Raw genomic sequence first — 112,774 nt, forward strand, 5'->3', positions numbered from 1 at the left:
CTTCCCGGGCCATGTGGGCGAACTGGCCGGGCAGCGACATGGTCTGGAACAGCACCAGGACCGCGAACAGCAGGACCAGGAAGGCGCGGAGTGGTGTGACCGCGCGTTGAGCGGTAAGCATGCATCGACTATCGCGCGTAACCTATCGAAAGTCAATCGGTATCGCTCGCGCGGCGGCCGACGGCGTAGCGGACGTGCACGGCGTACCGCGAGTGGTGCACGGCGCGGATCTCCAGGTCGACGTCCCGGTCGAAGCCCTCGAAGAGCCGCTTCCCGCCGCCGAGGACCACCGGAGCCGTGGACAGGCCCAGCTCGTCGACCACGCCGGCGGCGAGCGCCTGCCGGATGACGTCCGCGCCCCCGCCGATGACCACCGCGCCGTCCCCGGCCGTACGCCGGGCCGCCGCGAGCGCCGCGTCGAACCCGTCGACCATGAGGAAACCGGCGTCCGGGTCGGGCTGGTCGGCGGTGCGGTGGGTCAGCACGACCAGGGGCGCCTGGAACGGGTTCCGGCCGCCCCAGGCGCCCGCGGCGTCGTACATGCCCCGGCCGCACAACGCGGCGCCGGCACCCGCCAGCAGCTCGTCGAAGTACGCGCGGTCCTCGGCGGTCATGCCGGCGCCGGGTTCGCGTGGCGTGTCGTACGTCCACGGCCCGCCCATCACCCAGTAGTGCAGCCGCTCGCCGCCGACACCTAGCCCCTGCCCCGCGTGGTCGTCGGGACCGGTGATGTAGCCGTCCAGGGAGACGGTGACGAACGCCCGTACCCGGCCCCGCGCTTCGGTGGTGCTCATGCTTCCTCCCGGAGATTCGGAGAACACCGACTCACCGAAGACCGCGCACCGGCACCGGACTCATCGCCGTCCGCGGTCCGGCGTCAGCCGTACACCGGATGTTCGGCCTGGAACGCCAGCCGGCGATCCGCGCCGGCGGCCAGCTCGGCGAGCACGTCGTCCAGGTCCAGGAACGTCTGCCAGCGCTCCTGGCCGGTGATGCCGGCGAGCCGGTCGACCACGAGCTGCTCCAGGTCGGTGACCCGGCGGCCCTTCCACACCTTGTCGGCCAGGCTGACCATCAGGTCCTCCAGCTGTACGCCGGGGGAGTGCCAGGCGGCGTGGGTGACGGCGAAGCGGGCCCGCTCCTCCGGTACGCCGAAGCGCAGCAGCAACTGGTAGCCCGCCTCCTCGTGCGCGGACCCCGGGCCGGTCAGCTCGGCCGGATGCTCGACCTTGCCGAGGTCGTGCACGGCCGCACCGAACAGCACCGCCTGCCTGTCGAACGGCACCGCGGCGAACCGGTCGGCGAACGCGGCGGTCAGGTGCCAGGCGACGTCGTGCACCAGCCGCAGGTGCGCGCCGAGGCGCGGCGGGGCGTCGAGCGCGGCCAGCAGCTCGACCGCTACGCCGGGCAGCGGAAGCAGCGGCGGCTCGCCCGGTTCGGTGAGGGCGCGGCGCAGCGCGTCGGAGGTCATCGGGGCGAGCGTACCGGGCCGCCGCGGCCTCACCGGCGGTGATGGACGAGCAGCCGAACGTGAAGCGGCCACTCGTCCGATTCCGGTGCGTCGATCCACTCGGGAGGGTGAGGGCCACGTCTCTCACGGGGGTTGTCGAATGACCGCACTGAATCGTCGTGCCCTGCTGCGCGCCGCCGCGCTGACCGGGCTCGCCGCCGCGACCGGGGTGGCCGCCGCGCCCCACGCCGCGTCCGCCGCACCGGCCGCCGCCGACGTGGTGAACGGGCCGTGGCTGGTCAGCGTCGGCTGGGGCGTGCTCCAGGTCGACCCGGGCCGCACCACGCCGCGGGAGCTGCTGCCGAACGGGGACCACGCCAAGACCTCGCCGGACGGCCGGTACGTGGCCTGGGTCAACACGGGCCGCTCGGGCGACGGCACGCTGGAGCCGTTCGTGGCGGTGTACGACCGGACCACCGGCCTGAAGCGCACGCTGCTCGCCGACCCGTTCGGCGTCCGCTACGGCGCGCCGACCTGGTCGCCGGACGGGCGGGAGATCGCGCTCGTCACCGGGCAGAACAACGACCGCCTGATCGCCGTCGACGTGGCGACCGGCACCACCCGCGTGCTGGTCGAGGGGCACGTCATGATTGACCCGGACTGGTCCCGGGACGGCTCGATGATCGTCGTACGGTGGCGCAGCCGTTCGCAGGGCTGGCAACTGCGGGTGCTGGAACTCGCGACCGGCACGGTCCGGCCGATCTACACGCCGGTGGCGGGCGAGAGGTTCGACTCGCCGGTCTTCATGCCCGACTCCGGGCGCGTGGTGTTCTGCACCGACCGCTGGTATCCCGAGCTGGAGACGCTCAACCAGTCGCTCGCCTCGGTGCGGATCAACGGGACCGGGCTGAAGAAGCTCACCGACGAGCCCCGGTTCTACCTGTCGCCGGTGTTCTCCCCGGACGGCCGCTACTGCGCCGCGCTGTCGATCCCGCCGGAGAACGAGTACCCGGACGGCGGCAACATCATCGTGTCCACCAGCGGCTTCGGCGAGCAGTGGTGGATCCCCGGCGACGAGTACGACGACAGCACCCGGCTGGACTGGGCACCCGCGATCTGACGTGGCGGGCGCGCGCATCGCGACCGGATGCGCGCGCCCGGGCGCGCCCGGTGCGAGGCTTGGAGCGGACGCCGCCGACGGGGCCGGCGTCCGCTGTGGAGGGGTGATGGCCGAGCCGCCGACCGGGACGTCGTCGCACCGCGCGCAGGCGCACGGAAGGCACGCCAACCACCGCCGCTACCACGACGGCGCCGAGGTCGACGGGTACGTCGACGATCCGTACCACCGGGTGCGCCGCGCGGTCGCGGCCCGGCTGATGGCCGAGGGGGTGACCGGCCGCGGACCGGTGCTGGAACTGGGCTGCGGGCCGCGCGGCATGCTCGACCCGGCCGCGCTGCCCGGCCCGGTGGTGCTGGCCGACACGGCCGAGGCGGCGCTGCGCACGGCCCGCGCGGCGGCCGGTGGACGGGGGCCGGCCGTCTGCCTGGACGCCACCCGCGGGCTGCCGTTCCGGGCGGGCAGCTTCGCCGGGCTGCTCGCCGGGGAGCTGATCGAGCACGTGTACGACCCCCTCGCACTGCTGCGGGAGTGCCACCGGGTGCTGGCGCCCGGCGGCCTGCTGGTGCTCACCACCCCGAACCTGGCGCCGGTGCAGGACCGGCTGGCGTTCCTCGCCGGCCGGGCGCCGCGCCAGGTCGACCCGCTGCACCCCTATCTGTGGCTGCACATCCGTCCGTTCACCGCCTCGCTGCTGCGCCGCACGCTGCGCCGGGCCGGTTTCACGCCGGTGGCGCTGCGGTCCAACGAGGTCGGCTGGCGGCTGCCGGGCGGCCGGTGGGTGGCGTCGCGCCGGCTGGCCCGCGCCGCACCCGGGCTGGGCGGTTCGCTGATCTGCGCCGCCCGCCGGCAGGGCGGACCGCCACCGGCCGGAAACAGGATGTGATGACGACATTGACAACGGGCTATCATGGAGGTTCCGTCGTCGACCGGGGGATGTCATGACGCGCCTGCTCGCCTGGGTCGTGACCAATCTCGACGCGTTCATCGGCCTCGTCCTGGCGCTCACGGTGTCCGTGCTCGGCCTCACCAACGCGGTCGACCAGGAAGTCGTCAACAGCGCGATCCTGCTGGTCCTGGGCCTGCTGGCGCAGGCGATGCTGCGCGACCGGCTCCGCCGGCGCACCACCGAGCGGGAGGTCCGCCAGGTCATCTCGGACACCCGCGACCGGCTGACCGACCTGGTGCCGCAGATGAAGGAGATCACCGGCCCGGAGGGCGCGCTGAACCGGGCCCGCGAGGCCATCGACAGCGTCTCCATGGTGCGCGTCCTGCACGGCAGCGAGGTCGGCCAGGCGCTCGCCGAGGCCCGGCGGCACACCGACCAGTGGAGCTTCAAGGGCGGCACCGGCACCTTCCTGCGCGCGGTCACGTTGCCGGACTGCCTGGAACACGCCCGGCGGCGCAACGCCACGCTCACCGTCGCGATCGAGATCATCGACCCGACCGACGAGGAGGTCTGCGAGCGGTACGCGCGGTTCCGGCGCAGCCTCGACCCGGACGCGCCGGGGGAGCCGTGGACCGTCGACCGCACCCGCAAGGAGTCGTACGCGACGGTGCTGGCCGCCTGCTGGCACCTGCAGCGCTCCGGCCTGCTCACCGTCGACGTCCGGCTCTCCGCGCAGATGACCACGTTCCGTTACGACCTCTCCTCGTCCTGCGTCGTCATCACCCAGGAGAACCCGCAGACGCCCGCGCTGCGCATCGACCGCGGCGAGGTCTACTACAACCGTTTCAACATCGAGCTGGACTACAGCCGCCGGCAGAGCCGGCGCGTGCCGATTGAGGCCGCGGCCCAGGTCAAGCTCGACGACGAGCCGTCGGTCGAGCAGGTACGGCGGTTGTTCACCGCCCTCGGCCTGACGCTGCCCCGGTCCTTCGGCGACCGCGAGGTCGCCGACATCATCGGCAAGGCCGTCCAGGCGAGGAACCCCTACTCATGACCAGTTACGCCGACCTCGAACGGGAGATCGACCGGGGCACCCGGCCGGAGGTGCTCCGCGACTGGGTGCTGGACGTGCTCGGCGACGTCGCGGAGGGACGCCGGCCGCTCCGCGCGGTCCGGCACCCGCTCGGCTTCACCTGCCTGCCAGTGGAACGCGACGGCCCGGACGGCATCTGCGTGCACGCCTGGCCGGCCGACCCGCCGCCGGTGCGCCCGACCACCTCCACCATGCACTCGCACAGCTGGGACCTGCTCAGCCACGTGCTGCACGGCACCGTCCGCAACGAGCTGATCGAGGTCGACGACGCGCCGGCCGACCCGGCCTGGCGGATCTACGAGGTGCACAGCCTCGGCGAGGTGGACGAGATGGCCGCCACCGACCGGCTGGTCACCGCGACGACCGCGACGGTGGAGACGCACTCGGCCGGTGACTCGTACGCGCTGCGCGCCGGCGGCTTCCACACCTCGGAGGTCGACGCCGGTGAACCGGCGGTGACGGTGGCGCTCGGCCGGACCACTCCCGGCGCGTGCGATTTGAGCCTCGGCGCGGTGGACGGGCGCAGCCACCGGGTACGCCGGGACCGCTGCGACGCGGCGGAGACCGCGCGGATGGCGCGGGAGATCGCGCGACTGGTGGCACGGGGCTGACTGGCTGGAGGAGCCATGGACGTGGAGCCGAGCAGAGGCGGGCCCGACCTGCGCGACGCGCACCGCTTCGCGGTGGAGGCCGCCCAGGCGGCGGGCCGACTGCTGCGCCGGGGCACCCGGGGGGAGGTGCGCGCCCGGGCCAAGAACGACACCGGTGACCTGGTGACCGACCTCGACCTGGCCGCCGAGCGGCTGATCGTCGACCGGATCCGGGCCCGCTGGCCGGAGCACGGCGTGATCGCCGAGGAGGGCGGCGAGTACGCCCCGGACACCACCTGGGCGTGGCTCGTCGATCCGCTCGACGGCACCAACAACGTCGCGATCGGACTGCCCGCGTACGTGGTGGGGATCGCCCTGTGCGACAACGGCTCGCCGGTGCTCGGCGTCGTGCACGACCCGGTCGCCGGCCGGACCTGGTCGGCGGTGCGCGGCCGGGGCGCGTTCGTGCACGCGTCCGGCCCGGCCGCGCGGCCGCTGCGCGCCGCGCAGCGTCCGGTGCCGTCCGCGCCCGTGCTGGCCTGGACCCAGGGGCATGAGGTACGCCGGGACGACAGCACCGCCCGGGCGCTGAAGGTGGTGCTCGACACCAGCGCCCGCCGGGTGCTGCAACTGTGGGCGCCGCTGCTGTCGTGGGTGATGCTGGCCCGCGGCGACATCGACGGCATCGTCGGCTACCGCCCCGAGGCGGTCGACCTGCCGGCCGGGATGCTGCTCGCCGCCGAGGCCGGCATGGCGGTGCGCGCGCTCGACGGCGGCACGTTCGACGACAGGTACGGCTGCCCGGCGGACCGGCGCAGCTTCGTGGCCGGGCCGCCGGAGACCATCGACCGGCTGGTCAAGCTGGTCACCGCGGCACAGTGGATCGAACCGCAGGTGCGCCGCCTCACCCCTGTCGGTCTCGGCTCGGTCGGCTGGTGAGCCGGTTCGGGCTCGACCCGGACGGCTACGAGGTCATGGCCGAGCAGTTCCATCCCGTCACGGGCGCCTGACCGTACGTGCCGGATGCCGCCGACTGTTCATAGGATTCGATGCCACATGTGCGTCGCTAGGCTCCTCGCGTGTTCTCACCCCCCACCGGATCCGTTGGTCCATGTCGGACGCCAGTAGGCCGGCCCGTCTCGTCCCGTCATGGCTGAGCCGGACGGCTACTGGACGGATGTCCGGGCGCGCTGGTCGCGGGTCGTGTCCGCCGTCGAGAATTCCGGCGACGGTCACCCGCCGGGTGGGCGGGTCACCGTCGCCGAGACCGGCCGACGTCCCACGAGCCAGATCATCCCGGTCCTGATCGCAGGTCAGCGCGGAGTCGGCAAGAGCGCGCTGTATCAGGCGTTGCTCGGCGACAACGGCTACGTCCGGCGACGGGACGAGGACCATGTGCCGCACCGCCTCGTGCTCGCGTCCGGCCGGCGCCAGGCCCATGTGACGCTGGTGGTGAGCCCCGGTCAGACCGCGGGCGGCGACTACTCGTCCGGCGAGGTGGACAAGTGGGACGCCATGCTGAAGCCGCCGAACTACCCGACGGGCGTCATCTACGTCGCAGCGGCCGGGTACGACGAGCCGTGGGACCCCCGCGAGGTCAACGTCCTCGAGGAGCGGCGGCAGCGGCGTGAGGCCGAGCTTCGCCGCCAGGTCGAGGACCGGCTCTGGGAACAGTGGCGGGCCTCGCGCGACGCGACGCCCACGGACGAGGAGGAGCGGGTCCGGGCCGGCCAGATCCGCCGGGAGGTCGAGGAGGCGATCCCGTCGCCGTCCGAGCAGCTCTGGGAACAGAACCGGAACGTCGAACTCGAGCACTTCTCCCGGTTCTGCCAGAACCTTCTGCCCTGCTGGGTCGACAATCCGGCCGCCAAGGACCTGTGGTTCATCCTGGCGGTCAGCAAGGCCGACCTCTACTGGAACGACCAGTTGGGCCAGGTCGAGAACTACTACCTGCCGGGTGCCGACGGTGAGCCGGCTACCGAGTTCCAGCGGCAGCTCGTCCATCTCATCCGTGCCTTCGGCCACCGCAACCGTCCTCGGCTGGCCGTCCTGCCGGTCGCCGGACGCCGGCAGGACTACCGCTTCCTCCCGGGAGTCGGTGAGAAACAGGCGATGTTCGACGACATGAAATTCGCCGCGGTGCAGCGACGCCTCCGGACGACAGTGGGAGAGTTCTGTGGGCTCGATTCCTGAACGCGGCGACCTGTCCGGTCCGGAGTTCGAGCGCCTGCTGCGCGGGGCGGAACACCTGCTGGCGCGGGTGGACGCGGCGCGCGAGCGGCTGCGCCACTACCAGACGCTGCGAGCGGTCGTCCTGGCCGTCCTGGCCCTGGCCGGGCTGGTGACGGCGCTGTCGGCGTCCGACTGGTGGACCGGGGCGGGGGTCGCGGCGGGCGCCGCGGTGATCGTCGCCTGGTTCGCCGCCACCGTGCGGCGCAGCGTCGTGAGGCCGCTGCTGAGCCAGATCTATCGCGACGAGAAGCTGATGGTCGCCACCGTCAACATGCTGCGCGAGGTGCTGCCGCTGCTGAGCCACGACGAGCGGTGGAGCGAGGTCAGGCAGGATCGGAGCCGGCTGCGCCTCGGTCGTTTCCCCATCGAGCCTCGGGGACTGTGATGGCGCGGGCGGAGAACGCGGCGGGCAGCCGGCGTGAGGCCGGCATCTGGCTCGTCGCCGGACGGGTCGGTGTCGCCCTCGGCGTGGTCAACGGGGTCGTGCAGGTCGTCCGCACCGTCGTCGCCGGGCGGGTCGGGATCCGCGGCGTGCTCGCCGACGGGTGGGTGCTGGGAAGCGCGGCGCTGACCGGGGGTTTCGCCCTGGTGTTCGGAGCGGTGATGGTGGTGTACGCGCGCTACTGGTTCCGGTCGAGCCCGTTCGACGACTTCCGCCCGGACCGGCAGTCGGTGCGCCGGCGCATCCACCGCGGCGGCTGGAGTCTGGCCGGGGTCGGCGCGGTGATCCTCGCCGTCACCGGGGCGGCCTGGGCGGCCCTGCGCTGAGCGTCCCGGGGCCGGTCAGGCGACCGGCCGCGACGGCGCCCGCCCGGCCAGGAAGTCGGCCCAGGTCCGCACGCCTCTCGCTGCACCGGGCCGGGCCAGGTTCGCGCCCTCCCGGTACGCACGGCCGGCCCGCCCGGGGATGCGTACCGGCAGCCGCGCCCGGCGCTTCCCGGCAGCGGTCAGGTAGCCGGTCAGCAGGTCGCCGATGCCGTGGGTGTCCGGCCCGGCCAGGTCCGGCACCAGCCCGGCGGGCGCGCCCAGCGTCAGCTCGGCCAGGCGGGCCGCCACCTCGGCCGCGTCGACCGGCTGCAACCGCAGGCCGCCCGGCACCGGCACCACCGGCAGTCTCGTCATCGCCGTCAGCATGGTGAGCACAAGGTCGTGGACCTGCGCGGCGCGCAGCACCGTCCACGGGATGCCGGAGTCCGTCACCGCGCGCTCGGCGTCCAGCTTGGACCGCGTCCAGGCCAGCGGCACCCGGTCGGCGCCGGTCACCGAGATGTGCACCAGGTGCGTCACGCCGGCCCGGCGCGCGGCCCGGACCAGGTGGGCGGTGGCGCGGTCGTCGCCCTTCGCGCCGCCGGACAGGTGCAGCACCGTGGACACCCCCCGCAGGGCGGGGGCGAGGTCGGTGCCGGTGAGCAGGTCGGCGGTCACGTGGGTGACGCCGTCGCCGGGCTGTCCGCCGCGCCGGCTGAGCACGCGTACCGGGTGTCCGGCGGCGCGCAGCAGCGGTACGACGTGCTGCCCGATCGTGCCGGTGCCGCCGGTGACCAGGATCTGTGCGGTCATTCGTCGTTCTCCCGTCGTCGTTCTGCCACGTCGACCCGCGCGGGCCCGCCGAAGTGACAGGTGTGACGACGGTCACCTCCGGTCACGTCGGCGGCACCCGGCGGGTCGAGACGACGTGCGGGAGGGGAGGCTCAGGTGGTGGACACCCGGCTGGCGGAGCGGTTCGAGGGGGAGCGGCCGCGGCTGCGCGCGGTGGCGTACCGGCTGCTCGGGTCGCTCACCGACGCCGAGGACGCGGTGCAGGAGACCTGGCTGCGGCTGTTCCGTACCGACGCGACCACCGTCGACAACCTGGACGCCTGGCTGACCACTGTGGTCGCCCGGGTCAGCCTCAACACGCTGCGGTCCCGCGCCGCCCGCCGGGAGGACCCGCTGGACGTACGCCTGCCCGACCCGGTGGTGGACACCGGCGCCGGCGACCCGGCGCACGACGCGGTGCTCGCCGACTCGGTGGGGCTGGCGCTGCTGGTGGTGCTGGACACGCTGGCCCCGGCCGAGCGGCTCGCGTTCGTCCTGCACGACATGTTCGGCGTGCCGTTCGACGAGATCGGCCCGCTCGTCGCCCGCTCACCGGCGGCGGCACGGCAGCTCGCGAGCCGGGCCCGCCGACGGGTACGCGGACAGGCGCCCGTGCCCGATCCGGACCTGGCCCGTCAGCGGGCCGTGGTGGACGCGTTCCTCGCCGCCGCCCGCGACGGCGACCTCGACGCGCTGATCGCGGTGCTGCACCCGGACGCGGTGCTGCGCTCCGACGCGGGGACCGCCCGCTCCCGCCACACTGTCGTGTTCAGCGGCGCGACGACGGTGGCGGCACAGGCCACCACGTTCGGCCGCTTGTTCCCGTACGCCCGGCCGGTGCTCGTCAACGGCGCCGCCGGGGTGCTGGTGAGCGCCGGGGACCGCCCGCTGTCGGTGATGGCGTTCACCGTCACCGGCGGCCGGATCGCCGCCGTGGACGTGATCGCCGACCCGCACCGCCTGGCCGCGCTCGGTCTCGCCGGCTGATCCGGAGCCGCTTCAGCCGACCAGAACCAGGTTGGCCATGTCGACCACCGGCCGGAATCCGAGCCGGGCGTAGAGCCGGTTCGACACCGGGTTGGCCTGGTCGGTGAACAGGCACACCCGCGCGCCCTCGGCGGTGAGCAGCCGGCACACCTCGGCCACCGCGTTGCCGGCCCAGCCGCGTCCGCGCTGCCCGGGTGGCGTGTACACCGGTCCGACGCGGGCCACGCCGAACGACGGCGGGTTGGCGGCGGTCAGGTGCACCGGAGCCCCCGACTCGTCGGTCCAGAACCAGACCCGCCCGTCCCGGATGCGGCGCAGCAACTCGGCGCGGTCGGGCGTCTCGTGTGCGCTGGTGCCGGGCGGGCGGCCCGCCTGCTCGTCGGCGTCGGCCGTGAACGCGGCGAACCACGCGGCGACCAGGTCGACCTCGTCGGCGGTGGCCGTCCGCAACGCGCCCGGCACCGGCGCGGGCGGCGTGAGTTGGTCGAGCACGTGCAGCCGGGTGTGCTGGGCCACAGCGACCCGGCCGCCGTCGAGCCGTACGACCTCGTCGGCGCAGGCACGCGCGGCGGGCAGCGCGCCGTTCACCGCGCGGACCCGCTCGCCGCGCCGGTGCCACGCACGGGCCAGCGCCACGGCGGCCTCCGGCGGCATCGGCAGCAGGAACGGCGGTCGCGGCGGGAACGGCGCGGTACGCATCGCGGCGCCCACCACCGCCCCGGAGGCGTCGCGCACCACCAGCCACCAGTCGTCCTCGGGCACCGCGACGCCCTCGGCGCGGCGGGCCGCCATCCGGCGTGTCACGCTGGCGACGACGGTGTTGACCACCGGGTCGGCGGCCAGGTACGCCTCGGCGGCGTCGAGGAACTCCTCCGGGTCGGCGAAGAAGTGCAGGGTGTGCGCGGCGGTCATGCGGGCACGGTAGTCACTGCCGGCGGCCGGGTCGTAGCGGTTTTCCCGCCCCCGGTTCAGGGGGCGATGCGCAGCCGGCGGATGTGGGTGTCGTCGTACTCCTCGAACCGGAACCGCAGCCCCGCGAACGGGCTGCCGGGGAAGCCGCCGCTGATCGTCGCCGTCACCACCGTGCCGGCCGGCGTCTGCTCGACGTCGGTGATCTTGTACGTCACCAGCGGCGTGCCGCTGCGCCAGGCGCGGATCTCGTCGATCCCGCGGTGGGTGCGTCCTTCGTCCTCGACCACCGCGTCGTCGGCGAACAGCGCGAGGTAGGGCTCCTTGTCGGCCTGGCCGGCGAGCGCGAAGTAGCGGCGGACGATCTCGGGCGCGTTGCTCATGGGCGTGATGCTAGGCGCCGGGACCGACAAGAAGCGCCGTAACCGTGGCGGCGGTGGCGAGCACGGCGAGCGCGGCGCTGGTGGCCACGAACCGGCCCAGCGGCACCGCCACCCCGGCGGCCCGGCAGCGTTCGTACCAGATCAGTGTCGCCAGCGACGCCCACGGCGTGGCCAGCGGGCCGACGTTCGTGCCGATCAGCAGCGCCAGCAGCTGGGTGTGCCGGTCGGCCGCGATCACCGCCTCGCCGGCCAGGTACGCGGGCAGGTTGTTCACCGCGTTGCTGAACAGCGCGCCGACTGCGCCCGCCCGCAGCGCCCCCTCCGCGCCCGGGTCGGTGCCGATGAGCGTGCCCATCACCGTGTCCAGGCCGTGCCGGCCGATCGTCTGCACCACCAGGAACAGCCCGGTCACGAAGACCAGCAGCCGCCACGGCACCAGCGCGAGCCGCAGCCGGTGCCGGGCCCGGACCGCGAAGCCGACGACCAGGATCGCGGCGGCCACCCCGGAGGCGATGCCGATCTCCACCCCGGCGAGGATCCCGGCGACGAACAGCAGGCAGGCGGCGAGCGCGGTGCGGTAGAGCACCCGGTCCGGCGGCACGTACGGCCGCGGCGGGTCGAACGGGTCGGCCCCGGCGCGCGCCGGACGCCAGTACCACCACCACAGCAGCAGCGCGGTCACCGCGACGGCGACCAGCTGCGGCCACCACATCCGGGCCGCCCACGGCACCGGGTCCAGGTCGACCCGGTCGCTGGCCAGGATGTTCGTCAGGTTTGACACCGGCAGCAGCAGGCTGGCCGTGTTCGCCAGCCACACGGTCGTCATGGCCAGCGGCGTCGGCGGCACGTTCAGCGCCCGGGCCAGCGCGATCATCACCGGCGTGAGCAGCACCGCCGTGGTGTCCAGGTTGAGCGCGATGGTGGTTACCGAGGCGAAGCCGACGCAGAGCCAGAACAGGGCCCGGAAACTGCCCCGCGCGGTCACCGCCACCCGGGTCGCGAGCGCGTCGAACACCCCCGCCACGGCGGTCAGCTCGGCCAGCACCACCACGGTGCCGAGGAAGATCAGGATGGGCACGATCCGCCGCATCGTCGCCTCGGCGTCGGCGCGGGGCAGCAGCCCGGTGAGCACGAACACCACGCCGAGCACGGCCAGCCCGATCGCGATCCAGTCCAGCACGTGCAGGCGGCCCCAGCGGGAGCGGTCGGGCACGGCGTTCGGCGGATCGCCGGGGGTCTCCACGAGGGATGATCCTCGCACATGCCGGCGCGGGCGCAGGAGCCCGACGCGGTCGCGATCCGGGCTGCCGAGGGTGTCGATCTGTTGACCGTCGGTGGCCATAATGACCATGTGGTTGTAGGCGCGCACCCCACCCGGTCCGACCGCCCCATCGATTTCTTCATCAGCTACTCACCGGCCGACGAACGCTGGGCCACGTGGCTGGCGTGGGAGTTCGAGGCGGCGGGCTATCGCACGCTGCTGCAGGCGTGGGACTTCGTGGCCGGCACCAACTTCATCGACTTCATGGACCGCGGCGTCCGCGAGGCCGAGGTGGTGGTGGCGGTGCTGTCCGAGCGCTACCTGCACTCCACGTACGGCAAGCTGGAGTGGCAGGCCGCACTGCGCGCCGACCCCGACGGCACCGGCAACAAGCTCGTCACGGTACGCGTCGAGGACTGCCCGATCGACGGCCTGCTCGCCACCATCACCTATGTGGACCTGGTCGGTGTCGACGACCCGGTCCAGGCCCGCAACCGGGTGCTGGACCGCATCCGGGAGGCGCTCGACGGCCGGGCCAAACCGATGCGGCAGCCGGCGTTCCCGCACCACCCGGCCGACCCGCACGGGGTGCTCGCCGCGCCCGCCGCCGGAGCGCCCGCCCCGCGCCGCGCCCGGCGTACCCCGATCAACCCGCCGCCGTTCCCGCCGGCCGCGGTGGCGCCGCCGACGGCCCGGGACACCGTCACCGTGCTCCAGGTCGCCGGGCCGCGCTTCGGCCGGGGCGTGATCACTCCCGGCGCGCCGGTCACCCCCGGCGAGGTGCAGGAACACCTGATGGGTGACCTCACGCTGCTGATGAACGACGGCGTGCCCCGGCCGGACCTGCTCGTCGTCGCCGGCAACCTGACCGAGTCGGGCAGCCCGCGCGAGTTCTCCGACGCGCTGAGCTTCCTCACCGGCCTGCGGGTGCTGCTCGGACTGGAGCCGCACCGCCTGGTCGTGGTGCCCGGCCCGCGCGACGTGACGATGGCGGCGTGCCGCGCGTACTTCGCCACCTGCGAGGCCGACGACGTCGACCCGCAGCCGCCGTACTGGCCGAAGTGGCGGCACTACGCGCGCCTGTTCGACGACCTCTACCAGGGGCTCGACGACCGGATCTTCGACAGCGAGCAGCCCTGGACGCTGTTCCCGGTGCCGGACCTGCGCGTGGTGGTGGCCGGACTGAACTCCACCATCGCCATCACCCACCGCGAGGAGGACCGGTACGGCTTCCTGGGCGAGGCGCAGTCCAGCTGGTTCGCCCAGCGGCTGCGCCACTACCAGCAGTCCGGCTGGCTGCGGCTCGGCGCGATGGCGCACGCGCCGGGGGCGCGCAGCCCGTACGCCGACGAGGTGCCGCCGGACCCGGTGTCGCTGCGCGACCGCGGCTCGGTCAACCGGCTGGTCGGCCCGATGCTCAACCTGCTGCTCTCCGACGCCGCGCCGTCGGCCCGGGTCGACCCGGTGGTGCCGCTGGCTGCCGCGCCCCGCGACGGCCGGGCGCAGGTGCTGCGGCTCGGCGGCGACGGGATGACCCGCTGGGTGCTCGGCCGCGACGACCGGCTCGACGGCGGCACTGTCACCGCCGTGTCCTGGCCGCACGCGGAGGCCACCTTCGGCGCGTCCGGCCCGGCCCAGGTGCCCGACCCGCGCCGTCCGGCCGCCGTCGAGGGGGCCACCCAGGGCGTGGCGGCGGCCGCCGCGCCGGTCGCCCCGGTGCAGCGGCTGCTGGACCGGCTCGCCGAGGTCTGCGAGGCCCGCTACGACCGGGTGGTGGTACGCCGCGTCGGCACCGACCCGCCGCACCTGTACATCAGCTACCGCTCCGACGGGGTGGTCCGCCAGCAGCGCGTCGGCGCGCACGTCGGCACCCCCACCGCCGCCGACGTGGACGTCTTCGCCCGCCGGGTGCACGCCACCGACCCGGACATCGCCTCCGAGCTGGTCTACGACGGCGACCGGGTGGCGCGTGGGCTGGCCGAGGAGGCGCAGCGCCGGGGCGTACGCGTGCTGCACCTGACCGAGTTCCAGGGCCTGCTCGACCTGCGCGAGTACGTCGCCGCGCAGACCGCCCGGCTCCAGGCCGACCGGCTCTACCCGCCGGGGCAGTACGTGCCGCAGCGCTATCGGCACCTCGTCGGCGCCGACCAGCGCGTGCGCGACGACGTGGTGGACGAGTTGCTGGAGACCGTCTCCGCGCCGGACGGCCGGTTCGTGCTGGTGCTCGGCGACTTCGGCCGGGGCAAGACGTTCGCGTTGCGGGAGGTGGCCCGGCGGCTGCCCACCGCCGCGCCGGACCTGATCCCGATCCTGGTGGAGCTGCGGGCGCTGGACAAGGCGCACTCCGTGGACGGTCTGGTCGCCGCGCACCTGGCCAACCACGGCGAGCAGGTCATCGACCTCAAGGCGTTCCGCTACATGCTGCGCCAGGGCCGCATCGTGCTGCTGTTCGACGGGTTCGACGAGCTGGTGGCCCGGGTGACGTACGACCGGGCGGCCGACCACCTGGAGACGCTGCTGCAGGCCGCCGAGGGCAACGCGAAGATCGTGGTGAGCAGCCGGACCCAGCACTTCAAGACCAACTCACAGGTGCTGACCGCGCTCGGCGAACGGGTGGGCCTGCTGCCGCACCGGCGCGTACTCGCCGTGGAGGACTTCACCCCCGGGCAGATCGAGGCGTTCCTGCGCAACCGGTACGGCGGCGACGAGCGGGCCGCCCGCGAGCGGATGGACCTGCTGGCCGGCGTGAAGGATCTGCTCGGGCTCTCCCGCAACCCGCGCATGCTCGGCTTCATCGCGAACCTGGACGAGGGGCGGCTCGCCGCCGTGGCGGGGGCGGGCGGCACGTTCAGCGCCGCCGCGCTGTACCGGGAGATCCTGGAGTCCTGGCTGGACTTCGAGGAACGCCGCACCCAGGGCATCCCGGGCGCGCCGGTGAGCCTGCGCCGGCCCGAGCTGTGGCAGGCGGTCAGCCGGCTGGCGTTCCAGCTGTGGGAGAGCGGGGAGGCGTACCTCCGCCTGGCCGAGCTGGCCGAGTCCACCGGTCGGCTCGCCGGGCGGGCCGACTCGCGGCTGTCCGGCCCGCAGGCGGCGCACGCGGTCGGCGCGGGCAGCCTGCTGGTCCGCACCGACGACGGGCTGTTCGGGTTCATCCACACCTCGGTGATGGAGTGGCTGGTCGCCGAGGGGGTGGCCGAGCAGATCAACAGGGGTGAGGAGCCGGCCGCGTTGGCGGTACGGTCGTTGTCCGCGCTCGCCGTGGAGTTCCTCGGTGACCTGGCCGACCCGGCCCGCTGCACCGCCTGGACCGCGCGGGTGCTCGGGGACGAGTCGGCGGGGGAGACGCTGCGCGCCAACGCGCTGCGGCTGTCCGCCCGGCTGCGCCTGCCGGACCGGGCCGACCTGCGCGGCGCGGTGCTGCGCGGCGAGGACCTGTCGCACCGCGAACTCGCCGGGGCCGACCTGACCGGCGCCGACCTGACCGACGCGCGGCTGGTCGCCACCAACCTGACCGAGGCGCGGCTGGAACACGCCCGGCTGCGCGGCGCCCGCCTGGACCAGGCCCGCCTCGCCGGGGCGGACCTGCGCGACGCGGAGATGGCCGGCGCCCGCCTGTTCCGTACCGACCTGCGGGGCGCGCGCGTCGCCGGCAGCAGCTGGCACCGCACCGCGCTGATCGACGTCAGCGCCGACCCGGCGCTGCTGCGCGCCCCGGAACTGCGCGGCGCCGTCGTCGCGCCGGGCCGGCCGGTCGCGCCGGGCCTGGCCCCGCCCGCCGTGGGCGTCGGCTACGGCTTCGAGGTGGGCCGGCTGCCGGTGCCGGTGGCGTACAGCCCGGACGGCGCGGTGCTCGCCGTCGGCAGCGACGACGGCGGTGTGCTGCTCTGCGACACCGCGACCGGGCTGCCGGTGCGCACGCTCCAGGGACACCGGTCCCGGGTGTACGCGGTCCGCTACGACGCCGCGTCCCACCAGCTCGTCACCGGCTCGGCCGACCTCACCGTACGGCTGTGGGACGCCGACCACGGCGACGTGCGGCACGTCATCGAGGACGTCTTCACCGGCTGGGTGTGGCCGCTGCTCACCGACGGCCGGCGCGGCCGCCTGGTGGTCGGCGACGCCGCGGGGGTGGTGCGGCTCTACGACACCCGCGGCGCCCGGCTGCGGCACGAGTGGCCCGGCCACGCCGCGCCGATCTGGGGCACCTCGTTCAGCCCGGACGGGCGGCGGGTCGTGGTGGCCGACAGCGCCGGCACGGTCCGCGGCTGGGACATCCCCACCGGCAAACTGGCGTTCGAGGTGCAGGAGCCGGAGGTGGTCTACCGGGTGGTGCACTCACCGGACGGCCGCCTGCTGGCCGCCGTCGGGCAGCACGGCCGGATCTGGATCCGCCGGGCCACCGACGGCGAGCTGCTGCGCGCGCCGCGCGGCCACGAGGCCGACGTGTACGCCCTCGACATCCACCCCGACGGCACGCTCATGGCCACCGGCGACACGCACGGCGCGCTGCGGCTCTGGGAGACCGAGACGGGCCGGCCGGTGCGGGTGCTCGGGCGGCAGCGCGGCGCGATCTACAGCGTCCGGTTCAACGGCGACGGCAGCCTGCTCGCCACCGCCGCCAGCGACGGCGCGATCCAGCTCTGGGACACCGACGACGGGCAGGTGCGGCACGAGCTGACCCGGCACCGCGGCTCGGTCTGGCCGGTGGTCTGGCGGCCGGACCAGAACCAGGTGGCGACCAGCAGCAACGACGGCACCACCCGGCTGTGGGACGTCCGCAGCGGGCAGCTCCAGCACACGCTGCGCGGGCACGGCCGCCGCGTCACCGCGCTGTCCTTCCGGGACGACGGTGAGGTGCTGGCCGCCTGCGGCAACGACGGCGTGATCCGGCTCTGGGAGCCGCGCACCGGCCGCCTGCTGCGGCAGCTCGCCAGCCCGGCCGACCGGCTGCTGTCGGTGGTGTTCTGCCCCGAGGAGCCGCTGGTGGCCACCCCGAGCGGCGACGGCGGCGTGCACCTGTGGAACACCGACACCGGCGCCGACGAGCGCGAACTCAACGTGGACACCGACCACGTCTGGGCGGTCGCGTTCAGCCCCGACGGTGACGCCCTCGCGACCGCGAACGACGACGACACGGTACGCCTCTGGTACCGCCGGACCGGCCGGCACTTCGCCACGCTCACCCCGCACCGGGGACGCGTGCGCACCGTCGCGTTCAGCCCCGACGGCGAGACCATCGCCACCGGCTGCGACGACCAGACGGTACGGCTCTGGGACGCCGCCACCGCCACCTGCCGCCTCACCCTCGAGCACCACACCGATCGGGTCTACTCGGTCGGCTTCAACAGCGAGGGCACGCTGCTCGCCAGCGCCGGCAACGACGGCACTGCGGTGGTGTGGGACGCGATCACCGGTGAGCGGCGCCTGGTGCTCACCGAACACGACGGCCGGCTGTGGTCCTGCGCGTTCAGCCCGGACGGCAACCTGCTCGCCACCGCCGGCGACGACCTGGTGATCCGGCTCTGGGATCCGGTCACCGGCCGGCTGCACGGCACCCTGGCCGCGCACACCCGGCGCGTCTGGTCGGTGCACTTCAGCCCGGACAGCAGCGTGCTCGCCAGCGCCGGTGACGACGGCACCGTACGGCTGTGGGACGTGGCCGACCCGGAGCACGCCCAGCTGCGGACCACACTCATCGGCCTGCCCGACGGGTGGGCGGCGGTCAGCCCGGACGGCCGGTACAAGCTGGACGGCGATCCGGGCGGCCAGTTCTGGCACGTCATCGGCACGTGCCGCTTCGAGGTGGGCGAACTGGACCCCTACCTGACCCAGGTCCGCCGCCTGTCCGTAGACGCCCCCTTCTGACCCCCGGCCGCCCCCCGCCTCCGCCCGCCCACCTTCCTCGTTGATCAAGGAGTTTGTGTCCCCGCCCGCCCGCCCGACCCGGACACAAACTCCTTGATCACCGCCCCGGTTCACCGGGAGGGGCGCTGGTCGTACCGTCACCGTCCGCGGCCCCCGGGGGTGTCCGGAGATCTTGGTAGGAAACGGCCCCTATGAGGGCCCTTTCGTACCAAGATCTACTGCGGTTTCCGGGATGTGGTCCGCGAATCCTGGAATCCGGACGCACCTGGCCGATATGGGTGGCCGGGCAGGTCGCCGCGCAGGGGGCCGGTGGGTCGGCCGCACCCCTGCCCGCGATCTTGCGCTTTGTGCCCGGGCGAACGGGGCATTCGGGGCGCGACTCGGGCCGAAAGTGCAAGATCGCGGGGGAAGGGGGTGCGGGGGGTGGCCGGGGCGGGCGGTTTGTGCCGCCCGCCCCGGGCCGGGACTCCGGTCAGCGGCGCCACTTCTGGTTGGCGGCGCCGGTGCAGTCCCAGATCTGCAGCCGGGTGCCGTCGGCCGAGCTGGGACCCGTCGCGTCCAGGCACTTGTTCGCCTGGGGGTTGACGATGTCCCCGGCCGCGCTGAACACCCACTTCTGCGCGCCGGTGCCGTTGCAGTCGTAGAGCTGCACCTTGGCGCCGCTCGCCGTCGACCCGGCGGCCACGTCGAGGCACTTGCCGAGCGCGCGTACCGAGCCGTCGGCGTTCCAGGTCCAGCGCTGGGCGGCGGTGCCGTTGCAGGTCCACAGCTGCACGGGCGTGCCGTTGGCGGTGCCGGCGCTGGCCACGTCGACGCACTTGTTGCCGTACCCGATGATCTGGCCGCCGGTGCCCCCGCCGCCGTTGTCCCACGCCTGTACCCGGACGTAGTCGATGGTCATGGTCTGCGGGAACATGGTGCTGCCGTCCGGCGAACCGGGCCAGTTGCCACCGACCGCCACGTTCATGATCATGAAGAAGGGGTGGTCGAAGACCCAGCGGTTGCCGCCCAGGTCGGCGGGGGTCTTACGGGAGTACGCCACACCGTCGAGGTACCAGGTGATCGAGTCCGGCGCCCAGTCCACAGTGAACGTGTGGAAGGCGTCGGCGAGCGCCTGGCCGCCGGGCAGCGAGGTGGACGCGCCGACGCTGTTGCCGCCGGAGTAGCCGGGGCCGTGCAGCGTGCCCCAGACGGTCGAGGGGGCGTAGCCGACGTTCTCCATGATGTCGATCTCGCCGCTGCCGGGCCAGGGGTTCGTGCCGATGTCGTTGCCGAGCATCCAGAACGCCGGCCACAGTCCCTGTCCACGCGGGACCTTGATGCGCGCCTCGAACCGCCCGTACGCCTGGGCGAACGTGCCGTTGGTGAGCAGCCGGGCCGAGGTGTACTGGCAGGTGCCGTACCAGCAGGAGTAGCCGGACGGGTTCTCCCGGCGGGCGGTGATGACCAGGTTGCCGTTGCCGTCGAGCGCGGCGTTGCGGGTGCTGTTCGTGTAGTACTGCAACTCGTTGTTGCCCCAGCCGCCGCCACCGATGTCGTAACGCCACTTGCTCGCGTCGGGGGCGGCGCCGGCCGGGCCGTTGAAGTCGTCGGACCAGGTGACCGCGCCGGGCGCGGCGATCGCGGGGGAGTGGGGGACGACGGCGAGGGCGGCGGTGAGGCCGACCGCCGTCGCCGCCAGGGCGGCGAGGGTACGGATGGTGCGCACGGGGCGCCTCCTGCGGGGGTGGTGGCTGCCACCGTCACGGCGGCCGGCCCCGCCCAACGGTAAACAAACCATACAAATAGACTTCGATGAAGGTATGAACGAAGTCGGTCGATGTCAAGAGAGCGTTTCCCGCTGGCGCTCCGACGTCGGCTCCGGCTCGCGCTGCCGCACCACTGTGGGCCGGCGCATGTCCCGCCACGGGCCGCCCAGCAGCGGCGTCAGCACCACCAGCAGGTAGCACGCGCCCATCACGACGAGCGTGGACGTCGGGCCGAACCGGTCCGCGGCGAATCCCGCGCCGACCGCGCCGGCCGGCATGGCCGCCCACGCGCCCGCGCCGATCACGCCGTACACCCGGGCCCGCATCGCGGGCGGCACCCGCTCCAGCTCGACGGCGCCCATCAGCGGGTTGAGCGAGCCCGCGGCCAGCCCGGCGACCGCGACCACGGCGACCACCACCGGCAGCGGCGGTGCGGCGGCGAGCGCCCACAGTGGCGGCGCGCCGCACAACACGTACGCGGTGACGAACGTGGCCCGGCGGGGCAGCCGGTGCCCGATCGCGCTGAACACCAGCGAGCCGACCAGCGCGCCACCACCCATGACGCCGACCAGCAGGCCGAACGCGGCCGGGCCGCCGAGTTCCCGGTCGGCGACCACAGGCAGCAGCACCTGACTCTTGGCCGCGTCGAACAGGTTCGTCACCAGCACCAGCAGGACCATGGCGCGCAGCAGCGGCTCGCGGGCCAGGAAGCGCAGCCCGGCGGCGAACTGCCGCCAGTAGCCGCCGGCCTCCGGCTCGCTCTCCTCGCCGGACGGGCTCAGGCGGCGTGGCACCAGCAGCGCCACGACGAGCGCTGACACGGCGAACGTCACCGCGTCCACCGCCAGCACCGGCAGCGCGCCGAACACGCCGACGAGCAGGCCGGCCACCGGCGCGCCGATCATCCGGGCGCCGCGCGAGGTCGCCTCGGCCCAGCCGACCGCCCGCTCGATCGGCACCCCGGCCGCCGCCGCGGCCTCCGGGAGCAACGCCGTGCGCGCGGTCTGCCCGGGTGTGTCGAGCAGGCCGCTGACGAAGACCAGGGCCAGCAGCGCCGGGAACGGCAGGCCGACGGTGGCGTGCAACAGGGGTACGGCGGCGATGGTCACGCCGGAGACCACGTCGGCGAGCACGCTGGAGCGCCGGTAGCCGATCCGGTCGACGAGCACGCCGCCGAACGCGCCGCCGAGCACCACGGGCGCGGTGGCGAACGCTCCGGCCAGTCCGGTGGCCGCCGGTGAGCCGGTCTCGGCCAGCACGTAGAGCGGCAGCGCGATGAGCGTGAGCACGTTGCCGGTCAGTGAGACGGCGTGCCCGATCAGCAGTCCGGCCAGCGGCCGGCGGTCGCGGGTCACTGCGGCCCCCGGTACGCCTGCCAGATCAGCGTGACCATCTCGGCGCCGGCCCGGCCGGGTGCGCCGCGCTCCTGCCAGCGTCGGCCCAGCGCGGACAGCTCGTCGCGCAGCTCGACCAGTTCCTCCGGCGTCAGGCGCAGCACGATGTCGCTGCTGGTCGTGCCGCGTACCCAGGCCGGGTCGAGGCTCGCCTCGGAGTCCAGGTACGCCTGGTAGCGGTCCACGTAGCGCTGCATGGCGGCCTGGCGCAGCAGGTTGCCGGCGAGCCGGCGCTCCGGGTCGTCGAGCAGTTCGAGCGGATCCCAGTCGGTGGTGGCGTGCGCGGCCCGCCACCACCGCTCGCGCCGGTCGCGGGCCAGGTCGGGGGCCTCGGTCACGAAGCCGTGCTCGGCCAGCTTGCCGACGTGGTAGCTGACCGAACCCACCGCCTCGCCGGTGCGCTCGCTGAGCATGCCGACCGTCTGCGGGCCGCGCAGGCGCAGCTCGCCGAGCAGTCGTAGCCGGGTGGGGTGGGCCAGCGCCCGCATGGCTCGCGGGTCGCTCACGCGCCGGTTGGCGGTTCCGTCCGTCATATCGACAGACTAGACCTACAACAGATGATGTACAAGAAACCTTGTATTTACCGTGCGGCCTCCGGCGTGTGGCGGTACAGGTCACGCAGCAGGCACACCTCGGACAGGTGGTGGATCACCTCCCGGTTGATGTGCAGCACGAGCGTGGCCATCGGGACGTCCGCGAACGGCCCCTCCGCCGGGCCGCAGGGGCGGCCCAGGCCGTCCTCGCCGAGCGCCTCGACCCCCGCCGTCCAGGCGGCGTACTCCTCGTCGAGCTGGGCCAGCGCGCCGGCCGCGGTGGGGGAGTAGGGGAACGAGGCGTAGTCGGTCGGCGCGCGGCCGAAGTGCGACGCGTTGCGCATGGCCAGCACGCCGACGATGACGTGCGCGAGCCGCCACGCGATGGTGGTGAACGGCGGCGGGTCCGGCTGCGGCATCGCGAAGTCGATCGTCGGCGTGCCGCCGTCGGCGCGTGGTCGCAGGCTCCAGCAGCCGGGGACCGGCTCCCAGAGGTATTCGGCGTCGGTGAGCCCGGCGAGGCGGTCGCGCAACTGGTAGGTCCAGTGCCAGGTGAGCTGTTCGCGGAGCAGCGGGTTCCAGGTCAGATCGGTCATGCGCCTCAGCGTGCCACCGGCCTGGGACAGAAAACGGCGCGCTCAGTCCCGCCGCGCCGTCGTACGGCCCTTGAGGCGGCGGCCCATCTCCCGGGCGATCTCCTTCTTCGCGTCCCGCTCGGCGAGCGCCTGGCGCTTGTCGTACGACCGGCGGCCCCGGGCCAGGCCCAGCTCCACCTTGGCCCAGCCGTCGGCGAAGTACATCGACAGCGGCACCAGCGTGATGCCGCCGTCGCGCAGCTTCTCCAGGATGCGGGTGATCTCCACCCGGTGCAGCAGCAGCTTGCGGGTGCGCCGGGGCGCGTGGTTGGTCCAGGTGCCGAAGCCGTACTCGGCGATGTGCAGGCCGTACAGCATGATCTCGCCGTCGCGCTCCTGGGCGAACGCGTCGACAAGCGACACCCGCCCTTCGCGCAGCGACTTCACCTCCGTGCCGGCCAGCACGATGCCCGCCTCGTACGTCTTGAGGATGTCGTAGTCGTGCCGCGCCTTCTTGTTCGAGGCGATCAGCTTGCGCCCGTTCTCCCTGGCCACGCGAGCAGGGTACCCGCGGGCGACGACTCGGGGCCGGTCGCCGGGCGGGTCGCGGTCACCCAGCCGGTGGTGATCAGCAGCAGCGCCGCGCAGTAGGTGGTCATCACCAGCAGGCCCCGCCCGGGCAGGTCGATCCCGGCCGCGCCCACGCCGATGAGCAGGTCGGAGACGAGGAAGAACGCGCCGCCCGCGGCGACCCGCGCCGACACCCCGGTCGCGGCGGCGGCCATCAGGCACAGCGCCAGGCTGTAGCCGAGCACCGGCAGCCGCAGCGGCCCGAGCATGCCCCACAACAGCGCGTTCGCGCCCGCCCAGGCGACCAGGTAACCGGCCCACGCCACGAGCGGCGCGCGGCGGTGCCGCACGAAGGCGGTGATGAACGCGACCTGGGTAACCAGGAAGAACCCCATGCCGGCGAGGAACGCGGTGTCACCCGGCAGGAGCAGGGCGACGTCGCCCGCGGTGGCGGCGACCAGGCCGACCGCCACCGCGTCGATGCGGCGCCGGTGCGCCCAGAGGTACGCCAGCAGCACCGGCGCGAGCAGCGGCTTGGCCAGCCACTGGAGCACCGTCGAGTCGAGGGCGACGCCGACCAGTTCGACGGCGGCGACCAGCCCGAACAGGGGCAGCAGCCGCCTCATCGGACCGGCTGCCAGCCGGGACGGCCGAACAGGTAGCCGAGGCGGTGCCGCCAGGAGCGTGCCCGGCGTACGTCGGACCAGATCGCGGCGAACTCGTGGGTGGCCACTCGCAGCGGGTTGTAGGTGCCGATGTTCGTGGTCAGCCCGTAGCGCGCGGTGGCCCGCTCCGGCTCGAACGTGCCGAACAGCCGGTCCCAGATGATCAGGATGCCGCCGTAGTTGCGGTCCAGGTACTCGGTGTTCGAGCCGTGGTGCACCCGGTGGTGCGACGGCGTGTTGAAGATCCACTCGATCGGCCGGGGCAGCACCTTGATCCGCTCGGTGTGCAGGAAGAACTGGTAGAGCAGGCTGACCGACTGCTGCAGGAAGATCATCCACGGCGGGATGCCGAGCAGCGCCAGCGCCAGCCAGAACGGCAGCGAGGTCATCGGCGTCCAGCTCTGCCGCAACGCGGTGGAGAAGTTGTAGTAGACGCTGCTGTGGTGCACGACGTGGCTGGCCCAGAGCACGCGTACCTCGTGGTGCGAGCGGTGGAACCAGTAGTAGGCCAGGTCGTCGGCGAAGAACAGGATCACCCAGGTCCACCAGTCGCCGGGGGACAGCTGCACCGGCGCCACGGTCCACGCCGCCGCGAACAGGCCGACGGTGAGCAGCTTCCACGGGAAGCCGATGATCTGGCTGCCCAGGCCCATCGACAGACTCGTGGTGGTGTCGCGCAGCTCGTAGCCGCGTTCGTCGTCGTCGGGCAGGAAGCGGTAGGAGACCGCCTCGATGACGATCAGGAGCAGGAACGCCGGGACGGCGTACAGCACGGCGGGGATCATGCGCGCGCTTCCCTTCCGGGGGTGGTGGGGGTGGGGGTGGGGGTGACCGGCGCGGTCAGCAGCTCCCGGGCGTGCCGGGCCGCCGCCGCGCCCTGACCGGAGGCGATCGAGGCGGCGAGACGGCGGTGCCCGGCGACGTCCAGCAGTTCGGCCGCGCGGGCGTCCGGAGGGACGTCGCCGACCGCGAAGGTGCCGGCCACCAGGCTGTTGAAGGCGAGCTGGTAGGCGGTGTTGCCGCTGCCGCGCACGACCAGCCGCCAGATGGCGATGTTCGCCTCGTTCATCAGGTCCAGGTCGGGGGCCAGGTCGCCGTACTCCTCGGCGGCCCGGACCACCGCGGCGACGACCGCCGCGTCGCCGCGCTCCGCGCAGAGCCGGGCCGCGTCGATCCCGACGCAGGCCCGCATCTCCAGCATGTCGCGCACCAGCGTCTCGACCGGGAGTACGTCGCCGGAGCGGGCCAGGGACAGCGCCAGGTCCAGCCCGGCGTGCACCCGCCAGTCGAGCACCCGGGTCGCGCCGCCCTGGCTGACCCGGACCAGGCCGAGTTGTTGCAGGCGGCGCAGCGCCTCCCGGACCGCGTGCCGGTTGACCGCGAACGCGCCGGCCAGTTCCCGTTCGCCGGGCAGCGTCTCGTCCGGCGCGTACCGGCCGGAGACGATCGCGTCGCGCAGCCGGCCGAAGACGTGGTCGGAGACCGAGACGCGGGGCGCGGGATCGAAGGTCATGCGCAGCAGTGTGGCCCCGCGCACGTCAACCCGTCAACTGGTTGTACCAGTCGAATTCCGGGGCGGCCGGTGCGTACCGCGGCGGTCACCCCTCGTATCCTTTCCGCCGTAGGACCCGCCAGAGGGAAGGGAGTCGGTGTGAGCGACGGGGTCGAGACGCTGGAGTTCCAGGCCGAGGCCCGTCAGCTGTTGCAGCTGATGGTGCACTCGATCTACTCGAACAAGGACGTCTTCCTGCGCGAACTGATCTCGAACGCGTCCGACGCGCTGGACAAGCTGCGGCTGGAGTCGCTCGTCGACAAGGACCTGCCGGCCGACACCGCCGACCTGCACATCGAGATCGAGGCCGACAAGGACGCCCGTACGCTCACCGTGCGGGACAACGGCATCGGCATGACCCGCGACGAGGTGGTCCGCCTGATCGGCACCATCGCCAAGTCCGGCACCGCCGAACTGCTGCGCAAGCTGCGCGAGTCGTCCGACGCCGCCGCCTCCCAGGAGCTGATCGGCCAGTTCGGCGTCGGCTTCTACGCCACGTTCATGGTCGCCGACAAGGTGACGCTGCTGACCCGCCGCGCCGGGCAGTCCGGCGGCACCCGCTGGGAGTCCGCGGGGGAGGGCACGTACTCGATCGAGGAGGTCGCCGACGCGCCCCAGGGCACCTCGGTCACGCTGCACCTCAAGCCGGTCGACACCGAGGACAACCTGCACGACTACACCGCCGAGTGGACGATCCGGGAGATCGTCAAGCGATACTCCGACTTCATCTCGTGGCCGATCCGGATGACAGTCGACAAGCCCGGCGAGGACGGCGCCACCACCCGCGAGGAGCAGACGCTCAACTCGATGAAGGCGCTCTGGGCGCGCTCGCGGGACGAGGTCGACGAGGCCGAGTACAAGGAGTTCTACCGGCACGTCGCGCACGACTGGGCCGACCCACTCGAAACCATCCACATGCGCGGCGAGGGCACCTTCGAGTACGAGGCGCTGCTGTTCCTGCCCTCGCACGCCCCGCTCGACCTGTTCTCCCCGCAGGGCCGCCGCGGCGTGCAGCTCTACGTCAAGCGCGTGTTCATCATGGACGACTGCGACGCGCTGATGCCCAACTACCTGCGCTTCGTCAAGGGCGTGGTGGACGCGCACGACCTGTCGCTGAACATCTCCCGGGAGATCCTCCAGCAGGACCGGCAGATCCGCGCGGTGCGCCGCCGGCTGGTCAAGAAGGTCCTCGCCACGCTCAAGGACATGTCCGCCGAGTCGTACCGCACGTTCTGGACCGAGTTCGGCGCGGTGGTCAAGGAGGGGCTGCTGGAGGACCCGGACAACACCGAGACGCTGCTGGAACTGGTCCGCGCCGCCAGCACCCACGACCCGGCCGAGCCGACCACCCTGCGCGCGTACGTGGAGCGGATGAAGGACGGGCAGAGCGAGATCTACTACGCCACCGGCGAGAACCGGGCCACCATCGAGAACTCGCCGCACCTGGAAGCCTTCCGCGCCAAGGGCTACGAGGTGCTGATCCTCACCGACCCGGTGGACGAGGTGTGGGTCGAGCGCGTCGGCGCGTACGACGGGAAGACGCTGCGCTCGGTCGCCAAGGGGCAGGTGGACCTGGAGACCGAGGAGGAGAAGGAGAAGGCCGAGGCCGAGCGGCAGGAGTACGCCGAGCTGCTCACGTTCCTCGGCGGCGCGCTCGCCGACAGCGTCAAGGAGGTGCGCCTGTCGACCCGGCTGACCACGTCACCGGCCTGCGTGGTGGGCGACGCGCACGACATGACGCCGACGCTGGAGAAGATGTACCGGGCGATGGGCCAGGAGGTGCCGCAGGTCAAGCGGATCCTGGAGCTGAACCCCGCCCACCCGCTGGTCACCGGCCTGCGCAAGGCGCACGGCGAGGGCGGCGACACGGCCGCGCTGACCGAGACCGCCGAGCTGCTGTACGGCATGGCGCTGCTTGCCGAGGGCGGCGAGCTGGCCGACCCGGCCCGGTTCACCCGCATCCTCGCCGACCGCCTGGCCCGCGGCCTCTAGCCATAAGGAGGGGCCCCTTCTTGTCGCCTACGCGATAGGAGGGGCCCCCTTTTAACAGGTGGCGCTCAGGGGAGCGCGGGGTAGAGCGCGGCCACGCCGCCGGACAGTCCGGCCTGGACCCGCCGGGCGACGTCGTCGGCGAGGATCTCGTAGCTGTCGGACTCGATGCCGTCGGCCGCGAGCCGGGCGACGTCGGCCGGGTGCGCCTTCGGGCCGGGGACGGCGGCGGCCATCTCGGTGTCCATGTAGCCCACGTGCAGGCCGGCGACGCGGACACCACGGCCGGCCAGTTCCACGCGCAGGGCGTTCGTCATCGACCACTCGGCGGCCTTCGCCGCGCCGTACGCGCCGACGCCGGGGAAGGTGAACCAGGACAGCGCGGACAGGACGTTCAGGATCGTGCCGCCGCCGTTGGCCACGATCCGGGGCGCGAACGCCCGCACCACCGACAGTGTGCCGAGGTAGTGCGTCTCCAGCTCCAGCCGGATCTTTTCGAGGTCGCCGTCGAGCAGGTCGGTGCCGGTGCTCACGCCGGCGTTGTTGACGAGCAGCGTCACGTCACCGGCCCGCTCCGCGGCGGCGGCCACCGACGCGGGGTCGGTGATGTCGAGGCGTGCCGGGGTGACGCCGGGCAGGTCCACGGTGTCCGGGTTGCGCGCGCCGGCCCAGACGGTGGCGCCACGCGCGACGAGTTCGGCGGCCAGGTGCCGGCCGAAGCCGCGGTTGGCGCCGGTGACCAGGGCGGTGCTTCCAGCGATCTTCATGTCTCGCTCCGAGAGGTGGTGGGAAGGGAGGTCAGGCGGACAGCAGGCCCGGACCGGGCAGCACGGCGAGTTCACCGGGCGGTACGTCGTGCCCGGCGTCGCAGCGCAGCCGGGCGTGCACCGCCGCGCCGCACTCGTCGTGGGCCACCCGTACCGCCGGACCCGCCTCGTCGGCGGCGTACGTGTCGCCCCACTGCCGCAGCGCGACGAGCACCGGGATCAGGTCGCTGCCCTTCGCGGTGAGCACGTACTCGTCGCGGCTGCGCTGCCCGGGTTCGCGGTAGGGACGCCGGTCGAGCAGCCCGTCGGCGACGAGTTGCTTGAGGCGGGTGGCGGCCACGGGCTCGCTGACGCCGACCCGCCGGGCGAAGTCGTCGAAACGGCGGGTGCCGAACGACGCCTCCCGCAGCAGGAGCAGCGTGGTGCGGTTGCCGATCACCTCGAGCGCCCGGGCGATCGAGCAGTTGGCGGTGGACCAGGAGTCACGCTGCGCAAGGAGGTCCGTCATGGCGTCGACGGTACCCACTGACTTAGGAAAACAGAAGTCAGCTACCTCACAGCTGGCCGGGGAAGAAGCCGTGCCGGGCCAGCGGCTCGACGATCTGGTGCTCCTCGTACGACAGGTGCGACAGCAGCGTGTCGGTGAGCAGGTCCACCGCCTCCTGGAGCTGCGTGAAGTCGCCGGGCCGGCGGACCAGCTCGACGAGCGCCCGGTCGACGCTCTCCACCACCCCGTGGATCACCACGTGCTCCTCCTCGAGGCGGTCCAGCACCGCCGCCAGCCCGGCCTCGGAGCGGCGCAGGTGCGGGAAGATCGAGGCGTCCTCCAGCCCGTGGTGCTGGGTGACCATGGTGCAGTACGCCGCGCAGTACGCCCCGAGCGTCCAGTTGTTCTGCCGCATGGTCATCTCGTTCAGCGCGGCCCGCGCCCGGCCCGGCGAGACACTGCCCCGCTTGACCTGTTCCAGCAGGTCCCGCACCTGGGCCAGCTCCTGGCGCAGGTGGTCGTGCACGTCCACTAGGTGCTGCCCGGCGGCCTGTCCCCGGGCCGGGTAGGCGTGTCCGGCCGGCGGCTGCGGGGCGCTCGGGCGGGTGGACTCGTCCCACGGGCGGCGCGCGCTCAGGCGTACCCCCGGGTCGGGGGTGGGGGTGACGCCGAGCGTGCTCGGGAGGCCGGCGGCGGTCTGCTCGTCGGACGCCGCGCGGGTGCCGCCGGTGGGCGCGGCGCGCTCGGCCGCGACCAGCTCCCGGACCGCGGGCGCCACCTCCTGGCCGAAGATCTGGATCGCGCGCGGCTCGTCGCTGCCGAGGATGAACGTGGTGATGCCGTGCTCCAGCGTGAGCCCGGCCAGCTCCTCCACCCACTGCTCCGGTGGCCCGGCCAGGAAACCGGCCGACGAGCGGGCGAACGTGCCGGTCACGTTGAGCATGCGGCGGATCGCAGCCGGGTCGCGTCCGGCGGCCGCCGCGCCCTCGTCGACCAGCGCGTTGAGGGCGGGCAGCTCGTCGGGGCCCTTCGGCAGGTACGACAGCGACGGCAGCCAGCCGTCCGCGGCGCGGCCGACCAGGCGCAGCATGCGCGGCTTGTACGCGCCGACCCAGATGCCCACCGGGTGCGCGGGCGCCGGGCCACGCTTGGCGCCGACCACTCGGTAGTGCTCGCCGTCGACCCGGATCATGCCGCGACTGCCGGTGTCCCAGACCTCGCGGATCACCCGGATCGCCTCGTCGAGGGCCTCGACGGCCGCACCGGGGGACAGGCGCCGCCCGCCCGCCGCCTCGATCGCGTCCCAGAACGCGCCCGCGCCGAGCCCGAGCTCGACCCGGCCGCCGGTGAGCAGGTCCAGGCTGGCGACGCTGCGGGCCAGCACCACCGGCTGGCGCAACGGCAGGTTGAGGACGTTTCCGGCCAGACGGACGCGTTCGGTGGCGGCGCCCACGTAGGACATCAGCGTCCAGGTGTCCAGGAAGCCGGGCTGGTACGGGTGGTCCTGGAACGTGACCAGGTCCAGCCCGACCTGCTCGCAGAGGCGGGCGAGCGCCACCACCTGGTCGGGCTGCCCGGCGGCGGGGGTGATGAAGCCGCCGAAGGTCAGCTCGTGTCCGTGATCGGTCATCGGTCCCGCCTCCCGTGATCTTGTCCAGCCCTGCCACGGTAGCGCCACAGGTGGTAGTCCGGCCGGGTGAAGAGCATCACAAGAAGTGGACTATTGTCGCAAATCGCTCCTAGCGTCGGTTTCGTCCGCAGACGCGGACACCGCAGGCCGGAAACGCCAAATCCCGCCGCCGGCCCCGGTAACCGAACCTCGCGCGGGAGCGGGGGAACCACACGTTCCACGGTGCACCGTCACCTCGGGGTGAAGCCGCCACCGGCGGCCGGGCTCCTCGGCCCGAACCCGACAGCTCACCTCGTCGGCGTGGAGGAATCCACATGGCAACTGAATACTCGACCCGGGGTCGTCGTACCGCTCTCGCAGCGATGACGGCCGGCGTCGCCGTCGGCGCCGCGACCCTGTTCGGCCCGGCCGCTCCGGCCAGCGCGGGCGTCAACTGGGACGCGGTTGCGCGCTGCGAATCCGGCGGCAACTGGAAGATCAACACCGGTAACGGCTACTACGGCGGGCTCCAGTTCTCCCGCGCCACCTGGAACGGCTACGGCGGCAAGAAGTACGCCGCCCGCGCCGACCTGGCCAGCCGCTCCGAGCAGATCGCCGTCGCCGAGAAGGTGTTGCGCGGTCAGGGCATCGGCGCGTGGCCGGTCTGCGGCAAGAAGGGCGGCTCGGCGAGCGCGGCGACCCGGTCCGAGCGGGCCACCCCGAAGGCGGCGCCGAAGAAGGCGGCCGCGAAGAAGGCGGCCCCGAAACGGGCGACCACGCGCAAGGCCGCACCGGAACGCGCCGCGAGGCCGGAACGCGCCGCGACGACGGTGGCGCCGCAACCTGCGCCAGGCGCCGAGACGTACGTGGTGCGGCGCGGGGACACGCTGTCGGAGATCGCCGTGGCGCAGCGCGTCAACGGCGGCTGGCGTGCCCTGCACGAGCGCAACCGGGCCGTGGTCGGCGACGACCCCGGCCTGATCTTCCCCGGTCAGCGGCTGCGCCTGCGCTGACCGGCTCCGGACGCCCGGCCGGTTCGCCCGGCCGGGCGTTCGCCAGCCCGCGACACGCCGCGCCGCCGGTGTCCGGCCTGCTCGCGGCGCCGGGACGCCGACCGTGACGGCCGCTGACCGCGATTCGTCGGAGCCGGTTGCTAGGGTCACGATGATCGGCTCAGACGTGAAGAAAGCGCGGAAATGACCAACGACCCGTTCTCGGCTGCCGCGAGCATCGACGAGCTGCTGACCCGCACGCAGCAGGCTCTCACGGCGATGCGCTCCCGGGCCTCGGCGCACGCCGACGGCGAGCCGGGCGACCTGCTGCGCGCCGAGGGCACGGCAGCCGGCGGCCGGGTCCGCGCGGTCGCCGTCCAGGGTGGCAGGCTGGATTCGGTGACGGTCGACCCGGAGCTGGCCGGCGAGCCCCTGGACGTCCTCTGCGGACATCTCGTCGCCGCCGCCAACGCCGCCCTGTCCGAGCTGGACGCCCAGGTCAGCGCGTCGGCGCGGGCCGACGCCGACGCGCTCGCCGCCCGGCTCGGCAGCATGGGTGACCAGGCGGAGCTGTTCGGCCGCGCGATGCACGAGGCCGCCGCCCGGATCCACCGCGACCGCGGCACCGCGTCCCGGGCCGGGCGCCCGGCCTGACCCCGGCCGCACGCGCCCCGGGCGCGGCGAGGCGCAGCACCGGCCCGGCACGTAGCCCCGGCCTGGGACGACGAGGCGGCCGGCCGCCGGGAGGACGACGACCGGCCGCGCTACGCCACGGTCAGCTCAGGGTGACCGCGGTGTCGTCGACGACGAAGGACGTCTGCAACGAGCTGTCCTCCACGCCGCTGAACGAGATGGTCGCCGTGGTGCCCGCGAGCGACGAGACGTCGAAGGACCGCTGCACGTAGCCGGTGGCCTTGTTCAGGTTGGAGTAGGTCGCCAGCGTGGTGCTGCCGGCCTTGACGGTGAGCTTGTCGTACGCGGTGCTGGTGGTCGACTCCGCGCTGTCGATGTGCAGCCAGAAGCTCAACGTCGCCCGGCATCCGGCCGGGATCGTCACCGACTGGCTCAACGTGTCGGTGTGCGACGAGCCGTACCCGTCCAGCCACGCCTTGTACGAGCCGCCGTGCGCGGCCTGGCCGCTGTCGGTGGTGATGACGCCGGACGAGGCGCTCCAGCTCACGTTGCCCGACTCGAAGCCGGGGTTGGCGAGCTTGTTGCCGGAGCAGCCGCCCGACGGCGGGGTGGTCGTGGTGCTCGGCGTGGGCGTCGGGGTGCCGCCGGCGCAGGTCGGCTCACCGGACTGGGCCGGCACGCTCACCGCGGCCCAGGCCGCCTTGACCGTGTTGAACTCGGTGCAGCTGCTCGGGTAGAGGTTCTTCGCCGCCTGCAGCGTCCACACGCGGTACTTCAGGTAGGACGAGGAGGACGTCTTCAGCAGCATCGCGTTGTACATGATCTTCATGGCCTTCTGGATGCCCAGGCCGGTCACGCTGCTGCTGTTGCAGGTCGAGCTGGACGGCTGCCCGTTGGTCGGGCTGCTGCCGTTGGCCAGCAGGTAGAACCAGTGGTTGCCCGGGCCGGCCGCGGCGTGCACCTCGGTCGACGGGATGCTGCTGGAGTAGCAGTTCGGGTCGCCGAGCGCCGACGGGTTGTACATGTTGCGGATCGGGCCGGAGCCGACCAGGTTGATCTTCTCGCCGACCAGGAAGTCCGGTGCGTCGTAGCTGGACGGCTCGTTGGCGAACCACTCGGTGGCCGCGCCGAACGTGTCCGCCACGAACTCCTGCGTACCGCCGCCGGAGATGCCGCCGGGGGTGGTGTCGTCGATGCCGTGACCGATCTCGTGCGCCACCACGTCCAGCGAGCCGATCCACTGGCCGGCGGTGTTCTTGCCGATCTGCACCTGGCTGCCGTCGTAGTAGGCGTTCTGGTCGTTGAGACCGACCCGGATCGGCCAGTAGCCGCCGTTGCCGTTGGCGCCGTTGCGGCCCAGCCACTGGGAGAGCATCTTGTGCTCGGTCTGCGCCGAGAACAACGCGTCCACGCAGCCGGTTTCCTTGTTGGTGGCGGTGCCGTTGCCCCACACGTCGTCGGAGCCGCTGAACGTGGTGTTGTTCGCCGAGTCCTGGCAGCTCAGGTTGGTGACGGTCGGGTCCTTCATGGTGTACGTGGAGCCCGACTGGGTGGTGTTGAGCGTGAGCGGGCTGGGCCCGTTCCAGGCGCCGGTGCCGGTGCCGCGGACGACGTGTTCCTGCGTGCGCAGGATCGCGCCGGTGCGGGCGTCGACGTCGACGGTGAGCCGGCTGGGGCCGTCCGCGCCGGTGCCGCGAACAGTGGTCTCCCAGGCCAGCGCCGGTGCGGCGCCGAGCGTGTAGACCACGAGCGTGGTGCCCTCGACGGCGCTGACCGTCTTGAGCTGGGCGCGCGCCGTCGTCGCGGCGGCGTTCCGGGTCAGCGCGGGCGTGGTGGCGAGGGCGCCGATGGGCCGCTGCTGGGCGACCGAGGCGTACTTCAGGTTGCCGGCCGCGTCCGTGGCGAGCACGAAGTCCCCGCCGACCACCGGCAGGCCCTTGTAGGTGCGCTCGTAGGGCACGTACTGGGTGCCCTCGGAGGAGATGACCGGCTTCTGGACGAACGCGTCGTCGGCGCCGGCCTGCAGGTAGGCGGGGCGGTTCGCGACCAGCGCGCGGGCCGAGTCGGCGGCGACCGCGCGGGCCTGGGCCGGGTCCGGGGCGGCGGGTCCGGGTGGCGCGGCCTGCACGGCCGCGGCGGTGCCGGCGGCGAGGATGCCGGCCGCGGCCGCGCCGGTGAGCGCGGCGAAGCGAGGTGTGAGTTTCACGGGGGTTTGCTCCTGTTCTACAGGCGCGCCGCACGGAGCCCGGTGGGGACGGGCGGCGCGGTGGTGCGAGGCAGGGTGACGGCCGGTCACCGGAGCTGCCGGCGTGGCTCCGGGTCGACAGATCGACCGTCGCGAGTCGCCGGGGGTCGGCTGCTCGCTGGTGCACAATCACACGCCGCCCGAGCTCGGAGCAATGGGTGACCTGGGCAACGGCTGACAGTCGGGCGCGTCGCCACGCGCGCCGATTCAGGCAACCATGATCTTCAATAGCCCCTGATCAGGGCGAACATCGCCGATGGTGGATGAAGTGCCGTGCAAATTGCGGACGTTGCCGCTGTGTGCGAATGGCGCGCATAGACGCGAGGCCGCCATGCGCGCGGCCGGGCGGCGGTCGCACCACCGCCCGGCCGGGTCAGCGCGGGCCGCGGGTCCGCGTCGGCGACACGGTGGGCAGCGGTGGCAGCGACGGTGTCAGCGTCGGCCGTGAGCTCGGCCGCCCGGTCGGCTCCGGGCTCGGGCTCGACCGGGTCGGGCTCGGGCTCGGCGACTCCGACGGCGTGGGCGCGGCGGTGGTCGGCGGCGGCGCCGACCGGGTCGGCTCCGGGGTCTCGCCGGGGAACTTCGGCTCACCGAACCGGTGCTTGCCCGGGTCGAGCTTCATCGCCGCGGTGGCCCGGGTCATGAACTGCCGCCAGATCGGCGCGGCGCCGGTCGAGCCGTACACCTCGTAGCTGCCGCTCTTCGTGCGCAGCGGCTTGCCGTCGGTGGTGCCCAGCCAGACGGCCGAGGCGAGCGCGCCGGTCCAGCCGACCATCCAGGTGTGCACGTTCTGGGTGGTGCTCTGCCCGGCCTGCCAGGTGCCGGTCTTGCCCGCGGAGTCCCAGCCGTTGCCCAGCTCGGCGGCCCGGACCCGGCGCAGCGTCCAGTCCAGCTGGTCGATCGCCTCCCGGTCCAGCCCCAGGTCGGTGGTGCGCAGTTGCTCGGTCCACACCTCCTCGTCGTCCTTGCTCACCGACCGGACGAAGTGCGCGTCGGCGCGCTTGCCGCCGGCCGCGAACGTGGCCATGCCGTTCGCGTGGTCCTGCACGGTGATGCCGTACTGCCCGATCCCGACCTCGGTGGAGAACCGCTTCGCCACCTCGCCGGCCGGGTCGCTGCGCAGGTCGACGCGCTGCGGCCGGGGATTGCCCCGGACCGTCTCCCACATCGACTCCACGCCCGCCTGCCGGGCCATCTCGATCACCTTGTCGGTGCCCAGCTTCTCGGTCAGCTCGAAGTAGGTCACGTTCAGCGAGGCGACGGTGGCCTCCCAGAGCGCGCAGTCCGGCTGGCAGGACGCGCGCTCGGCGTTGCGGATCGGCCCGGCCGCGCTGCCCCTGGTCCGCCCCGAGGCGGGGAACTCCTTGGTGTCCGGCGAGTCGAACCGCTGCTTCACCGAGATCCCGTCGCGGACGGCGGCGGCCAGGTCGTACACCTTGAACGACGACCCCGGCGGATGCTGGCCGAAGCCGCGGGTCTCACCGTTCTCGTCGTAGTACCAGCCCGCGTAGTCCGCGCCGGCGCCCTTGTCGCCGCCGTAGTAGCCGAGCACCCGCCCGGTGCCCGGCTCCACCGCCACCAGCGCCGCCTGCCAGTTGCGCGGCTGGCCGCGTACCGCCTGCGGCGCGGTGTCGCGGCGGATGTCCGCCGCCGACTCGGCCGCGTCCTGCACCCGCTTGTCGATGGTGGTGACGATCCGGTAGCCGCCGTCGCGGATCACCTCGTCGGGCTTGCCGCGGAACGGGTCGGTCTCGCGCAGCTCGGCGAGCACGTGGTTGACGACCAGGCCGGTCGGCCGGTCCAGGTCGGAGCGTCCCGCGTCCTTGTCGATCGGCCGGACCGTGTCCGGGTACGCGAGGTCGGCTGCCTGCTGCGGCGTCAGGTAGCCGAGCTTGACCATGCCGTCGCGGATGTAGTTCCACCTGTCGATCGAGTTCTGCCGCGCCAGCGCGTTGCGGCGCGGGTCGTAGCCGGGCGTGCCCTCGGGGTCGGCCGGGTCCGCCTCCGGCTGCTTGACCATGGCGCAGAGCACCATCGCCTCGGCCTGGGTGAGCTGCCGCTCGGGCGGCGCGTCCCGGCGCACCGTCTTGCCGAAGTACGTCTGCGCGGCTGCCTCGATGCCGTACGCGCCCCGCCCGAACGGCACGGTGTTCAGGTAGAAACCGAGGATCTCCTCCTTCGAGTACGCGTCGTCGAGCTTCCACGCGATCACCGCCTCGCGCAGCTTGCGGGAGTAGGTGACCCCGCGCAGATCCGCGGCGATGCGCGCGTACTGCTGGGTGAGGGTGGACGCGCCCTGCCGCTGGCCGCCGCTCACGTTCGCCCAGGCGGCGCGCAGTACGCCCTTGAAGTCGATGCCGCGGTTGGTCCAGAACGTACGGTCCTCGGCGGCCACGATCGCCTGCTTCGCCGAGTCGTTCATCTGGTCGTACGGCACGATGGTGCGGTTCTGCGCGCCCAGCTTCGCCATCGGCGTGCGCCCGTCGGCGTAGTAGACGGTGGTGGACTCGGGCAGCTTCAGGTCACTGGGCGTCGGCACGCTGTCGAAGTAGTAGCCGCCGGCCACCAGCCCGCAGCCGGCCAGCAGCGTGCAGACCGCGAGGACGACCAGCAGACGCCGCCGCTTGCGCCTGGGGCGCACCGGCGGCGCGCCGCCCGGCCCCGCTGTGGATCCGCTGTTCCGCACGCGTTACCTCCGACTGCTCGGCTGAGTCGTGCCCGGCTCGCAGGCTAACCGAGCTGCGCCGACGGCACCGGCCGACGAACCCGGACGCGCGGGTCCGGGCCGGGGCGGACGGCTGCCGCCCCGGCCCGGGGCTCACCCGGTCAGTGCGCCGCCCGTCCGGCGGCCCGGTCGTCGTGCTCCCGGCGGGCGGCCCGGCGGGTCCGCCACCTGTCGCTGCCGCCCGCGTGGAACGGCGCCGACCGCCACAACGATCGCACCGGCGTGCCGTCCGGGGCGGGGAACGTCTCCCGTTCGGCATAGCCGAGCCGCCGCAGCAGCTCCTCCTGCTCACCGGCGCACGGGTGCGCGTACGTGGGCAGGCTCAACGTGTCCATCCGGCGCTGCGCCGCGGACAGCGCCTCCGCCGCGCCGCCCCGGGGCGCGGCCAGCAGCGCCAGGTTGTTGTGCGGTTCGGCCGGGCGCCGTGCCGCCAGTTCCGCACCGAGGCGGCGGAACCGGTCCCCGTCCGGCCCGGCGGCTCCGGCGAGACGGTCGGCGTACCGGTGGGGGGTGGGGATCGGGCGGTAGCGGTGGAACCAGACGGTGGCGGCGCTGCCGTCGGGCAGCAGGAACGCGTCGCCGAACAGCAGCGCGTGTTCGGTCCAGATCCGCGCCACGGCGGCGAGGACCGGCAGGCGGCGCGAGGTGTCGGGGACGAGCCAGGCGGCCAGCGCGGTGGGCGCGAGGGCCTCGGCGACCAGATCGGCGATCCGGCCGATGTCGCACCATCGGGCGCGGACGACGGGCAGGGCAGTGCTCATGAACGAACTCCTGTTTGTCCAGGCGTTGTCGGGTCGGTTGCGGGCGCCGGACGACAGTCGGCGGCGCCGCCGCGGCATGCGGCAGTCGGGCGGGACACGCCCGTGCTCCGGATCGGAGGTGGTGCCTGTGGAGTCCGCTCAGGCGGGTCTGGTGCCGGGGCGCGACGTGCGCGACGGCGGAAGCGGCTCGGCCGCCGGTCGGGCGTACCGGTGGGTCAGCGCGGGCAGCCGCCAGCGGTTCGCGTGCGCGTCGGCCGGCTCGCTGTGCACCGCGCCGCCGCCGTGGGTGACGCCGTCGAGCGGCAGCGGCACGGCGGGCGCGGTCGTGACGTGCGCGGCCGGACCGACAGTCGCCGGTGCCCGGCTGCGTACGCTGTCGACCCACCGCGCGCCGACGACGGTGGGGGTGCGCGCCGCCGAGGCGGCGAGGACCGGTCCGCGGGGCGGCGTGTCGTGCGCACGCCCGGGTGCCGGTGCCGGCGTCGCGGCCGGGTCGGCCGGGACGACCGGGGTACCCGGATCGGCCGGGCCGGGCACGGGTTCGTCGGGTGCCGCAGGCGGGCCGGGTTCCGGCGGGTCGAGTAGATCGGTCACCGGGCTGAGCGGGTCGAGCACCGGATCCAGCGGGTCGAGCACCGGTTCCAGGCCCCGCCAGACCGGGCCGAGGATCGGGTGCAACGGCTCCACGACCGGGGACAGCAGGTCCGCCACCGGGTCGAGCACGCCCACCGTCACCGGGTCGGTGACCGGGCGCAGACCGTCGGCGACGGGCGCGAGCAGGTGATCGCGCAGCGGGTCGGTGACCGGGCGCAGACCGTCGGCGACGGGCGTGAGCACGTGGTCCCGGACCGGGGTCACCACCGCCTCGACCACCCGGCCGGTGGCCGGTGCCGCGCCGCCCGGTCGGCCCGGTGCCGGCTCGGCGGGCGCGGCCGGAACCGCGCCCGGCGCCGATGGTCCGGCCTTACCAGGCGCTGTCGGCTCGGCCTTTCCCGGCGCTGCCGGTTGGACCGGGCCCGGGGCCGGCGCGGAGACACCCGGCGTCGGCGAGGGCGCGCCGGAGTCGGGAACAGGCGCGGCGGGCGCCGTCGGCCCCGCCGTGGCGCCGCCGGACCCGGAAGGGGGCGCGCCGCCGTCGTCGGTTCCGGACATCGGCAGGCCGAGCGCCGTCCCGAGCGTGTGGGTGAGCACCCCGACCGTGGCGGTGAGCGGGCCGGACGGACGGTCGGCGGCGTGGGCGGCCGAGCCGGATGCGACCTCGTGGGCGCCCCAGACCACGGCCATGCCGCCGAGCAGCAGACCGAGGCGCAGCGTGTAGCGCGCCACCCACCCGGTCCGTCCCGACATCCCACACCTTTCGGACCCGCACCCGGCGGCACGGATCGACGCACCGCACTGTACCGAACGTGGCGGTCCGGGCACAGTACGCCGTCGATGCGAGTCGGGCGCGTCGCGCCGGGGCCGCAGGCGTGGGATCCGCGGCGTCCGGGTACCAGCCGGGCCATGGACACGCGCACGGCCGAACGCCCGGACACCGCCCCCGCCCCCGCCGCGCCTCCGGCCGGTGTGGTCGCCGTCGTCGCCCACCGCAAGAAGACGTTCGGCGGTGGGCTCGACGAACTGCGCTCCCGCCTCGTCGGCGCCGGGGTCGGCCGGCTGCTCTGGTACGAGGTGCCCAAGAGCCGCAAGGCCCCCAAGCGGGTCCGTGCGGCGCTGGACTCCGGCGCCGAGCTGGTGCTGGTGTGGGGCGGCGACGGCATGGTGCAGCGGTGTGCCGACGCCCTGGCCGGCAGCGGTGTGCCGATGGGGATCCTGCCCGCCGGGACCGCCAACCTGTTCGCGGTGAACCTGGGCATCCCGGTCGACCTGCCCGAGGCGGTACGCATCGCGTTGCACGGCCGCCGGCGCGAGCTGGACCTGGGCCGGATCAACGGCGAGCACTTCGCGGTGATGGCGGGCGCCGGGTTCGACGGCGACCTGATCCGTGACGCCGACCGGCAGCTCAAGGGCCGGTTCGGCCGGATCGCGTACGTCTGGACCGGGCTGCGGCACGTACGCGGCGAGTGCGTACGGACCCGGATCCGGGTCGACGGCGCCGACTGGTTCGACGACGAGGCGAGCTGCGTGCTGTTCGGCAACGTCGGCACCATCACCGGCGGCATCCCGGCCTTCGACGACGCCCGCCCCGACGACGGGGCCCTCGAAGTCGGCGTGTCCACCGCCAGCGGCGCCGTGGACTGGGCGCGCACGCTGGGCCGGATGGCCGCCGGGCGCTCCGAGGAGTCGCCGTTCGTGCGGATCACCCGGGGCCGCAAGATCTCGGTGCGGTTCGACGCGCCGAAGACGTACGAGCTGGACGGCGGCGCCCGGGGCAAGGCGAAACGGCTCAAGGTCAAGGTCGTCCCGGGCGCGCTGACCGTGTGCTGTCCGGACCCGGCGGACTGACCGCGACCGGGCCGGGGCAGGATGCCGGAATGCGCGACGACATCCGCGACTACCTGGCCGAAGTGCTCCGCCGCTCCCGGGACGTGCTCGGTGACGACCTGGTGGGCGCGTACGCCGCCGGGTCGGTCGGGCTGGGCGCGTACCAGCCGGGCCGCAGCGACGTGGACGTGGCGCTGGTGGCCGCCGGACCGGTGCCGGAGCCGGACAAGCGCCTGCTCGTGGACCGGCTGCGGCACGAGTCGCTGCCCTGCCCGGCACGCGGCCTGGAACTCGTCGTCTACCGGCGCGACGTCGCGGCTTCCGGCACCGCGGAGCCGGGCTTCGAGGTCGAGCTGAACACCGGCGCCACGATGCCGTTCCGCGCCACCTACGAGCCGGCGGACCGGCCGGCCGCCGACGGGCGGTTCTGGTACGCGCTGGACCGCAGCATCCTGCGCCAGTCCGGCCTGGCCCTGCTCGGCCCGCCCGCCGCCGACGTGTTCGCCGACCCGTCCCCGCAGGCGCTGCGGACGCTGCTGGCCGACGCGCTGCGCTGGTGGCTGGCGCTGCCCACGCCACCCGGCGACGCACCGGCCCCCGGCTCGGAGGACGCGGTGCTCGGGGCCTGCCGGACGCTGGTGCGCTGGCGCGACGGCGTGTGGCTGGGCAAGGTCGACGCCGGGCTGCGGGTCGCCGCCGACGACCCGGACGCCGCGCTGATCCGGACCTCGATCGAGGCTCGCTGGGGCGGTACGCCGCCGTCCGGCCCGGCTGCCCGCGCGTTCCAGCGGCGGGTGCTGGAGCGGATCACCGCGCGGTGAGCGCCGCCGTGCGTGACTACTGTGAGCCGGGGGAGGTGCGGTGATCATGACGGAGCTGAGCGCGTCCGCGCGGGCCGGGCTGGAGGCGGTGGTGCCCGGCGGCGTGGCGACCCGGGCCGCGGACCGGCTGCGGATGGCCCACGACGCCTCGCACTACCTGCTGCACCCCGGCGCGGTGATCACCCCGGCCGACGCCGGTCAGGTCGCCGCGCTGCTGGCGTACGGCGCCCGCACCGGCACCCCGCTGACGTTCCGCTCCGGCGGCACCAGCCTCAGCGGCCAGGCGGTCACCGACCGGCTGCTGGTCGACGTGCGGCGGCACTTCCGCGACCTGAGCGTGCTCGACGACGGGCGGCGGGTGCGGGTGCAGCCGGGAGTGGTGCTGCGGCAGGTGAACGCGCGCCTGGCGCCGTACGGCCGCAAGCTCGGCCCCGACCCGGCCAGCGAGTCCGCGTGCACGGTCGGCGGCGTGGTCGCCAACAACTCCAGCGGCATGACCTGCGGCACCGAGTTCAACACGTACCGGACGCTGGAGTCGCTGGTCCTCGCGCTGCCCAGCGGCACCGTGCTGGACACCGGCGCCCCGGACGCCGACGCCCGGCTGCGCGCCGCCGAACCGGCCCTGCACGCCGGGCTGCTGCGGCTGCGCGACCGGGTACGCGGCAACCCCGACTCGGTGCGCCGCATCCGCGCCCAGTACGCCATGAAGAACACCATGGGGTACGGCGTGAACGCGTTCCTCGACCACGACGACCCGGCCGACCTGCTCACCCGGCTCGTGGTGGGCAGCGAGGGCACGCTCGCGTTCGTCGCCTCGGCGACGTTCCGGACCGTACCCGTGCACCGGCACGCCGCGACGGGCCTGCTGGTCTTCGACTCCCTGGGCGCGGCGATGGCCGCCATGCCGGCGCTGGTGGCCGCCGGGCCGGCGGCGGTCGAGCTGCTGGATGCCGCCGCCCTGCGGGTGGCCCAGCGCGACCCGAAGGCGGACGCCGCGCTGCGCGGCCTGGCCGTGCGCGGGCACGCGGCGCTGCTCGCCGAGTGGCAGGAGTCCGACCCGGCGGCGCTCGCCGACCGGGTCGCCGGCGCCGAACCGGTGCTCGCCGGCCTGCCGTTGAGCGCCCCGGCCCGGCTCAGCGGCGAGTCCGCCGCCCGCGCCGCGCTGTGGCACATCCGCAAGGGCCTGTACGCGGCGGTCGCGGGCGCCCGCCCGTCCGGCACCACGGCGCTGCTGGAGGACATCGCCGTGCCGGTCGAGGCGCTCGCCGGCACCTGCGCGTCGCTGGCCGAGCTGTTCGAGCGGCACCGGTACGCCGACAGCGTCATCTTCGGCCACGCGAAGGACGGCAACCTGCACTTCATGCTCAACGAGCGGTTCGACGGGGGTGAGGCCCCGGCGCGCTACGCCGACTTCACCGAGGAGATGGTCGACCTGGTGCTCGGCCACGGCGGCACGCTCAAGGCCGAGCACGGGACCGGCCGGGTGATGGCCCCGTACGTGCGCCGTCAGTTCGGTGACGAGCTGTACGAGGTGATGCGCGAGCTGAAGACGCTCTGCGACCCCGACGGCGTGCTGAATCCTGGTGTGCTGCTCAGCGACGACCCGGAGATCCACATGCGGCACCTCAAGACCGTGCCGGCGGTGGAGGAGGAGGTGGACCGCTGCGTCGAGTGCGGCTACTGCGAGCCGGTCTGCCCCAGCCGCGACCTCACCACCACGCCTCGGCAGCGCATCGTGCTGCGCCGGGAGATCGCCGCCGCGCGGGCCGCCGGCGACACCGCGCTGGCCCGGGAACTGACCGACGCCTACGACTACGACGCGGTGCAGACCTGCGCCGTCGACGGCATGTGCGCCACCGCCTGCCCGGTGCTGATCAACACCGGTGACCTCGTCAAGCGGCTGCGCGCGCAGGAGCACGGCCGGGCGGCGGGGACCGCCTGGCGCGGCGCGGCCCGCCGCTGGGGCGCCACCACCCGGGGCATGGCCCGTGGGCTCGACCTGGCCGGGGCGCTGCCGCCCGCGCTGCCCGAGGCCGCCACCCGGGCCGCCCGCGCGGTGCTCGGCGCGGACCGGGTACCGCGGTGGCAACGGGACCTGCCGCGCGGCGGCACCCCCCGCCGCCCGCACCGGGCCGACGACCCGGACGCGGTGTTCGTCCCGTCCTGCCTGGGCACCCTGTTCGCTCCGGAGCGGGGCGGCACCGGCGTGGCAGCCGCGCTGCTCACGCTCGCCGAGCGGGCCGGCGTACGCCTGCTCGTGCCGGACGGCATCGGCGACCTGTGCTGCGGCACCCCCTGGTCGTCGAAGGGCCTCACCGAGGGCTACCGGGCGGTGCGCGACCGCGTCCCGCCGGTGCTGCGCGCGGCCAGCCGCGACGGCGCGCTGCCGGTGGTCAGCGACGCCGCGTCCTGCACCGAGGGTTTCGAGCGGCTGCTCGACGGCGCCGGCGACGTGCGGGTCGTGGACGCGGTGGCGTACACCGCCGGCACGCTGCTGCCCCGCCTGACCGTGCGCCGCCGGATCGGTTCGCTCGCGCTGCACCCGACCTGCTCGTCGGTCCGGCTCGGCCTGGACGACGCGCTGCTCACCGTGGCCCGCGCGGTCGCCGACGAGGTGGTGGTCCCGGAGGGCTGGCAGTGCTGCGGCTTCGCCGGTGACCGGGGGCTGCTGCATCCGGAGCTGACCGCGTCGGCCACCCGGGCCGAGGCCGCCGCCGTCACGGCCCGGCCCTTCGACGGGTACGCCTCGGTGAACCGCACCTGCGAGATCGGGCTGGCGCGGGCCACCGGGCAGCCGTACCGGCACCTGCTGGAGCTGCTGGCCGAGGTGACCTCGTGATGCGCAGCTGGCGATTCGCGGCGCTGATGCTGGTCGTCGGCGTGGCGGTGGCCGCCGGCCAGGACACGCCGGTGTCGGCGACGGCGGGGTTCCTGGCGTTCGCCGCGCTGGCGGCCGTCTTCTCGCCGCTGGCGTTCCCCCGGTCGCTGACCGCTGCGCAGGCCCGTCGGCGCAGCGCTGACGACGGCCGGCCGGTGATCTACTGGCGGCCCGGCTGCACGTACTGCCTGCGGTTGCGTCTCCGGCTGGGCGGGCGGGCCCGGCGCGCGTACTGGGTGGACATCTGGCGCGACCCGGAGGCCGCCGCCGCCGTCCGGGCGGTGACCGGCGGCGACGAGACGGTCCCCACCGTGGTGCTGCCGGACCGGGCGGTGGTCAATCCCGACCCGGCGTGGCTGCGGGCGCGGCTCGGCGCCTGACCTGGCGAACCCCGGCACCGGCGGCCCGACGGGCATACCGTGCGAAGAGGGCGTCGCGGACGGCGCCCCGGACGACCTGGCCGAGACCGGGCGGCGGGTGACGCCCGCTGGTCGGCGCACCAGGCGGATCAGCGCGACCTCGGCGCGGTACGCGCGCGGGGCTGCCGGTGCCGCCGGTCGTGGCTAAGCTCGGCCGATGCATCGATCGCGGTGGTACGCCCTCATCATCGACGCGCCGCGGGACGAGGCGGGGGAAGCGGCCGCGTTCTGGTCCGCCGCGCTCGGCGCGGACCTGCGCACCGATCCGGCCGAACCGGAGTTCACCGGCCTGGCCGACGTGCTGCCGGGGCTGGTCACCGCCGTGCAGTCGGTCGGCGACGCGCCCCGCTACCACCTCGACATCGAGACCGACGACGTGGCCGCCGAGGTGGAGCGGCTGTGCGGGCTGGGCGCCACGCCGGTGTCCCGCTGGCTCGACTGCCACGTGCTGCGGGCGCCGGGCGGGCACCTGCTGTGCGTGATTCCGGTGGCGAGCGACAGCGAGCTGTTCGACAAGACCGCCACCCGCTGGCCGTGACCCGGCGCCCCGGCGGTGAGCCGGGGCACCGGTGCCACGGGGTCAGGAGCCGTACGGCAGCGTGACCGTCGAGCTGTTGCCGACGCCGAGGATCGTGGGCGCGCCGCCGATGGCGTTCCACACCTCGACGCGTACCGTGCCGCCGGCCAGGTTGCCCAGCGTGCCGGTGGACGAGAGCAGACCCTGCGTCTGCCGGTAGCGCTCCGCGCCCGGGACCGGATCGGTGGCGAAGTACCGGTAGGTCTCCACCCGCTCGACGCTGCCGTTGCCGGTCAGGTCGTAGGAGACCCGGATCTGGACGCCGTTGCCGACCGCGGTGCCCGCGTCGACGGCCAGGTCGAAGGCGGTCGCCCCGCCGGTGTACGCGCCGGTCAGCCCGGTGGCGGTGAACACCTGCGGGTTGGTGGGCGTGCCGTCGGAGTTGCCGGACGCCGCCGCCACGTTCACCGTGCCGGAGGTGCCGGCGGTGCCGTCCAGGCCGCCGCCGGACCGCAGGTACCGGACCGGCTTCAGCGGGCTGCCCGTACCCGTCGGGCTGGGGCTCGCGGAGGTCGGCGTCGGGCTCGCGGTGGTCGGGGTGGGGCTCGGCCCCGACGTCGAGGGGCTGCCGGTCGGCACGGCCCCGCCGCCGGTGGCGTTGCCGCCGCTCCACGTGTACGCCCCGGACGTGGCGGTCTTCCCAGCCGGCACGGCGAGCGTGACGCCGGTGGAGAACGTGACGGTCAGCGGCCGGGCGGTGATGTTCGACGCCACGTAGGTGCGGACGCCGTTCTTGACGAACACCTTCGCCAGCGGGTGGTTCGCCGTCACCGTGGTGTCCACGGTGCCGAGCGCGGCCAGGTTGCGGATCCAGTGGAACGTGTGCGCCTTGCTCTCCCCCTCCTCACTGGTGAACCCGCTGTTCGCCCGGAAGTTGCGCAGCGCCTGCTCGCCGTCGCCGAGGGCCAGGAACTCCCAGATGATGTCCTGCCACACCGTCGGCGGGCCGCCCTTGTTGGTGACCAGCTCGGCGTAGTTGGCCTTGACGTACTCGGGGAAGTCGCCCAGGTAGAGGTGCCCGCCGGTGATCGGCAGCATGTTGATGCCCTGGATCATCTCGGGCGCCGCGGAGAACCAGGTGGAGTACGACCCGCCGTCGCCCCAGACCATGCCGACCGTCTTGTGCCCGAACGCGGACGGGAAGTTCTGGTCGTACACGTCGAACCAGTACTCGGAGATGGCCGCGGACTGCGTGGTCCACAGGTAGACCCCGGCGTCACGGACGGCGGTGTCGCCGGTGGCCTGACCCCACTGGATCAGCGCGTTGGCGAAGTTCATCCCCTCCGACGAGGACTCCTGGTTGTTGCCGGCGAAGAACGGCGCCAGGCCGGAGGCCCAGTCGTGGCCGGCGTAGATGTCGAAGTCCCGCAGGTAGGGGAAGCGGCTGTCGGCGCGGTCGTAGTTGTTGGCGTCCCGGATGAGCAGGTCGACCATGCCGCCGTAGCGGCTGTCGTCGGCCCACCCCGGGTCGAACTTGGCGACGGTGGCGGCGGCGGCGATGAAGTAGCCGTAGTGGAAGTGGTGGTCGTTGAGGTCCTCGTCGGAGCCGTACGAGGCGGGGTAGCCGATCAGCGTGCCCCAGTTGCGGTCGTAGTAGAACAGCTGGCCGGTCTCGCCGGAGCCGGCGGTGAGCCAGTTCGTCAGCCGGTTCTTCATGGCGGTCAGCGCCGCGTCGCGGACCGAGGTCTGCCCGAGCTGGTCGGCGATCTCGGCGATCCGGGCCGCCCGGCCGAGTCCCTTGCCGGCCCAGTACGTGTCCGGGCCGCTGACGCCCTCGGGGTTGCCCTGCTCGGCGTTCAGGTAGCCGGTGACTGTGGACAGGTCCGCGCCGCTGGAGTCGCCCACGGCGGGCACCTCCGGCAGCACGCCGGTGAAGCGCATCGTGGTGGTGAACGACGGCACGCCGGTGAGCACCCGCATGGCGCCGCGCGCCGAGACGTAGGTCTGGCTGATCGGGGTGGCGCCGGTGAGGCTGCGCCACTGGTGCGGGTAGAGCGCCACGACCGTCTTCGTCTCGCTGCCCTCCCGCGGGGTGGTGGTGAACGCGTACGTGGTGCGCACCGTGCCGGCGGACGGGTCGTAGGCGTAGCTCATCCGGGTGCCGGTGACGTGGGCGTGGGCGTACCGGCCGAAGGTGTCGGCGAGGGCGGCCCGGTCTCCGCCGCCGGGCAGCACCGCGACCGAGAAGTACCCCTTGCCGGCCAGCGTGGAGCTGATGCCGGTGCCGTTGACGGTCCAGGTCGCGCCGCTCGGGGCGTACGCGACGTAGTCGTGGCCACGGACGGTGAAGCCGATGGTGGCGCCGGAGTTGCGCCAGACGGTGGGCGTCCCGGCGGCGGTGAGCTGCGCGGTGCCGCCGCTGACCGTGTAGTAGCTGATCGGCAGCCCGTGGCCGATGGTGGCGCGCATGGTGCGGCTGCCGTCGCTCCAGTCCGCGGTGACGGTCCAGTCGCTCCACCCGGCGGCCTTCACGACCGGCGCGGACAGCCCGGGCATCCCGACGCGGACGTCCTCGGTGTACGGGTAGTGGAACTCCCCGACGCCGGTCGCGGTACCGCTGATCGCGGGCGTGGTGGTGTACGACAGCCCGAGCCCGTTGGTCTCGGCCTTGGCCGCCAGCGGGTGCGCGTGCAGGACCTCGCTGCCGGTGCAGTTGTTGCGCTTCCAGATCAGCGAGGACCACCAGTCGTTCGTGGGGATCGCGCCGGCCGGCGCGTCGGCGGTGGTGAAGGTCCTCGGGTTGGTGCTGATCGCGCCGCAGCCCTTCGGCAGCAGGGCCCCGGCGGGTCGGGTCTCGGTGTAGCTGCCCGCGCCGACGGCGCCGGCGGTCGCGGTGCCGCCACCGCCGACCACGACGCCGAGCAGGCCGGCGGCGAGCACGGAGGCGGCGACGAGGGCGGTCGCCCGGAACCCGCGACGGCGGGCCGGGGACGGGACGGGCAGGGGTACGGGGTCGGGGGAGAAGTCCCGCAGGAGGGTCATGGAGGTCCCCTTCACGAGGAGAAGGCGAGGTACGGGGGTGGTGTTCCGGCGTCGTGAGAGCGCTCTCTTGAGAAGGGACATTAAGGTTCGGGTTACGGATCCGTCAATGTCTTGTTGCGAGGGAGAGCGCTCTCCCGCGCCTACCGCGGGCTCTCCGGTCACCCCGCGAAGCCCGCTGACCAGCCACGACGGCACGCTTGAAGCGCCGCCCCCGGCCGAGACGGGCGGGGGCGGCGCTTCAAGCGTGCGCCTACGGTGAGTCAGGCGGCGGTGGCGGCGAGGCTCCGCGCGCCGGTCCGCGCCGTGCCCGTGCCCGGCTCACCGGTCTGACCGGCGCCCGGCTGCCCGGCGACGACCGGCCGCGGCGAGGTGGACTGCGGCGAGGTGGCCGGCTGCCCGGGCGCGGCGGGCTGCCGCGGCTTGCGAGCCGCGCCCAGCCCCGCCTGCGCGTTGTTCCAGGCCGCGCACGGCCACGCCGCCCCGGCGCAGCTCGGGCTGGCGCAGACGCGCTCGGCGTCCGGCTGGTGCGCGTCGGCCACCGCGGCGGCCAGGTCCCACAGCAGCGGATCGGTCACCTCCGCGGGGCGGTCGGCGACGCGGTCTGTGCTGGCTTCGGACATGATTCGGTCCCCCTGTCGTGAACGGCCCCCACCTGTTTCCGGAAACCGCCCCGGCCAAACCTGCGTGCGGCCGGGCGCGGACATAGGCTGGCCGGCGTGGCGAGGTACTACGACCTGCATCCGGACAACCCCCAGCCCCGCGTGATCCGGCAGGTGGTGGACCTGCTGCGCGCCGACGGGGTGATCGCCTACTCGACCGACTCCTGCTACGCGCTCGGCTGCCGGATCGGCAACCGCGACGGCGTGGAGCGGATCCGGGAGATCCGGCGGCTCGACGACCGGCATCCGTTCACGCTGATGTGCGCCGACTTCGCTCAGCTCGGCCAGTTCGTCAAGCTCAGCAACGCGGTCTTCCGCCAGGTCAAGTCCGTCATCCCGGGCAGCTACACGTTCCTGCTGCCGGCCACCGCCGAGGTGCCGCGCCGGTTGCAGGACCCGCGGCGGCGGGTGGTCGGGGCGCGGGTGCCGAGGCACACGGTGACCCAGGCGCTGCTGGCCGAGCTGGGTGAGCCGCTGCTGTCCAGCACGCTGCTGCTGCCCGGCGAGGACGAGCCGATGACCCAGGGCTGGGAGATCAAGGAGCGGCTCGACCACCTGATCGACGCCGTGGTCGACGCCGGTGACTGCGGGCTGGAACCGACCACCGTGGTCGACCTGTCCGGCGACGAGCCGGAGATCCTGCGCCGTGGCGCCGGCGACCCGGCCCGCTTCGAGTAGCGATCACCGATTCCGCCCCGCCGGGCCGCCGCCGTAGGGCACGGTGGGGACGGCGGACGGTGACGGGGGTACGGCGTGGAAGCACTCCTGCTGATCACGGTGCTGGGCGCCACCGTGCTCGTCGGGACCACCATCGGCGGCCGGTACAGCGTCGCGCCGCCGGTCCTGCTGATCGCGATGGGCGCGCTGATCGGCCTGCTGCCGCCGTTCGACAACCTGATCCTCGAACCCGAGGTCGTGCTGGTGCTGTTCCTCCCGGCGATCCTCTACCGGGAGAGCCTGGTCATCAGCCTGCGCGAGATCCGGGCCAACCTGGTCGTGATCGTCGGCCTCGCCGTCGTGCTGGTGATCGTCACGATGGCGGCTGTCGCGTTCACCGCGCAGGTACTCGGTGTGGCGGCGGCCTCCGCCTGGGTGCTCGGCGCGGTCCTGGCGCCCACCGACGCCGCCGCCGTGGCCGGCCTGGCCAAACGGATGCCGCGCGGCATCCTCACCACGCTGCGCGCGGAGAGCCTGGTCAACGACGGTACGGCGCTCGTGCTCTTCGCCGTGGCGGCGGGCGTGGTCGCGGGCGGGACGGTGCCCGGGCCGCTGCTGCTCACCGGCGAGTTCGTCGGCAAGTCGGCCGGCGGGGTGGCCGCGGGCCTGCTCGTCGGCGCGGTCGTGGTGCTGATCCGCAAGCACGTGGACGACCCGATGCGCGAGGGCGGGCTGAGCATCCTCACCCCGTTCGTCGCGTTCCTGCTCGCCGACGCGGTGCACGCCAGCGGCGTGCTGGCGGTCGTCGTGTCCGGGCTGGTGCTGTCCTACGCCGCGCCCCGGGTGATCCGGGCCCGCTCCCGGGTCACCGCGTTCGCGTTCTGGGACCTGTCCACCTTCATGGTCAACGGCGGCCTCTTCGTGCTGCTCGGTACGCAGGTGCCCCGCTCGCTGCGCGGCATCACCAGCCACTCGCCGACCGCCTCGCTCGGCATCGCTGTGCTCGTCGCGGCGGTCGTGGTGGCCATCCGGCTGGTCTGGGTGCACCTGTCGGTGTCGGTGCTGCAACGGGTGGACCGCCGCGAGTCGAGCCGGGCGCGGCACTTCGACTTTCGGATGCGTACCGCGGTGGGCTGGGCCGGGTTCCGTGGCGCCGTATCGCTCGCCGCGGCGCTCGCCGTGCCGGTCACCATGCACGACGGCACCCCGGTGCGCGAACGCGACCTGATCATCTTCGTCACCGTCGTGGTGATCGTGCTGATCATGCTGGTGCAGGGCACGACGCTGCCGGCCGTCGTGGGCTGGGCCGGCCTGAACGGCGACCGGGAACGGGACGAGGAGGTGCGCTGGGCCCGGATCCGGGCCACCGAGGCCGCGCTGGAGGCGCTGCCCCGGGCCGCCAGCGACGTGGGCGCCACCCAGGACACCGTGGACCGGCTGCGCGCCGACTACGAGGACCACCTGGCCGACGTTCGTGACCCGGGCGGCGAGGACGCGGAGGGGGAGCGGGAGATGGCTCGCCGGCTGCGGCTGCGGGTGCTGGACCACAAACGGCAGGAGATCACCCGGCTGCGCAACACCAGGCAGATCGACGACACGGTGCTGCGGCAGCTCCAAGCGGCCATCGACATCGAGGAGATCCGGCTGCTCGGGCCGGAGATGGAGGAGTGAGCCGCTGCCGCCCGCGCCGGTGGGCCGGCGCGGGCGGCAGCCGGGTCAGCGCGGGTCGACAGCGACCACGGTGTACGGGGTGGTCGGCGTCGGCGGGGTGGTGAACCGGCCGTTCGGCAGGTAGAGCCGGCCGAGCGCGGCGGCCACGGTGGTCGGCACGTCGAAGCCCGGATCGGTGATGACCCGGCGCAGCGTGCCAGTGGTGCCGGAGCGGTTCAGGTCGACCACGGCGACCTGGTTGAGGAAATTCTGCACCACGTACAGCGTGCGGCCGAGCAGCAGCAGGCCGTCGCCGTTGAGGAACGTGGCGCCCGGCACGTCGACGGCGGTGGTGACGCCGGTGGCCGGGTCCACCCGGAACAGCGTCCCGGTGTTCGACTGCACGACGATCAGCGCCCGCCCGTCCTGGGTGGGCGCGATGCCGTTGAGGTTGACGCCGGTGCCGGCCTGCTGGAAGTCGCCGGTCAGCGGCAGCATGGTGAAGCCGTCGGCGGGCGGCAGCGTGCCGCCGCGTCCCAGCGGCAGGCGGTAGAGCACCGGCCGGTTCGAGTCGGTGAACCAGGCGGCGTCGCGGGTGAGCGTGACATCGTTGACGAACGTCGGCGCCTCGGCGAACCGGTAGCTCGCGAGCACAGCGCCGGTGCGGGTGTCGATGACCCGGGCGTCCCCGGCGGTGCCGCCGGCGACGAAGAGCCGGCCCCGCGGGTCGACCTTCAGGCCGAGCGAGGGGGTGCCGGTGGCGGGGCTGACCTGCTTGCCCGCTCCGGTGATCAGGTCGGCGCGGTAGATCTCGCCGGTGGCCCGCGACCCGAACCAGGCGTACCGGCCGGCGGCGGCGACGCCCTCCGGCTGGAAGCCGTCCGGCAGTGCGATGACGCTCGGGCGGCGGTCGTGGGCAGCGGCGGCCGGGGCCGGGGCGGCGGTGGTGACGAGGGTGGCGGTCAGGGCGACGCCGAGGGCGGTCCTGATGCGTCGGTTCACTGTGGTCCTTCCGGCGATGGCGGTGGAACAGGACCCACCCCACTGTACGGTCACCGGCCGGTGACCGCCGGGGACGCGACCCGGCACGGTGCTCCCGTGCCGGGTCGCGCCGACGGTCAGCCCGCCGCGCAGGTCGGCGTGCCGGAGGGCGCGGTACCGGTGCCCTGGAACCCGAACTCGGTGGTGCCACCGGCACCGACCTGGCGGTTGTAGTCGACGTTGCGGAACGTCACCGCGCCGGTGGTGCCGCTGGCCTGGGCGCTCCAGGTGTTCGTGACGGCCGAGCCCGAGGGCACGGTGAGCGACACGGTCCACCCGTTGAGCCCGCTGGAGCCGGCGGTGATCCGTACGTTGGTGACGAAGCCGCCCGGCCACTGGTTGGTGGTGATCGTGGCGGTGCAGGCGCCGGTCGGCGGGGCAGTCGTCGTCGGCGGGCCAGTCGTCGTCGGCGGCTCACTGGTCGGCGGGGTGCTGGTCGGCGGCGCGGTCGTGGGCGGCGTGGTGCCGCCCTCGTTGAGCGCGTTCAGCACGGCCGTGTACGCCTGCTTCTTGTTGCCGCTGCCGTCGAACAGCAGCGGGGTGCCGCTGGCCCGCCAGGAGTCGGTGTCGCGGATGCCCCAGACCGTGATGCCGTTGCAGCGCGGCACGGCCAGGCAGTCCCGGGTCACGTTGCCGTACGTGGTGGCCTGGCTGCTGCCGGAGCCCTCGATGTCCAGCTCGGTGATCTGTACGTCGACGCCGAGCGCGGCGAAGTTCTGCAGCGTGGTGCGGTAGTTGCTCGGGTACGGCGACCCGCTGTTGAAGTGCGACTGGAGACCGACGCAGTCGATCGGCACGCCGCGGGACTTGAAGTCCCGGACCATGTTGTAGACGGCCTGGGTCTTGGCCCAGTTCCAGTTGTCGGTGTTGTAGTCGTTGTAGCAGAGCTTGGCGCCGGGGTCGGCGGCGCGGGCGGCACGGAACGCGGCCTCGATCCAGTCGTTGCCGGTCTGCTGGAGGTTCGAGTTGCGGCGGGCGCCGTTGTTGCCGTCGTCGAACGCCTCGTTCACCACGTCCCAGGAGTGGATCTTGCCTCGGTAGTGGGTGGCGACCTGGGTGACGTGGTTGATCATCGCGTCGCGCAGCGCGCTGCCGGACAGGCTTCCCGTCCACCCCGGCTGCTGCTGGTGCCAGAGCAGCGCGTGGCCGCGTACCCGCATGCCGTTGGCCTGGGCGTGCGCGACGAGCCGGTCGCCGGCGCTGAAGTTGAACTGGTTCCGGGACGGCTCGGTGGCGTCCCACTTCATCTCGTTCTCGGCGGTGACCATGTTGAACTCGCGGTTGAGGATGCCGACGTACGTGCTGTCGGACAACTTGTTCACCGCCACCGCCGTGCCGAAGTACCGGCCCTGCTCCGCCGCCGAGGCGCCGAGCGTCGTGCCGGCGCTGGCACTTGTCGCCATCGCTATCGTGGCGGCGGCCACCGCGGCCCCCGCCACCATCGCGACCACGGCGGTCCGCGGGCGTGACCGGGCTGCCGCGCTCCCGCTGCCGCGGGCGAGCACCTTGTCCATCTGAAACGCCTCTCTAGCCTGTCAATGGGATCGGCTCGCCTCGGCCACCGCCCGCCACGACGTCGGCTCCGCGCGGCCGCCCGGTGGCCGCGCCAGGTGGGGAGGGCTCCCCGGCACATCGTGAGTGGATCGAAGCGAATCTCTGCCCGGAGCCTACCGGAAGTGTTCCGAAAACTTAATCACCTCGATATGTCGACATGGGGGCAGGCGGCGGCCGGTCCAGGGGCGGAAGCCGAGGGCGGGCAGGGGGACGGGCGCGCGCGTACCGCCCGCCGCGACTCCGGAAGTTTCGGGAATCGCCGGTTCTGCCGGTTGAGTCGATCGCGCCCGCGGACCGATGCTTGCCGAATCGACCGTAGACGATGGAGGAGGTCCTGGAGGATGCGCCGGTCCGCGCTCGTCGTACTCGTCCTCGCCGCCCTGCTCGCCGGCATCCCGGGGGTCGCCCGGGCCGGCGTCGCCGGACCGCCGCCCGCGCCCGCCGCCCTGGCCGGGCTTCGCACGCCCGGCACCGCCTGGGGCCACGACCCGGCTACCGGCCGGCTCACCGTCACCGCCGACGACACGGTACGCGGGCGCGAGCTGGCCGCGCTGCGACGCACCGCCGACCGGTCCGGCGCGGTTCTGCGCCACGAACCCGGGCGGCTGCGCACGCTGATCGCCGGCGGTCAGGCGATCTACGGCGGCGGCGGGCGCTGCTCGCTGGGCGCGAACGTGCGCAGCGGCGCCACCTGGTACTTCGTCACCGCCGGGCACTGCACCCGCCTGGCCGCCACCTGGTACGCCGACAGCGCCCGCACCACCGTGCTGGGCAGCCGGACCGGCAGCAGCTTCCCCGGCAACGACTACGGCGTGGTCCGCTACACCGGTGCCGTCGCCCACCCGAGCGCGATCCACACCTACCCCGGGCAGGTCACCGTCACCGCGGCCGGCAGCGCGTACGTCGGGCAGGCGGTCTGCCGCAGCGGCGCCACCACGGGCGTACGGTGCGGCTCGGTCACCGGGCTGAACGCGACAGTCAACTACGCCGAGGGCAGCGTCACCGGGCTCATCCGCACGAACATCTGCGCCGAACCGGGCGACAGCGGCGGCCCGCTCTACGTGGCCGCCACCGGCACCGTCATCGGCGTTCTCTCCGGCGGCAGCGGCAACTGCGCGAGCGGCGGCACCAGCTACTACCAGCCGATCCTGGAGATCCTCGCCGCGTACGGCCTGACCATCCCCTGACCGGCCGCGCGGGCGCCGCGGCAGGCCACCCGCGCCTGATCGTTCGCCCGGTCAGGCGTCGCCGGGCACCGCCATCTCGCCCAGGCGCGACCAGTCCTGCTGCGGCACCGTCACGTTGACGATCCGGGGCGTCTCGGCCAGGTGCGGCGGCAGCGTGCGCTGGGCGGCCCGGAAGTGCTCCGACTGCACGTGCGCCGCGCCCGCCTCGTCGTCGCGGAACGCCTCGACCAGCACGTACTCGGTCGGGTCGTCGAGGCTGCGGGACCAGTCGAACCACAGGCAGCCGGGCTCGGCCCGGGTCGCGGCGGTGAAGTCGGCGGCGATCCGCGGCCAGTTGTCGGCGTCGGACGGGCGAACCCGGAACTTGGCGGTAATGAAGATCATGGGATCAGGCTACCCAGGGCCGGCGGCCGCCCGCGCGGCATCAGCTCTTGGCCGCCGGACCGAGCAGGTCGGCCGCCCGGCGGTCGGCGAACGCGGTGACCGCCTGCTGCCCGGCGCCGAACACGATCGCCAGGCCCAGCAGCGCGGCGGTGCTGCTCACGCTGGTCTCCACCAGGCCGCCGATGACCAGCATGATGCCGACCACCGCGACCAGCGGACCGATGGCGAGCTTCAGCAGCCCTTGCTGGAACGGCAGCTTGTAGGGCAGCCCGCCGGACCGTGAGGTGATCATCGAGGGCAGCGCGCTGAGGAACGCCCCGAGCGCGCCGGCGATCAGCACGAAGAACAGCAGCCGCCAGGCCGCCACGCCACCGGCGTCGGTCGGCGCCTCCAGCAGCCGTACGTCGTTGCTGCGCCACTGCACCAGCACCACCAGGACCTCCGCCACCAGTGCGAACACCGACAGCCCCAGCATGCGGTTGCGCAGCCGGCGCGCCGACTCGTGGAACTCGTCGGAGACGGCGTGGCAGCGCTGCAGCAGCGCCTGCACCCGGGCGCGCAGCAGATCCGCGGACACTCCGCCGGCCACGGTGTCGAGGTCGGTGAGCACCTTGTCGTCGGCCGGCAGCACCTGCGCCGCCGCGCTGCGGTAGGCGGGCAGCAGCCCGGTCAGCTCGTCCGCGGAGCGCAGCCCCACCATGGCCCGCTCCACCCAGTGGATCGTCTGCCACGCGTACTCGAGCTTGCCGCCGCGCAGCCACTCGATGACGCCGCTGCGCCCGAGCACCGCCTCCACCCCGGACAGTTGCGCGCGCAGTGCCGCGGCCTGCTCGAGGTCGTGCGTGGCCAGCACCGCGAGCTGCTGGTACAGGTCGTCGAGCTTGGTGCGGACGCGGACCTGCCACACCGCGCGGGGAACCGACGTGGCGGGCGGTACCGGCAGGCCCTCCGGTGCGTTCCGGGGCCCGGGTACGGCCTCGGGCTGGGTCTCCTGCTCGATCATGGCGCCCCACCTCTTTCCCCCGCGCCGCGCGGACCTGCTGTCACTATTCCCAGGTCAGGGCCATAATGGCTAGCGCACACCGGACAGTTGACACGGCTCGCGACGGCGCGGGATCCGCCCGACGGACGAGGCCGGAGCGCTCGGGCGGTCGGTAGCCTGGGCCGGTGACCGTCTACGCCCTCGCACAGATCACCATCCACGACCGGGCGCGCTACGACAGGTATGCCGCCGCCTTCCCGCCGGTGCTGGCCCGCTACGGCGGGAAGCTGCTCGCCGCCGACACCGCCCCCCGCGTGGTCGAGGGCGACTGGCCGCACCAGAAGGCGGTGCTGTTGTCGTTCGACAGCCGCGAGGACTTCGAGCGCTGGTCCACCTCGGCGGAGTACCGGGAGATCTCCCGGGACCGGGAGGCGGCCACCGACGGTGTGGTCCTGCTGCTCGACGGGATCGGTCACGCCTGGCCGGCCTGATCCGTCAGAGGCGGTGCCGCACCCACACGTTGGGCTCCACGTACGCGGCGTGGTCGTGGTCGACGTCGACGAGCACCGGCGTCAGCGCGCCGGGCACGCGTACCGGCCCGGAGGTGTCGAACGGCAGCCCCGTCCAGCGCCGCCAGTCGGCCAGCGTGCCCGTCACCGTCATCGACCGGGGCGCGACCCGCTCGATCACCCCGCCGGCGCGGACGTGCACCCGCAGCCACGGGTCGGCCGGCAGCCCGTCGGGGCGGCGCCGGGCCGCGTACTCGGTCATCGGCACGTCCGGGACGGCGGCCTTGCCGCTCGGGCGCACCGGCGCCACCAGCGTGTCGAACCCGGCGCTGGCCACCGCCGCGCGCATGGCCGCGAGCATCAGCCCGGACACCCCGCCGCCGCGCCGGTCCGGGCGCACGCAGATCTCCAGCGCGGACACCAGGTTTGGGGTGGACCCGGTGAGCCGGCCGAGCGTGGCCCGCTGGATCACCCGGTCCCAGCCGCCGTCGGGCAGCTCGTTGTCGGTCCAGCGCAGCGGCACCGCGTACCCCCGGGCCACCGCCCGGCCCGGCTCGGCCGGGTCGACGGCGGCGAAGACGAACTCGGGATACTGCTCGTGCGCGACGCCGTAGTAGATCGCGCCCATCGGATCCCAGAGCATGAACGGCGGCCAGGCGCCGTCGAAGTCGGTGTCCAGCAGCGGCGCCAGGTCGGGCCGCTGCGCCAGGGTCACGATCTCCAGAGTCACGCCGGGCAGGTTAGGGCCGCGCGGCCCGGACCGCACGCCGTTTTGTCCGCGCCGCTGGTTAGGCTGCCGCCATGGCAGATCCGTTCCGGGTCCGCGTCACCGTGCGCGGCTACGAACTCGACACGCAGGGGCACCTCAACCAGGCGGTCTACCTCCAGTACGCCGAGCACGCCCGCTGGGAGTGCCTGCGCGCGTCGGGCATCGGCCAGAACCAGCTGATCGCCGGTGGCGTCGGGCCGGTCGCGCTGGAGGTGACGGTGCGCTACCTGCGGGAGCTGCGCGGCGGCGACGAGGTCGACGTGACCTGCGAGTTCCACTGGGGCGAGGGCAAGACGTTCCGGATCGGCCAGGAGTTCACCCGCGCCGACGGCACCCCCGTCGCCTCGGTGTCCGGCGTCGGCGGCCTGCTCGACCTCGCCGAACGGCGGCTCGTGCCGGACCCGCGCGAGCGGTTCCGGGCACTGGCCACCGACCCCGTGCCGATGAACCTGTAGGGCACCGGTCAGCCCGCCGCGCGCAGGTAGGCGAGCACGGCGAGCACCCGCCTGTTGGTGTCCTCGTCCGGCGGCAGACCGAGCTTGGCCAGGATGTTGCCCACGTGTTTGCCCACGGCCGCCTCGGTGACGTGCAGCCGCGCCGCGATCGCGCTGTTGGAGTGGCCCTCGGCGATCAGGCCCAGCACCTCCCGCTCCCGCGGGGACAGTGCGCCGAGCGGGTCGCGCGGACGGCGCAGCAGGTGCCGCACCACGTCCGGGTCGACGGCGGTGCCGCCGGCCGCCACCCGGCGCAGCGTCGCGGCGAACTCCTCGACGTCGGCCACCCGGTCCTTGAGCAGGTAGCCGACCCGGTTGCCGTCGCCGCTGTCGAGCAGCGCGGCGGCGTACCCGCTCTGCACGTGCTGGCTGAGCACCACCACGGCGAGGTCCGGGCGTTCGGCGCGCAGCGCGACGGCCGCGCGCAGGCCGTCGTCGCGGTGCTGCGGCGGCATCCGGATGTCCGTGACCAGCAGGTCGGGCCGGTGCGTACGGACCGCGTCGAGCAGTTCCGGTGCGGAGCCGACGGCGGCGTCCACCGCGAAGCCGAACCGGGTCAGCAGGCCCACCAGGCCCTCCCGGAGCAGGACCTCGTCCTCGGCCAGGACGACCCGGGTCACGGACGGCACGGCAGCTCCACCCGCACGAGGGTAGGCCCACCGGGCGGGCTGGACAGCAACAGGCGTCCGTCCACCGCGGCCACCCGGTCGGCGAGCCCGGTCAGGCCGGTGCCGCGCGCCGGATCGGCGCCGCCCCGGCCGTCGTCGCGCACCTCCACCACCAGCAGGCGGTCGGTACGGGTCAGCCGTACCTGCGCCCGGCCGGCTCCGGCGTGCCGGGCGACGTTGCCGAGCGTCTCCGAGACCACGTACCAGGCGGTGGTCTCCACCAGCTCCGGCACCGGGCGGGTCAGGTCGGCGTGCACGGTGACCGGGACGACCGACCGTGCGGCCAGGTCGCCGACGGCGGCGGCCAGGCCGAGTTCGGTCAGCTGCGGCGGGCGGATGCCCTGGACGATCCCGCGCAACGTCACCATCAGCTCCTTGGCCTGCTCGTGCGCCGCCGCGAGCGGCTTCGCCGCCGGGGAGTCGTCCGGCACGTCGAGGCGGGCCAGCCCGAGCTGCAGGGTGAGGCTGGTCAGGCGCGGCTGCACGCCGTCGTGCACGTCCCGCTCGACGCGGCGGCGCTCGGCCTCGTAGGCGCTCACCAGGCGGGCCCGGGACCGGGTCACCTCACGCAGCGCGGTACCGCCGGGCGCGCCGTCGAGCAGCAGGCGGGCCACCGCCGCCTGGGCCGCGACGAGCAACCCGGCCAGGTAGACCAGCGCGGGGACCGCCAGCAGGCCGGCGACCGCGTACGGCACCGCCTCGGCGGGGGAGCCGACAGTGGCCCAGACCAGCACGATGCGGTCCTCGCCGTCGGCCAGCCACGGACCGGCGACGAGGGCCACGTCCACCAGCACGAGCAGACCGAACATCCCGTACGCCAGCGGCACCGCCACACCCAGCACCGCCAGGTACGCGCCCTCTCGCCACCCGTCGGCGGTGGTGAGGCGGGCGGCGATTCCGCGCCACCTCGGCGCGGTCACCGGCCGGTCGTCGACCAGGCCGAGCCGCCACCGCTCGATCGCTGCCACCGGCGCGGCGGCCAGCGGGGCGATCGCCACCACCGCCAGCGCCAGCACGGCCAGCACCGCCAGCGCCAGGGCGTCGACCGGGCGGCCCTGCCGCAGCGCGCCGGCCACCAGCAGCAGCGGTGCGGCGACCACCGCCGCGCCGAGCGCCGCTGCGCCGGCCAGGGGCAGCGTCGTGGCGGCGTACGCCAGGGTCCGCCACGGCCACGCGGAGAGCAGGTAGCGGCGACCGCGCAACGCGGCCGCCAGCCCGTGATCGATGGTCATGGCCCGACGCTAGCCAGGCCACGCCGCCCGCCCCAGCCGGCTGGGGCCCCTCTCCGGGTAGGTCTGGCCCTACCCGGAACCGGCCCGCCACGCCCCGTGCGCCGGGGTGCCCCGAGGCGGTGCGATCGGCGGATGAGAAACCGCCTCGCGGGCGCCTGCTGGCTGCTCGCCGCCGTGTCGTTCCTGGTCGCCAACGTGGTCGTCGGCCTGGCCTGGGACCAGCCCGGGTTCAGCTGGGCCGAGCACAACATCAGCGACCTCGGCAACGTGACCTGCGGTGTGTGGGACACCAGCCGGCCCCGCCCGGTCTGCTCGCCGTGGCATCCGGCCATGAACGCCGTCTTCGTCGGCACCGGGCTGCTGCTCGCGCTCGGCGCGCTGCTCGCACACCGGGCGTTGCGCCCGGGCCCCGCCGCGGCCGTCGCCGTCGCGTCGACAGTGGCCGCCGGATCCGGGTACGTGCTGGCCGGCCTCTACCCGGCCGACGTGGACGAGAACCGGCACGTGCTCGGCGCGCTGCTGGTCTTCGCGCTCGGCAACGCCGCCCTGCTCGCCGCCGCCCTCGCCGGCCGGTCGCCGCTGCTGCGGCAGCTGCGGACCGTCAGCGCGGTCCTCGGCCTGCTCGGGCTCGCCGGCACCGTGCTGTTCCTGGCCCGGGTGGACACCGGCATCGGTGTGGGCGGCATGGAGCGTGTCGCCGTGTTCCCGCTGTTCGCCTGGGTCACGACGGCCGGGCTGCGGCTGATCCCGTTTCGCCGGGCCCGGCCCCTATCCTGACCGGATGGAGCTGGCGTTCAGCGGCGAGGTGTGGTTCTGGCGCGGCCCGGCGCCGTACCAATTCGTCACCGTGCCCGACGAGCAGAGCGCGGCGATCGAGGCCGCCTCGGCGTCGGTCACCTACGGCTGGGGCATGATCCCGGTGACGGTCCGCATCGGTGACACCGACTGGCGGACGTCACTGTGGCCGAAGGACGGCCGGTACGTGGTGCCGCTGCGGGTCGCGGCGCGCCGGGCCGAGGGCATCGAGCTGGGCGACCGGGTCGACGTTCGGCTGACGGTGGACGTGTGACCGGGCCGGAGCTCGCCGAGGCGGGCCGGCTGCTCGCCGCCGCGCGGCGGCCGGTGGTGTTCACCGGGGCCGGCATGTCGGCCGAGAGCGGCGTGCCGACGTTCCGGGACGCCCAGACCGGGCTCTGGCAGCGGTACGACCCGCAGGAGCTGGCGACCCCGGCGGCGTTCCGGGCCGACCCGGCGCTGGTCTGGGGCTGGTACGAGGCACGCCGGCGCGGGGTGCGCCGCGCCGAGCCGAACCCGGGGCACCGGGCGGTGGCGGCGATCGCGGCCCGGCTGCCGGACACCGTGGTGATCACGCAGAACGTCGACGACCTGCACGAGCGCGGCGGGGTGCCCGCTCCGGTACGCCTGCACGGCAGCCTGTTCGCGCCCCGCTGCTCGGCCTGCGCCCGGCCTGCGCCGCTGCCACCCGACCTGCCGCCGCGCTCCGGCGTGCCGGTGCCGTCCGGCGGCCCGGAGACGCACGACGAGGCGGAACCGCTCGGCGGGCGGGAGGCCCACGGCGCGGCGGAACCGCCCGGCGGGCCGGAGGCGCATGCGCCGGAACCGCGGGACGGGCCGCTGACCCCGCCTGCCTGCGCCGGATGCGGCGCGCCCGTACGGCCCGGAGTGGTGTGGTTCGGCGAGGCGCTGCCGGCGGCCGCGCTCGACGCGGCGGTCGAGGCGGCCTCCGGCTGCGACCTGCTGCTGACGGTGGGCACCTCGGCGCTCGTGCACCCGGCCGCCGAGATCCCCCTCGTGGCGGCCCGCCTCGGCGCGCCCGTGGTGCAGGTGAACCCGGTGCCGACGCCGCTGGACGCGATCTGCGCGGTGAACCTGCGCGGCCCGGCCGGCGAGGTGCTGCCCGCGCTGGTCCGCGCCGCCTGGCCGGACGCCGACGCCGGCTGAGCTGCCCGCCGCCGCCCGGCCGGACAGCCCGGCCGCGCCGCCTCGTCGTGCCGCCCGGGCACCGGTCCGGCGCACCGAGCCGGGCGTGATCGCGGGAATCGCCAGATCGCCCGTCCGGGGCCGCCTACCGTCGGCGCAGGAGGTGGACCGGCGGAGGGCGGCGGACGTGGCACGCGAACGGGTTCGAGGAAGGCTGCACGCGCCCCGGCCGGGGCCGGACCAGCGCCGGGTCACCCCCTTCGAGATCTTCTTCGACCTGGTCTTCGTCTTCGCGCTCACCCGGATCATGGCGCTGATCGAGCCGCACCCGACCCCGGCCGGGATGGCCAAGGGGCTGCTCCTGCTCGTGCTGCTCTGGGTGGCGTGGCTGTCGTACACCTGGTTGGGCAACCACACGCCCGCCGACGTCGGGGTGGTGCGCGGCGGGTTCCTGGTCGCGATGGCCGCGTTGTTCCTGGCCGCGCTCGCCATGCCGGAGGCGTGGACGCCGGGTTCGGGGCTGGACGGGCCGTTGATCGTCGTGCTGGCCTACGTGGTGCTGCGCGTGGTGCACCTGACGCTGTTCCACTGGGCCGCGGCGGGTGACCCGGAACTGCGCGCCCGGATCCGGTTCTTCGCGTTCGTCAGCGCCGCCGGCTGGGTGCCGCTGCTGCTCGGCGCGCTGACGGACGGCGCCGCGCACGCGGCGCTGTGGGTGCTGGGCTTCGCCGTCGAGGTGGCCGGCCAACGACTGTCGTACGCCCGCCGGGGCGCCTGGCCGCTGCGCAGCCCGACGCACTTCGCCGAGCGGTACGGCCTGGTGCTGATCATCTCGCTGGGGGAGTCGCTGGTGGCCGCGGGGGTGGGCGCGGCCTCGGCGGTCACCGAGCCGCCGGTCCTCGCCGTGGCGCTCGTGGCCTTCGTGGTGACCGTCTGCCTCTGGTGGCTCTACTTTCGCCGCACGTCCCCGGCGGCGGCCCGGACGCTCGCCACCGCACCGGCGGCGCAGCGGGACCGGATGGCCGCGGACGCCTACAGCCAGACCCATCTGTTGCTCGTCGCCGGCGTCATCTTCCTGGCGCTCGGCGTCGAACAGGTGCTGGAGCACGTCGCCGATCCGCAGGCCGGGCCCCGGCTGAACGGCTCGGCGGCGGTGGCGCTGTTCGGCGGCGCGGCCGTCTACCTGGCCGGACGGCTGCTGTTCCGGCGGTTGACCGGTCAGCCGGTGGGTGCGGCCCGGCTGGCCGTCGCCGGTGCGGCGTTGCCGCTGGTCGCGCTCGGGACGGTACTGCCGCCGGCGCTGGCGCTGGCGGCGCTGGCCGGGCTGCTGCTGGTCGCGATCGCCGTCGATCGGCGCGGTGAGCCGTCCGCCGCCGGGCGGTCGACGGTCACCGACGCGCATCAACCGGTCTGAGGCCGGATCACCGGGCGTGGCGGGTGAGCCTCACGCGCCGCGCGGCGCCCGCTTCGGGAAGACGGTGTACGCGACCGGCCAGAACACCAGCCAGCCCGCCATGACCACGGTGAGCCGGCCGGCCCAGGCCCACAGTTCGGCGGTCCGGTCGGTGTCGCCGACCACGGCGATGCCGGCGAGCAGCACCGCGCAGGCGACCGCCCAGCCGATCATGGCCTTGCCCCATTCGCGCCACTCGTGCCGGGCCCGCGCCATCCCGTACTTCGGGGCCCGGTGCGGGGGAGGGCCGCCGGCGAACCGGTGCGCGAACCGCTCGTCGGCCCAGCGCATCATGCTGTGCCCGAACGCCACCGAGAACCCGAGGTACGCGGCGGCGAGGCCGTGGGCGAAGGTGGCGGTCGCGCCCCGGCGCAGGTCGATCATCGTGGCGGCCAGCAGCACCAGGTCGACGACCGGTACGGCGATCAGCAGGGCGGCGCCGAGGCGGGGCCGGCGCAGCGGGTACCGGGCGATCAGTCCGGCGAGCAGCACCACCCAGAACGCCACCTCACATCCGACGATCACTGCGACGAGCATCCGGCCCCCTTTTTTTAGTACGCTGTGCGATAACCGTAACAGCGGCCGTCAACCAGCCTCCGGAGGGGTCCGTGCCCAAGATCGTCGACCACGGCGCGCGCCGTGCCGAACTGGCGCGGGCGATGTGGCGGGTCGTCTACCGCGACGGCGTCGGCGCCGCCACCGTCCGCAGCATCGCGGCCGAGGCGGGCTGGTCACCGAGCGCGCTGCGGCACTACTTCGCCACCCAGACCGAGCTGCTGGTGTTCGCCATGGAACACGTGCAGGCCGAGGCGGCCGAGCGGATCGCCACCGGCGACCGCAGCGGCAGCCCGCGCCAGGTCGCCCAGCGGATCCTGGAACAACTGCTGCCGATGGACCGCCAGCGCGTCCGCGAGGCCGAGGTGTGGCTGCTGCTCGCCGCGCGCGCCCAGACCGACCCGGCGGCGCGGGCCCGGATGGCCGACGCGGACGACGGCATCCGCCGCGCCGCCGAGTTCGCCGTCGCGCTGCTGACCGGGAAACCGGCCGCCGACCCCGAGGCGGTCGCCGGGCTGCACGCCCTGCTCGACGGGCTCGCGCTGCACGCGCTGCTGTACCCCGATCGGATGCCGCCCGCGCGCGCCCGGGAACTGCTCGGCGCGCACCTGGACGCGCTCGCCGCGTCCTGACCGCCTCAGTCGCCCGTCGGGCGGCCCATCGCCGCGCCCAGCTCGGCGCGGCTGGCGATGCCCAGCTTGCGGTAGACCCGGGCCAGGTTGGCCTCCACCGTCTTCGGGCTGATGTAGAGCGCGTCGGCGATGAGCCGGTTGGTCTGGCCCCGGGCGGCGAGCCGGGCGACCCGCTCCTCGGTCGCGGTCAGCGCCGTCGGGGCCCGAGTGCGGGCACCGATGCGGCCCAGCTCCGCCCGCGCCCGGTCGGCGAACGCGGACGCGCCGAGCGCGTCGAACTCGGCCGCCGCCGCGTCGAGCGCCGCCCGCGCCTCCCGCCGTCGCCGCACCCGCCGGTACGCGCGCCCGGCGGCGAGCAGGCAGCGGGCCCGGTCCAGCGGCAGCACCGTCTCCGGCACCGCGGCCCGGGCCCGCGTCAGCGCGTCCAGCGCCTCGCCCGGATCCGCCCCGGTCGCCCCGGCCAGCAGCACCCGGCTGCGGGCCAGCCCGAGCGTCGTCCACGGGCGCGGCAGCCTGCGGTGGCGCCCGGCCAGCCGGTCCAGCGCGGCGTGGGCGGTGTCCAGGTCACCTGCGCCCACGCACGCCTCGATCCAGTCCGGCTCGAAGCGCTGCCCCAGCGGTTCGGCGATGCCCGACCCGTCGAGGTCGGCCGCGAGCGCGCCGTACGCCGTCGCGGCGGTGGCCCACTCCCCGCGGGCCAGCGCCACCAGCCCGGTGAGCTGGTGGTGCAGTCGCCGGCTCCACGCGTCGCCGAGGTCGTCGTCGCGGCGCAGCCCGGCGGCCGCGGCACCCGCCTGCGCCAGCCGCCCCCGGTGCGCGTCGAGCACACCGGCCAGCCAGCTCTCGCCCACCAGCCCGGTGCCCAGCTGCTCACCCAGATCACGGGCGGCGGCGATGTGCGTACCGGCCTCGGCGAAGCGCCCCGCCAGCAGCTCCGTCTCGCCGAGGTGGGTGAGTACCTCGTGCCGCAGCGGGTCGTCGCCGCGCGCCACCGCCAGGTCCAGCATCAGGTGCAGCCGGGCCCGAGCCCGGTCGTGGTCGTCGACCGACTTCCACCAGATCGCCGGCACCGAACCGGCCAGGAAGGACGGCTCACCGTCCTCCAGTGACAGGGCCCGGTCCAGCAGGTCGGTGGGCGCCGGGCCGCCGGCGCGTACCTCGTGGAAGAACAGCAGCAGCAGCGCGGCGGTGAGCAGCGGGCGGTGCTCGTCCCGGTCGGACAGGCGGGCGATCGCGGCCCGCGCGTGCCGGCGGGCGGGCTCCGGCTGGTCGTGGAACATGGTCAGGTGCGTGTGGATCCGCCCGGCCAGGTCGCCGTCCGGCCCGGCGGCGGCGAGCGCCTGCTCGGCGACGCGGACGGCGGTGACCAGGTCGTCGGCGCACCACGCGACGAGCGCGCGCAACAGCAGCGCCTCGCCGCGTTCGGCGCCGGTCAGCTCGCCCGCCGCCGCCTCGGCGGCCCGCCCGGCCGCCGCGTAGTCGCCGCTGTCGATGCGGCACTGCACCGCGTCGAGGCGGCGCCGGTTGCGGTCGGCGGTGGCGGACGGCGGGGTCAGCTCGGCCGCCCGGGCGTACCAGTCGGCGGCGAGCGCTGACGCGCCGCGCATCCGCTGCCGGGCCGCCGCGGCGGCCAGGTCGGCGGCGACGGCGGCGTCCGGCGCCACTGTGCACCGGGACAGGTGCCGGGCCCGCTCGTCCGGGTCGGCGACCGCGCCGGCGAGCAGCGCGTGCAGCCGTCGCCGGGCCCCCGGCGGGATGCTCTCGCGCACCGCCGCCGCGTACCGGGGGTGTGCGAAGTCGACCCGGCTCGGGGTGACCACGACCAGCCCGGCGTCCTCGGCCGCGTCCAGCGCGCCGGCCGGCACGCCCGCCGCCGCCAGGTCCCGCAGCGTCGGCACGCTCAGCAGCGCGGCCAGCCGCACCGCGTCCCGGCTCGGGCCGGGCAGCGCCCGCAGCGTCTCGGCGAGCAGCAGGCGCAGCGACGACGGTACGGGCAGGTCCTCGTCGTGGGCCGGTGGGCGGGGCAGCCGCAGCACCGCCCGGGCCAGCTCGATGGCGAGCAGCGGGTTGCCGTCGGCGTCGCGGGCCAGCCGGTCGGTGAGCGGACGGCTGAGCGTGCCGCCGAGCCGGGCCGCCAGGACGCGGTGCAGGTCCGCCGGGGTGAGCGGGGGCACGTCGGCACGCAGCAGCCGGTGCCGCCCGGTCGGGTCGTCGTCCAGTCCGAGCGGCACCGGAACCGGCGGGCCGTCCCCGGTGCGGTGGGTGGCCAGGACGGCGGGCCACCGGGTCAGCCGGCGCAGCGCGAACCGCAGCGCCCGGGCGCTCGGCGGGTCCAGCCACTGCGGATCGTCCACCGCGAGCAGGACGCGCGGCGCCTCGGTGACCGCCGCGTCGAGCAGGGTACGGGTGGCGGCGCCCACCGCCCGCTCGTCCACCGCGTCGTCGTGCTCGCCGGTCAGCAGCACCATGTCGGCGGCGACCCGCTGCGGCGCGGGCAGCAGTGGTAGCGCGTCGGCGAGCGGGCGCAGCACGTCGGCGAGAGCCGCGTAGGGCAGCGCGCTCTCGGCCTCGGTGGGCGCGGCGGACAGCACCCGCCAGCCGGTCCGCCCGGCGTGGGCGACCACCGCCCGCCAGAGCGCGGTCTTGCCGATGCCGCTCGGGCCGTCGAGGAGCACCGGCGTACCGGCGGTCAGGGCACGCCACACCCGCTCGACGACCGCGTCGCGGCCGACCAGTGCGGCGTCCATGGCGGGATGGTGGCACAGCCGCGCCCGCGAACCCAGCGTCGGCGCGGCCTAGCCCGGAAGCTGTCCGCATATCGAGACGGGCGGGATCACCTCCTGGTTGCGGTACACGGTGGCGCTCCAGCTCGGCCCGCCCGACGCCACGATCGGCGGGATCCGCGGTGCCCGGGACGGGCTGAGCAGGCTGAGGAACTTGTTGATCACCTGGACGACGGGTTCCAGGATCCGGTAGCCGATCCCGAACCGCGCATGCACACCGAGCCCGACGCCCCGGCACAGCGCGTACGGGGCGCCGAGCGCCGAACCGATAGTGGCGCCGTACGAGGTGACCAGCTCGAACCAGATCCCGGCGGTGAACAGGAACGCGCTGATCCCCATGGTGAACCGCACGCCGTGCCGGACCACGAGGCCCATCACGCCGACCGGCACGCCGGTGAGCGAGTCGAGCAGGCTCACCCGGCGGGCGAAGCCCTCCGTCACGCGTGAGCCCACCTGGCCGCCGGCGTAGCCGAACCCGAGCTTGCCGGCCAGCGCGTACTCCCCGGAGCCGCGGAACGTGCCCCGCTTGGCACCGAACGCGGTGGCCACCTCCAACGTCTGGTTCACCGTGAACGACAGCGGCAGGCCGGCGACCAGCCCGATCGGGAACGCGATGTCGACCGGGACCGGGAACGTGCGGCGGTGGTTCTGCCCGCCGTCGATGCCGGCGGTGAAGTCCACCTTGATGCCGAAGCCGCCACCGATCTCCAGCTCGGCCCGGTTGACCTTGCCCGCGCCGATGGCCAGATGGAACGACGCCGTGGGCCGTCCGACGGTGAGCGTGACGGTGCCGGCCACCCGGAGGCCGCCGTCGTCGTACGTGAAGTGCGTGCCGACGCCACCGGCGCAGCAGAACGTCCGGACCCGGTAGCCGTGGGCGCCGGCGGCGGCCTGCCCACCCGGCGCGGGTGGCGGCTGCGCGGGCGCGACGGCGAGCGGACGGGACCGGCCGAGCGTGCCGCCGGCCGCCGCGACCTCCCGGGTCCACGACGGCTCACCCGCCACGTAGACGGTCGGGTTGTCGAGGGTGACGCCGTCCCCGCCGAACGTGCCGTCGCGGATCACCTCGGTGAGGGTGACCGGGCCGATCGTGACGACCAGGTCGCCGCCGTCCTCGGCCAGGTCGAGCACCCGGCCCACGCCGCGTCCGGTGAGGAACATGACCCGGCCGGGCGCGAGCCGGTCGGCGTCGCGGGCACCGGGATCGAGCCGCCAGATCAGCCCGTCCGGGCTCACCGACCGCACGGTCCGGCTGCCGCCGCCGACCAGCACCACGTCCGGTTGCAGCGTGACGTCCTTCCCCGGCGCCGGGGCCCGCCCGTACCGGGGCTGCCCGTCGTCGCCCGCGTCGGCCGGGCCGGGTGTGGGGCCGCCGCAGCCGGTCACCGCGAGCAGCACCGCCACGCCGGCCGCGAGCAGCCGACGGCTGCGCACCGCCGCCGTCACATCCGGCCGGCGACGGTACGGGCGAGCCGTTCCAGCGGCGCCCGGTTCTCCTGCGGGTCGTTCAGCCGCACCAGCCGTACGGCGACCCACAGGTCGCCCTTGCGCAGGAAGAACGCCTCCGCGGTGAGCAGTGCCTCGTCGGCCGTGCCGGCCAGCTCACGGATCTCGTGCTCGAGCTGCCGCTCGATGTCGAGGTACTTCTTGGCGCCCTCACCCACGAACACCTCGACCTGGGCGGTCGGCCCGCTTGTCGGACCGGTGTAGGTGCACGACTGCCCGGCCACCACGGGTTCGTCCAGCGGCGTACCGGCGAGACGTTCGGCGTCGGCCTTGGACACCAGCGCGCAGGCGTCCGGCCCGGCGGCGTCGTCCACCGGTTCGGTGCTCGGCTCGGCCGGCGCCTCCCCGGTCGGCTCCGCCACCGGCGCGCCCGCACCGGGCGCGGCGCCACCGGCGGGCGGTGGTTCGTCGCCGCCGCATCCGGCGGACACGGTGAGCAGGGTCGCGGTCAACGCGAGCGCGACCAGTCCTCGGGTTCGCACGCCTGCCCCCGCTCAGGCCGGGATGGCGTCGAGGACGCGGCGCAGGATCTGTTCGTTACCTGCGGTGCCGCCCTCGAAGCTGCTGATGGTCACCGTGTACGTGCCCTTGCCGTCGATCAGCACCGCCTCGCCGCGCACGTCCTTCACGGCGAGGTAGCCCCGCTCGCCCCGGTCCAGGTCTACGACCTTCTCGTACTGCTGGCCGGCCTGGTCGTGCTGGTAGTCGTAGGTGGCCTTGCCGGCGGCGGCCGATGCGGTGGTGACCGCCAGCTGGGCGATGCCGTCGCCGAACGAGCAGTTGCCCTCGTCGCGCAGCTTCCGGTCGACCAGTTCGGCGACCTGGGCGGCGGTGAACGGGCACGGCGGGCGGACGTCGCCCACCGCGCCCGCGTCGGTGTCGCCGCCGTCCTCGTCCGCCGCGGTGTCGGCCGAGCCGCTGTCGACGATCCCGCCGCCGGAGTCGCACCCGGCCGGCGCGAGCAGGGCGAGCAGCAGCAGCGGTAGCGCCAGGCGGGCGCGGCGGGAACGAACGGTCCGGACCGGTGTGAGCGCGTCAGTTGCCATGGCCCGACGCTAGGCGCGCCGTCACCGGCCGTAATCGGGGGTTTCCCTATGCGGTGACCTTGCCGACGGGCTCGCCCGACCCCACCGGCGGCGCGCCCGCGCCGCTGCGCCGCCCCACCCGGATGGCGAGCCGATCCACGTAGCCGATCATGAGCGCGACGAACAGCACCACGAACAGGATCAGCATCGGCAGCGGCAGGATCAGGCCCAGCGGAAGCTCGCCGCCGCCGCCGAAAGCGCGGCTCGCGATCATCGTCACCAGCGCGGGCGCGGTGAGGCTGTCCGGACGCGTACCCACCAACGTCGTCCACAGCGGCGACTGGGCGTGCGCCAGCCAGGTCAGCAACGCGGTCACGGCCAGCATCGGCAGCGCCGGCAGCAGCAGCGTACGGCCGGCGCCACCGCCGGAGCGCCACCGCTCGTGCTGGCCCCGGAACAGCAGCGTGAACGCGAACAGCGCGGGCACCGACAGCCAGGTCGGCGGCACCAGGCCGAGGAACAGGCCCAGCTGTTCGCGCTCCATCGTGCGTTCGAAATTGGCGATGGCTAGCGGGCCGGCGCCGACGAACAACCAGGGCGCGAACGGCACCAGCAGCAGTTCGCTCCAGCGTCCGAGCGGTCGCAGCGCGCCGATCCCGAATCCGGCCAGCGCGGCGAGCGTCACCGCGACGAGTGTGGACAGCAGCGGCGGCACCCAGGTGTTGGCGAACAGGTTCGAGGTCTCGACCCCCCGGGGCAGGGGCCCGGTGTCGGAGGAGAGGTTCCGCAGCCACGGCAGCGACGCCCAGACGGTCACGCCGAGGACGACGACGAGCGCGACAGCGGTCAGCCCGACGAGCAGCGGCCGGCGGCCGGAGTAGGACTCCGCCTCCCGGGCGGCCGGGCGGTCGCGCCAGCCGTCGAACTCGATGCGCAGCCGGGTCGCCAGGATCAGCGCCACCGCGGCCAGCCCGAGCAGCCCGAGGAGCACCAGCAGCAGCGTCGACGTGGCCGATCCGACGCCCAGGCGCATCGTTCGGAACGAGGTCTGCGCGGCGGTGAACACCGGCGTCGCCGTGTAGTCGCCGCGCGGCCCGCCGCCGGTCAGGATGTAAGGGGCGGTGTAGGTCTGCAGGGCGGCGGCGAGGACGCCCAGGCCGAGCAGCCCGCCGACGGCCAGCATGGCCGGCGCGGGCCGCTGGTCGGGCTCGCGGCGGCGCAGCGCGCTCAGGTAGACAGTCGCGGCCACCGCGACGACCAGCCCGAACGTCACCTGGGCCAGCGCCGAGACGAGGAACGCCCGGGGGGACTGCAGATCCTGGGTGAGGGTGCCGTTCTCGATGCCTTCGGCGCGCCGGCCGAGGTACACCGCGACCGGCGCGTACGCGGCGAGCGGCAGGGCCAGCACGCCCCGGGTGACCAGGCGGGCGACCCGGCCGGCCCGGTCGGCGAGGACGGCGAGCAGCGGCGCGGCGAGCAGCGCCACCGTCAGCGGGATCAGGCTGAGCAGCACCGCGAACCCGACCTGTCCGACGAACCCGGAGGTGAAGGCGACCTCGTAGTTCCCCGCACCCGCCGATTCGGACGGGCGGCGCAGCCCGTCCGCCTGGAAGCTGCGAGCCACTGTGGACAGCGTGGGCAGGACGTACGACCAGATCCAGGCGATCACCGCCGGGACGACCAGGGCCAGCCCGATCAGGGCCCTCCCCGGACGGCTCGGCGGCGTGAGCGGGGGCACTGACGCTGTCACCTGCGGCGCTGCCGGCTGGTTCATCGGGACATCCACCCTCGAAGATCGACGATCACGGCCGCCGCGACGATAACCAACCCTGTCAACGTCCGCAGCGTGACCGGCCCACGGCCGCGCCGGGACGGCTACTGTCGCAACAGTGCGGACCAAGCAGGAGCTGTCGACGGCGATCCGGGAGCGGCGGCGGGCGGCGCTGGTGGTCAACGCCCACTCCCGCCGGGGCCGGCGCCTCTACGACACCGTCCACGCGCGCCTGCGGGCGGCCGGGTTCACGCTGCTCGGCGCGTACCCGGTGGACCGGCCCGGCGAACTGGACCGGGTGCTCGCCGAGGCCGCCGACCTGGGCCCGGACCTGCTGGTCACCGGTGGCGGTGACGGCACCGTCGGCGCGGCGGCCCGGCTGCTCGCCCACCGGGACGTCGCGATGGGCCTGCTGCCGCTGGGCACCACGAACAACTTCGCCCGCACCGTCGGCGTCCCGCTCGACCTGGACGCCGCGATCGGCGTGCTCACCGGCGGCAAGGTGATCGACGTCGACCTGGGCCTGATCGGCGACACCCGGTTCACCAACCACGTCGGGATCGGGCTGTCCGCCGACATCATGCAGTCCGCGCCGCCGGGGCTGAAGCGGGTCGCCGGGCGGCTCGCGTACCCGATGACCGGGCTGGGGCTGCTGGCCCGGCACCGGCCGCTGGCCGTGACGGTCCGCGCCGAGGGCCGCGAGCACACCTTCACCACACACCAGGTGTACGTCGCCAACGGCGGCTTCCACGCCGGCCGGCCGATCACCGCCGACGCCACCGCCGACGACCGGCTGCTGGTCGCGTACCCGGTGGGCGGGCCGACCCGGCGCGGGCTGCTGCGCGAGACGGCGCGCAACGCGGCGGCCGGCCACCGCCGCACGCTCGGCGACGAGCCGTTCCTGGCGGTACGCCAGCTGTGGCTGGAGACCGACCGGCCGGCCCGCATCGAGGTCGACGGGGAGCCGTACGGGCAGACGCCGGTCCGGATCGGCCTGGACCCGAACGCGTTGCGGCTGATGGCCCGCTCCGACAGCCCGGACCACTGACCGGTCAGGCCCAGTGCTCCTCGTCGGGCAGCGGGATCTCGGTGTTCTGCTCCACCGCGTCGGCGGTGGTGAGGTCGTCGCGCACCGACTCGCCCAGGCCCGCCCGGTCGCTCGGCGGGCGCAGCGCGCCCTGCTCGGCCAGGTCCGCCTCGCTCGCCTCGGGCACGGCCGCGTCGAGCGTGTCGGGTGGGCCGACGAGCGTCTCGTCCTGTCGCTGCTCCTGCGCGTCGGCCTCGGGCGGGCGGCGCAGCGCGTCCTCGCTCACGCCGTGCGCCGCACGTACGGCGCGCTCTGGTCGGCCACCTCGCCGTACTCGGCCGGCAGTTGCGCGACGACCTGCGCGTAGGCGGCCGGGTCGACGGCGTCGCGCAGCACGTCGAACACCGCGGTGACCCCGTCCCGGGCGGCGTCCACGTCCACGTCCGCGCGTCCGCTCACCCGCTCCACGAACACGTCGAGCCCGAACGGCTCGGCGTCCTCGGCCGGGCCGAACGCGTACGCCCGCAGCGCCTCCGGCAGCCGGTCGGCCAGGTCACGGGCCTCCCCGCCGTCGATCCGCTCGGCCAGCGTGGTGAGCGTCGCCCGGGTGATTGCGGTGGCCTGCTCCGCGGACGCGCCGCACCGCTGGGCCACCGCGCCGATGAACTGATCCTGGTCCATCTCGCCGCCTTCCTACGCCGGGATGGCCGGATTCCCGCGCTGGACCTCCGCAAACGGCCGCCGGGCCGGGTAGTAGCGTGCAGCCCGGAACCCGCAGCGAGGAGGCCCCGACAGTGCAGCCGACGACCGTGGACGTGCCCACCCCCGACGGAACCGCCGACGCCTACCTGGCCACGCCGGAGACCGGCGGGCCCTTCCCGGCGGTCCTGCTGTTCATGGACGCGTTCGGGCTGCGGCCCCGGGTCGCGGAGATGGCCGCCACGATCGCCGCCCGCGGGTACGTGGTGCTCGCCCCCAACCTGTTCCACCGCGCCGGGCGCGCCCCGCTGATCGACCTCGGCGCGCTCGCCGACGACAGCCGCCGGTCCGCCCTGTTCGAGAGCATCGGGCCGATGATGGCCGCGTTGACGCCGGACGCGGTGGCCCGCGACACCGCCGCCTACCTGGACTTCCTCGCCGCCCGGCCGGACGTCGCACCGGGACCGGCGGCGATCACCGGCTACTGCATGGGGGGCACGAACGCGCTGCGCGCGATCGAGGCGCTGCCGGACCGGATCGCCGCGGTGGCGGCGTTCCACGCCGGCCGGGTGGTCACCGACGCGCCGGACAGCCCGCACCTGGCGCTCGGCGCGGTGACCGGCGAGCTCTACTTCGGGCACGCCGACGCCGACCCGTCGATGACCGCCGAGCAGATCGCCACGCTGGAGAAGACGCTGGACGCCGCCGGGGTGACCTACCGCTCCGAGGTGTACGCCGGCGCCCGCCACGGCTACACCCAGTCGGACACCCCGATGTACGACGAGCAGGCCACCCAGCGGCACTGGACCGCGTTGTTCGACCTGCTCGACCGCACGTACCGCCGCTGACCCGACCGCGCGCCGGGGCGGGCCGACGATTCACCGGCGCGGAGGCGGGTAACCGCCGTCATGGCCGACCGCCGCGCCGACACCGTCCGCTCGCCCCTGGACCGGGCGGTCGAGCGGGGCGGTTCCGCGTTGTCCCGGGCCCGCGCCGAGGGCGGCGCGGCCGGCCGGAACCGGCTGCGCCAGCTCGAGATCACCGTGGTGATCTCCGCGCAGGCCGGGCTGGCCGCGGCGCTCGCCGCGCTGCTCGCCGACGAGCTGCTCGGTTCCGGCGCGCACGTGTTCGCCCCCGCCGCCGCGGTCGGCACCATCGCCACCGCCATCGGCCAGCGCGCCCGGCGCACGTTCGAGCTGCTCATCGGCGTCGGTCTCGGCATCGTGGTCGGTGACCTGCTGCGCGCGCTGCTCGGCAGTGGATCCTGGCAGACCGGTCTGGTGGTCACCCTGGCCATCGCCACCGCGCTGCTGGTGGCCGGGCGCGGCGGCGCCCTCGTCGGCCAGGCCGGCGGTACGGCGGTGCTGATCGCCACGCTCGCACCGGTGCAGCCCGGCCTGGAACTGCCCCGCATCTTCGACGCGCTGGTCGGCGGCCTGGTCGGCCTGTTCGTGGTGGCGCTGCTGCTGCCGGTCAACCCGATCCGGGTGCTGGACCGGGCGGTGGAACCGGTGGTCTCCCGGCTCACCGAGCAACTCGACGCCGTCGCCCACGCGCTGACCCGCCGCGACGCCGACGCGGCCCAGCAGGCCCTGGAGGACCTGCGCGGGATCGAACCGGACATCGGGCGGCTCAACGACGCGCTCAGCGGGGCCGAGGAGGTGGTCACCATCGCGCCCGCCCGCTGGCACCGCCGCGCCCAGTTCCACAGGTACGCCGACGCGACCCAGCACCTCGAACGCATCGTCCTGTACGCCCGCTCGATCGCCCGACGGTCCGCCACCGCGTTGCAGTACGACGAACCGGTTCCGCCCGCGCTGCCCGACGCGGTGGCCCGCCTCGGCGAGGCGGTGCGGGAACTGAAGCGGGCCTGCAAGTCCGGGGACGACCTGGAAGGCACCCGGGAGCTGGTGCGGCAGGGCGCCGAACTGGCCGGGCGCGCGTGGTCGCAGGGCGTGCGCGCCTTCGGCGAGGCGATGATCAGCGACCTGCGGACCGGCCAGAGCGAGCTGCTGCGGGCCACCGGCTGCCGGCCCGAGGACGCCAACGGCAGCGTGCGCCGGGCCGCCGGCGCGGGGGAGGCGGAGGCGCGTCCACCGGTCCGGGCCCGGATGAGCCGCCCGGTCCGGCGCCGGCCCGCCGGGCGGCCCCGGCCGAAGGCCACCGGGCGTCAACTGGCACCTGCCCGGGGCAGCCCGGCTGGTTAGCGTCGGCGCATGGACATCAGTCACGACGCGCCGTCCGTGCGCTTCGCCGCGCTGACCACCGCCCACGTCGCCGACGCCTGCCTGCGCGCCGGTGTCCCCGTCCGCTGCGCCCCGGCCGCCGTCGTCCCGGTGCTGCCCGGGCGGCGCCTGGCCGGTCCGGTCCGCCCGGCCCGGCACTCCGGCAGCGTGGACGTCTTCCTGGAGGCGATCGAGCCGGCCGCCGAGGGGGACGTGCTCGTCGTCGACGACGACGGGCGCACCGACCGGGCCTGCGTCGGGGACCTGGTGGTGCTGGAGGCGCGGGCCGCCGGCCTGGCCGGGCTGGTGGTGTGGGGCGCACACCGGGACACCGCGGACCTCGTCGCGGTCGGGCTGCCGGTGTTCAGCCTCGGCGCCACCCCGAGCGGGCCGCTGGAACTGGACCCGCGCCCGGACGGGGCACTCGAACACGCCCGGGTCGGGCCGTTCACCGTCGGCCCGCGGGACCTCGCGCTGGCCGACGACGACGGCGTGCTGTTCGTACCCGCCGCCCGGGCCGGTGAACTGTTCGACCTGGCCGAGTCCATCCGGGACACCGAGCGGCGGCAGGCCGACCGGATCCGGGCCGGGGAGTCGCTGCGCGCGCAGGTCGGGTTCGGCGCGTACCTGGCGGCACGGGAGGCCGACCCGGCGCTGACGTTCCGGGCGCACCTGCGGGCGGTGGGCGGCGCGATCGAGGAGTGACCCGGTCAGCCGCCGCGCGCCCACAGCGCCAGGCGTACCCGGTTGGCGCTGCCGGTCTTCGTCATCAGGCTGGTGATGTGCGTCTTCACCGTCGTCACCCCGATGTGCAGCCGGTCGGCGATCTCGGTGTTCGACAGTCCGTCGGCGACCAGGTCCAGGACGTCCCGCTCACGGGCGGTCAGCTCGGCCGTACGCCGGGGCGCGTCGGCGCGCGCGTGCACCGCGCGATCGACCAGCCGGCGCAGGACGTCCGGGCTGAACGGGCTGTCGCCCGAGGCGGCGCGGCGGACGCCGTCGAGCAGGTCGGCCGGGGGTGCGTCCTTGAGCAGGAACCCGCAGGCGCCCGCGGTCAGCGCGGGATAGAGGTGGTCGTCGTCGCCGAACGTGGTGAGCACCATGATCCGGGTGGCGGGCCGGTCGGCGAGGATGCGGCTGGTCGCGGTGATGCCGTCGACGCCGGGCATCCGCAGGTCCATCACCACCACGTCGGGTCGTAGCCGGGCGGCGAGGGCGACCGCGTCCCGGCCGTTGTCGGCCTCACCGACGACCTCGAGGTCGGGCTGGGCGTCGCACAGCATCCGCAGGCCGGCCCGGATGAGGTGCTGGTCGTCGACCAGCAGCACCCGGATCACGCGGGCTCCGGCGTGCCCGCGCGGGGCCGGGGCGTGGGACGGGCGGGCCCGGCCGCCGGCAGGACGGTCCGGACCCGCCAGCCGGACCCGGTCGGCCCGGCCTCCAGCCGCCCGCCCAGCACCTCGACCCGTTCCCGCATGCCGACGATGCCGTGGCCGCCGCCTGCGGGCACACCGGCCGGCGCGGCGCCCCGGCCGTCGTCGGTGACCGCCCAGTGCACCGCGTCGTCCTCGACCGACACGGTCAGGTGTGCGCGGGCCGCCGCGCCGGCGTGCTTCGCCACGTTCGTCAACGCCTCCTGGGTCAGTCGTAGCACCGCCTGGCCGCGTACCGCGTCGAGGGTGCCGACGGCCGGGTCGATGTCGGCCTCGACGACCACACCCGCCTGCCGGGCCCGGTCGACGGCCGCGCCGAGCGCGGCCGGCAGCGCCGACGGCTCGATCGCGGTCAGCGTCGCGTCGCCGCGGACGCCGTCCGGGTCGCGCAGCACTGCCACCAGCCGCCGCAGGTCGGTCAGCGCGGCCGTGCCGGTGGCGTGCACGTCGTCGAACACCTCGCCGACCCGGGGATCCAGGTCGGGCAGGACGTGCCGGGCCACGCCGACCCGCAGCACCATCGACGCGACGTGGTGCGCGAGCACGTCGTGCAGTTCCCGGGCGATGGCGCCGCGCTCGTCGGCACGTGCCGCCCGGCTCTCCGACTCGCGCCGGCGCCGCTCCGCCTCGGCCCGCTCCTCGGCCTGCCGCCCCAGCTCCCGGGTGGTCCGCACGACCAGCCCGAGCAGCAGCGGCAGGCCGACGGTGACGGCGAGCCCGAACAGGCCGGAGAACGCCGCACGGATCGGTTCGCCGATCAGGTTCGCCAGGTCGATGCCCGCCAGCAGCCCGGCACCCAGCCAGACCGGGCGCGGCCGGGTGGCCCGCATGGTCAGCTCCAGCAGCGCCCAGCTCGCACCGACCTGGTTGATCATCACGTCGTCGACCAGGACGAGCGCGGCGACCAGCAGGACCGACTGGAGCAGCAGGTTCGCCATCGGCCGGCGGTGGCACAGCAGCGCCAGGGCGAACGCCGGGATCGCCAGCGCCCACTGCGTACCGGTGGCGGCCGGGCCGCCGTGCGCACCGAAGACCAGATAGCCGATGCCGCTGAGGTCCAGCAGCAGGACGCGCGCGAACGTGTCGCGCGCGTCGAACAGCCGACCGACCCAGCCCACCGCGTCAGCCTAGGCAACCGGTGCGGCAGGGAGCCACCGCGTTCGGCGGCCGTCCGAGGTGGACCGCCGGGCCAGCACCAGCGCGGTGGCCGTCGCCGTGGCCGCGACCAGCACGGCCGCCGCGCCGAGCGTGAGCGCGTCCGGTGCGAGTAGCGGCTGCCCGCGCAGCGCCTGCGCGGTCACCAGCAGCGTCAGTGCCGCGTACGCGGTCCCGCCGACGAGCACCAGGCGGGCCCGGGTCAGCTCGTCCAGCCGCGCACCGAGGAACCGGTCGAGCAGGATCGCCAGCAGCGGCAGCGCCTGCAACGCGTGCATGCCGACGAAGTGCCCGACGCGCAGGTCGCCGCCGGTGGTGCTCCAGCCGAGCAGCGGCAGCCCCGGGCCGCCGTCGGGCACCCCGACGCTGTGCGCGCCGCTGATCCCGGCGGGCGTCCCGGCGGGGGTCTGCGCCACCATCGGGAACGCGACGACCATGCCGAGCAGGGACACGGCGAGACCGAGCCGCACCGCGTACCCGCCGGCGCGGTCCGCGAGGGACCGGCGGGACAGCACGACCGCCAGCACGAGCTGGGCGGCGAACAGCACCATGATCGCCGCGCCCATGACGCTGAACAGCATTCCGTCCAGCGACGTGGTGCCGTTGAAGTGGCTGGTGGTGCCCCGGAGCACCTGACCCACGATGACGACCATCTCCACCACGGACATGGCCACGATCACGGTGGCGGCCCGCTCGGCCGCCCGGCTGCGGCGGGGCAGCAGCGACAGCATCCAGGCGAGCGTGACGCCGTAGACCACGAACGAGATCGCGAACTTCAGCGGCTTGGCCCAGATGGGCGCGCCGGTGAGCACGCGCGGATCGGCGACGACGCCGACCGCGGCGACGACGGTGAGCACCGCCATCGCGGACACGAGGAGCATCAGGGGGCGGTGCCATCCGGCCGCCCGGTTCCGTACGGTAGTCATGCCTGTAGATGCTCGTGACGGACCGGGCTGGTCGCGCCCGCCCGCAGGCCGCGTTCGCGGCCACGGGTCGGAGGGCGTCTCCTACTCCGGGAGGAGGCCGGCCGGTCAGTCCGGCAGCCGGGGCATCTCGACGCCCGGGTCGCGGCCGAGCAGCACCCCGCGGGTCAGCGCCCGCGAGCCGAAGCGGTCCCGTACCGCGTCGACGGCGGCGTCCAGCGCCGGCCCCGGGTCGGCGGTGAAGGGCAGGGCGAGCTGGGTGTGCCCGCCGCCGAGGTTGCCCACCGACACGCCGAGCAGCGTGACGCCGCGCAGGTCGATCTGGGGCAGTGCGGCGCGCAGCAGGTCCCGGGCGGCGGCCCGCAGCGGCCCGGTCTGCGCGGTCGGCTCGTCGAGCGTCTGCGACCGGGTGGCCCGGGTGTAGTCGGCGAAGCGCAGCCGCAGCGTCACCGTGCGGCCGGTGCGCCGGGCGGCGCGCATCCGCCCGGTGACCCGGTCGACCAGCCCGGCCAGCACCGCGTCCAGGTCGGCGCGGGAGTGCGGCCCCCGTCCGAGCGCGTGCTGCGCGCCCATCGAGGAGCGGCGGCGGCCCACCTGCACCGCCCGGGGGTCGCGGTTGTGCGCCAGGGCGTGCAGGTGCCGGCCGGCGCCCGCGCCGAGCAGCGACACCAGCGCCGGCTCGTCCAGCCGGGCCACCTGCCCGACGGTACGGATGCCGCGCTCGCGCAGCCGCGCGGCGGTGACCGGGCCGACGCCCCACAGGCGTTCGACGGGCAGCGGGTGCAGGAACGCCAGTTCCCGGTCCGGCTCCACGACCAGCAGCCCGTCCGGCTTCGCCACGCCGCTTGCGACCTTCGCGAGGAACTTCGTCCGGGCCACGCCGACGGTGATCGGCAGGCCCACCTCTCGGCGTACCCGCTCCCGCAGCGCGGCCGCGACGGCGGCCGGTGCTCCGGCGAGCCGCCGCAACCCACCCACGTCGAGGAACGCCTCGTCGATGCTGAGCCCTTCGACCAGCGGGGTGGTGTGCCGGAAGATCTCGAACACCGCCCGGCTGGCGGCCGTGTACGCGGCCATCCGGGGCGGCACCACGAGCGCGTCCGGGCAGAGCCGCCGCGCCTGTCGGCCGCCCATCGCGCTGCGCACGCCCCGCGCCTTGGCCTCGTAGCTGCACGCGAGCACCACGCCGCCGCCGACGATCACCGGCCGGCCGCGCAGCCGGGGGTCGTCGCGCTGCTCGACCGAGGCGTAGAACGCGTCCAGGTCGGCGTGCAGGATGGTGGCCTCGCTCGACACCCCGCCATCCTCGCACATATGTTCGAATCGACGGGATTGACCTGCCCGGACACGGACGACCGGCCGACGGGAGCGCCCGTCGGCCGGTCGCGTGCGCCTTACCGCCCGTAGACCTCGAACTCGTAGAGCGAGAAGCCGTACGAGGTGGCCCGGGTGACGCCGTACATCCGCACGTAGCGGGCGCTGACCGGGGCGAACGTCACGTTGTCGACGCCGCCGTTGCCGGTGGTGGTGCTGAACACCGGCTGCCAGGAGTTGCCGTCACCGGAGACCTCGATCCGGTAGCCGGTGGCGTACGCGGCCTCCCACCGCAGCACCGCCCGGCTGATCGTCCGGGCCGAGCCCAGGTCCACCCGCAGCCACTGGTTGTCGTTGTAGCTGCTGGCCCACCGGCTGCCCAGGCTGCCGTCGACGGCCTTGGCCGGGGTGTTGCTGGTCAGGAACTGGGTGCTGGACGCGGTGGCGGTACGGCCCTGCGCCAGGTTGGTCACCGTGTCACCCCGGCGCGCCGGGAACGAGACGACCTGCTGGTACGTGGGCCGGTTCTGCCAGGCGATCAGCGGGTGGGTGATGCCGCCGAGCCCGGACTGGGCGATCGAGTCGGCGCACCACTGGTCGCCCGCCCCGCAGGACGAGTCGCCCGGGTAGACGGTGGTCGCCGGTGCCGCCGCGGCCTGGCCGAGCGTGTCGAGCAGCGCCTGCCGGCACGCGCCGAGGTTGCCGTTGCCGCAGTAGGTGCGCCCGAGCCCACCGGCCACCGGGTCGCCGAGCACGGCCCGCAGGTCCTTGTCGACGTAACCCCACCAGCCGTACTGGAACGCCGAGCCCTTGTGCGCCTGGCCCTGCGACGCCCAGTTCACGGTGCCGTCGCGCGCCGCGTTCTGACCGCCCGAGGGTGACTCGTTGACCTGGAGGGCGCCGACGAGCGCGCCGTACAGGTCGGGGCCGAGGCCGGGGCGGAACTGCGCCGCGGCGAGCAGCGGCCACCAGGCGTCGAAGATCCGGATCGCCTCGGCGTGCTGGTAGACCTTCGACCCCGGCGACGTCTCCACCCGCCGCGACCCGGCCTGCTGCCAGGCCCGCAGCTTGCTCACCGCGGCGGCCAGCGCGGGGTCGGTGACCGGCGTGCTGTCCAGCACCCGCAGCAGCTCGCCGAGCACCTGCTGACCGCGCAGGTCGGTCACGGCCGCCTCGGCGGTGATCCGGACGACGTCGGCGCGGCTGAGCTTGCGCTGGGCGATGGCCGCCTTCACCGGACCGTCGAGCAGCTGACCGCGGTGCACCGCGCCGTAGCTGAAGTTGCCGTCGGCCGCGCCGAAGTCGCGCGCCTGCTTGTTGTTCCAGCTGACGTAGTAGTCCTGGTTGACCGACTGCGGGTGGGCCGACGCCGGGGCGTAGGTGGCGTCGTTGGTGTCCGGGTTCCAGCCGGCCCACTCGTACGCCGGCTCCGCCTTCATCGGCAGGTTCGGGTCGGAGGTGGAGGAGCGCACCGGGTTCGAACCGGAGTTGTAGTACGCCGCCTCGGTCGAGTTGACGTAGAACCAGTTGAACGCGTACCCGACGTTTGCCGCGGACGCCTGGAACGCCGCCGCGCTGCCCATCGCCGCCGGGTCGTTGTACGCCTGGAAGCCGATCGCCGAGTCGGCCTCGTGCCGGTAGGTGGAGCGCAGCTTGGTGAACGCGGTCGGCTGCCCGTTCACCAGCCCCCGGTAGGACACCAGCCCGTACTTGGTGCGCAGCGCGCGCAGCGTGTACGCGCCGGCCGGGGTGGAGTCGGCGAGCGTCGGCGACCACGAGTTGCGCTTCTCCAGCACCTCCATGGCCAGGCACTGGCCCCGGTAGAGGTAGCGGTTGGAGCGCAGCGTCGGCGCGCTGCCGTCGGTGGTGCACAGCGGCACCGCGTACGTGTCGGTCAGGTCCTGCGAGGCGGAGGTGGCGCTCCACGCGTAGTCCTGGCCGCGGCCGAGCAGCACGTAGAGGTTCAGCCCGGCGAACGCGGCGCCGCGCGCGCTGATCCCCGGCCCCTGCAGTTCCTGGAGCATGAGCAGCTGCGGGGCGAAGTAGCCGGTCTGCGGGCCGAACACGGCCACCGGGTTACCGGTGGTGGTGTGCCGGCCGGAGACCACGACCGCGTTGGACATGCCGTGCGTGCGCAGGGTGGACAGGCCACCGAGGAGGTCCTTGGTGGCGGCGCTGCTGCCGGTACGGGCGGCGGCCCCGCCGGTGGCGTCGTACGCGAGCGGCTCGGCGACCACGGTGCCGGCGTCGGGCAGCACCGCGCTGGTGGCGCCGGGCGGCGTCGCGCCGTACGGGAAGCTCTGCCCGTCGTGCAGCGTCAGCACGGTCTCCGGGTCGTTCTGCGAGCGGAACGCCGCCCAGACCCGGTCGCCCTCGGTCGGGCCGTACTTGGCCCGGGCGGCCACCCGGACCAGCGCGGACTGCACCTCGTTGCCGCCGCCTCCGCCGAACAGCCCGCCGATGACACCGGCGGTGGCGATCAGGTCGGTCATGGTGAAGTGCTTGGGCTTGCCGGCGCCGGTGAGCACGTACTCGCCGGGGTAGTTGTCGTCGGCGATCGACTTGTCGATGTAGGCGTTGATGCCGGCGATGTAGTCCGCCACGTCGGTGTAGAGCTGCTGGCCCCGGGTGCCCTTGAGGCGCAGCGCGTCCACCTGGGCCTGGAGGTCCGCCTCGGTGTAGGGCGAGTTGGCCCAGACGCTCTGCTCCAGCTCGCGGTTGCCGGGTGCGCCGCCGGCGAACGAGCTGACGTTGCCGCGGCCGACGTGCCGCAGCAGGTCCATCACCCAGAGCCGGTCCTGGGCGCCGGCGTACCCGGCGCCGAACATGGTGCCGGCGCGGGTGGTGCCGGTGACGTGCGGGACGCCGGTGGCCTTGTCGCGCACGATGGTGACGTCCGAGCGCGGCGAGATCCTGCTCTCGACCTGCGCGTCGGGGACGCCGAACGAGGCGTCGTTGTAGAAGTGGGCGATCTGCTCGTCGGTCAGCCCGGCGTAGTTGTAGACCAGGTTGGCGTACTCGTCGAGCTGGTCGCTGGAGTGCGCGGGGCGGGTGCCGAGCGCCTGGTGGGCCAGGATGCCGGCGAGTGTGGCGTTGCCGTTCTGCCCCGGGGGCAGGATGTCGGCGCACTGGCCGAGGCAGTAGTCGTCGGGGGTGAACGTGGTGGCGGCGAGCGCGGGTGACGGCGGGATGACCGTCAGGACGCTCGCGGTGAGGGCGGCGGCGGTGAGCGCCGCGAGGCGGGCACGGATGGCGGGTAATGGCATGGCGATCCTCCGGGGACGCGGAGTAGGGCCGTTCGGTACGCCCGGCTGACGGCGTCTCGGCCTCCGCGCCCGGGCGTCCTGCCCGGAGGTGAGAATGACTCATATCTATCTGCGGGCAATGATCGGCGTATCCCTGCCGTCCGGGATAGCCGTTGTTCACCAGCCGTCAATGCCGACGTTTCGCCGCGTTCCGTCCCGCAACGACGCGGTGGGGGTGGCGTCGTTGCCACCCCCACCGCTCTCCCCGCCGGTGCGCCGTCAGTGCTTGTGGAACGACTGGCGCACCACACCCCCCACCAGCGCGCACCATGTGGTGGTGCTGATCTTGCCGTTGGGCGGTAGTCCGTGCAGGCGCTGGAGGTCCTTCACCGCCGTGCGGGTGGCGTGGTCGTATTCGCCGGTCTCGGTCACCTCGGCGTAGCCCTTGGAGGCGAGCATGAACTGCGCGGCGGCCACCGGGACGCCGGACGACTTCTGGTCCAGCTCCGGAGCCAGGGCCTCCCAGGTCGGCGCGGTCAGCGTGGCGTCGATGTCGACCGGGATGGCGTTGCGCGCCTGCCAGTCCTGCACCGCCGCGACGGTGGCCGCGTCGAACACGCCGGTGACCGGCACGGTGTAGCCGCGGAACGCGAGCAAGCGCTGGGCGACCTGGACCACCGGGCCGCCGACGAACCGCCAGATGTCCGGCCAGCGGCGGGCCGGCACGTCGCCGAGTTTGGTGCCGAGCTGCTTGAACACCGCGCGGCGCAGTGCCGGGAACTCCCGGTAGAACATCGCGCCCGGGCAGAGCGTAGCCCGGAAGTCCCAGTGGCCGAAGATGTCGTGGGCGTGCAGCCCGTACTGCCGGCAGATCGCGGTGCACAGCCGTACGAGGGAGTCGAGCAACTCCTCCGGCGGCGTCTCGGTGACGTAGGTGCCCTCGTTCTCGATGCCGATGGCCCGCCCGTTCTCGCCCGGGCAGTGCGCGGCGATCATCTGCCGGTCTCCGGCGCGCAGCCGGTCCAGGCTGCCGTGCCGTCCCTCCAGGACGTGACCGCCGCGGCTCACCGTGAAGTGCTGCCCGGTGTCGGACCAGCCGTTGCCGTCCATGTGCAGGTCCTGGCAGTCGCGGGCGAGCTGCTTGGCGTGCTCCTCGGAGTAGTCCGTGACGTTCGGGAACGCCATGTGGTGCACGATGATCTTGTTGGTCGGGATCGCGCTGACCGACAGCGGGTCGGCCGGCGGGCGGGCGGCCCACTCGTCGCAGCTGATGATCCAGTCGAGGTCCGCGCCCGGTGCGGCCTGCGCGGCGGCCGGCAGGGCGAGCTCGCTCCCGACGACCGCGACCGCCGCGGCGCCGAAGCCGGCCCGCAGCAGCGTTCGGCGGTCCAGTTCGGGGTGGTCGAAGTGCATCTCGCCTCCTCGATGGCCCGGCCGGCGCCGGGCGATGTAAAGGAACTGCAGCAACTGAGCGCGTGGTGGAGAATATTGCCAAGCTCGCGCGTCGCGCCAGAGGACAAAAGCGACGTTCCTCGGCCGTTCCTATCGCCGGAGTAGGCGATCTCACGTCCGCTGACCGGGACAGACCATGGTCTTCCGTGATCCGCCGTGACAGCCTGGGCCGGTGCAGTCGCCCAGCCTGACCGGGATCGTCGTGCTCGTCGCGGTGCTCGCGGCCGCCACCGCCTTCGGCTGGTGGCGCCGCCGCCACGACGGGCGGCTACGCGCCGTCCGGAAGCGCCCATCGGCCACCGACGCGCCGCACCGGGCCACCCTCACCACCCTCGGCGTACGCCCCGGCGAGGTCACGCTGCTCCAGTTCTCCGCACCGGTCTGCCCGCGCTCGGCCTCGCCGCCACCGGCGCCGCGCTCGCCGCGGCCTTCCTCAACGCGGCGTTCGGGCTCTGCCTCGGCTGCGAGGCGTACCTGACGATCCGGCGGCTGGCCGGGCGCCCGCTCGCCGCCCGGGTGGCAGTGCCCCCGCGCTGACCGTCCGCCCGTACGCTGGCCCCGGCGGATGGGGGAGAGGCATGGCGGGTCGCGGGCGGCTGGACCGGCGTAGCGTGCTCGTGGCCGCAGGCGGGCTGGTGGTCGCCGGGATCGGCGTGCCGGTCGGGCTGGCCGCCACGAACGACCCGCCGCCGCCCCCGCCGCGCGGCCGTCGACCGATCAGCATGGCGATGCACCTGCACGCCTCGTTCAGCGAGGGCGTCGCCAGCTACGCCGCCCACCTCGACCAGGCCCGCCGCAACGGCGTCGACGTGCTCTGGTGGACCGACCACGACTTCCGGGTCGCCGCCCACGACCACCGCCGGGTCGTCCACTTCGACGGCCCGGAGGAACGCGAAGGCGGCCTGGCCTGGACCTGGCAGCCCGCCACCGAGGGACGGCTGACCGGCTCGGCCGCCGACTTCGTCGACGCGCCGGACGCCCCCGACGGCCCGGGCCGCGCGCTGCGCCTGGTCGCCGCCGGTTCCGGCACCCACTGGTACGCGGGCAAGGCATGGAACTGGACGCACACCGCCAACATCTCCGACACCACACTGCACCTCGACGTACGCCCCGAAGCGGCCGGCCGGGACGCCACGCTCACCATGGAACTCGCGCTGTCGCACCACCCGGCCGGACCCGGCCGGCCCGCCGGGCAACTCGTGCTGCGCTACCGCCTCGGCGGCGTGGACACGGTCCGGCACACGGTGGACGGCCGCCACGGCACCGTCGAACTGCCCGCCCCGGCCGGCGCCTGGCGGCGGCACACGTTCGACCTGCTCGCCGACGTGCGGCGGCTCTGGCCCGACATCGTCGCCGGGGACAACTCGCTGCGCGGGCTGCGCCTCGGCGTGACAGCGGCCGGTGGCACGCGCGGCGCGTACCTGGTGGACCGGCTCGTCTTCGACCGCGCCCGCCGTGCCGGCCAGGCGGGCGAGGAGATGCGCGCCGAGGTGCTGCGCGGCTACGACGGCGCGTACTCCGGCGTCACCCACCACCGCGCGTACGAGGTGTCGATGGTGCGGCACCTCAACTGGTTCGGCGGCGACGGCACGCTGCCGCGCTTCCCGTCCCCGCCGTACCGGGACAACGACGTCGACGCCACCGAACGGATGGTGGAGTTCCTGCACGCGCACGGCGGCGTGGTGTGCTGGAACCACCCGCTGGACACCGAACGCCGCGAATCCCTGGCCCGCCTGCTGGTCAGCCGCGACGCGCTCGGCGTCGACCTGATCGAGATCGGACGCCGGCCGGTCGAGGACCACCTCTGGGCGTACGACGTCGCGGCCCGCAACGCGATCCCGCTGACCGCGGTCGGGGTCACCGACGACCACGACGGCACGGACTGGCGGGCCGGCCGGGACCGCAACGTCACCTCGGTGTGGGCGGCCTCGACCGGCCGGGACGACCTGGTCGCGGCGCTGCGTGCCGGTCAGGCGTGGTTCGCCGACCTGGCCGGCTACCGGGGCGCGCTGGACCTGGAACTGGTTGGCCGCAGCGCGATGGGCGCGCTCGCCGTGCTCACCGAGGACACCGTCACCGTGCGGCTGCGCGCCACCGACCTGCCCGCCGGGGCCACGCTGGAGACGGTCACCGGTGAGGTCGACCGGGCCGGTGTCGCGGACCCGACACCGGCGGTCCGGGTCGACCAGGTGCCCTGGCGGCGGTTGCGGCAGGGCTGGCACGACCTGCCGGTGCGCGTCGGCGCCGGCAAGTACGTCCGCACCCAGGTACGCGACCGCGACGGCGAGATAGTAGGCGCGAGCAACCCCGTCTGGCTGCTGCGCACCCCGCCACCGGCCGGAATCCCCCCACCCCGCCGCTTCTGACCCACGCCCCCGCTCCTTCTTGTTGATCATGAAGTTGGCGGCGACGTCTGTCCTTTTTGTTCCGGTCAACTTCATGATCGACGAGGTGGGGGCGGTTGCCGGGGTCTGGTACTCGTGGCGGTGTGTCCGATACCGACCACCTACCGCGCCGCGCCGTGCCGCGCGAGCGCCCGGCCGCCGACCGGCGACCGGAAGCAGCCGTTGCGGCGATTGCCGGCAGCACCGGCCCGGTGAGAATGACGAGCGAGGCGGCGTCCGACATCCGCCCGTGGGACGCCGTGGAGTCTGTCGCATGAGCGGCTGGGAACTGTCCGGATACACACCGGTCCGCCGGCTCGGCGCCGGCGCGTCGGGCAGCGTCGTGCTCGCCACCCACGACCCGACCGGCACCCACGTCGCGATCAAGTACCTGGTCCGCGACCTGGGCGAGGACTCGGCGTTCCGGACCGCGTTCCGCGCCGAGGCCCGGCTCCTCGGCGAGATCGACGACCTGCACGTCAGCCGCCTCTACGAGTACGTGGAGAGCCCGCACGGCGCGGCCATCGTGATGGAACTGGTCGACGGCGTCTCGCTGCGCCAGATGCTGCGCGAACACGGCCCGACCACGCCGGAGGCCGCGCTCTGCGTCCTCAAGGGTTCGCTCGCCGGCCTGGCCGCCGCGCACGCCCACGGTGTCGTGCACCGCGACTACAAGCCGGAGAACGTCCTGGTCACCGGCGCCGGGCTGAGCAAACTCGCCGACTTCGGCATCGCCATGCCGATCGGTCAGGGCTCCGACACCACGGTGTCCGGCACACCCCGCTACATGGCCCCCGAGCAGTGGACCGGCGCCCCGGCGGCCCCGGCGTGCGACATCTACGCCGCCACCGCCACGTTCTTCGAGTGCCTCACCGGCCGGCCCCCGTACCAGGGACCGGACCTGCTCTCCCTGCGCGACCAGCACGCCAGCGCGCCGATCCCCGCCGAGGCGGCACCCCCGCCGGTGCACGACCTGCTGCGCCACGGCATGGCCAAACGCCCCGACGAGCGGCCGCCGTCCGCCGAGGCGTTCCTGGAACTGCTGGAACAGGTCGCCGGCACCGGCTACGGCCCGCAATGGCAGGAACGAGGGCTGCGCGAGCTGGCCCGGCGGGCAGTGCTGCTGGCCGCGCTGTGGCCGTTCCCGGACCGGGCCGAGGGCGCCACCGCCGTCGCGCACACCGAACTCGGCACGACCACCACCGGCCGGGGCGGACGGTTCCGCAAGGGCCGCACCCGTACCGCCCTGGCCGCCGGCGCCGTGGCCGCCGCCGTCCTGGCCGGGGGCGCCGGCTACAGCTACGCCGCCCACGACGGCACGTCCACCGCCGGCCCGGCGAGCGCCGCTCCCGCCATCACCGGCGCACCCACACCGGACCCGACCGGCGCCGAGACGCCGAGCCCGTCACCGACACCCGCCCCGCCCACCGCGTCCGCCGCGCCACCACCGCCCACGCCGCCGGACACCCCCGACCCGACCGGGACGCCGACCCGTACCGGCTCGCCCACCCCCAGCGCGTCCCCGAGCACCAGCGCGCCGCCGCCGGACGTGACCGCGCCGGTCGTGGACGGCGTCCGCGCCGACCCGGGTGAACTGGACCCGAAGGGCTGCCCCTACGGCGCCAAGACCAGCACCGTCACCGCCGCCGTCACCGACGACCGCAGCGGTCCGGCCGCGCTCACCGTCACGTTCGGCTACACCCTCGACGGCGCCACCGGCACGGTCCGGATGGCCGCCGCCGGGCGCGGGCTGTTCACCGGCACGCTCGGCCCGCTGTCCACACCCAGGCGCAGCGTCCGCATCCCCGTCCGGGTCACCGCCGCCGACGCCGCCGGCAACACGACCACCTCGGCGTCACCGGTGTACGTGACGCTCTACCACGACTGCACCCCCGGCTAGGAGTACGACAGTGCCCGCTGCCCCGCACCGCAGCCCGTCCCCGGGACGGCCGGCGTGACCCGTCCCGACGAACCGACCGAGGCGCTGCCCACCCGTGCCCTGCCGATCACCGGTGACGCGGACGCCGCCGAGCCCACCGTCCACCTCCCCGGGCCGGTGGGCGACCAGCCATCCGCCGCCGAACCCACGGTCCACCTGACCGCGATCCCCGACGACCGCACCGCGGACCTATCCGCCTCGGTCACGCCGACGCCGCCCGATGCCGAGCCGACCGTGCACCTGCGGCCGGGCCGGGCGGACGACGCGGGTGCGGCGACCGTCCATCTCCCTCCGGCGCCGGACAGCGCGGCGGCGGAGCCGACGGTGGCCCTGCGTCCCACCCCGGACGGCAGAGCCGAGGAGGCCGCAGCGTCGTCCCGTCCGGCACCGGAGGGTGCGGCAGGGGAGCCGACGGTGAACCTGCGCGCGGCTCCGGACCAGGACGCCGGGGAGGTGACGGTCCATTTCCGTGCGGCCCCGGGCAGTCCAGCCGGCGAGCCGACGGTGAGTCTGCGTCCGGCTCCGGACCAGGCTGCGGGGGAGGCGACCGTCCACATGCGCCCTCCCGCGGGAAACGTGACCGGGCAGGCCACCGTCTACCCGCGTCCGAGCGCGGAACCGCCCCAGCGCCCCGGCGCCGAGCCGACCGCGTCGTGGCAGCCGACCGCCTCCTGGCAGCCCACCGGCGTACCCCATCAAGGCCACCCCACCGGGACGGCGACCGGCGCCGGGGCGTACCCGGATCGGACCGGCCAGGCGCGGGCGGTGAGTGGCGTCCCGGCGCCGGGCGGCGAGCTGCGCTTCGGACCGGGCGTGCCGGCGACGCCGCCGCCCGCGCCGCCCTGGCCCACCGCACCCCCGATCCGCCCGCGCCCGGTCTGGCGTCGCGTCGTCTCGGTGCTCTCCACGCTGCTCACCGTGGTGCTGTTGCTGGCGGTCGGCCTCTACCTGTGGCAGCGGTTGCGCCCGCTGGAGGTCGAGGGGGTCACCGTCGCGGTGCCCCGGCCGGCGGGTGTCGCCTGCGACGTGACTGTCGACGTGGTGGCCACCGTGCGTACCAACGGGCGCGGCGGGACGATCCGGTACCAGTGGTTCCGCTCCGACGCGCCGCCCGGCGCCGTGCTCACCGAACGGGTCGGCGGCGGACAGCAGACCGCGGTGCTCACCCTCAAGTGGACGTTCACCGGCGTCGGTACGACCACCGGGATCGCCACCGTCAACATCATCGAACCGTCGACGGCGCAGGCCAGCACCCGCGTCGTCTACCGCTGCCCCGGCGGCTGACCGCGTTTCCCCGCGCGCGGGTCCGGGTAGCCCCACCCGAACAAACCTGGACCACGCACGTGGAGGCCCTTCGATGAGAGACAACTTCGGGGACGCGGTGGGCGACGCGTTCCGATCGGTGATGCTGTTCCTGCCCAAGGCGGTCGCGTTCGTCGCGATCCTGATCGCCGGCTGGCTGATCGCCAAGGCCGTGCTCAAGCTCGTGGACAAGGTGCTGGAGCGGGTCCACTTCGACCGGGCCGTCGAGCGCGGCGGGATCAAGACCGCGCTGGCCCGCTCGAAGTACGACGCCAGCGACATCGTCGCGAAGCTGGCCTACTACGGCGTGCTGCTGGTCACGCTGCAGCTCGCGTTCGGCATCTGGGGCCCGAACCCCATCTCCGACCTGATCGCCGGCGTGATCGCCTGGCTGCCCCGGGCGTTCGTCGCCATCGTCATCGTGGTGGTCGCCGCGGCCATCGCCCGCGCGGTCAAGGACATCATCTCCAGCGCGCTCGGCGGCCTCTCGTACGGCCGGGTGCTGGCCAACCTCGCCTCCGTGTTCATCCTGGGCCTGGGTGTCATCGCCGCGCTCAACCAGATCGGCGTCGCCACCACCGTCACCACCCCGGTGCTGATCGCGGTGCTCGCCACCGTGGGCGGCATCCTGGTCGTCGGCGTCGGCGGCGGGCTGGTCCGGCCGATGCAGAGCCGCTGGGAGAACTGGCTGACCCGGGCCGAGGAGGAGTCGCGCACCATCGCCACCCACGCCCGCGCGTACCAGGCCGGCCGTCGTGACGTCGAGGCCCGTCTGGCCGCCACCGGCCCGTACGCGGACTCCGAGCTGACCCAGCCGGTGAGCCGCGACGCCGAGGCGGACCGCACTCAGCCGGTGCCCGCGTACCAGGGCACCCCGCCGGCCCCGGCCGCCGCGGACGCCACCGAGCCGGTGCCGCCGCAGGCGGGCGCGGAGGCGACGCAGCACATTCCGGCGTACGCCGACTCCGAGCGCACCCAGCCGACCACGCCGCGCCAGACGACGGCCGAGCAGGCCACGGACAGCGAGGCCACCATGGTCATCCCGCAGGCCGACGTGGAGAAGTTCCGCCGCTGACCCGACAGCCGCGACGAACCGGGGCGGGACCGCACGGTCCCGCCCCGCTTCGTGCCCGTCGCGGGACCACCCGGGCGCCGCGCGGCGGATAGGATTCCGGCATGACCTGGCGATGTTGATGCCCACCTGAGCGACGAGGCCGCGGGCCGCCGCGGACGCCGTGCATTCCGACCGGTGTCCGTCACGTCCCGTGGGAAGGTTCCATGCTCGTCGCACCTGCCCGCGTACCAGCGACCCGCCGTCTGGCGGCGACGCTCTACGGGTACGCGTTCCTCACCGACCTCGTCCTGCTCTACCCGCTCTACGTGCTCCTGTTCGCCGACACCGGCTTGTCGGTCGGGCAGATCTCCTCACTGTTCGCGCTCTGGGCGGCCGCCGGCATCGTGCTGGAGGTGCCCTCCGGCGTGTGGGCGGACGCGGTGTCGCGCCGTCTGCTGCTCTGCCTGGCACCGCTGCTCGCCGCCGCCGGGTTCGCGCTCTGGGTGCTGCTGCCGTCCTATCCGGCGTTCGCCGTGGGCTTCCTGCTCTGGGGCGCCGGTGGCGCGCTGCGCTCCGGCGCGCTGGAGGCGCTCGTCTTCACCGAGCTGGAACGCCTCGGCGCGGCCGACAGGTACGCCCGGCTGATCGGCCGGACCCGCACCGCCGAGGTGCTCGGCGCGGTCGGGTCCGGGGTGCTCGCCGGGCCGGTGTACGCGCTCGGCGGCTACTTCGCGGTCGGCGCGGCCAGCGTGGCGACCTGCCTGCTGGCGGCGGCCGTCGCGGCCCGCTTCCCGGAACACCGTCCACCACTCGTCCCGGCGCTGCCGAGCGTCGCGCCCGGGGGTGCCGCACCAGGGGACGAGCCGGGTGACGACGAGCCCGGCTGGCTGGACAGCCTGCGCCTGGGCCTGCGCGAGGTACGCGGCGACAGTCGCGTCCGTGCCGCCGTGCTGCTGGTCGCGGCGGTGACCGCGATCTGGGGTGGGCTGGACGAGTACACCGGGCTGCTGGCCGCCGACACCGGCACGGCGGAGGTGGGCGTACCGCTGCTGCTCCTGCTGGTCTGGGCCGGGATGACGGTGGGCGGGCTGCTCGCGCCGCTGGGCGAGCGGCTGTCCCACCGCGGCTACGCCGGTCTGCTGGTGTTCGCGGCCGGGGCGACGGCGGCCGGGGCGCTGCTGCGGCACCCGGCGGGGTTCCTGCTGCTCGCGGCCGCGTTCGCCGCGTTCCAGCTGGCCACCGTGCTCGCCGACGTGCGGCTCCAGGCCCGGATCGCCGGGTCGGCCCGGGCCACCGTCACGTCGCTGGCCGGGATGGCCACCGACCTGACCATCGTCGCCTTCTACGCCGGGTACGGGCTGCTCGCCGGTGCGGTCGGAAACGCGGCCGCCTTCGCGTTCGCGGTGCTGCCGTACGTGCTGGTGGCGCTCTGGCTCCTCACCGGTCGAGCATGAATCGCCAGAAAAGGGACCAATGGTCGCGCTCGCGTCCTAGCGTGGGTCCGGACATCGGCGACCCCGGGAGACGATCGCGGTGACGTTGGAAGCAGAGCGCACGCTGCGCGACGAGGAGCAGACCGGGCTGGCGGAGCTGGCCGCCCAACTGCGGGTGGACGCCATCCGGTGCAGCACGGCGGCAGGCTCCGGGCACCCCACGTCCAGCCTGTCCGCCGCCGACCTGCTCGCCGTGCTCGTCGCCCGGCACCTGCGCTACGACTGGTCCTACCCGGGCAACCCCGGCAACGATCACCTGATCTTCTCCAAGGGCCACGCCTCCCCCCTGCTGTACGCGGTGTTCCGCGCCACCGGCGCGATCAGCGAGCAGGAACTGCTGGAGACGTACCGGCAGGCCGGATCGCGCCTGCAGGGGCACCCCACGCCGGTGCTGCCCTGGGTGGACGTGGCCACCGGCTCGCTCGGGCAGGGCCTGCCGGTCGGCGTCGGGGTGGCGCTGGCCGCCCAGTACCTCGACCGGTCACCCGCGCACGTCTGGGTGCTCTGCGGCGACAGCGAGACCGCCGAAGGATCGGTGTGGGAGGCGCTGGACAAGGCCGGCCACTACGGGCTGCGCAACCTCACCACGATCGTCGACGTCAACCGGTTCGGCCAGCGCGGCCCCACCGAACTGCAGTGGGACCTGGACACCTACCGGCGGCGCATCGAGGCGTTCGGCTGCCACGCGATCGTGGTCGACGGCCACGACCTGGGCGCGATCGACGAGGCGTACGGGCAGGCCCGCGAGACGACCGGGCCGACTGTGGTGCTGGCCCGCACGGTCAAGGGCAAGGGCGTACCCGAGGTGGAGAACGACCCCTCCTGGCACGGCAAGCCGTTCGACCCGGAGCTGGCCGACCGGGCCGTCCGGGCGCTGGGCGGCCCCCGGCGGATCCGGGTCGCCGGACCGAAACCACCGGCCGCGCCGCGCACCGCCCCGGCCGAGCACGGAGAGCCGGAACTGCCGCGATACGAGCGCGGGGCGAAGGTCGCCACGCGGGACGCGTACGGCGACGCGCTGCGCGCCCTCGGCGCCGCCCGGCCCGACGTGGTCGCGCTCGACGGCGAGGTCAGCGACTCCACGCGGGCGGAACGTTTCGCCACCGCGTACCCGGATCGGTTCTTCCAGATGTTCATCGCCGAACAGCAGCTCGCCGCCGCGGCGGTCGGCATGGCGGTCCGCGGCTACCGGCCGTTCGCGGCGACGTTCGCCGCGTTCTGGTCCCGGGCCTACGACTTCATCCGGATGGCCGGGGTGTCCCGGGCCGACATCGCGCTCGTCGGGTCGCACGCCGGAGTGGAGATCGGCCCGGACGGCCCGTCCCAGATGGGGCTGGAGGACATCGCCGCGCTGCGGGCGGTGCCCGGCTCCACGGTGCTCTGCCCGGCCGACGCGGTCTCCTGCGCGGCCCTCGTCGCCCAGATGCCCGACCACCCGGGCGTCACCTACCTGCGGACGACGCGCGGCAAGTACCCGGTGCTCTACGACGACGGCGAGCCGTTCCCGATCGGCGGCAGCCGGATGGTGCGCGACGGCGGCGACGTGGCGCTGCTGGGCACCGGCGTGACCGTGCACCTGTGCCTCGCCGCCGCCGACGAGCTGACCCGCGAGGGCATCGACGCGCGCGTGATCGACATGTACTCGATCAAGCCGGTGGACCGGCAGCGCCTGGCCGAAGCCGTCGTGGAGACCGGCGGGCGGCTCGTCGTGGTCGAGGACCACTACCCGGAGGGCGGCCTGGGCTCCGCGGTGCTGGAGGCGCTCGCCGACCTGGGCGAACCCGCCCGGGTCAACCACCTGGCGGTACGCGGGCTGCCCGGCTCCGGCACCCCCGCCCAGCAGCTCGACCGGGCCGGCATCGGCGTCGGCGCGATCGTCTCGGCGGCGCGGGCCCTGGCCTGAGACGGCGTTCGCCCGGACCGCCGGCGCTCCCGGCCCGTGCCCACCTGGACGGGTGGCGCTCGCGGCCGTGTCCGCCCGGAACGGCGGCGCTCGCGGCCGTGTTTGCCGCGGCCGGCGGCGGGTAGCCACGCTGCCGTTGCGACGGGAGGACCGACGATGGCCGAACCCGAGTTCTACGCGCGGGTGTCCGCCCGCGCCGGCGTGCCGGTGGAGACGGCCCGCGCGCTGACCGAGGCGACACTGCGCACGCTCGCCGAACGGATCAGCGGCGGCGAGGCCGGCGACCTGTCCGCGCACCTCGCGCACGAGTTGCGTCCGCTGCTGGCCCGCGCCCGGGTCGAAGATCCCGAGGTCTTCGGGTACGACGAGTTCCTGCGCCGGGTCGCCGAGCGCTCCGGCGCGACGCCGTCCGACGCCGAGCGCGGCGCCCGGGCGGTGTTGCAGGCGCTGCACCGGGTGGTCGGGCCGGCCCAGTTCAACCGGGCGCTGTCCCAGCTGCCGCGCGAGATCGCCGAGCTGGCCCAGCCCACCCCGCGCCCCGCTTAGGTGTAAGGAAGGGCCCCTTGTTAACGCCTCCGGTAGAGGAAGGGCCCCTTCTTAACACCCGCCGCGAGCGCTGCACCGCGTCGGCGCCGGGGAGGCGTCACTCGGGCGACGCGTCCAGGTAGACCCAGCGGCCGTTCTCGCGGGCGAAGCGGCTGTGCTCGGCCAGCACGCCCGCCCGGCCGTCCTCGCGGTAGTGCGCCCGGAACCGGACCGTCCCGGTGCTGTCGAACAGGCCGCCCTGCCCGATCTCCACGATCTCCAGCCGGGTCCAGCGGGTGCCCGGGTCCAGCTCCAGCCGCTCCGGGCGTGTGGTGGAGTGCCAGCTGTGCCGCAGGTAGGCGGCGTCGCCGCGCGCGAACGCGCTGAACCGGGACCGCATCAGCGCCTCCGCGGTCGCCGCCGTCGCCTCGCCCCGGTGGACCGGGGCGCAACAGTCCGCGTACGGCCGGCCGGTGCCGCACGGGCAGGCCGCCGGCCGTTCAACCCGTCTCGCCATGCCACGATTCTCCCAAGCTGTGGAGAGGTGTTAACAAGGGGCCCTTCCTCTACCGGAGGCGTTAACAGGGGGCCCCTCCTTACACCTCAACCCAGTAGGCTTCCTCGACCATGAGTGTGAGTCCCACCCAGCGGGTTCTCGATCCCGCGCAGGTCCGCCGCTACCTCGCCGCCTCGCTCGGGCCCGGCGGCGAGGTGGCCGACTGCGGCCCGCTGACCGGGGGCGGCTTCGCCGCCGTCTGGCAGGTACGCCTCAGCGACGGCCGCGACGTGGTGCTCAAGGTCGGTCCGCCGGAGCACGTACCGCTGCTGCGCTACGAGCGCGACATGATCGGCGCGGAGGCGCACTACCTGCGTCTGGTGGCCGACCGCGCACCGGGGGTGCCCACGCCGGAGCTGCTGCACCACGGCCGCCACCCCGAACTGGGTGACTGGCTGCTCATGGCGCGGCTACCAGGTCGTACCCTCTGGGACCTGAGCCAGGCCGGCGCGGACGTCGGGCCGCTGCGCGCGGAGTTCGGCCGCGCGCTCGCCGCGCTGCACACGGTGACCGGCGGGCGGTACGGCTACGACGGCGACCGGGCCTCCGGCGCCACGTGGCGGGACGCCTACACGGCCATGGTGGACGACATGCTCGCCGACGCCGCGGACTGGGCGGTGCCGCTGCCGGTGCCGGCGTCCCGGATCCGGGAGCTGGTGGCGCGGCACGCGGCGGTGCTCGACGCGGTCGACCGCCCGGCGCTGCTGCACTTCGACGGCTGGGCCGGGAACGTGCTCGCCGTCGACGGGCCGGACGGCACGCCGCGCCTGAGCGGCCTGGTCGACGGCGAACGGTACCTGTGGGGCGACCCGCTGATGGACCTGGTGTCACCGCTGCTGTTCCGCCGCGCCGAGGACGAGCCGGACGACCCGCTGGTACGCGCCTACCGCGAGGCGGCGCCGTTCCCGCTGGACGCCGGGGCGCGGCAGCGGCTCGGGCTCTACCGGCTGTATCTCTACCTGCTGATGACCGTCGAGATGCCCAGCCGCAACATCACCGCCGACAACGACCCCGGCCGGGTGGAGCTGCTGGCGGACCTGCTCGGCGCGGAACTGGCCGACCTGGCGCGCTGAGCCTCACCGGGTCGCGGTGGCGAAGACGACGATGTTGTCCGGGTAGCTGCCGGTACCCGGGTCGAACCGCCCGCCGCACGTGATCAACCGGAGCCGCGCCGCCGCGTCGCCGCCGTAGACCCGCGCGGTGGGGAAACGCTCCTTCGGGTACGCCCCGACGCCGTCCACTGTGAACGTCGCGGTGCGCCCGTCGGCCCGCAGCACCCGGATCGTGTCGCCGGGGCGCAGCCGGCCGAGGTCGAAGAAGACCGCCGGGCCGTGCTGCGAGTCGACGTGCCCGACCAGCACCGCGTTGCCGGCCTGGCCGGGGGCGGGACCGGGGTGGTACCAGCCGGTGACCTCGGGGCGTTCCAGCGGCGGCACCTCGAGCGCGCCGTCCGCGTCGGTGGCGACCGGGACGATCTCGGCGTCGACGCCGATGCGCGGGACGGTGACCCGCACCGGCGTGGACCGGGGGAGCGGCGGGCCGGCCGTACCGGGGCGTTCGGTGGCGGGCGCGGCGGAGGCGCCGGGCTGCGGTGGTGACGCCGACGTGGTGCCGAGCCCGGCCGAGACCAGCCCGGTGCCGGTGGCGGCGGCGACGGTGACGGCGGTGACCAGGACGGCGGTGTGCAGGCGCGAGCGGCGCTGCGACTCCGACAGCATCCCACCTCCGTTCGACGGGGACGCGGCGCCCGCGCCGGAGCATTCCGGCGCGGGCGGACCGCTCGGCGTGCTTCTCAGGCTGCGGCGTCCGCGCGACGGCGGCGGATGACCGCGTACGCGCCGCCGGCGAGCGCCCCGGCGGCCAGGACGCCACCGGCGATCAGCACTCCGGTGTCGCCGTCGCGTCCGCCGCCACCGGCCTGCGCGCCGCCGATCGGCGTGACGGTGAACGTGGCGCTGCCGCCGTCGCTGCCGTCGCCGCACGTGGTGGCCACGGTGTACGTGCCGAGCGTGAACCCGGCGGTGAACAGCTCGGCGCTCAGGCCACCGCCCGCCGCCGCCGTGGTGGACCGGACGTTCTGGTCCCGGTCCGGGCCGGTGACCCGGAAGATCGCGTCACCGGCGTTCGGGTTGCACGTGGTGGTCAGCACGACGGTGCCGCCGACCGGGGTGGTGGCGGGTGAGACTCTGGTGTCCGCCAGCGCGGCGGCCGGGAGCAGCAGTGCGCCGAGGCCCACGCCGAACGCCGCCGATCCGAGAAATGACTGTGCCTTCATCCGCGTCTTCCCTCACTTTTCGTCCGCTGTAGGCGTGGGACGTCGTTCGGGTGGCCAACTCCGTGACGAGCACCGGTGTGGCCAACACTAGGAGGGTTGCGGCGGTCACTGGGGGTAATTGAGAAATCTTCGTTGCCGTCCGGTGTGCTCCCTGCCGCCACGAGACGGCGGACATGCCGGGCCAGGCCGGACGGCGAGCCGTCCCGGTTCGCCGCGTCTGGGTCCGCTGTCCGTTTCGCGCCTACCGGACGGGCGGCTCCGGGCGGACCAGCCCGGTGTCGTACGCGAGCACCACCGCCTGGATCCGGTCGCGCAGCCCCAGCTTGGTGAGGATCGCCGAGACGTGGGTCTTCACGGTGGCGGTGCTCAGGTGCAGCCGGGCGGCGATCTCCGCATTGGACAGTGCCCGCGCGGTGAGCGTCAGCACCTCCCGCTCGCGGGCGGTCAGCACGGCGAGCGCGTCGGCGGAGGGTGCGGGCGCGGGCAGCCGGTCGGCGTACCGGTCCAGCAGCCGCCGGGTCACGGTGGGCGCGAGCAGTGCCTCGCCCCGGGCCACCACGCGTACCGCCTCGGCGAGGTCGGCCGGGCGGGTGTCCTTGAGCAGGAACGCGCTCGCCCCGGCGCGCAGCGCGGCGTACACGTGCTCGTCCAGGTCGAACGTGGTCAGCATGACCACCCGCGCCGGGTTGCCTGCGGCCACCAGGTCGCGGGTGGCGGCGATGCCGTCGCGGCGGGGCATCCGCACGTCCATCAGCACCACGTCCGGCCTCGTACGCGTCGCCACCGCGACGGCCTCGACGCCGTCGGCGGCCTCGCCGACCACGCTCAGGTCGGGGCGCGCGTCGAGGACGGTACGCAGCCCGGCGCGGATCAGCTCCTGGTCGTCGGCGACCACCACCCGCACGGTCACCGGTCCGCCCCGACCGGAAGCCGCGCGTGGACCCGGAAGCCTCCGGCCGGCAGCGGGCCGGCGTCGAGCGTGCCGCCGAGCAGCCGGGCCCGCTCCCGCATGCCGACGATGCCGCGCCCGGTGGACGTACCGGGCCGGCGGGCGGGTGCCGGGCCGTCGTTGACGACCTCCAGCCGCAGCACCCCGTCGCCGTAGTGGACGTCCACGTCGGCGCGCGTGGCGTGCCCGTGGCGCAGCGCGTTCGTCAGCGACTCCTGCACGATCCGGTACGCCGACAGCTGCACCCCGCCGGGCAGCGCCTCGCCGTCGCCATCCCGGCGCAGCGTGACCGGCAGGCCGACCGCCCGTACCGCGTCGGCGAGCGCGTCGAGCTGTGCCAGTCCCGGCTGCGGTCCGTCCGGATCGGACCCGTCGTCGAGGGCGAGCGCGTGCAGCATGGCCCGCAGCTCGGTGAGCGCCGACCGGGCCGCCGTGTCGATCGCGGCGAGCGCGGCGCGGGCCTGCTCCGGCTGCTCGTCGAAGACGTCCTCGGCGGCGGCGGCCTGCACGGCGATGACCGCGACGTGGTGCGCGACCACGTCGTGCAGCTCCCGGGAGATGCGCTCCCGTTCGGCCGCGCGGACCTGCCGTTCCCGCTCGCAGCGCCGCTGCGCCTGGCCGCGCTGCAACTCGCCGAGCGCCCACGCCAGGTCCAGTGCGATCACCGCCAGCAGCAGGTCCCGCCAGTCGCCGGTGACCAGCTTCCACGGCGTGGGCGCCATCAGCAGACCGAGCGCGACGAGCGAGTAGCGCGGTGGGCGCAGCCGGGCCACGTACGCCATCGGGATGGCGACCAGGCCGAGCCAGCCGAGCTGCGGGTAGAGCGCCTCCAGGCCGACGCCCGCCAGCGCGGCGACGGTGAGGGCGTACCCCGGGTGGCGCCGGATCCACAGCAGACAGCTGGCCTGCGCGACGGCGAGGCCGACCGCGACGGCGGTCCCGCCGCTCGTGGCCGGGCCGGCGTCGGAGGCCAGCAGCGCGAGCAGGCACACGGCGAGGCTCACGGTGGCGATGCCGCCGTCGAGCAGCAGCAGGAACCGGGTCCGGGACGCGCACCTCATGTCCGGATGCTAGGCCGCCGGCTCGCCGTTTCTCATCGGTCGCCAGACGGAGATCCGGGCCGGTGCTCGGTCCGGGGACCGAGCCGGGAACCGCTCCGCGGCCCGATCCGCGCGGCGGCCCGCCGGACCTAGCGTCTCCGGCAGTCGTCCCGAAGTGGAGGAGTCACCGATGGAGACCACGATCCCGACCGTCGCCACCCGCCCGAATCGCCGCCGGGACCGCCTGCTCACCGTGCTCGCGGCGTCCGCCGCCGCGCTGCTGGGCTGGGTTCTTGCGGTGCCGGTGGCCGGCGTGGAGCTGGTCGCGCGTACCGGCTCGACCGACCAGCCGGTGACGCCGGTGGCCGTGGTGGTGAGCGCGCTGCTCGCCGGGCTGGCCGGCTGGGCGCTGCTGGCCCTGCTGGAGCGGCTGACCGCCCGGGCCCGGACCGCCTGGACGGTGGTCGCGGCCGTGGTGCTGCTGGTTTCCCTCCTCGGGCCGCTCGGCGGGGGAGTGGGCGGGGCGGCGACGCTGACGCTCGTGGCGCTGCACCTGGTCGCGGGCGCGGTGCTGATCACCGGCCTGCGGTGGACCGCCGCCGGGTGACGGGCGGTCCCGGGCCGCCGCGACGGGGGCGGCCGGCCCGAGGCATCCTGGAGAACTAGCCTCCTAGGACGCCCTACGGGACGTGCGGCCAGGCACCCGGAAATTTCTCCGCCACCGATGTCGAGAACGGACGGGCAGCTTCGTCCCCGGAGTGAACGCGGCCAGAATGGGCCGCACCACTGCACGAGGAGACACTCATGAAGTACCTGCTCCTGAAGCACTACCGTGGCGGCCCCACCCCGGTCACCGACATGCCGATGATCGACAAGTGGACGCCGGAGGAGATCTCCGCGCACGTGACCTACATGCAGGAGTTCGCGGCGCGGCTGCAGGAGAGCGGCGAGTACGTCGACGGTCAGGCGCTCGCCCCGGAGGGCACGTTCGTCCGCTACGACGGCGAGGGACGCCCCCCGGTCACCGACGGTCCGTTCGCCGAGACGAAGGACCTCATCGCCGGCTGGATGGTGATCGACGTGGACAGCTACGAGCGAGCGCTCGAACTGGCCGCCGAGCTGTCGGCCGCGCCGGGGCAGGGCGGCAAGCCGATCCACGAGTGGCTGGAGCTGCGTCCGTTCCTGACCGCACCGCCCACCATCACCGAGTGACCCGTCCGATGGACGAGGTCGCGCTGCGCAGCCTCATCCCGGGCGTGCTCGGTGTCCTCGTCCGCCGCGGAGCCGACTTCGCGGCGGCCGAGGACGCCGTACAGGACGCGCTGATCGAGGCGCTGCGTGTCTGGCCGGCCGACATGCCCCGCGATCCAAAGGGCTGGCTGGTCACCGTGGCGTGGCGGCGGTTCCTCGACGTGGCTCGTGCCGACGCCGCCCGGCGCCGGCGCGAGGACGTCGTGGACGACGAGCCGCCGCCCGGCCCGGTGTCCGCCGTGGACGACACGCTGCGGCTCTACTTCCTCTGCGCGCATCCGTCGCTGAGCCCGTCGTCGGCCGTCGCGTTGACGCTGCGCGCCGTCGGCGGGCTCACCACCCGGCAGATCGCGCAGGCGTATCTGGTGCCGGAGGCCACCATGGCGCAGCGGATCAGCCGGGCCAAGCGCACCGTCTCCGGGGTCCGGTTCGACCAGCCCGGTGACGTCGCCACCGTGCTGCGGGTGCTGTACCTGGTGTTCAACGAGGGCTACTCCGGCGACGTGGACCTGGCGGCCGAGGCGATCCGGCTGACCCGGCAGCTCGCCGCCGCGATCGACCACCCGGAGGTGGCCGGGCTGCTCGCGCTCATGCTGCTGCACCACGCCCGCCGGGCCGGACGCACCGCGCCGGACGGCAGCCTGGTGCCGCTCGCCGAGCAGGATCGTGGCCGGTGGGACACGACCCTGATCGCCGAGGGCGTGGGCATCCTGCAGACCGCCCTGTCCCGGGACCGGCTCGGCGAGTTCCAGGCCCAGGCCGCCATCGCGGCCCTGCACGCCGACGCGCCCACCGCGACCGAGACCGACTGGGTGCAGATCGTCGAGTGGTACGACGAACTGGTCCGCGTGACCGGCAGCCCGATCGCGCGGCTCAACCGGGCCGTCGCGGTCGGCGAGGCGGACGGCCCGCGCGCCGGGCTGGCGGCGCTCGCGGCGCTGGACGACACGCTGCCCCGGTACACGGCGGTCGCCGCGTACCTGCACGAACGCGACGGCGACCCGGACCGGGCGGCCGCGCTGTACGCGGAGGCGGCCCGCCGCGCGCCCAGCCTGGCCGAACGCGACCACCTGAACCGGCAGGCGGCCCGCCTCAACTCCCGCCGCCCCGGATAAACCGGTCGGCCACGTACGTCGCCGCTGGTAGGTTGCCTCGCCGTGACGGGGGAACGGCTCGGCGGGCGCTTCGCCCGACTGTGGACGGCGAGCACGCTGTCCGCACTGGGAAGTGGGATGGCGACGGTGGCGGCGCCGCTGTACGTGGCGTCGATCACCGACGATCCGCTGGTGGTGTCGGCCGGGGCGGCGGTGTCGTGGCTGCCGTGGCTGCTGTTCGCGCTACCCGGTGGCGTGCTGGCGGACCGGGTGGACCGGCGGTGGCTGATGGTGGTCATCGACTGGGTGCGGGTCGCCGCGCTGGTCGTGCTGGCGGTGGCGATGCTCGCCGACCGGGCCGGGATCGCGTTGCTCTACGCGGTGCTGTTCGTGGTGAACACCGGCGAGGTGGTGTTCCGTACCGCCGCGCAGGCGGTGCTGCCGGCGGTGGTGCCGCGCTCGATGCTGGAACGCGCCAACGGCTGGCTGGGCGGCGGCACCCAGGTGATGCAGAACATGATCGCCGGCCCGCTCGGCGGGTTCCTGTTCGTGCTGGCGGCGTCGCTGCCGTTCGCGCTCAACGCCGGCACGTACGCGCTCAGCGCCGTCCTGGTCGGGTTGCTCGCCGGGACGTACCGTGCCGGGCCGGCGCCGGACGAGCGGCGGTCGGTACGGGCGGAGGTCGCGGAGGGGTTCCGCTGGCTGTGGCGGCAGCGGCTGCTGCGCACCATGACCGTGCTGATCGGCCTGCTCAACGTCACGCTCACCGCCGCGGTGGCGGTGCTGGTCCTGCTCGCCGGGGAGCGGCTGGGCCTCGGCTCGGTCGGCTACGGCGCGTTGTTCACCTGCATGGCCGTGGGCGGGGTGCTCGGCTCGCTGGTGGGGGACCGGCTGATCGCCGCGATCACGCCCACCTGGACGGTGCGGACGGGGCTGCTGGTCGAGGCGGGACTGCACCTGGCGCTCGCCGCGTCCCGCAGCGCGGTCGTGGTCGGGTTCGCGCTGTTCGCGTTCGGGGCGCACAGCGCGCTGTGGAACATCGTGGCGAACTCGCTTCGGCAGCGGCTCACCCCGCCGGCGTTGATGGGCCGGGTCGGCAGCACCACGTTGTTCGTCGCCGCGGGCGGCAACTGTGTCGGCGCGCTGCTCGGTGGCGTGGTGGCCGCCCGGTTCGGCATCACCGCCCCGTACTGGGTCGGTTTCGTCGTGGCGGTCGCAGTGATCGCCGCGACGTGGCGGGTCTTCGACCGGGCGACGGTGGCCGCCGCCTACGCCGACCCGGCCCCGCAGAAGCCCGCGCCGGTGGCCTGAGCGCGGGTCGGCCGGTGGCCGCCTCCACCGATGTGGCAGCGTGGCCGGATGCACGCATCCTTCCCGGCCGACGTCGACCTCGCGCTGGTCGGCGGCGGCGGCGCCGCGTCCCTGGTCCTGGCCGCGCTGGACCGGCACGACGTGACCGGGCTGCGGGTCGCGGTGGTCGACCCGGTGCACAAACGCGGCCAGGACCGCACCTGGGCGTTCTGGGGCCTGCCCGGCGACGACCTCGACCCGCTGCTGAGCGCGAGCTGGTCGCAGGTCGACGTGGTCACGCCCGCCGGCCGCCGCGTCCTGTCGCTGGACCCCCTGCGGTACGGCATGCTGCGCTCCGCCCCGGTCTACGACCGGGCTGCCGAGGCCGAGCGGCGGCTGGACGCGGTCCGGATCAGCGCCCCGGCGGGGGAGCTGCACGACGACGGTGAGCGGGTCACGGTCCGCGACCCGGACGGCCGGGACCTGGTGCGGGCCGGCTGGGTGCTCGACTCGCGGCCCCGGCGGCCCCGGCGGCCGGGACGTACCAGCTGGTTGCAGCACTTCCGCGGCTGGTGGCTGGCCGCCGACCGGCCGACGTTCGACCCGCAGCGGGCGGTGCTGATGGACTTCCGCACCCCGCAGCCGCAACGCGGCGTCTCCTTCGGGTACGTGCTGCCTGTCGACGACCGGTTCGCGCTCGTCGAGTACACCGAGTTCGGGCCGGAACTGCTCGACGACGCGGGCTACGACGCGGCGCTGCGCGGGTACGCCGACCTGCTCGGCCTGGACCTGACCGCGCAGCGGGTGCGGGAGGTCGAGAACGGCGTGATCCCGATGACCGACGGCCCGTTCGACTCCCGCCCGAGCCCCCGGGTGGTGCGGCTGGGCACCGCGGGTGGGGCGACCCGCCCGTCCACCGGCTTCACGTTCTCCGCGATGCTGCGCCAGGCCGACCAGGTGGCGCTGGCACTCGCCGCCGGCCGTCCGCCGGTGCCGGCGCCCGCGTACCCGGGACGGCACCTGTGGATGGACGCGGTGGCGCTGCGCGCGCTGGACCGAGGGCACGTCGGCGGGGTGGAGTTCTTCGAGCGGCTGTTCGACCGCAACCCGCCGGAGCGGGTGCTGCGGTTCCTCGACGGCGTGACCAGCCCGGCGGAGGACCTGGCGGTGATGCGGTCCAGCCCGCTGCTGCCGATGACCGGCGCGGTGCTCGGCGACGCGGCCGGGCGGCTGCGGGCCCGCCTGCGCCGCTAGCCTCGGTGGCCGGTCGCTGCGGCGACGCGGTCGCGTACCAGCGTCCGCAGTTGCTCCATCGGGTCGCCGTCGCCCGCGCCGAGCCGGTTGCGCACCGCCGCCACCGTCAACCCCAGTTCGGGGTACGCGAACGCGAGGCTGCCGCCACTGCCGGCGGTGCCGAACGATCCGTCGTCCTCGACCGCGTACCCGAGCCCGAACGTGCTCTCCTGCCCGAACACCCACTCCGGCGCGCGGACCGCCGGGGCGGACACGTCCCGCATCCGCTCGGCGGAGATCAGCCGCACCCCGTCGACCGGGCCGAGCAGCGCCGCGTACATCCGGGCCACCGCGCGGGCGCTCATCGTGCCGACCGACGGCACGTCGGCGCGCAGCACGTCGGGGCGGGAGCCGATGACGGTGTCCGGCCGTACGGCGGGTGGGGCGACCGCGTCGAAGTGCGGCAGGTTGGCCCCGGCCCAGGTCATCAGCGCGGACAGGCCGGCGTCCTCCAGCCGGGCCAGGCGGGGCAGGTCCGCCTCCGGGACGCCGAGGAACAGTTCCCGGTCCACGCCGAGGGGCCCGGCCACCTCCTGCGCGAGCACCCGCGAGATCGGCGCGCCGGTGACCCGCCGGACCACCTCGCCGAGCAGCCAGCCCCACGTCCACGCGTGGTACGCGAGCCGCTCGCCGGGTGCCCACAGCGGCCGCGCGTCGGCGAGCAGCTCGCACATGCGCGTCCAGTCGGTGAAGTCCTCCGGCGTGACGTCGGCCGGCAGCGCGGGCAGGCCGGCGGTGTGGGTGAGCACGTGCCGCAGCGTGATGCCGCCCTTGCCGTGCCGGGCGAACTGCGGCCACACCGCGGCGAGCGGCAGGTCGTAGTCGAGGCGTCCCCGCTCGGCCAGCACGTGCACCACGGTGGCGGTGAGACCCTTGCCGGTGGAGACGGCGTGCACGGGCGTGTCGGCGGTCATCGGCCTGCCGGTGGTGGTGTCGGCGAGCCCGGCCTGCTCGGTGAGGATCGCGACCCCGTCCAGGTACGCGGCCACCTGCACGCCGGCCTCCCGGCCGGTGGAGACCATCTCGTCGATCGTCGCCCGTACCTCGGCCCGCAGGCCGTCCCACCGCGTGTCCACGATCTCGCAGCGTGCCAGACCGGCGTGCCGTCCGTCGCATGCTTTTCCGTGGCCCGGCGGCTCGGTGCCAGCACCGGCGCTCGTGGGTGGCGTCGTCACCCCGGTCGGCGCGGTGAGGCCCGGCTGCTCGACGATGCCCGGCGGCTCGGTGCCGGCCGTCGGCGGCCTCAGCGGGCGACCGGCGTCGGCGCGCCGGTTCCCTGGGCGAGCAGCGGGTTCGTGTCGCCGGTGAGCAGCCGGGCGCGCAGCGCGGCGATCGTCTCCTCGCCGACGCCGAGCCGGCCGGTCACGTAGCCGCGCACCGAACCGTGTCCGGCCCGCAGGTCGGCCAGCACCAGCCGGATGATCTCGGCCGGGGCCCGCCCGTACGCCGGCCAGCCCGGCGTCGCGCCGCCGTTGCGGTCCCGCCACTCGGCGACCAGCCGGTCGGTGGCGTGCTCGGTGAGCGCGAAGTCCGCGGCGATCTGGTCGTCGTCCACGTCGAGCACTGACAGCACCAGCGCGGCGAGCAGGCCGGTGCGGTCCTTGCCGGAGGCGCAGTGGAACACCAGCGGATGCTCGCCGTCCGCGATCACCTCGATCGCCCGGCGCAGCTCGGCCACGCCGTCCTCGGCCACCTCGGCGTACCGGTCGGCCAGGTAGCGCCAGGGGTCCACGCCGGGGTCGATGTCGGCCTGCACGTACGGCCGGTGCTCGATGCTCAGGTTGTGCCAGGTCACGCCGAGGCTCTCCGGCGCCCGGCCGCGGTCGGCGATCTCCCACGGGTACCGCAGGTCGATCACGGTGCGCACGCCGAGCGCCGCGAACCGTTCCAGGTCGTCACCGGCGAGCTTGGCCAGCGAGTCGGAACGGTAGAGCCGGCCCCGGGCGACGGTGCGGCCGTCGCCGGTTCGAAGGCCGCCCAGGTCACGGAAGTTGCAGAGGGTGGCGAAGTCCGGGGGAGTGGTCATCCCGGCACGCTAGCCGGGCACGGCGGGTCCTGTGGTCCCGCGCGCTCGCGTACCCGGTAGGTTGCCGGGCATGGCGGAGGCGGAGACCGGCCGGGTCGTGGAGATCTGGACCGACGGCGCGTGCAGCGGCAATCCCGGGCCCGGCGGCTGGGGCGCGGTGCTGCGCTGGGGCGGGCACGAGCGGGAGCTGTGCGGCGGCGAAGCCACCCCGACGACGAACAACCGGATGGAGCTGACCGCTGCCATCCGGGCGCTGGAGAGCCTCACCCGCCCGGTCACGGTACGCCTGCACACCGACAGCACGTACGTCCGTAACGGCATCACCGGCTGGCTGAACTCGTGGAAGCGCAACGGCTGGCTCACCGCCGCGAAGCAGCCGGTGAAGAACGCCGACCTGTGGCAGGCACTGGAGGCGGCCTGCTCCCGGCACGACGTGACCTGGCTGTGGGTCAAGGGGCACAACGGGCACCCGGAGAACGAGCGCGCGGACGCGCTGGCGAACCGGGGCATGACCGAGGCGCGGGGCGCCGGCGCGGCCGCCACCACCCCGCGCGCGCGTCAGCGCAGCGGCCGGCCCTCCTCGATCTCCTCCGGCTCCTCGGACGGATCGCCGGTGCCGGAGACGGCCGCCACGTCGTAACCGGCGCGGCTGACTTCCCGTGCCGAGCGCCGGTCCTCGGCGGGCAGGTCGGCGAAGTCGTCACCGGTGTCGTCGGTGGTGTGCAGGGACTCGCCCGGCGGGCGCAGGGACGCCTCGTACGCGGTAGCGCCGTCGGGTTCGTCGCCGGCGGCGCGGCCGAAGGACTGTTCACTGGTCATGTCGCACTCCTGCCCGCATCGGGTGACGGCAAACGTTCGGGTCGCCCGAGCCCTGGTTCGTTCGGTGGCCCGGGTTCGGCCGGTGCTCGCGGCCGGTCAGCGGGCCGCGTCCGGGTGGGTCGGCATCGAGGAGCCGCCCGAGCTGCTGCCGGAGGCGCCGCCCGCCATGCCGGATCCGTTGTCCTCGGTCACCTCGTCCGGTTTCGGCGTGCCGGGGGCGGGCGCCGGCACGTCGGTGTCCGCTGCCGTCTGCACCAGCGGAACCTGCCCGGCCTCGTCCTCGGCGTGCGCCGGGTCGACCGGCTCCTCACCGTCGCGTGCCCGATACCCCACCGGTGGCCCCTCCCGTCGGTCGACGTCGTCCGCGCCGCCTACCCCACCCCACCCCCACCAAACCCACGCGCCTCCGCCCGGTCCCGGCGTCGCAGTTGACCAAGGACTTTGTGTCCCGATCCGGCCCTGAACCCCCGACCCAAACTCCTTGATCACCGCCGAGGTGGCCCTGGCGGGCCGGCCGAAGGGGGTGATCAAGGAGTTTGTGGCCTGGCGGCGGGCGGAAATGGACACAAAGTCCTTGGTCAACTGCGGTGCGGGGTGGGTGGGCGGGTGGGGTGGGTGCCCGAGGTGCGGCCGGGGTCCGCGTGGGTGGCGTCAGCGGGGCTGGCGGCGGCGCTGCCGGGGCTGGGGGCGGGCCGGGGTCAGCGTCAGGGTCCAGTGGACCGGGCGGCGTAGCCCCGGCGGCAGGACCGTGCGGTGGTCGCCGCGCGCGGCGTCGAGCTGCGACTGGTGCGTGAACAGGCACTCGCTCAGGTCCGCGCCGCGCAGGTCGGCCCCGCGCAGGTCCGCGCCGGTCAGGTCGGCGGCGCCGAGGCGTACGCCCCGCAGGTCGGCCCCGATCAGGCAGGCGCCGCGCAGGTTCGCCCCGGCCAGCGGGGTACGGCGCAGGTCCACCCCGATCAGCATCGCGCCCCGGCGGTCCGGCCCGGCCTTTCCGGCGTGGGCCCGCTCGGCGGCGCGGGACAGCAGCCGGTTGGCCCGGTCCCGGTGTGCGTCGACGTCGAGTGCGAGCAGCTCGTCGGGGGTGCCGTCGGTGAGCCGGCCGGTCTCGTCCAGCGCGGCGGCCAGCTCGTCGCGCAGCGGCCCGGGCGGGGTCAGGCGTACCGCCTCGGTCAGGTACCACAGCAGCTCGTGCAGCGGCCGCAGCACCGCGAAGCTGTCGAACATCCGTTGCGCGGTGGCCGGGTCGGCCCGCCAGTCGCGGCCGGCGAACGTGTGCCCGGTGAGGTGCTGTCCGGCACCGAAACAGTCGAACACTGTGCAACCGGGGAAGCCGCGTTGCCGCAGCTCGGTGTGGATGCCGCAGCGGAAGTCGGCGCCCAGGTTCGGGCAGGGCCGCCCGGCGGGCTTGTCGATGGCGAAGTCGGCCGACGCGGTGAACGCCGGCGCGACGCAGCAGACCCCGGCGCAGCGCGAACAGTCCGCCCGCAACTCCCGCCCGCCGCCCGCCACGCCCGACTCCACCACCACGGTCCCCATTCTCCGCACCCACCCCGCCCACCTGCCCACCCACCCCACCCCACCCCACCCGCCCACTCCGTCGATCATGAGGTTGACGGCGACAAACCGGACCGGGACCGCCGCCAACCTCATGATCAACGCTGAAGGGGTGGGGGTGGCGTCAGAAGGTGAAGAGGGAGGCGGTGGTGCGCTGCATCAGGCAGGCGTTGGCGAACGTCCGGGTGTAGGCGACCGGGCGGTTCTGCCAGAAGCCCACGGCGCGGGCGACCACCGGGGCGTACTGCGACGTGCACGGCGCGCCGTCCACGTCGAGCGCGTCCAGGTCACCGTCGACACGGGCGACGAGCCGGCAGGCGGTGATCGGGTCGGGGTGCAGGCCGCCGGTCGGCCCGCAGGTCAGCACCGTGGCGCGCACGCCGGCGCCGTCGTCGACGGTGAGCAGCAGCACCGAGGGGGTCTGCGGGCCGGGGCGCGGCGCGGCCTGCGCGGGGGAGGCCGGCGCGGCGAGGCCGCCGAGCGCGGCGGCCAGGGCCAGCGCGGCGGTACGTCGGGCGAAGGGCATGGGTGGTCCTTCCGTCGGGGCCCCGGGTGAGGGCCGGTGGACGGCCCGGTACGTCGTGCGAACCGGACCGCCGAGAACCCTAGGTGGACGGTGTGAACGCGAAGAGTCACGAAGTGTTACGCCGGCCGACCGCGACGCCCGTCCGCTGTGACATCGGCGCACGGGAATGCCCGAACGGCTGACAACCGCCCGAGTGCCTTGCGGCAACGCATTCCGAATTCGCGACACGCCTGCCTGAAAGGCTGACAACCGAATCACGCCGTTATTGCGCCGATGCATTCCTTACGCCGGATCGTTGTCAATGCGCGACAACCGGAACGGCCGTTACCGGAACGATTCTTTTCGGCGTAACCAAGCGCTTTACCGTCGGGTGGCAGGGCGTTTTCGTCCCCGTCGGGAGGACTGCTCATGAGCGAACTGTCGTACCCACCGGCCGTCCCCGGCCCCGACGTCGAGGCCGTTCCCGGCCCGCCCGGCCGGCCCGGCGAATTCGTCGGCCGGTCACCCGGCCGGCTCGCCTGGATGCGGCTCAGACGCGACCGCACGGCCCGGGCCAGCGCCGTGACACTCGCCGTCGCCGCCCTGGTCGCGCTCGGCGCGCCACTGCTGGGACGGCTCACCGGAATCGACCCGACCGACAAGTTCGTCGACCGGCTCAACGATTTCGGAATGCCGATCGGGTACGCCGGCGGAATCAGCTCCGACCATTGGCTCGGACTCGAGCCCGGCAGCGGCCGGGACATCCTGATGCAGCTGGTCTACGGCCTGCGGACGTCGTTGTTCATCGCGTTCGCCTCGGCGCTGCTGGCCTCCGGAATCGGCGTCGCGGTCGGTGTGCTCGCCGGGTGGGCCAGAGGCTGGCTGGACGGCGTCGTCAACTGGCTGATCGACCTCACGCTGGCGTTCCCGTTCCTCATCTTCGCGCTGGCGGTCATCCCGATCCTGCAGGACCGCTTCTACTCCGACCGGGAGGCGCCGTCGCCCGCGTTCCGGGTGGCTCTGATCGTCGCCACCTTCGGCCTGTTCAGCTGGACGTACACCGCGCGGCTGGTCCGCGGGCAGGTGATCTCGCTGCGGGAGCGCGAGTTCGTCGAGGCGGCCCGGGCCGCCGGCGCCGGCACCGCGCACATCCTGCTGCGGCAGCTGCTGCCGAACATCTGGGCGCCGATCCTGGTCACCGTCTCGCTGATGGTGCCGCAGTTCATCGCCATCGAGGCGGCGCTGGCGTTCGTCAACATCGGCGTCACCGAACCCACGCCCGACCTGGGCCGCATGATCTTCAACAGCATCGGCTACGTCGCGAGCGACCCCTGGTACACCCTGTTCCCCGGGTTGACGGTCTTCCTGCTGGTCCTGGCGTTCAACCTGCTCGGCGACGCGCTGCGCGACGCGCTGGATCCCCGCTCCACCCGGTAGTCCCCACGGCCATCAGTGCCCGGCCGGCGGGGGCCGCCGGGCAGGAAGGGAGCACATCGTGCGCGCACGAACCCGGACATTGACAGGTGTCCTCGCCGCGGCGGCGCTGGCCGCCGCCGGCTGCAGCCCCACCACCGACGACGGTGGCGGTGACGACCAGAAGACCAAGACCCAGAGCGGCTCGATCTCGTACGAGGCCGCCGACAACCAGGGCCCGGCGAAGCCGGTCGACGGGGCGAGCCGCGGCGGCACCCTCACCGTCATGCAGCCGGCCGACTTCGAACACCTCGACCCGGCCCGCAACTACGTCAACGTGCAGCAGGTCGCCGGCGGGATGCTGTACCGCCCGCTCAACGGCTACAAGGAGGACGGCAGCGGCAAGCTGCTGCTCGTCGGTGACCTGGCCACCAACCCCGGCAAGGACGTGAACGGCGACTGCAAGGTCTGGGAGTTCACGCTGCGCGACGGCGTGAAGTACGAGGACGGCACGCCGGTGAGCAGCAAGGACGTCGCCCACGGCATCGCCCGGTCGTTCGCGGCGAACCTCAACGAGGGCCCGCACTACATCCAGCAGTGGCTCTACCCGGGCGGGGCGTACAACGCCACCTACAAGGGACCGTACGACGGTGGCAAGCCGGTGCCCGACGGCGTCACCACACCCGACGACCGGACCATCCGGTTCACGTTCCCGCAGCCGCACTGCGACCTGCCGTACGCGGCGGCGCTGCCCACCAGCGCGCCCGTGCCGGCGGCGAAGGACACCCGCGCCAACTACGACCTGCGGCCGTTCTCGTCCGGGCCGTACCGGGTGAAGACCTACCAGCGCGACGTGGCGCTGGAGCTGGAACGCAACCCGAACTGGGATCCGGCGACCGACCCGATCCGCAACGCGTACCCGGACGCGATCCGGATGACGTTCGGCCTGGAGCAGGCCCAGATCGCCGAGCGTCTGGTGGCCGACGGACCGGCCGACCAGGCGTCGCTGAGCTGGTCGGACGTGCCGCCGTCGGTGCTGCCCCGCACCACCGGCGCGAGCGTCGCCGATCGGGTGGTGCGCGGTCCGACGCAGTACAACTGGGTGCTCAGCATCAACACCCAGCGGGTCACCGACCTGAGCGTACGGCGGGCGCTGAACTACGCCGTCGACAAGGACGCGCTGCTCAAGGTGCTCGGCGGGCAGGCGGCCGGCTCACCGGCCACCACGCTCATGTCACCCACCACCGCCGGGTTCGTCCCGTACGACGTGTTCAACGCTCCGGTCACCGGCGACAAGGCCAAGACCGCCGAACTGCTCGCCGGCAAGCGGCCGAAGCTGGTGCTCGCCCACTCCAACCTGGAACTGCGCACCCAGCAGGCCGAGGCGCTGCGCAAGAACCTCACCGACATGGGCTTCGACATCGTGATGAAGCCGATCGACAACAGCAGCTACTACGACGAAGTCGGCCGCAAGGACAACCCGT

Annotated in this window: 105 protein-coding genes and 1 riboswitch (2 of these 106 running past the window's edge); of the genes, 49 read left to right on the top strand and 56 right to left on the bottom strand. The window is 74.4% G+C overall.

Translation table 11 applies throughout. The features are described from left to right. The 3 genes from O7607_RS25840 to O7607_RS25850 all read right to left on the bottom strand — a co-directional run. Positions 1 to 121, bottom strand: the 5' portion of a protein-coding gene (locus O7607_RS25840) for a DUF2975 domain-containing protein (RefSeq protein WP_269705811.1). 359 nt of this gene lie to the left of the window's left edge; only the first 121 of its 480 coding nucleotides appear in the window; it begins with the start codon at positions 119 to 121; the stop codon falls past the left edge of the window. A gap of 31 nt (positions 122 to 152) precedes the next feature. Beyond that, positions 153 to 794 carry a dihydrofolate reductase family protein gene (locus O7607_RS25845; RefSeq protein WP_269705812.1) on the bottom strand — a complete coding sequence of 214 codons (642 nt, stop codon included), beginning with the start codon at positions 792 to 794 and terminating at the stop codon, positions 153 to 155. Positions 795 to 877: 83 nt separating this feature from the next. Then, positions 878 to 1,471: an HD domain-containing protein gene (locus O7607_RS25850; RefSeq protein WP_269705814.1), complete on the bottom strand. Its 594-nt coding sequence runs from the start codon at positions 1,469 to 1,471 to the stop codon at positions 878 to 880. Positions 1,472 to 1,610: 139 nt separating this feature from the next. Between O7607_RS25850 and O7607_RS25855 the strand changes: the two genes are divergently transcribed. The 8 genes from O7607_RS25855 (at position 1,611) to O7607_RS25890 (ending at position 8,139) form a co-directional block, all read left to right on the top strand. Beyond that, a complete protein-coding gene (locus tag O7607_RS25855) occupies positions 1,611 to 2,570 on the top strand; it encodes a TolB family protein (RefSeq protein WP_269705815.1) in 960 nt (319 codons plus the stop codon). Between the two features lie 106 nt (positions 2,571 to 2,676). Continuing rightward, on the top strand, positions 2,677 to 3,453 hold the full coding sequence (locus tag O7607_RS25860) for a methyltransferase domain-containing protein (RefSeq protein WP_269705816.1): 777 nt from the start codon (positions 2,677 to 2,679) through the stop codon (positions 3,451 to 3,453). 55 nt (positions 3,454 to 3,508) lie between these two features. Beyond that, complete coding sequence (locus tag O7607_RS25865; RefSeq protein WP_269705817.1) at positions 3,509 to 4,510, top strand: hypothetical protein; 1,002 nt, start codon at positions 3,509 to 3,511, stop codon at positions 4,508 to 4,510. Beyond that, positions 4,507 to 5,160, top strand: coding sequence for a hypothetical protein (locus O7607_RS25870; RefSeq protein WP_269705818.1), 654 nt, complete (start codon positions 4,507 to 4,509; stop codon positions 5,158 to 5,160). Before O7607_RS25865 ends, O7607_RS25870 begins: the two co-directional genes overlap by 4 nt. A 15-nt stretch (positions 5,161 to 5,175) precedes the next feature. After that, the gene (locus tag O7607_RS25875; RefSeq protein WP_269705819.1) at positions 5,176 to 6,078 is read left to right on the top strand and encodes an inositol monophosphatase family protein; all 903 of its coding nucleotides are present in this window, start codon (positions 5,176 to 5,178) and stop codon (positions 6,076 to 6,078) included. Positions 6,079 to 6,288: 210 nt separating this feature from the next. Beyond that, positions 6,289 to 7,332, top strand: coding sequence for a hypothetical protein (locus O7607_RS25880; RefSeq protein WP_269705820.1), 1,044 nt, complete (start codon positions 6,289 to 6,291; stop codon positions 7,330 to 7,332). Next, positions 7,316 to 7,756, top strand: coding sequence for a hypothetical protein (locus O7607_RS25885; protein ID WP_269705821.1), 441 nt, complete (start codon positions 7,316 to 7,318; stop codon positions 7,754 to 7,756). Before O7607_RS25880 ends, O7607_RS25885 begins: the two co-directional genes overlap by 17 nt. Continuing rightward, positions 7,756 to 8,139: a hypothetical protein gene (locus O7607_RS25890; RefSeq protein ID WP_269705822.1), complete on the top strand. Its 384-nt coding sequence runs from the start codon at positions 7,756 to 7,758 to the stop codon at positions 8,137 to 8,139. Before O7607_RS25885 ends, O7607_RS25890 begins: the two co-directional genes overlap by 1 nt. Before the next feature lie 15 nt (positions 8,140 to 8,154). On the opposite strand, the gene O7607_RS25895 is transcribed toward O7607_RS25890, so the two are convergent. Beyond that, a complete protein-coding gene (locus O7607_RS25895; RefSeq protein WP_269705823.1) occupies positions 8,155 to 8,931 on the bottom strand; it encodes an SDR family oxidoreductase in 777 nt (258 codons plus the stop codon). A gap of 135 nt (positions 8,932 to 9,066) precedes the next feature. Here O7607_RS25895 and O7607_RS25900 point away from each other — a divergent pair, with 135 nt between their 5' ends. After that, positions 9,067 to 9,936: a sigma-70 family RNA polymerase sigma factor gene (locus O7607_RS25900; protein WP_442929502.1), complete on the top strand. Its 870-nt coding sequence runs from the start codon at positions 9,067 to 9,069 to the stop codon at positions 9,934 to 9,936. A gap of 12 nt (positions 9,937 to 9,948) precedes the next feature. On the opposite strand, the gene O7607_RS25905 is transcribed toward O7607_RS25900, so the two are convergent. From O7607_RS25905 to O7607_RS25915, 3 genes are read right to left on the bottom strand one after another with little or no spacing between them, the layout of a single operon-like run. After that, positions 9,949 to 10,848, bottom strand: a complete 900-nt coding sequence (locus O7607_RS25905) for a GNAT family N-acetyltransferase (protein ID WP_269705824.1) — start codon at positions 10,846 to 10,848, stop codon at positions 9,949 to 9,951. A gap of 56 nt (positions 10,849 to 10,904) precedes the next feature. After that, the gene (locus O7607_RS25910; protein ID WP_269705825.1) at positions 10,905 to 11,228 is read right to left on the bottom strand and encodes a nuclear transport factor 2 family protein; all 324 of its coding nucleotides are present in this window, start codon (positions 11,226 to 11,228) and stop codon (positions 10,905 to 10,907) included. Between the two features lie 10 nt (positions 11,229 to 11,238). After that, a complete protein-coding gene (locus O7607_RS25915; protein ID WP_269705826.1) occupies positions 11,239 to 12,471 on the bottom strand; it encodes an SLC13 family permease in 1,233 nt (410 codons plus the stop codon). Positions 12,472 to 12,579: 108 nt separating this feature from the next. On the opposite strand from O7607_RS25915, the gene O7607_RS25920 reads away from it, so the two are divergent. Continuing rightward, positions 12,580 to 18,354: a TIR domain-containing protein gene (locus O7607_RS25920; RefSeq protein WP_269705827.1), complete on the top strand. Its 5,775-nt coding sequence runs from the start codon at positions 12,580 to 12,582 to the stop codon at positions 18,352 to 18,354. A 472-nt stretch (positions 18,355 to 18,826) separates the two neighbouring features. Here O7607_RS25920 and O7607_RS25925 read toward each other — a convergent pair whose 3' ends face one another. From O7607_RS25925 to O7607_RS25960, 8 genes are all read right to left on the bottom strand, one after another. Next, the gene (locus O7607_RS25925) at positions 18,827 to 20,062 is read right to left on the bottom strand and encodes a ricin-type beta-trefoil lectin domain protein (protein ID WP_269705828.1); all 1,236 of its coding nucleotides are present in this window, start codon (positions 20,060 to 20,062) and stop codon (positions 18,827 to 18,829) included. 114 nt (positions 20,063 to 20,176) lie between these two features. Further along, positions 20,177 to 21,457, bottom strand: a complete 1,281-nt coding sequence (locus O7607_RS25930; RefSeq protein WP_269705829.1) for an MFS transporter — start codon at positions 21,455 to 21,457, stop codon at positions 20,177 to 20,179. Continuing rightward, positions 21,454 to 22,029, bottom strand: coding sequence for a helix-turn-helix domain-containing protein (locus tag O7607_RS25935; RefSeq protein WP_269705830.1), 576 nt, complete (start codon positions 22,027 to 22,029; stop codon positions 21,454 to 21,456). The genes O7607_RS25930 and O7607_RS25935 overlap by 4 nt, the downstream gene beginning before the upstream one ends. 47 nt (positions 22,030 to 22,076) lie before the next feature. Next, a complete protein-coding gene (locus tag O7607_RS25940) occupies positions 22,077 to 22,625 on the bottom strand; it encodes a DinB family protein (protein WP_269705831.1) in 549 nt (182 codons plus the stop codon). Between the two features lie 42 nt (positions 22,626 to 22,667). After that, entirely contained in the window at positions 22,668 to 23,159 is a 492-nt protein-coding gene (smpB, locus tag O7607_RS25945; protein WP_269705832.1) for an SsrA-binding protein SmpB, read from the bottom strand. Next, complete coding sequence (locus tag O7607_RS25950) at positions 23,132 to 23,800, bottom strand: lysoplasmalogenase (RefSeq protein WP_269705833.1); 669 nt, start codon at positions 23,798 to 23,800, stop codon at positions 23,132 to 23,134. The genes smpB and O7607_RS25950 overlap by 28 nt, the downstream gene beginning before the upstream one ends. Then, a complete protein-coding gene (locus O7607_RS25955) occupies positions 23,797 to 24,624 on the bottom strand; it encodes a sterol desaturase family protein (protein WP_269705834.1) in 828 nt (275 codons plus the stop codon). The genes O7607_RS25950 and O7607_RS25955 overlap by 4 nt, the downstream gene beginning before the upstream one ends. Next, positions 24,621 to 25,352 carry a FadR/GntR family transcriptional regulator gene (locus O7607_RS25960; protein ID WP_269705835.1) on the bottom strand — a complete coding sequence of 244 codons (732 nt, stop codon included), beginning with the start codon at positions 25,350 to 25,352 and terminating at the stop codon, positions 24,621 to 24,623. Before O7607_RS25960 ends, O7607_RS25955 begins: the two co-directional genes overlap by 4 nt. Positions 25,353 to 25,490: 138 nt before the next feature. Here O7607_RS25960 and htpG point away from each other — a divergent pair, with 138 nt between their 5' ends. After that, a complete protein-coding gene (gene htpG / locus O7607_RS25965; RefSeq protein ID WP_269705837.1) occupies positions 25,491 to 27,383 on the top strand; it encodes a molecular chaperone HtpG in 1,893 nt (630 codons plus the stop codon). A 65-nt stretch (positions 27,384 to 27,448) separates the two neighbouring features. Here htpG and O7607_RS25970 read toward each other — a convergent pair whose 3' ends face one another. The 3 genes from O7607_RS25970 to O7607_RS25980 are packed head-to-tail and all read right to left on the bottom strand — an operon-like array spanning position 27,449 to position 30,264. After that, positions 27,449 to 28,147: an SDR family oxidoreductase gene (locus O7607_RS25970; RefSeq protein ID WP_269705838.1), complete on the bottom strand. Its 699-nt coding sequence runs from the start codon at positions 28,145 to 28,147 to the stop codon at positions 27,449 to 27,451. Between the two features lie 31 nt (positions 28,148 to 28,178). Beyond that, entirely contained in the window at positions 28,179 to 28,655 is a 477-nt protein-coding gene (locus tag O7607_RS25975) for a winged helix-turn-helix transcriptional regulator (protein ID WP_269705839.1), read from the bottom strand. A gap of 46 nt (positions 28,656 to 28,701) precedes the next feature. Further along, on the bottom strand, positions 28,702 to 30,264 hold the full coding sequence (locus tag O7607_RS25980) for an LLM class flavin-dependent oxidoreductase (RefSeq protein ID WP_269705840.1): 1,563 nt from the start codon (positions 30,262 to 30,264) through the stop codon (positions 28,702 to 28,704). Positions 30,265 to 30,434: 170 nt separating this feature from the next. Further along, positions 30,435 to 30,580: riboswitch (cyclic di-AMP (ydaO/yuaA leader) on the top strand. Here O7607_RS25980 and O7607_RS25985 point away from each other — a divergent pair. Further along, positions 30,579 to 31,256 (top strand): LysM peptidoglycan-binding domain-containing protein, encoded by a 678-nt coding sequence (locus O7607_RS25985; protein WP_269705841.1) that lies wholly within the window; start codon positions 30,579 to 30,581, stop codon positions 31,254 to 31,256. It overlaps the preceding riboswitch by 2 nt. A 183-nt stretch (positions 31,257 to 31,439) precedes the next feature. After that, on the top strand, positions 31,440 to 31,889 hold the full coding sequence (locus O7607_RS25990; protein WP_269705842.1) for a YbaB/EbfC family nucleoid-associated protein: 450 nt from the start codon (positions 31,440 to 31,442) through the stop codon (positions 31,887 to 31,889). A gap of 121 nt (positions 31,890 to 32,010) precedes the next feature. Here the strand turns inward: O7607_RS25990 and O7607_RS25995 are convergent, their stop codons facing one another. From O7607_RS25995 to O7607_RS26010, 4 genes are all read right to left on the bottom strand, one after another. After that, on the bottom strand, positions 32,011 to 34,074 hold the full coding sequence (locus O7607_RS25995; RefSeq protein WP_269705843.1) for a M4 family metallopeptidase: 2,064 nt from the start codon (positions 34,072 to 34,074) through the stop codon (positions 32,011 to 32,013). Positions 34,075 to 34,486: 412 nt separating this feature from the next. Then, positions 34,487 to 36,799: a transglycosylase domain-containing protein gene (locus O7607_RS26000; protein ID WP_269705844.1), complete on the bottom strand. Its 2,313-nt coding sequence runs from the start codon at positions 36,797 to 36,799 to the stop codon at positions 34,487 to 34,489. Positions 36,800 to 36,939: 140 nt separating this feature from the next. Beyond that, positions 36,940 to 37,599 (bottom strand): hypothetical protein, encoded by a 660-nt coding sequence (locus tag O7607_RS26005; protein WP_269705845.1) that lies wholly within the window; start codon positions 37,597 to 37,599, stop codon positions 36,940 to 36,942. A gap of 138 nt (positions 37,600 to 37,737) precedes the next feature. Further along, a complete protein-coding gene (locus O7607_RS26010; protein WP_269705846.1) occupies positions 37,738 to 38,946 on the bottom strand; it encodes a hypothetical protein in 1,209 nt (402 codons plus the stop codon). A 156-nt stretch (positions 38,947 to 39,102) separates the two neighbouring features. On the opposite strand from O7607_RS26010, the gene O7607_RS26015 reads away from it, so the two are divergent. The 5 genes from O7607_RS26015 (at position 39,103) to O7607_RS26035 (ending at position 44,679) form a co-directional block, all read left to right on the top strand. Next, complete coding sequence (locus tag O7607_RS26015; protein WP_269705847.1) at positions 39,103 to 40,044, top strand: diacylglycerol/lipid kinase family protein; 942 nt, start codon at positions 39,103 to 39,105, stop codon at positions 40,042 to 40,044. 29 nt (positions 40,045 to 40,073) lie between these two features. After that, positions 40,074 to 40,844, top strand: coding sequence for a nucleotidyltransferase domain-containing protein (locus O7607_RS26020; protein ID WP_269705848.1), 771 nt, complete (start codon positions 40,074 to 40,076; stop codon positions 40,842 to 40,844). Positions 40,845 to 40,890: 46 nt separating this feature from the next. Next, positions 40,891 to 43,683, top strand: a complete 2,793-nt coding sequence (locus O7607_RS26025) for an FAD-binding and (Fe-S)-binding domain-containing protein (protein ID WP_269705849.1) — start codon at positions 40,891 to 40,893, stop codon at positions 43,681 to 43,683. Then, positions 43,683 to 44,102 carry a glutaredoxin domain-containing protein gene (locus tag O7607_RS26030; protein ID WP_269705851.1) on the top strand — a complete coding sequence of 140 codons (420 nt, stop codon included), beginning with the start codon at positions 43,683 to 43,685 and terminating at the stop codon, positions 44,100 to 44,102. Before O7607_RS26025 ends, O7607_RS26030 begins: the two co-directional genes overlap by 1 nt. A 196-nt stretch (positions 44,103 to 44,298) precedes the next feature. Continuing rightward, positions 44,299 to 44,679 (top strand): VOC family protein, encoded by a 381-nt coding sequence (locus O7607_RS26035; RefSeq protein ID WP_269705852.1) that lies wholly within the window; start codon positions 44,299 to 44,301, stop codon positions 44,677 to 44,679. Positions 44,680 to 44,721: 42 nt separating this feature from the next. Here the strand turns inward: O7607_RS26035 and O7607_RS26040 are convergent, their stop codons facing one another. Together O7607_RS26040 and O7607_RS26045 are read right to left on the bottom strand one after the other, a co-directional pair. Then, positions 44,722 to 47,700, bottom strand: a complete 2,979-nt coding sequence (locus O7607_RS26040; RefSeq protein ID WP_269705853.1) for a glycosyl hydrolase — start codon at positions 47,698 to 47,700, stop codon at positions 44,722 to 44,724. Positions 47,701 to 47,960: 260 nt separating this feature from the next. After that, entirely contained in the window at positions 47,961 to 48,320 is a 360-nt protein-coding gene (locus O7607_RS26045; RefSeq protein ID WP_269705854.1) for a hypothetical protein, read from the bottom strand. Between the two features lie 96 nt (positions 48,321 to 48,416). Between O7607_RS26045 and O7607_RS26050 the strand changes: the two genes are divergently transcribed. Further along, entirely contained in the window at positions 48,417 to 49,037 is a 621-nt protein-coding gene (locus tag O7607_RS26050) for an L-threonylcarbamoyladenylate synthase (RefSeq protein WP_269705856.1), read from the top strand. A 75-nt stretch (positions 49,038 to 49,112) separates the two neighbouring features. Beyond that, positions 49,113 to 50,687, top strand: a complete 1,575-nt coding sequence (locus tag O7607_RS26055; protein WP_269705857.1) for a Na+/H+ antiporter — start codon at positions 49,113 to 49,115, stop codon at positions 50,685 to 50,687. A 45-nt stretch (positions 50,688 to 50,732) separates the two neighbouring features. On the opposite strand, the gene O7607_RS26060 is transcribed toward O7607_RS26055, so the two are convergent. Together O7607_RS26060 and O7607_RS26065 are read right to left on the bottom strand one after the other, a co-directional pair. Beyond that, the gene (locus O7607_RS26060) at positions 50,733 to 51,668 is read right to left on the bottom strand and encodes a superoxide dismutase (protein ID WP_269705858.1); all 936 of its coding nucleotides are present in this window, start codon (positions 51,666 to 51,668) and stop codon (positions 50,733 to 50,735) included. Between the two features lie 116 nt (positions 51,669 to 51,784). Next, the gene (locus O7607_RS26065; protein ID WP_269705859.1) at positions 51,785 to 53,221 is read right to left on the bottom strand and encodes an endo-1,4-beta-xylanase; all 1,437 of its coding nucleotides are present in this window, start codon (positions 53,219 to 53,221) and stop codon (positions 51,785 to 51,787) included. 381 nt (positions 53,222 to 53,602) lie between these two features. Here O7607_RS26065 and O7607_RS26070 point away from each other — a divergent pair, with 381 nt between their 5' ends. After that, the gene (locus O7607_RS26070; protein WP_269705860.1) at positions 53,603 to 54,448 is read left to right on the top strand and encodes a S1 family peptidase; all 846 of its coding nucleotides are present in this window, start codon (positions 53,603 to 53,605) and stop codon (positions 54,446 to 54,448) included. Between the two features lie 51 nt (positions 54,449 to 54,499). Here the strand turns inward: O7607_RS26070 and O7607_RS26075 are convergent, their stop codons facing one another. Together O7607_RS26075 and O7607_RS26080 are read right to left on the bottom strand one after the other, a co-directional pair. Beyond that, positions 54,500 to 54,832, bottom strand: coding sequence for a putative quinol monooxygenase (locus tag O7607_RS26075; protein ID WP_269705862.1), 333 nt, complete (start codon positions 54,830 to 54,832; stop codon positions 54,500 to 54,502). A gap of 40 nt (positions 54,833 to 54,872) precedes the next feature. Next, positions 54,873 to 55,835, bottom strand: coding sequence for a hypothetical protein (locus O7607_RS26080; RefSeq protein ID WP_269705863.1), 963 nt, complete (start codon positions 55,833 to 55,835; stop codon positions 54,873 to 54,875). 164 nt (positions 55,836 to 55,999) lie between these two features. Between O7607_RS26080 and O7607_RS26085 the strand changes: the two genes are divergently transcribed. After that, complete coding sequence (locus O7607_RS26085) at positions 56,000 to 56,305, top strand: DUF1330 domain-containing protein (protein ID WP_269705865.1); 306 nt, start codon at positions 56,000 to 56,002, stop codon at positions 56,303 to 56,305. Between the two features lie 4 nt (positions 56,306 to 56,309). Here the strand turns inward: O7607_RS26085 and O7607_RS26090 are convergent, their stop codons facing one another. Continuing rightward, the gene (locus tag O7607_RS26090; RefSeq protein ID WP_269705866.1) at positions 56,310 to 57,053 is read right to left on the bottom strand and encodes an N-acetyltransferase; all 744 of its coding nucleotides are present in this window, start codon (positions 57,051 to 57,053) and stop codon (positions 56,310 to 56,312) included. 71 nt (positions 57,054 to 57,124) lie between these two features. On the opposite strand from O7607_RS26090, the gene O7607_RS26095 reads away from it, so the two are divergent. Beyond that, complete coding sequence (locus tag O7607_RS26095) at positions 57,125 to 57,547, top strand: acyl-CoA thioesterase (protein WP_269705867.1); 423 nt, start codon at positions 57,125 to 57,127, stop codon at positions 57,545 to 57,547. A gap of 8 nt (positions 57,548 to 57,555) precedes the next feature. On the opposite strand, the gene O7607_RS26100 is transcribed toward O7607_RS26095, so the two are convergent. Both O7607_RS26100 and O7607_RS26105 read right to left on the bottom strand, forming a co-directional pair. After that, positions 57,556 to 58,215: a response regulator transcription factor gene (locus O7607_RS26100; protein WP_269705868.1), complete on the bottom strand. Its 660-nt coding sequence runs from the start codon at positions 58,213 to 58,215 to the stop codon at positions 57,556 to 57,558. Beyond that, the gene (locus tag O7607_RS26105; protein WP_269705869.1) at positions 58,203 to 59,486 is read right to left on the bottom strand and encodes a sensor histidine kinase; all 1,284 of its coding nucleotides are present in this window, start codon (positions 59,484 to 59,486) and stop codon (positions 58,203 to 58,205) included. Before O7607_RS26105 ends, O7607_RS26100 begins: the two co-directional genes overlap by 13 nt. A gap of 132 nt (positions 59,487 to 59,618) precedes the next feature. Here O7607_RS26105 and O7607_RS26110 point away from each other — a divergent pair, with 132 nt between their 5' ends. The 4 genes from O7607_RS26110 (at position 59,619) to O7607_RS26125 (ending at position 62,841) form a co-directional block, all read left to right on the top strand. After that, on the top strand, positions 59,619 to 60,263 hold the full coding sequence (locus tag O7607_RS26110) for a DUF998 domain-containing protein (protein ID WP_269705870.1): 645 nt from the start codon (positions 59,619 to 59,621) through the stop codon (positions 60,261 to 60,263). A gap of 4 nt (positions 60,264 to 60,267) precedes the next feature. Next, positions 60,268 to 60,555, top strand: coding sequence for a DUF1905 domain-containing protein (locus O7607_RS26115; RefSeq protein ID WP_269705872.1), 288 nt, complete (start codon positions 60,268 to 60,270; stop codon positions 60,553 to 60,555). Further along, positions 60,552 to 61,448, top strand: a complete 897-nt coding sequence (locus O7607_RS26120) for an SIR2 family NAD-dependent protein deacylase (protein WP_269705874.1) — start codon at positions 60,552 to 60,554, stop codon at positions 61,446 to 61,448. The genes O7607_RS26115 and O7607_RS26120 overlap by 4 nt, the downstream gene beginning before the upstream one ends. A gap of 166 nt (positions 61,449 to 61,614) precedes the next feature. After that, a complete protein-coding gene (locus O7607_RS26125; RefSeq protein WP_269705875.1) occupies positions 61,615 to 62,841 on the top strand; it encodes a low temperature requirement protein A in 1,227 nt (408 codons plus the stop codon). A gap of 30 nt (positions 62,842 to 62,871) precedes the next feature. Here the strand turns inward: O7607_RS26125 and O7607_RS26130 are convergent, their stop codons facing one another. Continuing rightward, positions 62,872 to 63,417 (bottom strand): hypothetical protein, encoded by a 546-nt coding sequence (locus O7607_RS26130; RefSeq protein WP_269705877.1) that lies wholly within the window; start codon positions 63,415 to 63,417, stop codon positions 62,872 to 62,874. A gap of 71 nt (positions 63,418 to 63,488) precedes the next feature. On the opposite strand from O7607_RS26130, the gene O7607_RS26135 reads away from it, so the two are divergent. Then, positions 63,489 to 64,067 carry a TetR/AcrR family transcriptional regulator gene (locus O7607_RS26135; protein ID WP_269705878.1) on the top strand — a complete coding sequence of 193 codons (579 nt, stop codon included), beginning with the start codon at positions 63,489 to 63,491 and terminating at the stop codon, positions 64,065 to 64,067. A gap of 5 nt (positions 64,068 to 64,072) precedes the next feature. Here the strand turns inward: O7607_RS26135 and O7607_RS26140 are convergent, their stop codons facing one another. The 5 genes from O7607_RS26140 to O7607_RS26160 are packed head-to-tail and all read right to left on the bottom strand — an operon-like array spanning position 64,073 to position 71,155. Next, positions 64,073 to 66,814 (bottom strand): ATP-binding protein, encoded by a 2,742-nt coding sequence (locus O7607_RS26140; RefSeq protein ID WP_269705880.1) that lies wholly within the window; start codon positions 66,812 to 66,814, stop codon positions 64,073 to 64,075. A 48-nt stretch (positions 66,815 to 66,862) separates the two neighbouring features. Next, entirely contained in the window at positions 66,863 to 68,296 is a 1,434-nt protein-coding gene (locus tag O7607_RS26145) for a hypothetical protein (protein WP_269705882.1), read from the bottom strand. Beyond that, positions 68,293 to 68,838 carry a hypothetical protein gene (locus O7607_RS26150; protein WP_269705884.1) on the bottom strand — a complete coding sequence of 182 codons (546 nt, stop codon included), beginning with the start codon at positions 68,836 to 68,838 and terminating at the stop codon, positions 68,293 to 68,295. Before O7607_RS26150 ends, O7607_RS26145 begins: the two co-directional genes overlap by 4 nt. A 12-nt stretch (positions 68,839 to 68,850) precedes the next feature. After that, on the bottom strand, positions 68,851 to 69,402 hold the full coding sequence (locus O7607_RS26155; protein ID WP_269705886.1) for a hypothetical protein: 552 nt from the start codon (positions 69,400 to 69,402) through the stop codon (positions 68,851 to 68,853). Positions 69,403 to 69,448: 46 nt separating this feature from the next. After that, the gene (locus O7607_RS26160) at positions 69,449 to 71,155 is read right to left on the bottom strand and encodes a sugar ABC transporter permease (RefSeq protein WP_269705887.1); all 1,707 of its coding nucleotides are present in this window, start codon (positions 71,153 to 71,155) and stop codon (positions 69,449 to 69,451) included. Between the two features lie 115 nt (positions 71,156 to 71,270). On the opposite strand from O7607_RS26160, the gene O7607_RS26165 reads away from it, so the two are divergent. Further along, a complete protein-coding gene (locus tag O7607_RS26165; protein WP_269705889.1) occupies positions 71,271 to 72,200 on the top strand; it encodes a diacylglycerol/lipid kinase family protein in 930 nt (309 codons plus the stop codon). A gap of 4 nt (positions 72,201 to 72,204) precedes the next feature. Here O7607_RS26165 and O7607_RS26170 read toward each other — a convergent pair whose 3' ends face one another. Further along, positions 72,205 to 72,465 carry a hypothetical protein gene (locus O7607_RS26170; protein ID WP_269705890.1) on the bottom strand — a complete coding sequence of 87 codons (261 nt, stop codon included), beginning with the start codon at positions 72,463 to 72,465 and terminating at the stop codon, positions 72,205 to 72,207. Continuing rightward, positions 72,462 to 72,860, bottom strand: coding sequence for a DUF2267 domain-containing protein (locus O7607_RS26175; RefSeq protein WP_269705892.1), 399 nt, complete (start codon positions 72,858 to 72,860; stop codon positions 72,462 to 72,464). Before O7607_RS26175 ends, O7607_RS26170 begins: the two co-directional genes overlap by 4 nt. 113 nt (positions 72,861 to 72,973) lie before the next feature. On the opposite strand from O7607_RS26175, the gene O7607_RS26180 reads away from it, so the two are divergent. The 3 genes from O7607_RS26180 to O7607_RS26190 are packed head-to-tail and all read left to right on the top strand — an operon-like array spanning position 72,974 to position 75,808. Next, positions 72,974 to 73,726: a dienelactone hydrolase family protein gene (locus O7607_RS26180; protein ID WP_269705894.1), complete on the top strand. Its 753-nt coding sequence runs from the start codon at positions 72,974 to 72,976 to the stop codon at positions 73,724 to 73,726. Positions 73,727 to 73,786: 60 nt separating this feature from the next. Then, complete coding sequence (locus tag O7607_RS26185) at positions 73,787 to 75,085, top strand: FUSC family protein (protein WP_269705896.1); 1,299 nt, start codon at positions 73,787 to 73,789, stop codon at positions 75,083 to 75,085. A gap of 9 nt (positions 75,086 to 75,094) precedes the next feature. Next, on the top strand, positions 75,095 to 75,808 hold the full coding sequence (locus tag O7607_RS26190; protein ID WP_269705897.1) for an RraA family protein: 714 nt from the start codon (positions 75,095 to 75,097) through the stop codon (positions 75,806 to 75,808). Between the two features lie 5 nt (positions 75,809 to 75,813). Here the strand turns inward: O7607_RS26190 and O7607_RS26195 are convergent, their stop codons facing one another. From O7607_RS26195 to O7607_RS26220, 6 genes are all read right to left on the bottom strand, one after another. Further along, positions 75,814 to 76,440, bottom strand: coding sequence for a response regulator (locus tag O7607_RS26195; protein WP_269705899.1), 627 nt, complete (start codon positions 76,438 to 76,440; stop codon positions 75,814 to 75,816). Beyond that, a complete protein-coding gene (locus tag O7607_RS26200; protein ID WP_269705901.1) occupies positions 76,437 to 77,654 on the bottom strand; it encodes a sensor histidine kinase in 1,218 nt (405 codons plus the stop codon). Before O7607_RS26200 ends, O7607_RS26195 begins: the two co-directional genes overlap by 4 nt. Before the next feature lie 9 nt (positions 77,655 to 77,663). Further along, the gene (locus tag O7607_RS26205) at positions 77,664 to 78,617 is read right to left on the bottom strand and encodes a hypothetical protein (RefSeq protein WP_269705902.1); all 954 of its coding nucleotides are present in this window, start codon (positions 78,615 to 78,617) and stop codon (positions 77,664 to 77,666) included. Positions 78,618 to 78,722: 105 nt separating this feature from the next. Then, positions 78,723 to 79,910 carry a DNA polymerase IV gene (gene dinB / locus O7607_RS26210; RefSeq protein WP_269705904.1) on the bottom strand — a complete coding sequence of 396 codons (1,188 nt, stop codon included), beginning with the start codon at positions 79,908 to 79,910 and terminating at the stop codon, positions 78,723 to 78,725. A 98-nt stretch (positions 79,911 to 80,008) separates the two neighbouring features. Next, positions 80,009 to 83,194 carry a penicillin acylase family protein gene (locus O7607_RS26215; RefSeq protein ID WP_269705906.1) on the bottom strand — a complete coding sequence of 1,062 codons (3,186 nt, stop codon included), beginning with the start codon at positions 83,192 to 83,194 and terminating at the stop codon, positions 80,009 to 80,011. A gap of 258 nt (positions 83,195 to 83,452) precedes the next feature. After that, complete coding sequence (locus tag O7607_RS26220) at positions 83,453 to 84,586, bottom strand: peptidoglycan recognition protein family protein (RefSeq protein ID WP_269705908.1); 1,134 nt, start codon at positions 84,584 to 84,586, stop codon at positions 83,453 to 83,455. Positions 84,587 to 84,868: 282 nt separating this feature from the next. Here O7607_RS26220 and O7607_RS30615 point away from each other — a divergent pair, with 282 nt between their 5' ends. The 8 genes from O7607_RS30615 (at position 84,869) to O7607_RS26260 (ending at position 95,246) form a co-directional block, all read left to right on the top strand. Further along, entirely contained in the window at positions 84,869 to 85,162 is a 294-nt protein-coding gene (locus tag O7607_RS30615; protein ID WP_269705911.1) for a DUF4395 family protein, read from the top strand. Positions 85,163 to 85,203: 41 nt separating this feature from the next. Then, on the top strand, positions 85,204 to 86,991 hold the full coding sequence (locus O7607_RS26230; protein WP_269705913.1) for a hypothetical protein: 1,788 nt from the start codon (positions 85,204 to 85,206) through the stop codon (positions 86,989 to 86,991). A 292-nt stretch (positions 86,992 to 87,283) separates the two neighbouring features. After that, positions 87,284 to 88,909, top strand: a complete 1,626-nt coding sequence (locus O7607_RS26235; RefSeq protein WP_269705915.1) for a serine/threonine-protein kinase — start codon at positions 87,284 to 87,286, stop codon at positions 88,907 to 88,909. A 54-nt stretch (positions 88,910 to 88,963) separates the two neighbouring features. Next, on the top strand, positions 88,964 to 90,232 hold the full coding sequence (locus O7607_RS26240; RefSeq protein ID WP_269705916.1) for a hypothetical protein: 1,269 nt from the start codon (positions 88,964 to 88,966) through the stop codon (positions 90,230 to 90,232). 73 nt (positions 90,233 to 90,305) lie between these two features. Then, positions 90,306 to 91,325 (top strand): mechanosensitive ion channel family protein, encoded by a 1,020-nt coding sequence (locus O7607_RS26245; protein ID WP_269705918.1) that lies wholly within the window; start codon positions 90,306 to 90,308, stop codon positions 91,323 to 91,325. A gap of 203 nt (positions 91,326 to 91,528) precedes the next feature. After that, entirely contained in the window at positions 91,529 to 92,758 is a 1,230-nt protein-coding gene (locus O7607_RS26250; protein WP_269705920.1) for an MFS transporter, read from the top strand. 79 nt (positions 92,759 to 92,837) lie between these two features. After that, the gene (locus O7607_RS26255) at positions 92,838 to 94,700 is read left to right on the top strand and encodes a transketolase (RefSeq protein ID WP_269705921.1); all 1,863 of its coding nucleotides are present in this window, start codon (positions 92,838 to 92,840) and stop codon (positions 94,698 to 94,700) included. Positions 94,701 to 94,856: 156 nt separating this feature from the next. After that, a complete protein-coding gene (locus tag O7607_RS26260; RefSeq protein WP_269705923.1) occupies positions 94,857 to 95,246 on the top strand; it encodes a DUF2267 domain-containing protein in 390 nt (129 codons plus the stop codon). A 97-nt stretch (positions 95,247 to 95,343) separates the two neighbouring features. Here O7607_RS26260 and O7607_RS26265 read toward each other — a convergent pair whose 3' ends face one another. Next, a complete protein-coding gene (locus O7607_RS26265) occupies positions 95,344 to 95,742 on the bottom strand; it encodes a YchJ family protein (protein WP_269705925.1) in 399 nt (132 codons plus the stop codon). A gap of 110 nt (positions 95,743 to 95,852) precedes the next feature. Here O7607_RS26265 and O7607_RS26270 point away from each other — a divergent pair, with 110 nt between their 5' ends. Then, positions 95,853 to 96,854, top strand: a complete 1,002-nt coding sequence (locus O7607_RS26270) for a phosphotransferase family protein (RefSeq protein ID WP_269705927.1) — start codon at positions 95,853 to 95,855, stop codon at positions 96,852 to 96,854. 3 nt (positions 96,855 to 96,857) lie between these two features. Here O7607_RS26270 and O7607_RS26275 read toward each other — a convergent pair whose 3' ends face one another. The 4 genes from O7607_RS26275 to O7607_RS26290 form a co-directional block, all read right to left on the bottom strand. Next, complete coding sequence (locus O7607_RS26275) at positions 96,858 to 97,499, bottom strand: class F sortase (protein WP_269705928.1); 642 nt, start codon at positions 97,497 to 97,499, stop codon at positions 96,858 to 96,860. 74 nt (positions 97,500 to 97,573) lie between these two features. Continuing rightward, positions 97,574 to 98,056 (bottom strand): hypothetical protein, encoded by a 483-nt coding sequence (locus tag O7607_RS26280; protein ID WP_013286444.1) that lies wholly within the window; start codon positions 98,054 to 98,056, stop codon positions 97,574 to 97,576. Between the two features lie 241 nt (positions 98,057 to 98,297). Then, the gene (locus O7607_RS26285) at positions 98,298 to 98,966 is read right to left on the bottom strand and encodes a response regulator (RefSeq protein WP_269705930.1); all 669 of its coding nucleotides are present in this window, start codon (positions 98,964 to 98,966) and stop codon (positions 98,298 to 98,300) included. Further along, positions 98,963 to 100,066: a sensor histidine kinase gene (locus O7607_RS26290; RefSeq protein WP_269705932.1), complete on the bottom strand. Its 1,104-nt coding sequence runs from the start codon at positions 100,064 to 100,066 to the stop codon at positions 98,963 to 98,965. The genes O7607_RS26285 and O7607_RS26290 overlap by 4 nt, the downstream gene beginning before the upstream one ends. Before the next feature lie 169 nt (positions 100,067 to 100,235). On the opposite strand from O7607_RS26290, the gene O7607_RS26295 reads away from it, so the two are divergent. The 5 genes from O7607_RS26295 to O7607_RS26315 all read left to right on the top strand — a co-directional run bounded on the left by O7607_RS26295 (position 100,236) and on the right by O7607_RS26315 (position 104,934). Next, the gene (locus tag O7607_RS26295; protein WP_269705934.1) at positions 100,236 to 100,652 is read left to right on the top strand and encodes a DUF6069 family protein; all 417 of its coding nucleotides are present in this window, start codon (positions 100,236 to 100,238) and stop codon (positions 100,650 to 100,652) included. A gap of 197 nt (positions 100,653 to 100,849) precedes the next feature. Then, complete coding sequence (locus O7607_RS26300; protein ID WP_269705936.1) at positions 100,850 to 101,257, top strand: YciI family protein; 408 nt, start codon at positions 100,850 to 100,852, stop codon at positions 101,255 to 101,257. A gap of 8 nt (positions 101,258 to 101,265) precedes the next feature. Beyond that, positions 101,266 to 102,411, top strand: coding sequence for an RNA polymerase sigma factor (locus tag O7607_RS26305; RefSeq protein WP_269707083.1), 1,146 nt, complete (start codon positions 101,266 to 101,268; stop codon positions 102,409 to 102,411). A gap of 42 nt (positions 102,412 to 102,453) precedes the next feature. After that, positions 102,454 to 103,701 carry an MFS transporter gene (locus O7607_RS26310; RefSeq protein WP_269705938.1) on the top strand — a complete coding sequence of 416 codons (1,248 nt, stop codon included), beginning with the start codon at positions 102,454 to 102,456 and terminating at the stop codon, positions 103,699 to 103,701. A 30-nt stretch (positions 103,702 to 103,731) separates the two neighbouring features. Beyond that, a complete protein-coding gene (locus tag O7607_RS26315) occupies positions 103,732 to 104,934 on the top strand; it encodes a lycopene cyclase family protein (RefSeq protein WP_442929503.1) in 1,203 nt (400 codons plus the stop codon). Here O7607_RS26315 and O7607_RS26320 read toward each other — a convergent pair. Then, positions 104,931 to 106,049 carry a serine hydrolase domain-containing protein gene (locus tag O7607_RS26320; protein ID WP_269705941.1) on the bottom strand — a complete coding sequence of 373 codons (1,119 nt, stop codon included), beginning with the start codon at positions 106,047 to 106,049 and terminating at the stop codon, positions 104,931 to 104,933. The two genes, O7607_RS26315 and O7607_RS26320, sit on opposite strands and share 4 nt — an antisense overlap. Positions 106,050 to 106,216: 167 nt before the next feature. After that, a complete protein-coding gene (locus tag O7607_RS26325; RefSeq protein WP_269705943.1) occupies positions 106,217 to 106,999 on the bottom strand; it encodes a tyrosine-protein phosphatase in 783 nt (260 codons plus the stop codon). A gap of 70 nt (positions 107,000 to 107,069) precedes the next feature. Between O7607_RS26325 and rnhA the strand changes: the two genes are divergently transcribed. Further along, positions 107,070 to 107,639, top strand: coding sequence for a ribonuclease HI (rnhA, locus tag O7607_RS26330; RefSeq protein ID WP_269705945.1), 570 nt, complete (start codon positions 107,070 to 107,072; stop codon positions 107,637 to 107,639). Here rnhA and O7607_RS26335 read toward each other — a convergent pair. The 4 genes from O7607_RS26335 to O7607_RS26350 form a co-directional block, all read right to left on the bottom strand. After that, positions 107,558 to 107,818: a hypothetical protein gene (locus O7607_RS26335; RefSeq protein WP_091418334.1), complete on the bottom strand. Its 261-nt coding sequence runs from the start codon at positions 107,816 to 107,818 to the stop codon at positions 107,558 to 107,560. The two genes, rnhA and O7607_RS26335, sit on opposite strands and share 82 nt — an antisense overlap. Before the next feature lie 96 nt (positions 107,819 to 107,914). Next, positions 107,915 to 108,151 (bottom strand): preprotein translocase YidC, encoded by a 237-nt coding sequence (locus O7607_RS26340; protein WP_269705949.1) that lies wholly within the window; start codon positions 108,149 to 108,151, stop codon positions 107,915 to 107,917. Positions 108,152 to 108,469: 318 nt separating this feature from the next. Continuing rightward, entirely contained in the window at positions 108,470 to 109,354 is an 885-nt protein-coding gene (locus tag O7607_RS26345) for a pentapeptide repeat-containing protein (protein ID WP_269705950.1), read from the bottom strand. A gap of 142 nt (positions 109,355 to 109,496) precedes the next feature. Continuing rightward, positions 109,497 to 109,898, bottom strand: coding sequence for an SSI family serine proteinase inhibitor (locus O7607_RS26350; protein WP_269705952.1), 402 nt, complete (start codon positions 109,896 to 109,898; stop codon positions 109,497 to 109,499). A 408-nt stretch (positions 109,899 to 110,306) separates the two neighbouring features. Here O7607_RS26350 and O7607_RS26355 point away from each other — a divergent pair, with 408 nt between their 5' ends. Next, a complete protein-coding gene (locus O7607_RS26355) occupies positions 110,307 to 111,314 on the top strand; it encodes an ABC transporter permease (protein WP_269705955.1) in 1,008 nt (335 codons plus the stop codon). A gap of 58 nt (positions 111,315 to 111,372) precedes the next feature. Further along, a protein-coding gene (locus O7607_RS26360) for an ABC transporter substrate-binding protein (protein WP_269705957.1) crosses the window boundary here: on the top strand, positions 111,373 to 112,774 show its 5' portion. Its footprint extends 344 nt past the window's final position; the window shows 1,402 of its 1,746 coding nt (coding positions 1–1,402); the start codon lies at positions 111,373 to 111,375; its stop codon lies beyond the right edge, outside the window.

It is taken from the genome of Micromonospora sp. WMMA1949 (assembly GCF_027460145.1).
Taxonomy (GTDB): Bacteria; Actinomycetota; Actinomycetes; order Mycobacteriales; family Micromonosporaceae; genus Micromonospora.

What these genes read in the sequence shown, in the direction of transcription:
- O7607_RS26280 (WP_013286444.1), bottom strand. Translation starts at nt 98,056, where the DNA reads ATGAAGGCACAGTCATTTCTCGGATCGGCGGCGTTCGGCGTGGGCCTC.
- O7607_RS25895 (WP_269705823.1), bottom strand. Translation starts at nt 8,931, where the DNA reads ATGACCGCACAGATCCTGGTCACCGGCGGCACCGGCACGATCGGGCAG.
- O7607_RS26315 (WP_442929503.1), top strand. Translation starts at nt 103,732, where the DNA reads ATGTGGCAGCGTGGCCGGATGCACGCATCCTTCCCGGCCGACGTCGAC.
- O7607_RS25865 (WP_269705817.1), top strand. Translation starts at nt 3,509, where the DNA reads ATGACGCGCCTGCTCGCCTGGGTCGTGACCAATCTCGACGCGTTCATC.
- O7607_RS25955 (WP_269705834.1), bottom strand. Translation starts at nt 24,624, where the DNA reads ATGATCCCCGCCGTGCTGTACGCCGTCCCGGCGTTCCTGCTCCTGATC.
- O7607_RS26265 (WP_269705925.1), bottom strand. Translation starts at nt 95,742, where the DNA reads ATGGCGAGACGGGTTGAACGGCCGGCGGCCTGCCCGTGCGGCACCGGC.
- O7607_RS26130 (WP_269705877.1), bottom strand. Translation starts at nt 63,417, where the DNA reads ATGCTCGTCGCAGTGATCGTCGGATGTGAGGTGGCGTTCTGGGTGGTG.
- O7607_RS26270 (WP_269705927.1), top strand. Translation starts at nt 95,853, where the DNA reads ATGAGTGTGAGTCCCACCCAGCGGGTTCTCGATCCCGCGCAGGTCCGC.
- O7607_RS26160 (WP_269705887.1), bottom strand. Translation starts at nt 71,155, where the DNA reads ATGAACCAGCCGGCAGCGCCGCAGGTGACAGCGTCAGTGCCCCCGCTC.
- O7607_RS25970 (WP_269705838.1), bottom strand. Translation starts at nt 28,147, where the DNA reads ATGAAGATCGCTGGAAGCACCGCCCTGGTCACCGGCGCCAACCGCGGC.
- O7607_RS26215 (WP_269705906.1), bottom strand. Translation starts at nt 83,194, where the DNA reads ATGCCATTACCCGCCATCCGTGCCCGCCTCGCGGCGCTCACCGCCGCC.
- O7607_RS25985 (WP_269705841.1), top strand. Translation starts at nt 30,579, where the DNA reads ATGGCAACTGAATACTCGACCCGGGGTCGTCGTACCGCTCTCGCAGCG.
- O7607_RS25980 (WP_269705840.1), bottom strand. Translation starts at nt 30,264, where the DNA reads ATGACCGATCACGGACACGAGCTGACCTTCGGCGGCTTCATCACCCCC.
- O7607_RS26065 (WP_269705859.1), bottom strand. Translation starts at nt 53,221, where the DNA reads ATGGACAAGGTGCTCGCCCGCGGCAGCGGGAGCGCGGCAGCCCGGTCA.
- O7607_RS26110 (WP_269705870.1), top strand. Translation starts at nt 59,619, where the DNA reads ATGAGAAACCGCCTCGCGGGCGCCTGCTGGCTGCTCGCCGCCGTGTCG.
- O7607_RS26010 (WP_269705846.1), bottom strand. Translation starts at nt 38,946, where the DNA reads ATGTCGGGACGGACCGGGTGGGTGGCGCGCTACACGCTGCGCCTCGGT.
- O7607_RS26275 (WP_269705928.1), bottom strand. Translation starts at nt 97,499, where the DNA reads ATGCTGTCGGAGTCGCAGCGCCGCTCGCGCCTGCACACCGCCGTCCTG.
- O7607_RS26175 (WP_269705892.1), bottom strand. Translation starts at nt 72,860, where the DNA reads ATGGACCAGGATCAGTTCATCGGCGCGGTGGCCCAGCGGTGCGGCGCG.
- O7607_RS26040 (WP_269705853.1), bottom strand. Translation starts at nt 47,700, where the DNA reads ATGACCCTCCTGCGGGACTTCTCCCCCGACCCCGTACCCCTGCCCGTC.
- O7607_RS26325 (WP_269705943.1), bottom strand. Translation starts at nt 106,999, where the DNA reads ATGACCACTCCCCCGGACTTCGCCACCCTCTGCAACTTCCGTGACCTG.
- O7607_RS26075 (WP_269705862.1), bottom strand. Translation starts at nt 54,832, where the DNA reads ATGATCTTCATTACCGCCAAGTTCCGGGTTCGCCCGTCCGACGCCGAC.
- rnhA (WP_269705945.1), top strand. Translation starts at nt 107,070, where the DNA reads ATGGCGGAGGCGGAGACCGGCCGGGTCGTGGAGATCTGGACCGACGGC.
- O7607_RS25855 (WP_269705815.1), top strand. Translation starts at nt 1,611, where the DNA reads ATGACCGCACTGAATCGTCGTGCCCTGCTGCGCGCCGCCGCGCTGACC.
- O7607_RS25870 (WP_269705818.1), top strand. Translation starts at nt 4,507, where the DNA reads ATGACCAGTTACGCCGACCTCGAACGGGAGATCGACCGGGGCACCCGG.
- O7607_RS25990 (WP_269705842.1), top strand. Translation starts at nt 31,440, where the DNA reads ATGACCAACGACCCGTTCTCGGCTGCCGCGAGCATCGACGAGCTGCTG.
- O7607_RS26250 (WP_269705920.1), top strand. Translation starts at nt 91,529, where the DNA reads ATGCTCGTCGCACCTGCCCGCGTACCAGCGACCCGCCGTCTGGCGGCG.
- O7607_RS26290 (WP_269705932.1), bottom strand. Translation starts at nt 100,066, where the DNA reads ATGAGGTGCGCGTCCCGGACCCGGTTCCTGCTGCTGCTCGACGGCGGC.
- O7607_RS26230 (WP_269705913.1), top strand. Translation starts at nt 85,204, where the DNA reads ATGGCGGGTCGCGGGCGGCTGGACCGGCGTAGCGTGCTCGTGGCCGCA.
- O7607_RS26005 (WP_269705845.1), bottom strand. Translation starts at nt 37,599, where the DNA reads ATGAGCACTGCCCTGCCCGTCGTCCGCGCCCGATGGTGCGACATCGGC.
- O7607_RS26030 (WP_269705851.1), top strand. Translation starts at nt 43,683, where the DNA reads ATGCGCAGCTGGCGATTCGCGGCGCTGATGCTGGTCGTCGGCGTGGCG.
- O7607_RS25910 (WP_269705825.1), bottom strand. Translation starts at nt 11,228, where the DNA reads ATGAGCAACGCGCCCGAGATCGTCCGCCGCTACTTCGCGCTCGCCGGC.
- O7607_RS26205 (WP_269705902.1), bottom strand. Translation starts at nt 78,617, where the DNA reads ATGACTACCGTACGGAACCGGGCGGCCGGATGGCACCGCCCCCTGATG.
- O7607_RS26245 (WP_269705918.1), top strand. Translation starts at nt 90,306, where the DNA reads ATGAGAGACAACTTCGGGGACGCGGTGGGCGACGCGTTCCGATCGGTG.
- O7607_RS25850 (WP_269705814.1), bottom strand. Translation starts at nt 1,471, where the DNA reads ATGACCTCCGACGCGCTGCGCCGCGCCCTCACCGAACCGGGCGAGCCG.
- O7607_RS26020 (WP_269705848.1), top strand. Translation starts at nt 40,074, where the DNA reads ATGCGCGACGACATCCGCGACTACCTGGCCGAAGTGCTCCGCCGCTCC.
- O7607_RS25860 (WP_269705816.1), top strand. Translation starts at nt 2,677, where the DNA reads ATGGCCGAGCCGCCGACCGGGACGTCGTCGCACCGCGCGCAGGCGCAC.
- O7607_RS25960 (WP_269705835.1), bottom strand. Translation starts at nt 25,352, where the DNA reads ATGACCTTCGATCCCGCGCCCCGCGTCTCGGTCTCCGACCACGTCTTC.
- O7607_RS26115 (WP_269705872.1), top strand. Translation starts at nt 60,268, where the DNA reads ATGGAGCTGGCGTTCAGCGGCGAGGTGTGGTTCTGGCGCGGCCCGGCG.
- O7607_RS26235 (WP_269705915.1), top strand. Translation starts at nt 87,284, where the DNA reads ATGAGCGGCTGGGAACTGTCCGGATACACACCGGTCCGCCGGCTCGGC.
- O7607_RS25890 (WP_269705822.1), top strand. Translation starts at nt 7,756, where the DNA reads ATGGCGCGGGCGGAGAACGCGGCGGGCAGCCGGCGTGAGGCCGGCATC.
- O7607_RS25880 (WP_269705820.1), top strand. Translation starts at nt 6,289, where the DNA reads ATGGCTGAGCCGGACGGCTACTGGACGGATGTCCGGGCGCGCTGGTCG.
- O7607_RS25975 (WP_269705839.1), bottom strand. Translation starts at nt 28,655, where the DNA reads ATGACGGACCTCCTTGCGCAGCGTGACTCCTGGTCCACCGCCAACTGC.
- O7607_RS26045 (WP_269705854.1), bottom strand. Translation starts at nt 48,320, where the DNA reads ATGTCCGAAGCCAGCACAGACCGCGTCGCCGACCGCCCCGCGGAGGTG.
- O7607_RS26295 (WP_269705934.1), top strand. Translation starts at nt 100,236, where the DNA reads ATGGAGACCACGATCCCGACCGTCGCCACCCGCCCGAATCGCCGCCGG.
- O7607_RS26105 (WP_269705869.1), bottom strand. Translation starts at nt 59,486, where the DNA reads ATGACCATCGATCACGGGCTGGCGGCCGCGTTGCGCGGTCGCCGCTAC.
- O7607_RS25940 (WP_269705831.1), bottom strand. Translation starts at nt 22,625, where the DNA reads ATGACCGATCTGACCTGGAACCCGCTGCTCCGCGAACAGCTCACCTGG.
- O7607_RS26015 (WP_269705847.1), top strand. Translation starts at nt 39,103, where the DNA reads ATGGACACGCGCACGGCCGAACGCCCGGACACCGCCCCCGCCCCCGCC.
- O7607_RS25845 (WP_269705812.1), bottom strand. Translation starts at nt 794, where the DNA reads ATGAGCACCACCGAAGCGCGGGGCCGGGTACGGGCGTTCGTCACCGTC.
- O7607_RS26345 (WP_269705950.1), bottom strand. Translation starts at nt 109,354, where the DNA reads ATGGGGACCGTGGTGGTGGAGTCGGGCGTGGCGGGCGGCGGGCGGGAG.
- O7607_RS26335 (WP_091418334.1), bottom strand. Translation starts at nt 107,818, where the DNA reads ATGACCAGTGAACAGTCCTTCGGCCGCGCCGCCGGCGACGAACCCGAC.
- O7607_RS26140 (WP_269705880.1), bottom strand. Translation starts at nt 66,814, where the DNA reads ATGGACGCCGCACTGGTCGGCCGCGACGCGGTCGTCGAGCGGGTGTGG.
- O7607_RS26095 (WP_269705867.1), top strand. Translation starts at nt 57,125, where the DNA reads ATGGCAGATCCGTTCCGGGTCCGCGTCACCGTGCGCGGCTACGAACTC.
- O7607_RS26190 (WP_269705897.1), top strand. Translation starts at nt 75,095, where the DNA reads ATGGACATCAGTCACGACGCGCCGTCCGTGCGCTTCGCCGCGCTGACC.
- O7607_RS26080 (WP_269705863.1), bottom strand. Translation starts at nt 55,835, where the DNA reads ATGATCGAGCAGGAGACCCAGCCCGAGGCCGTACCCGGGCCCCGGAAC.
- O7607_RS26185 (WP_269705896.1), top strand. Translation starts at nt 73,787, where the DNA reads ATGGCCGACCGCCGCGCCGACACCGTCCGCTCGCCCCTGGACCGGGCG.
- O7607_RS26025 (WP_269705849.1), top strand. Translation starts at nt 40,891, where the DNA reads ATGACGGAGCTGAGCGCGTCCGCGCGGGCCGGGCTGGAGGCGGTGGTG.
- O7607_RS26260 (WP_269705923.1), top strand. Translation starts at nt 94,857, where the DNA reads ATGGCCGAACCCGAGTTCTACGCGCGGGTGTCCGCCCGCGCCGGCGTG.
- O7607_RS26155 (WP_269705886.1), bottom strand. Translation starts at nt 69,402, where the DNA reads ATGGCAACTGACGCGCTCACACCGGTCCGGACCGTTCGTTCCCGCCGC.
- O7607_RS26220 (WP_269705908.1), bottom strand. Translation starts at nt 84,586, where the DNA reads ATGCACTTCGACCACCCCGAACTGGACCGCCGAACGCTGCTGCGGGCC.
- O7607_RS26035 (WP_269705852.1), top strand. Translation starts at nt 44,299, where the DNA reads ATGCATCGATCGCGGTGGTACGCCCTCATCATCGACGCGCCGCGGGAC.
- O7607_RS25935 (WP_269705830.1), bottom strand. Translation starts at nt 22,029, where the DNA reads ATGACGGACGGAACCGCCAACCGGCGCGTGAGCGACCCGCGAGCCATG.
- O7607_RS26300 (WP_269705936.1), top strand. Translation starts at nt 100,850, where the DNA reads ATGAAGTACCTGCTCCTGAAGCACTACCGTGGCGGCCCCACCCCGGTC.
- O7607_RS25905 (WP_269705824.1), bottom strand. Translation starts at nt 10,848, where the DNA reads ATGACCGCCGCGCACACCCTGCACTTCTTCGCCGACCCGGAGGAGTTC.
- O7607_RS26355 (WP_269705955.1), top strand. Translation starts at nt 110,307, where the DNA reads ATGAGCGAACTGTCGTACCCACCGGCCGTCCCCGGCCCCGACGTCGAG.
- O7607_RS25875 (WP_269705819.1), top strand. Translation starts at nt 5,176, where the DNA reads ATGGACGTGGAGCCGAGCAGAGGCGGGCCCGACCTGCGCGACGCGCAC.
- O7607_RS26350 (WP_269705952.1), bottom strand. Translation starts at nt 109,898, where the DNA reads ATGCCCTTCGCCCGACGTACCGCCGCGCTGGCCCTGGCCGCCGCGCTC.
- O7607_RS26305 (WP_269707083.1), top strand. Translation starts at nt 101,266, where the DNA reads ATGGACGAGGTCGCGCTGCGCAGCCTCATCCCGGGCGTGCTCGGTGTC.
- O7607_RS26070 (WP_269705860.1), top strand. Translation starts at nt 53,603, where the DNA reads ATGCGCCGGTCCGCGCTCGTCGTACTCGTCCTCGCCGCCCTGCTCGCC.
- O7607_RS25950 (WP_269705833.1), bottom strand. Translation starts at nt 23,800, where the DNA reads ATGAGGCGGCTGCTGCCCCTGTTCGGGCTGGTCGCCGCCGTCGAACTG.